At 70.7% G+C, this 86,666-nt stretch carries 77 protein-coding genes and 1 tRNA gene (1 of these 78 cut by a window edge); 52 read left to right on the plus strand and 26 right to left on the minus strand.

Annotation, left to right across the window (positions count from 1 at the left end; all coding sequences use genetic code 11):
* Positions 1-808, plus strand: partial view of a class I adenylate-forming enzyme family protein gene (locus tag Q1A98_RS21365; protein WP_299577276.1) — the end only. 890 nt of this gene lie to the left of the window's left edge; only the last 808 of its 1,698 coding nucleotides appear in the window; the start codon falls outside the window, past its left edge; its stop codon occupies positions 806-808.
* On the plus strand, positions 805-1,932 hold the full coding sequence (locus tag Q1A98_RS21370; protein WP_299577278.1) for an acyl-CoA dehydrogenase family protein: 1,128 nt from the start codon (positions 805-807) through the stop codon (positions 1,930-1,932). Before Q1A98_RS21365 ends, Q1A98_RS21370 begins: the two co-directional genes overlap by 4 nt.
* A 5-nt stretch (positions 1,933-1,937) precedes the next feature.
* On the opposite strand, the gene Q1A98_RS21375 is transcribed toward Q1A98_RS21370, so the two are convergent.
* Together Q1A98_RS21375 and Q1A98_RS21380 are read right to left on the minus strand one after the other, a co-directional pair.
* Complete coding sequence (locus tag Q1A98_RS21375; RefSeq protein WP_299577280.1) at positions 1,938-2,642, minus strand: TIGR03089 family protein; 705 nt, start codon at positions 2,640-2,642, stop codon at positions 1,938-1,940.
* Positions 2,630-4,357, minus strand: coding sequence for an LCP family protein (locus Q1A98_RS21380; RefSeq protein WP_366943491.1), 1,728 nt, complete (start codon positions 4,355-4,357; stop codon positions 2,630-2,632). Before Q1A98_RS21380 ends, Q1A98_RS21375 begins: the two co-directional genes overlap by 13 nt.
* Positions 4,358-4,526: 169 nt before the next feature.
* Here Q1A98_RS21380 and rfbD point away from each other — a divergent pair, with 169 nt between their 5' ends.
* The 4 genes from rfbD (at position 4,527) to Q1A98_RS21400 (ending at position 8,424) form a co-directional block, all read left to right on the plus strand.
* Positions 4,527-5,426 (plus strand): dTDP-4-dehydrorhamnose reductase, encoded by a 900-nt coding sequence (gene rfbD / locus Q1A98_RS21385; RefSeq protein WP_299577282.1) that lies wholly within the window; start codon positions 4,527-4,529, stop codon positions 5,424-5,426.
* Between the two features lie 36 nt (positions 5,427-5,462).
* Positions 5,463-6,407, plus strand: a complete 945-nt coding sequence (locus Q1A98_RS21390) for a glycosyltransferase family 2 protein (RefSeq protein ID WP_299577284.1) — start codon at positions 5,463-5,465, stop codon at positions 6,405-6,407.
* A 75-nt stretch (positions 6,408-6,482) separates the two neighbouring features.
* On the plus strand, positions 6,483-7,580 hold the full coding sequence (locus Q1A98_RS21395) for an NDP-sugar synthase (protein WP_299577286.1): 1,098 nt from the start codon (positions 6,483-6,485) through the stop codon (positions 7,578-7,580).
* A 22-nt stretch (positions 7,581-7,602) separates the two neighbouring features.
* Entirely contained in the window at positions 7,603-8,424 is an 822-nt protein-coding gene (locus tag Q1A98_RS21400) for an SGNH/GDSL hydrolase family protein (protein ID WP_299577288.1), read from the plus strand.
* 22 nt (positions 8,425-8,446) lie between these two features.
* Here the strand turns inward: Q1A98_RS21400 and Q1A98_RS21405 are convergent, their stop codons facing one another.
* Complete coding sequence (locus tag Q1A98_RS21405) at positions 8,447-9,079, minus strand: class I SAM-dependent methyltransferase (protein ID WP_299577408.1); 633 nt, start codon at positions 9,077-9,079, stop codon at positions 8,447-8,449.
* A 293-nt stretch (positions 9,080-9,372) separates the two neighbouring features.
* Between Q1A98_RS21405 and sigE the strand changes: the two genes are divergently transcribed.
* The 4 genes from sigE (at position 9,373) to tatB (ending at position 12,601) form a co-directional block, all read left to right on the plus strand.
* Positions 9,373-10,041, plus strand: a complete 669-nt coding sequence (gene sigE, locus Q1A98_RS21410; RefSeq protein WP_299577290.1) for an RNA polymerase sigma factor SigE — start codon at positions 9,373-9,375, stop codon at positions 10,039-10,041.
* 165 nt (positions 10,042-10,206) lie between these two features.
* Complete coding sequence (locus Q1A98_RS21415) at positions 10,207-10,629, plus strand: hypothetical protein (RefSeq protein ID WP_299577292.1); 423 nt, start codon at positions 10,207-10,209, stop codon at positions 10,627-10,629.
* Positions 10,626-12,101 carry a trypsin-like peptidase domain-containing protein gene (locus Q1A98_RS21420; RefSeq protein WP_299577294.1) on the plus strand — a complete coding sequence of 492 codons (1,476 nt, stop codon included), beginning with the start codon at positions 10,626-10,628 and terminating at the stop codon, positions 12,099-12,101. Before Q1A98_RS21415 ends, Q1A98_RS21420 begins: the two co-directional genes overlap by 4 nt.
* Positions 12,102-12,115: 14 nt before the next feature.
* A complete protein-coding gene (tatB, locus tag Q1A98_RS21425) occupies positions 12,116-12,601 on the plus strand; it encodes a Sec-independent protein translocase protein TatB (RefSeq protein ID WP_299577296.1) in 486 nt (161 codons plus the stop codon).
* A 13-nt stretch (positions 12,602-12,614) separates the two neighbouring features.
* On the opposite strand, the gene Q1A98_RS21430 is transcribed toward tatB, so the two are convergent.
* From Q1A98_RS21430 to Q1A98_RS21445, 4 genes are all read right to left on the minus strand, one after another.
* Positions 12,615-13,784, minus strand: coding sequence for an Mrp/NBP35 family ATP-binding protein (locus Q1A98_RS21430; protein ID WP_299577298.1), 1,170 nt, complete (start codon positions 13,782-13,784; stop codon positions 12,615-12,617).
* 72 nt (positions 13,785-13,856) lie between these two features.
* On the minus strand, positions 13,857-15,149 hold the full coding sequence (locus Q1A98_RS21435) for a lytic murein transglycosylase (RefSeq protein WP_299577410.1): 1,293 nt from the start codon (positions 15,147-15,149) through the stop codon (positions 13,857-13,859).
* A 295-nt stretch (positions 15,150-15,444) separates the two neighbouring features.
* Positions 15,445-15,960, minus strand: coding sequence for a DUF1003 domain-containing protein (locus Q1A98_RS21440; RefSeq protein WP_299577299.1), 516 nt, complete (start codon positions 15,958-15,960; stop codon positions 15,445-15,447).
* Positions 15,957-17,279, minus strand: coding sequence for a CBS domain-containing protein (locus Q1A98_RS21445; protein WP_299577301.1), 1,323 nt, complete (start codon positions 17,277-17,279; stop codon positions 15,957-15,959). The genes Q1A98_RS21440 and Q1A98_RS21445 overlap by 4 nt, the downstream gene beginning before the upstream one ends.
* Before the next feature lie 72 nt (positions 17,280-17,351).
* Between Q1A98_RS21445 and Q1A98_RS21450 the strand changes: the two genes are divergently transcribed.
* The 6 genes from Q1A98_RS21450 (at position 17,352) to ugpC (ending at position 23,543) form a co-directional block, all read left to right on the plus strand.
* On the plus strand, positions 17,352-18,311 hold the full coding sequence (locus Q1A98_RS21450; RefSeq protein ID WP_299577303.1) for a CoA ester lyase: 960 nt from the start codon (positions 17,352-17,354) through the stop codon (positions 18,309-18,311).
* 26 nt (positions 18,312-18,337) lie between these two features.
* On the plus strand, positions 18,338-18,826 hold the full coding sequence (locus Q1A98_RS21455) for a general stress protein (protein WP_299577305.1): 489 nt from the start codon (positions 18,338-18,340) through the stop codon (positions 18,824-18,826).
* A 209-nt stretch (positions 18,827-19,035) separates the two neighbouring features.
* Entirely contained in the window at positions 19,036-20,538 is a 1,503-nt protein-coding gene (locus Q1A98_RS21460) for an extracellular solute-binding protein (RefSeq protein ID WP_366943492.1), read from the plus strand.
* Positions 20,535-21,527: a carbohydrate ABC transporter permease gene (locus Q1A98_RS21465; RefSeq protein WP_299577306.1), complete on the plus strand. Its 993-nt coding sequence runs from the start codon at positions 20,535-20,537 to the stop codon at positions 21,525-21,527. Before Q1A98_RS21460 ends, Q1A98_RS21465 begins: the two co-directional genes overlap by 4 nt.
* 8 nt (positions 21,528-21,535) lie before the next feature.
* A complete protein-coding gene (locus Q1A98_RS21470) occupies positions 21,536-22,366 on the plus strand; it encodes a carbohydrate ABC transporter permease (protein WP_299577307.1) in 831 nt (276 codons plus the stop codon).
* Between the two features lie 4 nt (positions 22,367-22,370).
* Positions 22,371-23,543 carry a sn-glycerol-3-phosphate ABC transporter ATP-binding protein UgpC gene (gene ugpC, locus Q1A98_RS21475; protein ID WP_299577308.1) on the plus strand — a complete coding sequence of 391 codons (1,173 nt, stop codon included), beginning with the start codon at positions 22,371-22,373 and terminating at the stop codon, positions 23,541-23,543.
* Positions 23,544-23,579: 36 nt separating this feature from the next.
* Here the strand turns inward: ugpC and Q1A98_RS21480 are convergent, their stop codons facing one another.
* Together Q1A98_RS21480 and Q1A98_RS21485 are read right to left on the minus strand one after the other, a co-directional pair.
* Complete coding sequence (locus Q1A98_RS21480; RefSeq protein WP_299577309.1) at positions 23,580-24,434, minus strand: chromosome partitioning protein ParB; 855 nt, start codon at positions 24,432-24,434, stop codon at positions 23,580-23,582.
* Entirely contained in the window at positions 24,424-25,161 is a 738-nt protein-coding gene (locus Q1A98_RS21485; RefSeq protein ID WP_299577310.1) for a metallophosphoesterase, read from the minus strand. Before Q1A98_RS21485 ends, Q1A98_RS21480 begins: the two co-directional genes overlap by 11 nt.
* Before the next feature lie 39 nt (positions 25,162-25,200).
* Between Q1A98_RS21485 and Q1A98_RS21490 the strand changes: the two genes are divergently transcribed.
* Positions 25,201-25,785, plus strand: a complete 585-nt coding sequence (locus Q1A98_RS21490) for a suppressor of fused domain protein (protein ID WP_299577311.1) — start codon at positions 25,201-25,203, stop codon at positions 25,783-25,785.
* A gap of 6 nt (positions 25,786-25,791) precedes the next feature.
* Here the strand turns inward: Q1A98_RS21490 and Q1A98_RS21495 are convergent, their stop codons facing one another.
* A complete protein-coding gene (locus Q1A98_RS21495; protein WP_299577312.1) occupies positions 25,792-26,859 on the minus strand; it encodes a magnesium and cobalt transport protein CorA in 1,068 nt (355 codons plus the stop codon).
* A gap of 86 nt (positions 26,860-26,945) precedes the next feature.
* Here Q1A98_RS21495 and Q1A98_RS21500 point away from each other — a divergent pair, with 86 nt between their 5' ends.
* Positions 26,946-27,905 carry a glycine betaine ABC transporter substrate-binding protein gene (locus Q1A98_RS21500; protein WP_299577313.1) on the plus strand — a complete coding sequence of 320 codons (960 nt, stop codon included), beginning with the start codon at positions 26,946-26,948 and terminating at the stop codon, positions 27,903-27,905.
* 7 nt (positions 27,906-27,912) lie between these two features.
* Positions 27,913-28,680, plus strand: a complete 768-nt coding sequence (locus Q1A98_RS21505; protein ID WP_299577314.1) for an MBL fold metallo-hydrolase — start codon at positions 27,913-27,915, stop codon at positions 28,678-28,680.
* Here Q1A98_RS21505 and Q1A98_RS21510 read toward each other — a convergent pair.
* Positions 28,645-29,841 carry a hypothetical protein gene (locus tag Q1A98_RS21510; RefSeq protein ID WP_299577315.1) on the minus strand — a complete coding sequence of 399 codons (1,197 nt, stop codon included), beginning with the start codon at positions 29,839-29,841 and terminating at the stop codon, positions 28,645-28,647. The two genes, Q1A98_RS21505 and Q1A98_RS21510, sit on opposite strands and share 36 nt — an antisense overlap.
* A 64-nt stretch (positions 29,842-29,905) precedes the next feature.
* Positions 29,906-30,784: a LysR family transcriptional regulator gene (locus tag Q1A98_RS21515; RefSeq protein ID WP_299577316.1), complete on the minus strand. Its 879-nt coding sequence runs from the start codon at positions 30,782-30,784 to the stop codon at positions 29,906-29,908.
* Positions 30,785-30,855: 71 nt separating this feature from the next.
* On the opposite strand from Q1A98_RS21515, the gene Q1A98_RS21520 reads away from it, so the two are divergent.
* Both Q1A98_RS21520 and Q1A98_RS21525 read left to right on the plus strand, forming a co-directional pair.
* Complete coding sequence (locus tag Q1A98_RS21520; protein WP_299577317.1) at positions 30,856-31,206, plus strand: nuclear transport factor 2 family protein; 351 nt, start codon at positions 30,856-30,858, stop codon at positions 31,204-31,206.
* 164 nt (positions 31,207-31,370) lie between these two features.
* On the plus strand, positions 31,371-32,639 hold the full coding sequence (locus Q1A98_RS21525) for an HNH endonuclease signature motif containing protein (RefSeq protein ID WP_299577318.1): 1,269 nt from the start codon (positions 31,371-31,373) through the stop codon (positions 32,637-32,639).
* Between the two features lie 9 nt (positions 32,640-32,648).
* On the opposite strand, the gene Q1A98_RS21530 is transcribed toward Q1A98_RS21525, so the two are convergent.
* The 3 genes from Q1A98_RS21530 to Q1A98_RS21540 are packed head-to-tail and all read right to left on the minus strand — an operon-like array spanning position 32,649 to position 35,936.
* Positions 32,649-33,563: an alpha/beta hydrolase gene (locus Q1A98_RS21530; RefSeq protein ID WP_299577319.1), complete on the minus strand. Its 915-nt coding sequence runs from the start codon at positions 33,561-33,563 to the stop codon at positions 32,649-32,651.
* A complete protein-coding gene (locus tag Q1A98_RS21535; RefSeq protein WP_299577320.1) occupies positions 33,560-34,390 on the minus strand; it encodes an SDR family NAD(P)-dependent oxidoreductase in 831 nt (276 codons plus the stop codon). The genes Q1A98_RS21530 and Q1A98_RS21535 overlap by 4 nt, the downstream gene beginning before the upstream one ends.
* Positions 34,391-34,421: 31 nt before the next feature.
* Positions 34,422-35,936: an NAD(P)/FAD-dependent oxidoreductase gene (locus tag Q1A98_RS21540; protein WP_299577321.1), complete on the minus strand. Its 1,515-nt coding sequence runs from the start codon at positions 35,934-35,936 to the stop codon at positions 34,422-34,424.
* 69 nt (positions 35,937-36,005) lie between these two features.
* Between Q1A98_RS21540 and Q1A98_RS21545 the strand changes: the two genes are divergently transcribed.
* Entirely contained in the window at positions 36,006-36,635 is a 630-nt protein-coding gene (locus tag Q1A98_RS21545; RefSeq protein WP_299577322.1) for a TetR/AcrR family transcriptional regulator, read from the plus strand.
* Between the two features lie 59 nt (positions 36,636-36,694).
* On the opposite strand, the gene Q1A98_RS21550 is transcribed toward Q1A98_RS21545, so the two are convergent.
* The 4 genes from Q1A98_RS21550 to Q1A98_RS21565 all read right to left on the minus strand — a co-directional run bounded on the left by Q1A98_RS21550 (position 36,695) and on the right by Q1A98_RS21565 (position 46,404).
* Positions 36,695-40,585 carry a multifunctional oxoglutarate decarboxylase/oxoglutarate dehydrogenase thiamine pyrophosphate-binding subunit/dihydrolipoyllysine-residue succinyltransferase subunit gene (locus Q1A98_RS21550; RefSeq protein WP_299577323.1) on the minus strand — a complete coding sequence of 1,297 codons (3,891 nt, stop codon included), beginning with the start codon at positions 40,583-40,585 and terminating at the stop codon, positions 36,695-36,697.
* Positions 40,586-40,832: 247 nt separating this feature from the next.
* Positions 40,833-44,630, minus strand: coding sequence for an ABC transporter ATP-binding protein (locus tag Q1A98_RS21555; RefSeq protein ID WP_299577324.1), 3,798 nt, complete (start codon positions 44,628-44,630; stop codon positions 40,833-40,835).
* The gene (locus tag Q1A98_RS21560) at positions 44,627-45,313 is read right to left on the minus strand and encodes a hypothetical protein (RefSeq protein WP_299577326.1); all 687 of its coding nucleotides are present in this window, start codon (positions 45,311-45,313) and stop codon (positions 44,627-44,629) included. Before Q1A98_RS21560 ends, Q1A98_RS21555 begins: the two co-directional genes overlap by 4 nt.
* Positions 45,310-46,404 carry a glutathione S-transferase C-terminal domain-containing protein gene (locus Q1A98_RS21565; RefSeq protein ID WP_299577328.1) on the minus strand — a complete coding sequence of 365 codons (1,095 nt, stop codon included), beginning with the start codon at positions 46,402-46,404 and terminating at the stop codon, positions 45,310-45,312. Before Q1A98_RS21565 ends, Q1A98_RS21560 begins: the two co-directional genes overlap by 4 nt.
* 112 nt (positions 46,405-46,516) lie before the next feature.
* Between Q1A98_RS21565 and Q1A98_RS21570 the strand changes: the two genes are divergently transcribed.
* The 3 genes from Q1A98_RS21570 to Q1A98_RS21580 all read left to right on the plus strand — a co-directional run bounded on the left by Q1A98_RS21570 (position 46,517) and on the right by Q1A98_RS21580 (position 49,484).
* Positions 46,517-47,194: a PadR family transcriptional regulator gene (locus tag Q1A98_RS21570; protein ID WP_299577330.1), complete on the plus strand. Its 678-nt coding sequence runs from the start codon at positions 46,517-46,519 to the stop codon at positions 47,192-47,194.
* A complete protein-coding gene (locus Q1A98_RS21575) occupies positions 47,194-48,723 on the plus strand; it encodes an MFS transporter (protein ID WP_299577332.1) in 1,530 nt (509 codons plus the stop codon). The genes Q1A98_RS21570 and Q1A98_RS21575 overlap by 1 nt, the downstream gene beginning before the upstream one ends.
* Positions 48,724-48,794: 71 nt before the next feature.
* Positions 48,795-49,484 (plus strand): TetR/AcrR family transcriptional regulator, encoded by a 690-nt coding sequence (locus tag Q1A98_RS21580; RefSeq protein ID WP_299577334.1) that lies wholly within the window; start codon positions 48,795-48,797, stop codon positions 49,482-49,484.
* On the opposite strand, the gene Q1A98_RS21585 is transcribed toward Q1A98_RS21580, so the two are convergent.
* Entirely contained in the window at positions 49,477-51,000 is a 1,524-nt protein-coding gene (locus tag Q1A98_RS21585; protein ID WP_299577336.1) for a molybdopterin-dependent oxidoreductase, read from the minus strand. The two genes, Q1A98_RS21580 and Q1A98_RS21585, sit on opposite strands and share 8 nt — an antisense overlap.
* 67 nt (positions 51,001-51,067) lie before the next feature.
* Between Q1A98_RS21585 and Q1A98_RS21590 the strand changes: the two genes are divergently transcribed.
* From Q1A98_RS21590 to Q1A98_RS21605, 4 genes are all read left to right on the plus strand, one after another.
* A complete protein-coding gene (locus Q1A98_RS21590; RefSeq protein ID WP_299577338.1) occupies positions 51,068-52,354 on the plus strand; it encodes an exonuclease SbcCD subunit D in 1,287 nt (428 codons plus the stop codon).
* Entirely contained in the window at positions 52,351-55,335 is a 2,985-nt protein-coding gene (locus tag Q1A98_RS21595) for an SMC family ATPase (protein ID WP_299577340.1), read from the plus strand. The genes Q1A98_RS21590 and Q1A98_RS21595 overlap by 4 nt, the downstream gene beginning before the upstream one ends.
* 71 nt (positions 55,336-55,406) lie before the next feature.
* Positions 55,407-55,482: transfer RNA gene (locus Q1A98_RS21600), tRNA-Arg, on the plus strand.
* 20 nt (positions 55,483-55,502) lie between these two features.
* Entirely contained in the window at positions 55,503-56,792 is a 1,290-nt protein-coding gene (locus Q1A98_RS21605) for a glycosyltransferase (RefSeq protein ID WP_299577342.1), read from the plus strand.
* Between the two features lie 29 nt (positions 56,793-56,821).
* Here the strand turns inward: Q1A98_RS21605 and Q1A98_RS21610 are convergent, their stop codons facing one another.
* The 4 genes from Q1A98_RS21610 to Q1A98_RS21625 all read right to left on the minus strand — a co-directional run bounded on the left by Q1A98_RS21610 (position 56,822) and on the right by Q1A98_RS21625 (position 60,544).
* Positions 56,822-57,691, minus strand: a complete 870-nt coding sequence (locus Q1A98_RS21610; protein ID WP_299577343.1) for a cyclopropane mycolic acid synthase family methyltransferase — start codon at positions 57,689-57,691, stop codon at positions 56,822-56,824.
* 136 nt (positions 57,692-57,827) lie between these two features.
* Positions 57,828-58,856 carry a fused (3R)-hydroxyacyl-ACP dehydratase subunits HadA/HadB gene (locus Q1A98_RS21615; protein WP_299577345.1) on the minus strand — a complete coding sequence of 343 codons (1,029 nt, stop codon included), beginning with the start codon at positions 58,854-58,856 and terminating at the stop codon, positions 57,828-57,830.
* Positions 58,857-58,911: 55 nt separating this feature from the next.
* Positions 58,912-59,637: a DUF305 domain-containing protein gene (locus Q1A98_RS21620; protein WP_299577347.1), complete on the minus strand. Its 726-nt coding sequence runs from the start codon at positions 59,635-59,637 to the stop codon at positions 58,912-58,914.
* Between the two features lies 1 nt (position 59,638).
* Positions 59,639-60,544, minus strand: coding sequence for a DUF3105 domain-containing protein (locus Q1A98_RS21625; RefSeq protein ID WP_299577349.1), 906 nt, complete (start codon positions 60,542-60,544; stop codon positions 59,639-59,641).
* A 213-nt stretch (positions 60,545-60,757) separates the two neighbouring features.
* Between Q1A98_RS21625 and argS the strand changes: the two genes are divergently transcribed.
* From argS to rho, 6 genes are all read left to right on the plus strand, one after another.
* Positions 60,758-62,410, plus strand: a complete 1,653-nt coding sequence (gene argS / locus Q1A98_RS21630; RefSeq protein WP_299577351.1) for an arginine--tRNA ligase — start codon at positions 60,758-60,760, stop codon at positions 62,408-62,410.
* Positions 62,407-63,834 (plus strand): diaminopimelate decarboxylase, encoded by a 1,428-nt coding sequence (gene lysA / locus Q1A98_RS21635; protein WP_299577353.1) that lies wholly within the window; start codon positions 62,407-62,409, stop codon positions 63,832-63,834. The genes argS and lysA overlap by 4 nt, the downstream gene beginning before the upstream one ends.
* Positions 63,831-65,144, plus strand: coding sequence for a homoserine dehydrogenase (locus tag Q1A98_RS21640; protein WP_299577355.1), 1,314 nt, complete (start codon positions 63,831-63,833; stop codon positions 65,142-65,144). The genes lysA and Q1A98_RS21640 overlap by 4 nt, the downstream gene beginning before the upstream one ends.
* Positions 65,137-66,243, plus strand: a complete 1,107-nt coding sequence (gene thrC, locus Q1A98_RS21645; RefSeq protein ID WP_299577357.1) for a threonine synthase — start codon at positions 65,137-65,139, stop codon at positions 66,241-66,243. The genes Q1A98_RS21640 and thrC overlap by 8 nt, the downstream gene beginning before the upstream one ends.
* Before the next feature lie 30 nt (positions 66,244-66,273).
* Entirely contained in the window at positions 66,274-67,197 is a 924-nt protein-coding gene (gene thrB, locus Q1A98_RS21650) for a homoserine kinase (protein WP_299577359.1), read from the plus strand.
* 387 nt (positions 67,198-67,584) lie between these two features.
* Positions 67,585-69,693 carry a transcription termination factor Rho gene (gene rho, locus Q1A98_RS21655; protein WP_299577361.1) on the plus strand — a complete coding sequence of 703 codons (2,109 nt, stop codon included), beginning with the start codon at positions 67,585-67,587 and terminating at the stop codon, positions 69,691-69,693.
* Positions 69,694-69,696: 3 nt separating this feature from the next.
* Here the strand turns inward: rho and Q1A98_RS21660 are convergent, their stop codons facing one another.
* Positions 69,697-70,383, minus strand: coding sequence for a DUF3105 domain-containing protein (locus Q1A98_RS21660; RefSeq protein WP_299577363.1), 687 nt, complete (start codon positions 70,381-70,383; stop codon positions 69,697-69,699).
* Between the two features lie 286 nt (positions 70,384-70,669).
* On the opposite strand from Q1A98_RS21660, the gene rpmE reads away from it, so the two are divergent.
* The 15 genes from rpmE to Q1A98_RS21735 all read left to right on the plus strand — a co-directional run bounded on the left by rpmE (position 70,670) and on the right by Q1A98_RS21735 (position 83,805).
* Positions 70,670-70,903: a 50S ribosomal protein L31 gene (rpmE, locus tag Q1A98_RS21665; protein WP_299577365.1), complete on the plus strand. Its 234-nt coding sequence runs from the start codon at positions 70,670-70,672 to the stop codon at positions 70,901-70,903.
* A gap of 109 nt (positions 70,904-71,012) precedes the next feature.
* Positions 71,013-72,086: a peptide chain release factor 1 gene (prfA, locus tag Q1A98_RS21670; protein ID WP_299577367.1), complete on the plus strand. Its 1,074-nt coding sequence runs from the start codon at positions 71,013-71,015 to the stop codon at positions 72,084-72,086.
* Positions 72,086-72,973, plus strand: a complete 888-nt coding sequence (gene prmC / locus Q1A98_RS21675) for a peptide chain release factor N(5)-glutamine methyltransferase (RefSeq protein ID WP_299577369.1) — start codon at positions 72,086-72,088, stop codon at positions 72,971-72,973. The genes prfA and prmC overlap by 1 nt, the downstream gene beginning before the upstream one ends.
* Positions 72,974-72,977: 4 nt before the next feature.
* A complete protein-coding gene (locus tag Q1A98_RS21680) occupies positions 72,978-73,631 on the plus strand; it encodes an L-threonylcarbamoyladenylate synthase (protein WP_299577371.1) in 654 nt (217 codons plus the stop codon).
* Positions 73,632-73,696: 65 nt separating this feature from the next.
* Entirely contained in the window at positions 73,697-74,911 is a 1,215-nt protein-coding gene (locus tag Q1A98_RS21685) for a glycosyltransferase family 4 protein (protein ID WP_299577373.1), read from the plus strand.
* A gap of 220 nt (positions 74,912-75,131) precedes the next feature.
* Entirely contained in the window at positions 75,132-75,548 is a 417-nt protein-coding gene (locus Q1A98_RS21690; RefSeq protein WP_299577375.1) for a hypothetical protein, read from the plus strand.
* Positions 75,545-76,315: a F0F1 ATP synthase subunit A gene (gene atpB, locus Q1A98_RS21695; RefSeq protein WP_299577377.1), complete on the plus strand. Its 771-nt coding sequence runs from the start codon at positions 75,545-75,547 to the stop codon at positions 76,313-76,315. Before Q1A98_RS21690 ends, atpB begins: the two co-directional genes overlap by 4 nt.
* A 97-nt stretch (positions 76,316-76,412) precedes the next feature.
* Entirely contained in the window at positions 76,413-76,664 is a 252-nt protein-coding gene (locus Q1A98_RS21700) for a F0F1 ATP synthase subunit C (RefSeq protein ID WP_045822205.1), read from the plus strand.
* Between the two features lie 36 nt (positions 76,665-76,700).
* Complete coding sequence (locus Q1A98_RS21705) at positions 76,701-77,240, plus strand: F0F1 ATP synthase subunit B (RefSeq protein ID WP_299577378.1); 540 nt, start codon at positions 76,701-76,703, stop codon at positions 77,238-77,240.
* 3 nt (positions 77,241-77,243) lie between these two features.
* Positions 77,244-78,593 carry a F0F1 ATP synthase subunit B/delta gene (locus Q1A98_RS21710; protein ID WP_299577380.1) on the plus strand — a complete coding sequence of 450 codons (1,350 nt, stop codon included), beginning with the start codon at positions 77,244-77,246 and terminating at the stop codon, positions 78,591-78,593.
* 64 nt (positions 78,594-78,657) lie between these two features.
* The gene (gene atpA, locus Q1A98_RS21715; protein WP_299577382.1) at positions 78,658-80,289 is read left to right on the plus strand and encodes a F0F1 ATP synthase subunit alpha; all 1,632 of its coding nucleotides are present in this window, start codon (positions 78,658-78,660) and stop codon (positions 80,287-80,289) included.
* Between the two features lie 49 nt (positions 80,290-80,338).
* Positions 80,339-81,268, plus strand: a complete 930-nt coding sequence (locus Q1A98_RS21720; RefSeq protein WP_299577384.1) for a F0F1 ATP synthase subunit gamma — start codon at positions 80,339-80,341, stop codon at positions 81,266-81,268.
* An 82-nt stretch (positions 81,269-81,350) separates the two neighbouring features.
* Entirely contained in the window at positions 81,351-82,802 is a 1,452-nt protein-coding gene (gene atpD / locus Q1A98_RS21725) for a F0F1 ATP synthase subunit beta (RefSeq protein WP_299577386.1), read from the plus strand.
* A gap of 9 nt (positions 82,803-82,811) precedes the next feature.
* Entirely contained in the window at positions 82,812-83,198 is a 387-nt protein-coding gene (locus Q1A98_RS21730) for a F0F1 ATP synthase subunit epsilon (RefSeq protein ID WP_299577388.1), read from the plus strand.
* Positions 83,199-83,361: 163 nt separating this feature from the next.
* Positions 83,362-83,805, plus strand: a complete 444-nt coding sequence (locus Q1A98_RS21735) for a DUF2550 domain-containing protein (RefSeq protein ID WP_299577390.1) — start codon at positions 83,362-83,364, stop codon at positions 83,803-83,805.
* Here the strand turns inward: Q1A98_RS21735 and Q1A98_RS21740 are convergent.
* On the minus strand, positions 83,782-84,399 hold the full coding sequence (locus Q1A98_RS21740) for a cob(I)yrinic acid a,c-diamide adenosyltransferase (RefSeq protein ID WP_299577392.1): 618 nt from the start codon (positions 84,397-84,399) through the stop codon (positions 83,782-83,784). The genes Q1A98_RS21735 and Q1A98_RS21740 overlap by 24 nt on opposite strands.
* Before the next feature lie 87 nt (positions 84,400-84,486).
* Here Q1A98_RS21740 and Q1A98_RS21745 point away from each other — a divergent pair, with 87 nt between their 5' ends.
* On the plus strand, positions 84,487-84,963 hold the full coding sequence (locus Q1A98_RS21745; RefSeq protein WP_299577394.1) for an SRPBCC family protein: 477 nt from the start codon (positions 84,487-84,489) through the stop codon (positions 84,961-84,963).
* 58 nt (positions 84,964-85,021) lie between these two features.
* Positions 85,022-86,308: a UDP-N-acetylglucosamine 1-carboxyvinyltransferase gene (gene murA, locus Q1A98_RS21750; RefSeq protein ID WP_299577396.1), complete on the plus strand. Its 1,287-nt coding sequence runs from the start codon at positions 85,022-85,024 to the stop codon at positions 86,306-86,308.
* Positions 86,309-86,666 lie beyond the last annotated feature (358 nt).

Here is an 86,666-nt window from a genome sequence, read left to right on the forward strand (position 1 = left end):
GGCCACCTACGCAACAGGTTTCCCCCACGTCGGACCCGCGCTGGTGAACCACCCCGATTACGCGTCGACCGACCTGTCCGCGCTGCGCGAGGGGTATCAGCAGGTGTTGCTGTCGGCCGATCGCCGCACGGCCGACCCCTCGCTGCGTGTCGCGCAGCTCGGGATGACGGAGACGTGCAGCTCCCACACGTGGTGGCCCCCGCACGAACAGCTGCCGGAACACAAGCGCGGTTCGCTCGGTGTCTCGGCGCCGGGGTACGAACACAAGATCGTCGACGCGGACGGCGTCGAGGTCCCCGACGGCGTCACCGGGGAGATCTGTGTCCGGGGCAGGGCGCTGATGCGGGGGATCGTCGGGCGGACCCGGGACGAGACGTTCGACGCCGACGGGTGGTATCACACGAAGGACGGCGCCTACCGCGACGCCGACGGGCACCTCTACTTCGCCGGGCGCGTCGACGACATGGTGAAGACCTCGGGGGCCAACGTGGCGCCCGTCGAGGTCGAGGAGGTCCTCATGCGCATCGAGGGCGTCAGGATCGCCTACGTGGTGGGGGTGCCGGATCCGGAGAAGGGTGCCGTCGTCGCCGGTGTCGTCGTCCGCAACGACGGGGCGCGGATCGGCGAGGACGAGTTGCGGACGGCATGCCGGGCGCAACTGTCGGCGTACAAGGTCCCCAAGCTGTGGGTCGTCCTCGACGACGTCGACCGCCTGCCCTACACGACCACCTCGAAGATCGACAAGCGCCGACTCGTGGCCCTGCTCGGCAGCGGGGAGCTGCGTGGTGACCACGTGACGAGCGCATGACCGTCGCGACGCGCGGGTTCGCGCTCGACGACGAGCAGCGGCAGCTGCGGGACGCCGTCCGGGCGTTCCTCGACAGATGGTCGGACGAGGAGGCGACGCGGCGGGCGATCGAGTCCGACGTGGGATACGACGCCGCCCTCTGGCGGCGGATGTCCGACGACCTCGGTGTCCAGGCGATAGGCATCCCCGAGGAGTACGGCGGAGTCGGTTCCGGTGCGGTCGAACTGGGCATCGTCGCCGCCGAGATGGGTCGGGCGGTCCATCCCGCCCCCTTCCTGGGATCCGTGGTGTCGGCGGCGCAGACGTTGCTGGCGTCGGGCGACGAGCAGGCGTGCCGAGACCTCCTGCCCGCCATCGCCTCCGGGGACGCGGTCGCGACGCTCGCGTTCACCGAGGAGTCCGGACGCTGGGACATGACCGACATCGCCACCCGCGCCGAGGATCCCGGCGACGGCTGGCAACTGCGCGGGACCAAGATGTTCGTCCTGCACGGCGCCTCCGCCGACGTGGTGCTCGTCCTCGCGCGGACGCCCGCGGGACCGTCGTTGTTCGTGGTCGACGACGTCGGCGCCCTCGACCGTCGGGTCCAGTCGACATCGGACCCCACGCGTCGTGTGGCGCGCATCGACCTCGACGGCGCCGCGGCCAGGCTGGTCGGCGAGGAGGGCGCGGCCGAGCAGTTCATGCCCGCCGTGCTCGACCTCGCGGCCGCGGTGCTCGCGGCCGAGCAGGTCGGCGGGGCGACCCGATGCCTGGAGATGTGCGTCGAGTACGCCTCGATCCGCAAGCAGTTCGGCAAGGCCATCGGCTCGTTCCAGGCGATTCGGCACCGCCTCGCCGACCTGCACCTGCAGATCGAGTGCGCACGGGGCGTCGTCGACTACGCGCTCGGAGCCGTCGACGACCACAGCGACGCGGCACCCGGGGCCACCGCGTTGGCGAAGGCGACGGCGTCGGACGCGTTCCTCCAGGCCGCGTCGACCACCATCCAGGTGCACGGCGCCATCGGTTTCACCTGGGATCACCCGGCGCACCTCTACTACAAGCGGGCCGTGTCGTCGGGACAACTCCTGGGCGACGCCGCGCGCCACCGTGAGCTCCTCGCCCGGCACCTCGGGATCTGAGGGTCTCAGCTCAGTGACAGGGTGACCCGTTCGGCATGGGCACGGGCGGCCGTCGCCGAGACGTCCGGGTGGGCGACCTGGACCAGGCTGCCGCCGACCACCATCGTCGCCAGCAGGTTCGCGACGATGTCGTCCGCGGCGTCCCAGTGTCGGTCGGACAGCACCCGTGCCGCGGCGTCGACACCCGCTGTCGCCGCGAACTCGCGTGCCGCGGCGAGGATCTCGTCGGTGGTCCGCCCGTCGAGCGCGGTCGGTCCGGGGACGACGGGGGAGAACGCGTCGGCGTGGACGCGGATCGCCGACCCGAAATCGGTGACACCGGTCGGCAGGTCGGCGACGGGCAGCGCGAACGGGTCGAGGGGGAGTGCGACGACCTCGTCGGCGTCGGAGGACTCGACCTCGTCGCGGGAGCAGAACGCGACCGTCGCGCCGTGACCCGCGCCGATCACGGCCTCGGCACCGGCCCACCAGATCCCGGCGAGGACCACGAACGTCTGCCAGTGCGCGGGTGCGATCACGGCGACACGGTCCCCGGGCATCACACCGGCCTCGTCCCTCAGGAACGACGCGACCTTCGCCGCCCAGTTCGCCGACGTCGTCGCCGACAGTTCGGTGCGCTCACCGGAGGCGTCGTCGTAGAACGTGATGAGGGGCGCACCCGGATCGCTCCTCGACCCGAGGATGGCGTCGGTGACCGTCAGTTCACGCATTGGGGTCCCTGTCCGGAGGCGGTGATCGGCGCGGCGGCACTCGTCGTCGGCGCGGCGGGTGACGTCGCGGCCGCCGGGGTGGCGTCGGGCTGCGCGCCGGTGTCGGTGATGGATCCCGGGCCGGTGTAGGAGTCGGTGAGGACCAGCCGCAGGTGGTCCTGCGGGACCGACGGGTCCACCCGCACCGGCAGCCCACCCATCTGCTTGGCGAGATCGGTTGCGCCCGCGTCCTGTTCCGACGTCACGACGGCGCTCGAGGTCACGGTGCCGCTGTCGTCGGTGCTCGTCGCGCCCCGCGCGTACCCGCGGGTGGTCGCGATGGTGGAGACGTTGGTGGCCAGACCGTCGACCGTCCCGGCGTTGACGACGTCCACGGTGTACGACGACCGGTCGAGGCCGCCCTTCGGCTTGTCCAGCAGTCCGGACGTGAAACGGTGCACCGCAGCGGGATCGACGCGGACCACCGACTGCTGGCCGTCGTCGCTCCAGCCCTGCTCGTCCACGACGGGGATGGTCGCGAACCGCACCTTCCCGCCGGAGAGGTCCTTGAGCTGCTCGACGAACTTCAGGATGTCCCACGAGTCGTCGATGACGACCGAGCGTCCGACGGCCTCCTGCAGCGCGGACAGCTTCGACGGGTCGGCGAGCGTGCCCGCCGACAGCACCTTCTGCGCGAGCGAGGCCATGAAGACCTGCTGGCGCACGATGCGGTCGAGGTCGCCGCGCGGCAGGTCGTGGCGCTGTCGGACGAAGCTTAGCGCCTGCGCGCCGTCGAGGGTCTGGCGCCCGGCCCGGAACCGCGCGCCCGACAACGGTTCGTCGACGGCGTTCTTCAGACAGACGTCCACACCGCCGACGGCGTCGGTGAGCAGCGTGAAACCGACGAGCCCGACCTCGGCGTAGTGGTCGACCTGGACGCCGGTGAGGTTCGCGACCGTCGTGATGAGCGCCTGACGGCCGGCCTCGGTGGCCTCGGAATCGGCCTGGGCGTCGGGTGTCCCGGCCTCCACGAGCTGCTCGCGCCTGGCCTCCCGGGTGGAGCCGTAGGCGGAGTTGATCTTCGTCCTGCCGATGCCCGGGACGTCGACGTAGGAGTCGCGCGGGATGGAGATGGCCGTCGCCGACGACCCGTCGTTGGGGACCCGGATCAGCAGGATCGTGTCGGTGTTGGTGGCCACCTCGTCGCCGGCGTGCAGCTTCGCCTGCTCGGCCGGGGAGAGGGGGTTGCCCTGCGCGTCGGTGCGGGAGTCGGTGCCGACCAGCAGGATGTCGACGGCCCCGTCCTTGCCCGACCCGAGTCCGAGGCCGCCGAGCCGGGTGACGTTGTTCTCCAGCGAGGTGACGCTGTTCCAGGCGTAGCCGGTGAGCAGCAGCACGGCGACCGACGCCAGGGCGGCGACGATCCGGCCGGGATGCGCCCGCCGCCGACGCTTCTCCGTGGTCGGCGGCGCCGGGGGTGGCGTGGTTCGGTCACCGGTGGCAGCCGCGTGCGGGGCGGGGGCGGGCGGCGTGGCCGCCGAGGGCTCCCGGCCGGCCCGGGTGGTGCGCCTGGCCCCGGATCGCGGGCCGGCGGCGCGACCGGCGGGTGTGGACGCCGAGGGTTGGCCGCGTCGGGGGCCGGGAGGACGACGGGCGGGATCCGGGCGGGGACGGTCGGCGGTGCGGTCGCCCGACTCGACACGGCGTCGGCCGCGCTCCCCGGGTGGCTCCAGCACCTGCCGTTCTCCTCGTGGTCGTCGTGACGTCGCGGTGGGCAGCGATGCCCGTGTCGGCGCACTGCGGCGGCGGACACCGTCTGACAGGCTACGGGCGACGCCCACCCGCGTCGGGGACCCGCGCGGGCGCGTCGCGTGTGACGGATGAGAACGATGGGGAGGGCGTGCCGTGAGCGATGCAGCTCCGGATCTGGTGGTGGTCGGGGCCCGCGGGCAGGTGGGTCGGCTCATCGCGGCGTCGGCCCCCGACGCGCTGCTGCTCGACCGCGACGAGGTCGACATCACCGACGCCTCCGCCGTCGAGCGTGCGCTGTCGCACCTGCATCCCGGCAGCACGGTGATCAACTGCGCAGCACACACGGCGGTCGACGCCGCCGAGACCGACGTGGCCGCGGCCGAGGCGATCAACGTCACCGGTCCGGCCAACCTCGCGCGGGCGACCGCCACGACCGGGGCCCGGCTCGTCCACGTCTCCACCGACTACGTCTTCGACGGCACGCCGCCCTCCGGCGAGCGTCGACCACTCGAACCGTCCGACCTGGCGCCGGACGCCGAGCCGCCGTCGGTCTACGGCCGGACGAAGCTCGCCGGGGAACGGGCCGCACGCGCCGCCGATCCCCGGACCACCATCGTCCGCACGGCGTGGGTCTACACCGGCGCCGCGGGCGGGACCGACTTCGTCGCCACCATGCGTCGGCTCGAGGCGCAGCGCGACACGGTGTCCGTCGTCGACGACCAGGTGGGATCGCCCACCTTCGCCGCCGACCTCGCGCAGGCCCTGCTCGCCGTCGCGACCAGGCCGTCCACAGCGGGCGCGACCCTGCACGCCACGAACGCCGGCGCCTGCAGTTGGTTCGAACTCGCCCGAGCGGTGTTCGCCGGGATCGGCGCCGACCCCGAGCGCGTCCTGCCGACCACCACCGCCGACTTCCCGCGTCCCGCCCCGCGCCCCGCGTGGTCGGTGCTGTCGTCGCGGTCCTGGGAGGACGCGGGCCTGACCCCGCTGCGGGCGTGGCGCAGCGCCCTGACCGCGGCACTCGCCGCCGACGGTGTCCCGCAGGGAGGGTGACCCGGCGGAGGTGAGGGCCTTCGTTACCCTTGCCCGGTGATCGAGCAGGGCCGGACCGACGAGGCGGCGACCCCCACCGGGACCGTCGCCGTCGTCACCGTCACCTACTCCTCGGGCGACCACCTGCAGGCGTTCCTCGCGAGTCTGGACACCGCCACAGCGACCACCCCGCAGGTCGTCATCGCCGACAACGGGTCCACCGACGACTCGTTGGAGCGCGCGCAGCGCGACCACCCCGACGTCACCATCCTGCACACCGGGGCGAACATCGGCTACGGCGCGGCCGCCAATCGCGGTGTGGCGGAGGTCGATCCGGCCGTCGAGTTCGTCGTCGTCGCCAACCCCGACGTCGAGTGGACACCGGGCAGCATCGACGAGCTGATCGCCGTCGCCCGCCGACACCCACGCGCCGGGTCGGTCGGGCCGCTCATCCGCGAGCCCGACGGCTCGGTCTACCCCTCGGCGCGCAGCGTCCCGGACGTCGTGTCCGGGACGGGCCACGCGCTGGCCGGGCTGGTGTGGAAGAACAACCCGTGGACGGCGTCCTACCGCCACCTCGACGAGGAGATCGACGAGAGGCCCGTCGGGTGGTTGTCGGGATCGTGCCTGCTGCTGCGACGTACGGCCTTCGACTCCGTCAACGGGTTCGACTCCCGCTACTTCATGTACATGGAGGACGTCGACCTGGGTGATCGACTCGGCCGCGCGGGCTGGCTGAACGTCTACGCTCCGTCGGCCGAGATCATCCACCGCAAGGGGCATGTCGCCGGGGCCGACCCCGAGGCGATGCTGCCGGCACATCACCGCAGCGCCTACCGGTTCCAGGCCGACCGTCATCCCGGACCCCGCTGGGCGCCGTTGCGCGGTGCGCTCGCCGCGGGCCTGTGGGTGCGGTCGAAGGTCACCGTGACCGCCGCCCGCCGGGCCGCCGCGGGACGTCGCCGCGGCGTTGCGGACGACCGACGCGGTCCGGTCGCCTAGGGTTCTCCCCGGGATCATCGACGGCCGACTTCCGCATCACCGACGCCCCAGACCACCGACGCCGAGGGAGACGCAGTGACCGAGACCGACGACGCGCGGCGGGATCAGCCGGTGCAGGCCGTGATCCTGGTGGGGGGCAAGGGGACTCGCCTGCGTCCGCTGACGCTCTCGGCGCCCAAGCCGATGCTGCCGACCGCGGGCGTGCCGTTCCTGACGCACATGCTCTCGCGCATCGCCGCGGCGGGCATCACCGACGTGGTGCTCGGCACGTCGTTCAAGGCCGAGGTGTTCGAGCAGCACTTCGGCGACGGGTCGTCGCTCGGTCTCTCGATCAGCTACGTCACCGAGACCGAGCCGCTGGGGACGGGCGGCGGGATCCGCAACGTCCTCCCGGCGCTGACCGCCGACACGATCCTCGTCTTCAACGGGGACGTGTTGAGCGGCACCGACGTCCGCGCCGTGCTCGACACCCACCACTCGTCCGGCGCCGACGTCACCCTGCACCTCGTCCGCGTCGGTGACCCGCGGGCCTTCGGCTGCGTCCCGACCGACGACACCGGTCGCGTCACCGCCTTCCTGGAGAAGACACAGGACCCGCCGACCGACCAGATCAACGCCGGCTGCTACGTCTTCCGCCGGTCCGTCATCGAGGAGATCGACGCCGACCGCCCCGTCTCGGTGGAGCGCGAGGTGTTCCCCTCCCTGCTGACGAGCGGCCGCCACATCCAGGGTCACGTCGACTCGGGCTACTGGCGTGACATGGGCACCCCCGAGGACTTCGTCCGGGGCTCGGCCGACCTGGTGCGGGGCATCGCGCCGTCGCCGGCGCTGTCGGGGCACCGCGGCGAGTCCCTCGTGCACGACGGGGCGGGCATCGCTCCCGGCGCGGTGCTCGTCGGTGGCACCGTCGTCGGCCGCGGCGCCGAGGTCGGTGCCCGCGCGCGTCTGGACGGTGCGGTCGTCTTCGACGGCGCCGTCATCGAGGCCGGTGCGGTGGTGGAGCGCAGCATCATCGGGGCCGGCGCCCGCATCGGACCGCGCGCACTCGTGCGCGACGGCGTCATCGGCGACGGTGCCGACATCGGCGCCCGCTGCGAGCTCCTGCGCGGTGCCCGGGTGTGGCCCGGCGTCACCCTGCCCGACGGCGGCGTCCGGTTCTCCACCGACGTCTGACGCCCGACCCGACGTCGACCCGATGGCACAGCTGACCGACGGTCTCGGATCCACGGACCCGACGTGGTCGCGGTTCGCGGCCGTCGGGGACTCCTTCCCCGAGGGCGTCGGTGACACCGATCCCGCGCTGCCCAACGGCGTCCGCGGATGGGCCGACCGCGTCGCGGCCATCCTGGCGAGGGTCGCGGCCGATCGGGGCACGGGTCCGCTGCGTTACGCGAACCTCGCCATCCGGGGCAAGACCCTCGAGCAGGTGGTCGCCGAGCAGACGGAGCGGACACTCGCGCTCGATCCCGACCTCGTCGCCGTGTGCGCGGGCGTGAACGACCTCGTCCGGCCCGCGGTCGACATCGACGACCTCATGGACCGCTACGACGCCTTCCTCGCCGAACTCGGGTCCCGCGGCGCGGCGGTGCTCACCTTCACCGCCTTCGACACCGCGGACCGGCCGCTGTTCTCCGCGCTGCGCGGTCGGTTCGCCATCTACAACGAACTCCTCCGCGAGATCGCCGAGCGACGGGGACTGCTCCTCGTCGACTTCTGGCGGATGCGGGAGTTCTCCGACCGGCGCATGTGGGAGTTCGACCGCATGCACCTCTCGCCCGAGGGCCACCACCAGATGGCCGTGCGGGTCGCCGAGGCGCTCGGCGTCGAGCACGGGTTGGCGCACACGTCGTTCGGCCCCGTGGCGGCACTCTCGCCCGGGGAGCGTCGCAAGGACGACCGCCGGTGGATCACCCGCGAGGCCGCGCCGTGGATCGGCCGTCGGCTCCGCGGGACGTCCCGCGGCGACGACATGTCGGCGCGCTTCCCCGACTGGGTCGAGATCGTCCCGCCCGGCTGAGGCCCGGAGACGGTCCCCGGCGTCAGCCCTCGACGGCGGGCGCGGCGGTGCGGGCGGCGGCGAGCAGCCCCCGTCCGAGGGGGATCACCACCGGGAGCAGGCTGTCGTCCTCGGAGATCAGCAGCGCGGCCTGCCGGGCCGCCGCCGTCTCCGGGTCGGTCTTCGAGGGGTCGGCGATCCGGCCGTCGGCCGTCGCGTCGTGTACCAGCAACAACCCACCCGACCGCAGCAGGCGCAGACCCTCGGTGATGTACCGCGGCTGGTCGATGACGGGGCCGTCGACGAAGACGACGTCGTAGGAGTCGTCGGCGAGGCGGGGGAGGACGTCGGCGGCGCGCCCGGTGATCAGGCGCGTTCGCGACCCGGTGATCCCGGCGGCGGTGAACGCGGCGCGCGCGGCACGGTGGTGCTCGGAGTCCGGGTCGATCGTGGTGAGGACACCGTCGGCGCGCATCCCGCCGAGCAGCCACAGGCCGCTGACCCCGGCGCCGGTGCCGATCTCCACCACCGCGCGGGCGTCCACCAGGCGGGTGAGCAGGCACAGCGCCGCGCCGACGGCCGGTGTGACGGCGTGCGCGCCGATCTCGACGGCCCGTTCGCGCGCGGCCACCAGTGCGGCGTCCTCGGCGATCGCGGACTCGGCGTACGCGGCCAGCGAACCCGGGTCGGGCGCCGCCCCGGGACCGGAGGGAGACGGGGCATCGGGCGTGGTCGGCACCCGACGACCCTAACCGGACACCTCCGCACACGGTCGTGGTGACGCGCGCCGCACCGGTTCTCAGACAACCCTCAGGCCACTCATACGGCTGGCACACCCCGATGGACCAGAGTCATCGGCAACGGAGCGGGACGTCCCCGGTCACCACGGCCGGTTCGCCGACCACGATGTCGGGTACCCGGGGTAGGAACGGACACCTCCGCCCGACGAGAGGAACTGGAGCACCACCGATGACGCCTTCGCCCAGCGGGACCAGCCGGCAGGACACGGCCGAGAACGTCCTGTCCACCCCGGATGCGCAGGCCGTCGTCGACAGCTCGGTGACCCCGGCCGGCACCGCCCGCTTCGACGAGACCGGCGACACCGCTCTGATGCCCTCCTGGGACGAGCTCGTGCGCGAACACGCCGATCGCGTCTACCGGCTCGCGTTCCGCCTCTCCGGCAACCAACACGACGCGGAGGACCTCACGCAGGAGACCTTCATCCGCGTGTTCCGGTCGCTGTCGAACTACCGCCCCGGCACGTTCGAGGGCTGGCTGCACCGCATCACCACGAACCTCTTCCTCGACATGGTGCGACGTCGCGCCAAGATCCGGATGGAGGCGCTGCCCGAGGACGCCGAGCGCGTGCCCGGCAGTGCGCCCGACCCGGGACGTGTCTACGACGACGCCCACCTCGACCCGGATCTGCAGGCCGCGCTCGACGCCCTCGCGCCGGAGTTCCGCGCCGCGGTGGTCCTGTGTGACATCGAGGGTCTGTCCTACGAGGAGATCGCGGCCACCCTCGGCGTCAAGCTGGGAACCGTCCGCAGCCGCATCCACCGCGGCCGACAGGCCATCCGCGACCACCTCGCCCAGGCCGGCCACACCAGCGGTCGCTCGGTCGCGGCGTCGCTGTAGACACCCCGCGGGAACCCGCCCCGCACGCCGGTCGTTGACCCCACGGCCGGTGTCCGACGACCGTCGTCGCCCGTCGGCCCGCCCATCGGCTGTTCGCTAAGGTGGGCGCCAGCACACCGTCGTCGGAGGTCCCGGCGACGCGAGGGAGCGCCGAAGGAGTCCGACGTGGTGTTCGACCACCGATCCCGTCCGGATCGTCTCGGCGCCGGTCGACGCGATGCCGACGCCGCAGGCGCGATGCACGGCCCCGCCCGCCCCCCTGAGTTCGCGCCGACCGATCACCTCGCCCCGGAGGCCGTCGCGGCGTATGTGGACGGGGAACTGCGGTTCACCGCTCACATGCGTGCCGCCCACCATCTCGCGCTGTGCGCGGACTGCGCCGCCGAGGTCGAGGCGCAGGGCGCCGCACGGTCTGCGCTGCGCACCTGTGCGGAGGTGACCATGCCGCTCGACATGCTCGGTCGTCTGCGGCAGATCCCGACCCGAGAGATCGATCTGCGTGACGTCGAGGCACGCGGTGCCCGCCGCGGTCCGCTCTCGGCGCCGGGGTTCCCGGTCCATCGTCCCCACCGGTGGCGCGGTCGGTGACCGACACCGACCGTCGCGGCACCGGCGATCACGCCGACACGGGACCGGCCTCCGGACCCGCACGCCCCGCACCCGACCCGGCCACGGCTGCCGTCTTCGGCCGCCCCGACGGGGTCGACGGGTCCTTCGCCGCCCCCGAACAGCAGCGTGCGCGCCCCCGTCAGCCCGTCACCGCTCCGCCGGATCCCGTTCTGCGGGAGGCGTTCTCGCGACCGGACGACGCGACCGACACCATCGGTCGCGACCCCTACGCCCGCTACGGCGCACCCACGGACGACGTCGACCCGCCCGATCCGTGGCGCGATCCGGGCAGCATCGCGGCGCTGTCGACACCCGCTGTGTCTGCGCCGGAGGACTTCGCGCCGACCGTGCCGGGTCACCGCCTCGGCGTGCGGGAACTCCTCTTCGACCGGCTCGTGTCGCGGCAGGCGCTCGTCGTCCTCGCCGTCCTGGCTCTCGCCGTCGGCGCGCTCGGCGGCCTGATAGGCCGCTACACCGCCGAGGTGGTCCCGCCCCTGCACTCCGACACCGTCTCGCTGCGTCAGACCGACTCACCGCCGGAGAGCCGGCAGGGCCGTGTCGCCGACGTCGCCGCCGCGGTCGAGAACGCCGTCGTCGCGATCACGGTCCGCACGTCCGGGGCGGTCGGCACCGGCTCCGGTGTCGTCCTGGACAAGCAGGGCTACATCGTGACCAACAACCACGTCATCTCCCTCGCCGCGACCCAGCGCGGCACGGTCGAGGTGACGTTCTCCGACCGGCAGCGGGTGCCGGCGCGCATCGTCGGACGCGACACCAAGACCGACCTCGCCGTCATCAAGGTCGACGGCGTCGACAACCTCACCGTCGCGGCACTCGGTGAATCCTCGGACCTGCGGATCGGGCAGGAGGTGGTCGCCTTCGGGTCGCCGCTGGGCCTCGATCGCACCGTGACGAGCGGCATCGTCAGCGCCACCGGACGTGCGGTGCCGTTGCGCCCCGACGAGACGTCGGACACCGACGCCGTCATCGACGCGATCCAGACCGACGCCGCGATCAACCCGGGCAACTCCGGTGGACCCCTCGTCGACGACGACGCGAAGGTCATCGGCATCAACACCGCCCGTGCCGACTCCGGCGGCGGGTCGTTCGGGCTGGGGTTCGCCATCCCGATCGACGAGGCGCGCGAGGTCGCCCAGGAACTCATCCGCGACGGTCGCGCGACCCACGCACAGATCGGCGTCTCCGCGAGCTCGGTCCGCAACGACCGTGTGCTCGGCGCGCAGGTCCGCAACATCGTCGCGGGATCCCCGGCCGCGTCCGCGGGACTGCGCGAGGGCGACGTGGTCACCGAGTTCGACGGACGTCCCATCGACGGCGCCGACGAGCTGACCGTCGCCGCGCGCACCGCGACGGTGGGCAAGGCGGTGCCCTTCTCGTACTGGCGCGACGGCCGGACCTTCACCGGCACCATCACGCCGGCCGCGGACTGAGTACCCTCGCAACCGTGTTCTCGAGCATCGGATGGGGTGAGCTGCTCGTCCTGGCGATGGCCGGTCTGGTCATCCTCGGTCCCGAGCGTCTGCCGGGTGCCGTGCAGTGGACGATGCGGTCGCTGCGGCAGGTCCGCGACTACGCGTCGGGTGCGACCACGCAGCTGAAGGAGGATCTGGGTCCCGATTTCGAGGACTTCCGGAAACCTCTGGCCGACCTGAACGAGCTTCGCGGCATGACGCCCCGCTCCCTGATCACCAAGCATCTGCTCGACGGGGACGACTCGTTCTTCACCGGTGACTTCGACGGTCGCGCGTCGGACGGCGTCACCCGCATCAAGCCGGTCTCCGCACCGATGCCCGAGGCGAACCCGACGCCGGCACCCGCCCGCGCGATCACCCCGGCGGACGAGCCGCCGTCGCTGTCGAAGAAGCCGTCGGACCCGGCACGCGGACAGCGACAGGGACGACCGTCGGTCGCCGACTGGGACGCGACCTGACCGGTCGCGCCGCTCAGGCGTTACGGGTCGTGTCGATGCCCAGGCTCATCCCGGCCAGGCCGCGACGTCGGACGGCGAGGCGCTCGGCGACGGCGCGCAGCGCCGACCCCGCCGGTGATTCGGGCTGCGAGAGGACCAGGGGCATGCCGGTGTCGCCACCGATCCGCAGGTCCGTCTCGAGCGGGATCTGACCCAGGAGCTCGACGGGCGCGCCGACCGACCGGCTGAGTCTCTCGGCGACGAGGGCGCCACCGCCCGAGCCGAACGGCTCCATGCGACTGCCGTCGGGCAGTTCCATCCACGACATGTTCTCGACGACGCCGACGATCTTCTGCCGCGTCTGCAGCGCGATCGCGCCGGCCCGTTCGGCGACCTCGGCGGCGGCCTGCTGCGGGGTGGTGACGACGAGGATCTCGGCACCCGGGATGAGCTGTGCGATCGAGATGGCCACGTCACCGGTACCGGGCGGCAGGTCCAGCAGGAGGACGTCGAGGTCGCCCCAGTAGACGTCGGCGAGGAACTGCTGCAGCGCGCGGTGCAGCATGGGTCCGCGCCACACGACCGGGGTGTTGCCCTTGGTGAACTGGGCGATCGAGATGAACCGCACGCCGTGGGCCATCGGCGGCATGATCATCTTCTCGACCTGGGTGGGGGCGGCGTCGTTGCCCATCATCCGCGGGACCGAGTGCCCGTAGATGTCGGCGTCGAGCACGCCGACGCTCAGGCCGCGCTCGGCGAGGGCGGCGGCGAGGTTGACCGTCACGCTGGACTTGCCCACACCGCCCTTGCCCGACGCGACCGCGTAGACGCGTGTCAGGGAACCGGGCTGGGCGAACGGGATGACGGGTTCGGCGCGGTCGCCGCGCAGGCTCTTGCGCAGCTCGGTGCGCTGTGCGTCGTCCATGACGTCGAGTTCGACGCGCACGGCGCCGACCCCCGGGACGTCGGCCGCGGCCTTCGTGACGCGGTCGGTGATCTCGGTGCGCAACGGGCACCCCGATGTCGTCAGGTAGATCCCGATGTCGACGCTGCCGTCGCCGGCGACGTCGACGGACTTGACCATGCCGAGATCGGTGATGGGCTTGCCGATCTCGGGGTCCGTGACCGTGCCCAGGGCACGGCGGATGGCCGATTCGGTGTCCGGCGCGGGCCGCCCGGCGTCGCGCGAAGTGTGCTCACTCATCGCAGACCAGGGTATCGGCCGGTGTCCACGCCCCTGTGGGTGCCGTCGTCGAGCGCGACGCCCCCGTGCCCGCTACGCGAGGGCCAGTGCGGGTGTGGGTCGCAGCGTCAGCGTCGTGACGGCGCAGGGCGCGGTCGTCTTCGCCGCGGTCAGCGGACCGGCGGGGTCGCCGGAGAGGGACGCGGGTCCGCACCGGGTGCCGAGGGCGTCGACGGCGATCCCGCCGACCTCCACCGCCTTCGGCCCCGTCGGGGTGACGGTCCAGGGCAGTGCGACCGTCCGGGCGAGTCCGCACAGCGGGTTGACCCCGCGCAGTGTCGCGGCGGTGACGGTGGCACTGGTCCCGTCCGCCGAGACCGCGCCGGTCAGGTCGACGGAGCACTCGACGGGTCCTGCCGGTGACGTCACCGCGAGGGAGCCGCTCGCCGTGAACTTCGTGTTCACCGCGGAGAACCGCGTCGCGCCGTCCGGTGCGGCCGGCGCCGGTGCGCCCGGCGATCCCGGCACGGCAGGTGCGGGAGCGCCCGGACGGACGGGTGCCGCCGGTCGGACAGGGGTCGCGGGCGGCGCCGGCAGACCCGACACCGGGGTCGTCGGGACGGCACCCGTGGCGTAGCCGATCGCCCAGGCGAGGACCTCGGTCGCATACGGCACCGACTGGTTGTAGCGGAGCACCGACGACACCCGGTGGACCGGGTTCATGATGTCGGAGACGCCGGCGCACAGGTACCGGGCGGCGGAGTAGGAGGCGTCGAACAGGTTGTTCGGGTCGGCCCTGCCGTCGCCGTTGGCGTCGGCGCCCCAGGCGGCCCAGGTGCTGGGGATGAACTGCATCGGTCCGACCGCCCGGTCGTGGATCGGGTCGCCGTCGATCGCACCCTTGTCGGTGTCGGTGATGACGGCGTCACCGGCGTTGGAGCCGTCGAGCACGGGACCCAGGATCGGGGTGAGCGTGGTGCCGGAGGAGTCGACGTTGCCGTTGCCGGCGTGACCGCTCTCGATCCGTCCGATCCCGGCGAGCAGGTACCACGGCATCTTGCAGCCGGGGTTCTCGCTGCCGATGCGGTCGGCCGCGAGCTTGTAGGCCTTCATGGCGATCCCGGGGATGCCGAGGGGCCCGGAGGGGAGCGCAGGGGCGAGCACGCGGACGCCCGCGGCGGGTGCCGCGGTGGCGGCTCCGGGCGGTGCCGCGGGAGGCGGTGCGATGCGCGAGGCCCGGTCGCTCACCGGGGCCATCATGGCGGCTGGGGTGGCCTGCGCGGCGTCGGGAACAGGGAGGCGTTGTGCGCTCGAGGTGGAGGCGCCCAGCACGACGATGCCGAGGAGGAGGCTCGTGACGCCCGCCGTGAACACCCGACCCGACATGTGCGTCGACGCCTCACGCCAGCCGCCCGACACCGCCGTCGTCGCGGTGCGTGCGCCGCGGCGCATCGCGCCCATCGCCGCCCGTCCCCGTCCGTCCATCACCCGCGTGCTCCTGTGACCCGCTCGTCGCGAGGGCCGACGCGCATGCGCACACCGACTCCCACTGTGGAACTTCACGATTCGACATCTGCGCCTGTGCGCAGACGTCGCTCGACTGCCCTCCGCCGGCCCCGAGGCGGACTGTGAGCCACGATACATATGTGGCCAGGGCGGCCGGTGCGTTTCGCCGGGACGCTCAGGAACGCCGGGAGCGGTCCTCGTCGCCGTCGGCCTCGGTGAGGGCCGCGCGCATCTCGGTCAGCAGGTCGTCGAGTTCACGCCGCAGGTAGTCGCGGGTCACGGTGTCACCGACGGCGAGACGCACCGCCGCCAGCTCACGCGCCAGGAACTCGGTGTCGGCCTTGGTCTGCTCCCCGCGGGCGCGGTCCTCCTCGATGGTGATGCGGTCACGTGTCTCCTGCCGGTTCTGGGCCAGCAGGATCAGGGGCGCCGCGTAGGCGGCCTGCGTCGAGAACGCCAGGTTGAGCAGGATGAAGGGGTAGGGGTCCCATCGGATGCTGACCGCGACGAGGTTGAGCGCGATCCACACGACCACGACGACCGTCTGGATCGCCAGGTACCGCCCGGTGCCGAGGAAGCGCGCGAGTTTCTCCGCGTAGACGCCGACCAGGTCGGAGTCGACGTGCACCCCGAACCCGCGCCGCCGGGGGCGGGGGGTGTCGAGGCGGCTGCGGGACCGTTCCGGGCTCATCGGAGGCTCCCGCCGTCGACACCGGCCGGGGCCGACCTGTCGCGCCGGGACTCCCCGGGTTCGCGGTCGCGCCAGTCCTCGGGCAGCAGGTGGTCGAGGAGGTCGTCGACGGTCACCGCGCCGAGCAGATGGCCCTCGGCGTCGACGACGGGCCCGCACACGAGGTTGTAGGTGGCGAAGTACCGCGTCACCTGCTCGAGGGAGTCCTCCGGCCCCAGATGGGACAGGTCGGTGTCGACGATGCCGCCGACGAGGTCCGCCGGCGGCTCGCGCAGGAGCTTCTGCAGGTGGACACAGCCGAGGTATTTGCCGGTGGGCGTCGCCGTCGGGGGGCGGACGACGAACGTCAGGCTCGCCGACGCCGGAGTGAGGTCGGGGTTGCGGGCCCGGGCGAGCGCCTCGGCGACGGTGGTGCTCGGCGTGACGACCGTCGGCTCGGGCGTCATCAGACCGCCGGCGGTGTCGGGGGAGAAGGTGAGCAGGCGGCGCACAGGAGCCGAGTCCTCGGGGTCCATGAGCTGCAGCAGCGCCTCTGCCTCGAGGTCGGGCAGCTCGCCGAGGAGGTCCGCCGCGTCGTCGGGGTCCATCGCCTCGAGGACGTCCGCGGCCCGGTCGACCTCCATGTGCGACAGGAGATCGGTCTGGTCGTCGACGGGGAGCTCCTGCACGACGTCGGCGAGTCGTTCGTCGTCGAGTGCGGCGGCGATCTCCTGGCGTCGTTTGCTGGGGAGCTCGCGCAGCGCGTTGGCGACGTCGGCGGCGCGCATGCCGTCGAACTGCGAGAGCGCCTGCGAGACGGCCTGTCCCGGCAGCTGCAGCGCGCTGTGGTTGAGCCCACGGATCGCGGGCCACTCGACGACGTGGGTCCCCCCGCGCCGACGCAGGCGCGACCGGTTCGCCCGCACGGCGACACGGCACACCACCCAGTCGCGCGTACGCGTGCGCTCGATGGCCAGGTCGACCACGATCACGTCGATCCCCGCGAGGTCCGGCAGGTCGGGATCGTCCACCCGGACGCGCGTGTCGAGGATCTGGCCGATCGCCAGGGCCTCGCCGGGGCGCAGGTCGAGACGGCGCAGGCTCACCGTCCCGGTGTTCAGGGTCACCGACGTCGTCTCGATGGAGGTCACGCGCAGCATCGGCACGAAGATGCGGCGACGGGTGGTCAGTTCGACCGCGAGTCCGAGCGCCCGCGGGGGAGCGGAATCGTGCCGGATGGACAGGACGAGGTCGCGGACGCGCCCGATGGACTCGCCGTCGGGACCGAGCACCGCCAGTCCCACGAGCCGGGCCACGAACACCTTGCCCACATTTGCCATGGCTGTAAGGGTAATGGGGCCCTCGGGCGGCGATGGACCAGTCCTCGGCGGACGGACACAGGGAGGTGAGGCGTGCAGACGACGACAGCGGCACAGGGCCGGTCCGCGGCGCGGCGCACGGTCCTCGCGGTGCCGGGCAACTCGTCCCGGATGCTCGCCAAGGCCCGGGACTCCGCGGCCGACGAGGTCTTCTGTGACCTCGAGGACGCGGTGCCGCCGTCGGAGAAGGAGGGCGCACGCGCCGGGATCGTCGCCGCGCTGAACTCCGGCGGTTGGCGACCGGGCCGTCGCGCGGTGCGCGTCAACGGCTGGTCCGGACCGTGGACGCACGAGGACATCATCACCGTGGTGACGGGCGCGGGCGCCCATCTCGACTCGGTGATCCTGCCCAAGGTCCGGTCGGGTGCGGAGGTCGTCGCGGCGGCCCTCCTGCTCGACCAGCTGGAGATGCGGTGCGACCTCGCACCCCGGTCGATCGCGCTGCAGGCCCAGATCGAGGACGCGGTGGCGCTGACGAGGATCGACGAGATCGCCTCGGCCTCACCGCGTCTGGAGGCACTCGTGATCGGCCCGGCCGACATGGCCGCCGACCTCGGGATGCGGACCCTCACCACCGGCGAACAGCCGGTGGGCTACACACTCGGCGACGCCCACCACCATGTGATGATGACGGTGCTGGTCGCCGCCCGCGCGCACGGCCTGGCCGCGGTCGACGGGCCATACCTCGCGCTGGAGAACCCGGATGGCCTGCGCCGCATCGCTTCCGCCGCCGCGGCACTGGGGTTCGACGGGAAGTGGGTCATCCACCCCGGCCAGATCGACACCGTGAACGAGGTGTTCACGCCACCGGCCGATGCCGTCGCTGCCGCCCGGTCGTTGCTCGACGCCTACGGGACCGCCACCGCCGACGCCCGCGGTGCCGCACGGCACGGCGGGGAGATGATCGACGAGGCGAGCGCGGCCATGGCCCGGTCGGTGCTCGCCCGCGCCGCCGCGGCGGGAACGGACATCGCCCGCCAGACGTTCTCCTGACGAGACCACGAGAAGAGGAAGAGACCATGACGAACCCGCTCGGACCCCGCCAGGGACAAGGTCCCGGCCTGCCCACGCCGCCCTCGGGGTGGCCGATCGGCTCGTACGGCACCTACGCCGAGGCGCAGAAGGCGGTGGATTACCTGTCGGACCAGCACTTCCCGGTCCAGGGCGTCACCATCGTCGGCGTCGACCTCATGCAGGTGGAGCGCGTCACCGGCCGCCTCACCTGGGGGCGCGTCATCGGCGGCGGCATCGCGTCGGGCGCCTGGCTCGGTCTGTTCGTCGGCCTGCTGCTCAGCATCGTCACCGGCAATCTGTTGCCGTCCTTGGTCTTCGGCCTGATCTTCGGTGCGCTGTTCGGCGTCATCTCCGCGTCGCTGGCATACGGCGCCACCCGCGGTCAGCGCGACTTCGCCTCGACCATGCAACTGGTCGCAGGTCGTTACGACGTGATCTGCGATCCCAAGACCGCGGAGCAGGCGCGCGATCTGCTGGCGCGCACCGCGATCTGATCTCCGCGCCCCGGTGGCGTCCGCGATGTCCGATCCAACACGCCCGGGCATTCGCGGACGACGGTGTGACCTGCACTGATCTCGGAGTTGGCACGGTCATCCCGAATGTGTTGCGTGTCACGAAACCGCCCCTATAACGTATCGCCTCAGGCATTCGATGGCGCACGCCGGACCTCCGGTTGTCGTGCACTGGCCGCAAGGAGGCGCGCGTGGCGGACAACGATGGCTCCGACGGGGGGTCCCGGTCGTCCGGGGTGACCCGACCGACCCGACGGCGCTCCCGTCGTCGACTCGCGCTGGCGGCCATGGCGGCTGCGGTGACGATCCCGACCGTCGCCGCGTGCGGGTCGGGGTACACCCAGGGAACGATCAACGTCTACTCGCCACCGGACAACGCGTCGCTGATCGACTCGATCGGCAAGGACTGCACGGACAGCTCGAACGGCGCGTACAAGGTTGTGACACACAAGCTCCCGCGCAGCGCCGACGATCAGCGACTGCAGCTGGCGCGCCGTCTCGCGGGCAACGACGCGGGGATCGACGTCCTCGGCATGGACGTGGTGTGGACCGCGGAGTTCGCCGACGCCGGCTGGTTGGAGCCGGTTCCCGACGACCTCGCGGGCACCGTCCGGTCGCAGTCGTTGCCCGGTCCGTTGGAGACCGCGGAGTGGAAGACCGCCGACGACAGTGCAAAGCGTCTCTACGCGGTCCCGGCGTGGACCAACACGCAGCTGCTCTGGTACCGCCCGGACATCATGAAGCAGTACCTCGGCCGCACCACCCCGCCGGCGACGTGGGACCAACTCCTCGCCGACAACGAGACGATCCGCAAGGCGTGGAAGGGCCCCGGCCCGGCGCCGAGTTACATCGAGGTGCAGGGAGCCCAGTACGAGGGCCTCATGGTGTGGTTCAACACCCTGCTGCAGAGCGCCGGCGGTGAGGTCGTCGACCCGAACGACCCGACCAAGGTGACGCTGACCGACACCCCGGCCCATCGCGCCGCGACCGAGAAAGCGCTCGACGTCATGCGTGCCATCGCCCGCGCGCCCGGTGCCGACCCGTCGCTGAGCAACGCCAAGGAGGACGACGGTCGTCGCACGATGGAGAACGGCCTGGCCACCTTCCAGATCAACTACCCCTTCGTGTTCCCGTCGATGCGCAAGAACGCCGCCACCGGGGCGGTCCCGTTCTTCCCGGAGATGGAACAGTTCAAGTCGCTCTTCGCCGACGAGGACAACCCGCCGAAGGACTCGAGCCTCGGTCGGGTGAACCAGGTGGTGCGCACCAAGTTCGACTTCGGTCGCTACCCGGGGATCCTCTCCGGTCAGCCCGCGAAGGTCACCGTGGGCGGCGTGAACTTCGCCGTCGCGGACACCTCGAAGCAGAAGGACCTCGCCTTCCGGGCGGTGTCGTGCCTCACGAACACCAAGGCGCAGACCGTGTACTCGGTGCAGGGTGGCACACCGCCCACCATCGCCTCGGTCTACGACGACCCCGCCTTCCAGGCCGTGTACCCGATGGGTGACCTCATCCGGGCCCAGCTGCAGGCGAACTCGTCCTCGACCCGTCCGGCGTCCCCGGTGTACCAGGCGATCTCGACGCTGCTCACCGCGAAGCTGAGCCCGCCCGGGGCGCTGGATCCCCAGACCGGGCCGGACGTCCTCGCCGAGCAGGTCCGCAACGCAATCGACGGCAAGGGGCTGATCCCATGACCACCGCTGACCCGAACGCGATCGGCGAGGCGCCACGCGGACGCCACGCGGCGCCGGAATCGATTCCCGCGCAGTCGTCGACGGCCACGGCGCCCGCTCCCAAGGCCGCATCGGAGGGGAAGAAGGCGGATCGTCGCCTCGGTCTGATGCTGATCGCCCCGGCGGTCGTCGTCATGCTGATCGTCACCGCCTACCCGATCGTCTACTCGGTGTACCTCAGCCTGTTCAAGGCCAGTCTGTCCGCGCCGGGCAAGAACGAGTTCGTCTGGCTGTCCAACTACGGGACGGCGCTCAGCGACAGCTACTGGTGGACCGCGCTCGGGGTCACGCTCGGCATCACCGTCGTCTCGGTCGCCATCGAGTTCGTCCTCGGCCTCGCCGTCGCCCTCGTGATGCACCGAACCCTGTTCGGGCGCGGGCTGATCCGGACCGTCGTCCTCATCCCGTACGGCATCGTCACCGCCGTCGCGGCACTGTCCTGGTACTACGCCTGGACGCCGGAGACCGGCTATCTCGCCAACCTGTTGCCCACCGGGTCGGCGCCGCTGACCCAGCAGTGGCCGTCGCTGGCGATCATCGTGCTCGCCGAGGTGTGGAAGACGACGCCGTTCATGGCGCTGCTCCTGCTCGCCGGTCTCGCCCTCGTCCCCGACGACCTCCTCAAGGCCGCCCAGGTCGACGGCGCCGGCGCGTGGACACGCCTGATCAAGATCACCATCCCGCTGATGAAGCCGGCGATCCTGGTCGCGCTGCTCTTCCGCACGCTCGACGCGTTCCGCGTCTTCGACAACATCTACGTACTCACCAAGGGTGCGAACACCACGTATTCGGTGTCGATGTTGGGCTACGACAACCTGTTCAAGGCCTTCAACCTCGGCGTCGGATCCGCGATCAGCGTGCTGATCTTCATCGTCGTCGCGATCATCGCGTTCCTGTTCATCAAGGGCTTCGGCGCCTCGGCGCCCGGCGCCGACCAAGAGGGGCGGTAGTCACACCCATGAACGTCACCGCGGGGCGCCGCGTCGGCTGGTCCGTCATCAACCTGCTCGTCATCCTCTACGCGCTGATCCCGGTGCTGTGGATCGTCAGCCTGTCGTTCAAACCGCAGGCGAAGGTCACCGACGGCAACTTCATCCCCACCTCGTTCTCGTTCGAGAACTACAAGAACATCTTCAAGACGAACGAGTTCACCTCGGCGTTGATCAACTCGATCGGCATCGGCCTCATCACCACAGTGATCGCCGTCGTGATCGGCGCGTTCGCGGCCTACGCCGTGGCCCGCCTGGAGTTCCCGGGCAAGAAGGTGTTCATCGGCGTCGTCCTGCTCGTCGCGATGTTCCCCCAGATCTCGCTCGTGACACCGCTGTTCAACATCGAGCGGTCGGTGGGACTGTTCGACACCTGGCCCGGTCTGATCCTCCCGTACATCACGTTCGCGCTCCCGCTGGCGGTCTACACGCTCCAGGCGTTCTTCCGTGAGATCCCCTGGGAGCTCGAGAAGGCCGCGAAGATGGACGGCGCGACGCCGGCGCAGGCGTTCCGTCGGGTCATCGCGCCGCTCGCCGCGCCGGGCATCGTGACCGCCGGGATCCTGGTGTTCATCTTCGCCTGGAACGACCTGCTGCTCGCCCTGTCGCTGACGTCGACGGAACGATCCATCACCGCGCCGGTCGCCATCACGAACTTCACGGGCAGCTCGCAGTTCGAGGACCCGACCGGATCGGTGGCCGCCGCCGCGGTGGTCATCACCATCCCCATCATCATCTTCGTCCTGATTTTCCAACGTCGTATCGTCGCCGGTCTGACCTCCGGCGCTGTGAAGGGATAGACCCATGGCCGAGATCGTCCTGGACAAGGTGAGCAAGCGATACGCCGACGGTTCCCTCGCGGTGAGCGAGGTGGACATCCAGATCGCCGACGGGGAGTTCATCATCCTGGTCGGACCGTCGGGATGCGGGAAGTCGACGACGCTCAACATGATCGCGGGGCTCGAGGACATCTCCGAGGGCGAACTGCGGATCGGTGGCACGCGTGTCAACGAGAAGGCGCCGAAGGACCGCGACATCGCGATGGTGTTCCAGTCCTACGCGCTGTACCCGCACATGTCGGTGCGCGACAACATCGCGTTCCCGCTGAAGCTGGCGAAGATGTCGAAGGGCGAGGTCGACGCGAAGGTCGCCGAGGCGTCGCGGATCCTCGACCTCGACCAGTACCTCGATCGCAAGCCCGCCAACCTCTCCGGCGGTCAACGTCAGCGCGTCGCGATGGGCCGCGCCATCGTCCGTTCGCCGCAGGCGTTCCTCATGGACGAGCCGCTGTCGAACCTCGACGCCAAACTGCGCGTGCAGATGCGTTCGGAGATCTCCCGGCTGCAGCAGCGTCTGGGCACCACCACCGTGTACGTCACCCACGATCAGACCGAGGCGATGACGCTCGGCGACCGCGTCGTGGTGCTGCGCGGCGGTCACGTCCAGCAGATCGGCACGCCGCAGGATCTCTACGCCCATCCGGCGAACCTGTTCGTCGCCGGCTTCATCGGGTCACCTGCGATGAACTTCCTCCCCGGTCGCCTCACGGGGTCCGGTGTCGAGACGGCGATCGGGACCATCGCGGTACCCGAGCACGATCGCGCCGTGCAGAAGGCGCAGTCGTTGCGGTCCACCGGGGAGGTCCTCGTCGGCATCCGCCCCGAGCACTTCGAGGACGCGCGTCTTCTCGATGACTCCGCCCGTGCACGCGGCGGGACGTTCACCGCCCATGTCGAGGTGCTGGAGTCGATGGGATCGGACTCGTACGCCTACTTCTCGGTCGGCGGGGATCGTGCGTCGAGCGACGCCCTCGCCGAGCTGGCCGCGGACTCCGGAGCCGATCTGGGTGGCAACCAGTTCATCGCGCGTCTCTCGCCGGAGTCGGGGATCGCCCGGGGTCAGGACGCCGAGCTCTGGTACGACGCGTCGAAGGTGGCGCTGTTCGACCAGTCCTCGGGTCACAACCTGCTGGGCTGAGAGCTGTACCCGCCGGGGGTCAGTGCCCCCGGCGGTTCAGGGTTTCCGGCGGGTCGACGAGTCGCGGAGTTCGTCGATGATCGACTCGTCCCAGATGTGGCGGCGCACCAGGCGGTATCGCTCGCACGCGAGCCACATGTAGAGCTCCGCGTCGGTGGCGTCGGGTCGGATCTCGGCGCGGCGCGCCATGCGCACGACAGGGAGGAACTCCTCGCCGAACCACCGGCGGGCCACCTCGTCGCGTCCGAGGAACTCGCCGACCTCCTGGCTCAGTCGGAAGCCCCACGCCTCGACGTTCTCGGCGAGCTCGGCGTAGTCGAACGGGTCGCCGACGGTGATCGCCTCGGCCTGCTTGCCGCGCAACGGCACCCGAGACAGGAACAGCCTGCGGTGGTCCTTGAGGGCGAGATCGGAGACGCCGTGGATGCCCTCGGGTGAGATTCGCGTGTGGATCTCGGTGACGTACGCGTCGATGGTCTCGATGTGTCGGGCGATCGCGATGGACACCCGGTGGTGCCCGTCGACGACGAAGTGCATCTCACCGATGCGGTAGAGCACCACCGGCGGCACGGCCTCACCGCGCCGTTGGGCGGCGGCGATCCGTTGCCATCGGGCGCGGACCCGCGCCGACGTCGGTCGGAACATGCGGTCGAAATCCCGGGTGCGGTCGACGCTGCCGACGATCGTCGACACCTTCACCACGACCAGGCCGATCGAGGTCTCGCCCGTCCGCCCGAGTGCCGCGACCACCTCGTCGAACGGGAGCACCGTGTTGACGTCGGCGGGTTGCCGTGTGAACCACGCGGAGAGACGGGCGAGTTCGGCGCGCCGCCGCTGCCGACTGAAGTCGTTCTCGGCGTCGGCGTCGGGGAATCCGGTGTCACGCGCCATGTCGCCGCCGGGTGATCGCGATGCCCGTGCCGCCGGGCGTGATGTCGAAGACGCTGTAGCCCACGGTGTTCAGCGACAGCGCGGCAGCCGCGGCGTCGTCGGCGGCGTAGGGGATGCGCAGGTCCTCGGGACGGGTGCCGTACGGATGGACGTGTCCGTGGACGAGCGCTTGGGGGCGTAGCGCCCGCACGAGGTCGACGAGACAGGCGAAGCCGCGGTGCGGGGCGTCGGTCTCGTCGCCATAGCCCTGCGCCGGGCTGTGGGTCAGGAGGATGTCGACGCGACCGGGATCCCTGCCCCGCATCCGCCGGACCCGGGAGGCGATCGCCTCGCGGCGGGACAACGCCCGTGCCCGCCGCCGCTGTGTCTGCTCCCGGTACTGGTTCGGTCCGCCGTTGTAGTGGATGGACCCACCCAGCCCGGCGATCCGCAGGCCCGCGACGGAGACGACGCGACCGTCGGCGTTGACCGCGCCCCGGGGGCCGGGGTCGACGACGGGCAGCCCCGCCTGCGTCCACCCCGACCGGCCTCGTCGGAACCCGGAGAGGTCACGGTCGTGGTTGCCGGGGACGTAGACACAGGGTGCGCCGCTGCGGGTGGCCAGGGTCTCGAGGTAGTCGAAGGGGAGGTCACCGGCGCCGAGGACGAGGTCGGGGGCGATCTGTTCGGCGAGCCCGCAGAGCAGCCCGTCGACCACCTCGTCGGCCACCGCGAGCACCCGCACCATGGCCGTCAGGGTACAACCGGGTCTGGGAGACTGGTCCCGATGAGCGAGTCAGTCGTCGACACCGTCGTGTCCCACCTGCAGGCCGCGATCGGGGCCGAGCCGCAACGCGCGTCGGTGACGTTCCTCGGCGTCGAACCCATCGACGTGCTGCGCTTTGTCGGCGACGGCGACGAGGTGGTGTTCGCCAGCGCCGGATGTGCCCGCCACCCGATGACCGACCCGTCGGACCTCGCGGCCGACCCCGTCCGCGGGCCCCGCGCCGAGGTGATCGTGCGGATGCGGTCACGGGGCGACCTCGCCGGGCTGCACACGACGATCGCGGTGCTCGCCGCCGCGCCGGCGGTGGAGGGCGTCATCCTGCGGCCCGACGCCCTGGTCGATCTGTCCGAGCCGCTGTGGACCGGGTCATCGTGCACCGCCGTGGTCCTCGAGGCCGACGCCGTCACGGATTGCGCACTGCCCGAACCGATGTCGCCGGTGGAGTTCCTGCGGGCGGTCCCGATCACCGCGAACGAGGCCGCATGGGTGCGACTGCGCGGTGTCGACGAGCTGCGGCGGGCCTGGCGCGAGGCCGGGATCGACGTGGCCGATCCGCACCGCGTCGCCGTCGATCCCGGTGCCTGACGACGCCTAGAGCCAGTGGTTGCGACGGAAGGTGCGCCACAGTCCGACGCACACCGTCGCGAGGAACACCAGCAGGATGTAATAGCTGTAGCGCCAGTGCAGTTCGGGCATGTTGTCGAAGTTCATCCCGTAGATGCCCGCGAACATCGTCGGTACCGAGGCGATCGCGACCCACGAGGTGATCTTGCGCATGTCGGTGTTCTGCTGGATGCCGACCTTCGCCGACGCGGCGCCCAGCAGCGACGACAGCACCTCGTCGTAGGTCGAGATCCGTTCGGCCACCGTGATCTGGTGGTCGAGGACGTCCCGCAGGTAGCGGCGGACCTCCTTCGGGCACAGGTCGTTCTCGGGCGACGTGAGTCGCTGCAGTGGTGCGGTCAGCGGCGAGACCGCCCGCCGCAGCTCGGTGATCTCGCGCTTGAGCAGGTACACGGGGTCGATGTCGACGCCGCCGGACGGCGCGAAGATCGCTCCCTCGAGCGCGTCGACGTCGGTCTCCACCGCTGCCGTCACGTCCAGATAGGTGTCGACGACGTGGTCGGCGATGGCGTGCATCACCGCATAGGGGCCCAGCGCCAGACGGTCGGGGCGGGACTCGAGATAGCGGCGCACCCCGGCGAGGTGGGTGAAGTCGCCGTGGCGGACGGTGATGACGAAGTCGTCGCCGACGAAGATCATGATCTCGCCGGTCTCGACCACCTCCTTCGTGGTGGTCAGCGACTCGTGCTCGACGTACTTGACCGTCCGCAACACGATGAACTGGGTGTCGTCGTACCGCTCGAGTTTCGGGCGCTGGTGGGCGGCGACCGCGTCCTCGACCATCAGCTCGTGCAGCCCGAAGGTGGCGGCGACGTCGGCCATCTGCCGGTCGTCGGGGGCGTGCAGCCCGACCCACACGAACCCCTCACCGGCGGACCGGACCTGCTTCAGCGCACCGCTGTGGGTCCACTTCCCGGGTCGGCGGTGCCCGTCGACGTAGACGGCGCAGTCGACGACCGCCCGGGCCGGTGGGATCGGGATGCGCGGACGGTCGGACGGCCCGCCCGAGGGACGCAGCGACGGCATCGACGGCATCGGTGACCTCCTCCTGTCCGGCGTGCCCGGCCGGGCGCCATCGTACGACGGGGGGCGGCCGACCCCGTCCGCTAGCGTGGTGTCCCGTGATCCCGCCGAGCCCGCGCCGCCCGCGTCGTGCGGCGGTCGCCACGGTGATCGTCGCGCTGCTCCTGGCCGTGGCGGCCTGCTCGACGAGCACGTCGGCGGACCGATCGTCGCTGGTGATCGGGGCGACCCCCGGGGTGCCCGCCGCCGTCGTCGCCGACATCTACCGCCAGGTGCTGCGGTCCGCGGGGGCGAGCGTCGCCGACGACACCACGGTCGGTGACTACGGTCGCCTCCTCGACGACGTCGACGGTGGTCGGGTGTCGATGTTCGGCGCGTTCGACGGTGATCTCCTGACCCGCCTGGCCCCCTCGTCCACCGCGACGTCGCCCGACGACGTGTACACCGATCTCAACCGAGCTCTGCCGCAGGGGATCTCGGTGGGGGACCCGACGACCGTGACCGACCAGGTGCAGGTCGTGGTGGCAGCGTCGCTCGCGTCCTCGGCCGACGTCGACGCGCTGCCGGAGTGCGCGCGGCTGCCCGAGGGGCTGCCGCTCGTCGGCGACCGTGACCTGGACGCTGCGACAGCGTCGGCGCTGACGGCCGCGGGGTGCCGTTTCGCCCCGTACCGCCGGCTCGAGTCGGTCGACGCGGTGCTCGCCGAGGTGCGGACCGGCCGTGCCGCCGGGGTGGTCTCGCCGCTGTCGGCCGCAGGCACGGCCGCCGACCTCACCTCGCTGACGCCGGCCGCGACGGCGACCGAGGACTCGGGCAGCGGGGGGACCACACCCATGTCCGCCGCTGTCGCAGCACCCGACCCGACGGCCATCCGCGCGCAGATCCTGGTGCCCGTCTACTCGTCGGGCGCATTGACCCGCGACCAGGTCCGCACGATGAACAAGGTCGCCGGTGAGCTGACCACCGCGGACCTGGCCACCATGGCCCAGCGGGTCGCGCAGCGGCAGGCGACGCGATCGGCCGTCGTGGGCGGATGGCTCGCCGAGCACGGCTTCTGACCGCGCCATGACCACGTCGCTCACCTGGTGGGGGCACTCCACCGCGACCGTCGTCGACAGCGGAGTCCGCGTCCTCACCGACCCGGTCCTGACCGGCGGCGTCGCCCACCTGCATCGACGACGCGGGCCGCGCCCGGATGCGGCGGCCCGTCGCGCGGACGTGGTCGTCGTGTCACACCTGCACGCCGACCACCTGCACGTCCGGTCCCTGTCGATGGTGGACGAGGGCGCGCTGATCGTGCTGCCGCGCGGAGCGCGCGACGCGGTCCCGGGACTGGTGCGTCTGCGCGGGCGGGAGATCCGTGAGGTCGCGCCCGGCGACGTCGTGGAGGTCGGTGCGGTGCGCATCCGTGCTGTCCCCGCCGACCACGACGGGCGGCGTCACCCGCTCTCGCGGCGCCACGTCACCCCGCTCGGCTTCGTCGTCGAGGGATCGTCCCGGACGTACTTCGCCGGTGACACCGACCTCTGGGACGGGATGGCCGACGCGGTGGGACCGTGCGATCTCGCGCTGCTCCCGGTGGGCGGCTGGGGCCCCGGCCTGGGCGAAGGTCACATGACGGCCGAGCGTGCGGCGATCGCCGCCGGTCGACTGCACGCGCGGATCACCGTGCCCGTCCACTTCGGCACGTTGTGGCCGCGGGGACTCGGCGCGGTCGCGCCGGACGAGTTCCTCCCGCCGGGAGCGGAATTCGTCCGAGCGGCGGCCGTCCACGCACCGCGGACACGGGCGCGGGAGCTACGACCGGGTGAGGCGCTCGCCGTCGACGACTGATCTTCGGATGCGCTCGAGGTGTCGCCGACGGATCGCCCAGATCGGGAACGCCTTGGCCTGGCGGAGCGTCCGGAGCATGCGATAGCGGTCGTAGAGCGTCACCACGAGAGAGATGAGCAGCAGGAAGAACAGTGCCGGGATCGGCTGGACAGCCGGACCGCGCGGCGTCGGCACCAGCACAAGGACCACCACGACCCCCGCGTTGATGGCCGAGACCGCGATGAACTGCGACACCGTCGACGTCCATTCGACGCCACGGCCGGCGACGTGGTGACTGATCACGGAGTTGGCGACCACGAGGATCGCGACCGTCACGACGATCTGCGGGGTGGTCGCGTCGACGCCGGGCAGGATCCGGGAGAACACCAGCAGCAACATCGACACCAGGACGGTCTTCTCGACGAGCGGGCCGCGCAGGAACGCGCTCTGGGTGGCGCGCACACCGGCCGGCACGCGGGCGACGCGTCCGCCGCGGGTTCGCGCGGAGACGTCGAACCCGAAGGGCCAGTCGCCGGCGGGCAGATGCCGCGCCCCCACACGGATCCCGAGCGCGAGCAGCGCGACGACGACGGCGGCGATCGGCACCACCCACGGGCGGTTCCCGACGGCCACGGTCCAGCTGTCGTCGAGTCCGGCGCCGAGGACCGTCGTCTTGATCTCGTCGGTGACGTCGAGTTCGGCGACGTGCAGCCACCACTCCTGCGGCAGTTTGATCAGCACCCAGATCCCCGCGGCGAGGAGGAACAGCGTGCGGTGCCCGAGACGGGTCGGCGCCCACCGGCACCGGACGAGCTCGTAGGCGATGAAGAAGTACTCGAAGGTGTTCGGGAACGCCAGCAGCAGCCACCGCTGGGAGCTGTACTCGAACGCCACCACGCCGATCAGGCGATAGTAGAAGAGGAACCGGGCGATCCCGAATGCGACGGGGTCCGACCAGTTCTGCAGTGTCGAGAGGTACGCGATCGCCAGGTAGTAGACGTCCAGTGCCTTGTCGTAGGACTGGTAGCCGGAGATGTCGAGTCCCGGGACCTGTTGGAACACCGTCTGATCCACGGCGTCGAGGACGAGCGCGCCGATGATCGCGGGCACCGGGAAGCGGGGGATCAGCAGCGGGACGAGCAGTCGGCCGGCGACGACGAGCAGCACCACGGCGGTTCCCACGCCACGCCCCTCTCGCCGCCCCCGCCGGCCTCGCGCCGGCAGACGACGATAACAACGCCCGGGCTCAGGATCCGTGCGCGGCCGGGAGAAGGCGGTCGAGCAGTGCCCGTGTCGCGGGACCGGGATCGTTGCGCCACACGATCCCGAGACTCGAGCGTGCGCGCGGGTCGTCGACGCCGACGGCGACCAGGCCCGTGGTCCCGCGGCCCGTGGACTCCGACAGCACCGCCACGCCGAGGCCTCGCACGGCGAGTGCGAGCGCGGTCGCCGGCGTGGCGACCTCCCACCGTGGTCGACGGCGGGTGGCCACACCGGCGAGGACGGCATCGAGCGCCGCACGCGCTCCCGAGCCCTCGGGCAGCGAGATCACGTCGGCGTCGGCGAGCTCGGCGGGCGCGATGCCATCGCGCGCCGCCCAGGGATGGTCGGGGGCCACCCAGACGCTGAGAGCGTCGTCGACCACGGTCACCGACTGCAGATCGACGGGACCGTCGCCCGTCCAGGCGGCCACCGCGAGGTCGATCTGCCCGTCCCGCACACGGTCGATCAGCGGGACCGCGGCGTCTTCGACGACCGAGATGTCGAGGCCGGGGTGCGCGGTGTGCAGCGTTGCGAGGGCGTCGAACACCGGCGGCCACCCGAGACCGCCCACCGTGCCGACGCGCAGGCGGCCGGCGACCACGCCGCGGATCTCCGCCGCTGTCTCCCGGATCCCGTCCACCGCTGTGACCGCGGCGCGGATCGCGGGGATCAGGTGGTCGCCGGCCGCCGTCGGCGTCACCCGGCGCGTCGACCGCTGGAGCAGGGCCACGCCGAGTTCCCGTTCCAGCTTGGCGATCTGTGCGCTGACGCCGGACTGGCTGATCCGGACGGCGTCGGCCGCCGCGGTGAACGTCCCCTCGTCGACGACGGCGAGCACGTACCGCAGCTGATGCAGTTCCATGACTGACGATGCTAAATGCATTCACAATCAGCTGTTGGACAGATGGGTGCCGTGTGGCGAGGCTGGAACGCATGAGCACCGAGCAGACACGAACAGCTGTGACGACCTACTTCGACGCCTGGCGAGACCGCGACTTCGACCGGCTGCGGACGGTTCTCGCCGACGACGTCGACTTCGTCGGCGTGATGGGGACGGCTCGTGGCGCCGACGACTGCATCGCCGGACTGCGCGGGATGGCGGAGAACGTGATGACCGACCTGACGCTGCACGCGAGGGTCGTCGACGGTGACGACGCGATCACCTGGTTCGACCTCCACACCGCGTCGACGCCACCGATACCGACCGCGAACTGGAGCCACGTCGAGAACGGCCTCATCACGCGCATCCGGGTCACGTTCGACCCGCGGCCCCTCGGCCTCTGAGTCCGCACCCCGTCTGTTGGGCGGCCGGAACCATCTGTTGGGCGGCCGGAGCCGTTCGTTGGGCGGCCGGAGCCGTTCGTTGGGCGGTTGGAGCGCTGAAAAGACTGTGCACAAACAGTTTTGAGTCTCCGATCGTGTCAGACCCCTCATGTACACATGTACTCATGACGACGGCGGACATCATCGACGCGCGAGACGCGCTGCGCAATGTGATGGCTGTGCTCGCTGACCTTCCCGCCGCCGGTGATGAGGCCGAGGCGGTTGATCGGATCTTTCTGATGGAGTCGATCAAAGCGGCCTGTGCCGCGGGGCAGGCTGCGGACACACTGCGGTTGCAGGAGTTGCGGTCTGCGGCGGAGGCGGAGCGTGGCGTTCCCGTCGAACGCCGGTGTCGCGGATTGTCGGCGGAGGTCGCGTTGGCGCGGCGGGTGTCGGGTAATGCCGGTGGCCGCCATCTCGGGTTCGCGCGGGCGATGGGCGAGATGCCGAACACCTTCGCCCGCCTGCGCGACGGCTCGTTGTCGGAGTGGCGGGCCACCATCCTGGTCCGTGAGACCGCCTACCTCCAGGTCGAAGACCGGCGACTCATCGATCACGCCCTGTGTTCGGACCCGGCCACGCTGGATGGTGTCGGTGATCGAGCGCTGGAGGCGCTCGCGAAGAAGATCGCCTACGCCCGCGATCCGCACGCCGTGGTCGACCGCAACGCGTCGGCACCCAAGGATCGTCGGGTCACGATCCGCCCGAAGCCGGACGCGACGGTGCAGCTGTCGGCGCTGCTGCCGATGACCGCGGGCATCGCGGCCTATGCGGCATTGAAGAAGCAGGCCGATCTGATCTGTCAGTCCGACGACCGCACCCACGCGCAGGTCATGGCCGACACCCTCCTGCGCCGGCTCACCGGTGTCGCGGTGCCTGGGGCGGTACCGCTCGCGGTGGATGTCGTCGTGTCCGACGTCGTCCTCACCGGTGACGCCTCCGCCGCAGCGGAGGTTCCCGGCTACGGACCGATTCCGGCGAGCACCGCTCGGGACCTGATCGCCGACGCCCTCGACCACGACGCGGAAGTCACGCTGCGACGACTGTTCGCGGCACCGGACTCCGGTGCGCTCGTCGCGATGGAGTCGAAGGCCCGAATTTTCCCGTCCGGTCTGCGACGGTTCATCACCCGCCGCGATGTGTCATGTCGGTTCCCGTACTGCGATGCCCCGATCGTCGAGATCGACCACGCGCATCCACATCACGACGGCGGTGCGACGGACGCCCTGAACGGGCTGGGGGAGTGTCGGACGCACAACCGGCAGAAGGAGAACCCCGGCTGGGCGGTCACCACCGCGATCGACGACGACGGCACCCACGAAGCCCTCATCCGCACACCAACCGGCCACGAACACCGATCCCGCGCACCCGCGCGGCCCGACGCAGCAGCGTGACGGCGAGGGTCAGGCCAGGCGTGCGCGCAGGAAGCCACCGAGGTGGTCGACGGCGTCGGAGGCTTCGGCGAGCATGCTCGCCTGCAGGTGGCCGACGTGCCAGAGCCGCGGGAACTCTTCGAGGTCGACATCGACGCCTGCTGCCCGGGCCTTGTCGACGAACGTCAGGACCTGCGGGTGCAGCGCCTCACGCTCGCCGATGTGGACCACCGTCGGGGGCAACCCGGACAGGTCGCCGTTGAGAGGGGCGTATCCGGGATCCGACGCGTCCCCGTCGGCGAGGTAGGCGGCCGCGCACGCGCGGGACCACGGATGGTTGACGATGACGTCGGTGGCGTGGCCCGCGAGCCCGGTGTCGATGGAGGGGTCGACCCACGGCGCGATGAGTCCCATTGCGGCAGGGGTCATCTCGTGATGGTCGATCAACCGGCGCGTCACCGCAACGCTCAGACCGCCGCCCGCGGAGTCACCAGCGACGGCGATCTGGTCCGGACGGAATCCGTGGAAGTGGACGAGATCGAGGAAGGCTGCCACGCCGTCGTCCAGTGCCGCCGGGAACGGATCCTCCGGTGCCAGGCGGTAGTCGGGGGCGAACACCGTGGCGTCGGTGACCGCGGCGAGTCTGGCCGTGAGGCGTCGGTGCGATCGCGGCGAGCCCATCACGTAGCCGCCACCGTGCAGGTACAGGACCGCGGTCGAATTCTCCGTGGCACCCACGGTCACGCGCTCGGTCGGGCGGCCGCCGAGCGTGATGGTTCGGACGACCGTGTCGGCGGGCAACGGGTCGACGTCGAGGGCGTGGTCGGCCATGGCGCGCTGCCACCCGACCGGCATGCGCGGATGGAGCATCAGCGCATAGAGCGCCCGCGTGACGGGCTCGACGAGACCGATCGGCAGCGCCAGGGTCTTCGGGCCGGCAGTCATTTTCGCGGCGAGAGGGTCGCGCCGGCCGCCTTGGCGACCACTGGCATGTAGGCCGCACCGAGGACACGCACGAGCTTGTCGAGGAACTTCGCGTCCGCGCCGACGAGGATGCGCGGCTTGTTCTTCTCCACACCGGCGATGATCACCGACGCCGCCTTCGGCGAGCTCATCCGCGCGAGCTTCTTGTCGAACAACGCGGCGAACTGTGCCGCGTCCGACCCCTCGTTGACCGTCGCGTTGCGGGCGATGGCGGTCTTGATGCCGCCGGGGTGCACGCACGACACGGACACGGGGTGACCCGCGAGCCGCATCTCCTGGATCAGCGACTCGGTGAAACCGCGCACCGCGAACTTCGCTGCGTTGTAGGCACTCTGGCCGGGCGTCGACATCAACCCGAACAGCGACGAGGTGTTCACGACGTGTCCGTCGCCCGAGGCGATGATGTGCGGCAGGAACGCCTTGGTGCCGTTGACGACGCCCCAGTAGTCGACGTCCATGATGCGCTCGTAGGTCTTGAAGTCGGTCAACTCCACCTCGCCGTGATGCGCGATCCCGGCGTTGTTGAAGATCGCGTTGACCTTCCCGAAGTGTGCGACCACGGTGTCGGCGTACTCGAGCACGGCCTCCCGCTCGGCGACGTTGAGGAGCTGTGCGTGCACGTCGGCACCCTTCGCCTCGAGCATCGCCCGGGTCTCCTCGAGCCCGGTGGGGTTCATGTCGGAGATGGCCAGACGCGCGCCCTTGTCGGCGAGCTGCAGTGCGAGGTCCCGGCCCATGCCGCTGGCCGCTCCGGTGACGACGACGACCTTGCCGGCGAAGTTCTTCATACTCGGTTCCTTCGGATCAGACCGGTCGGGGTCAGGCGGTGACCGACGCCGGTTCCGGCGCGGGCGTCGACCCGGCGCGGCGGGTCTCGTAGGCGGCGAGGTCGAACTCCTTCGTCGCCTTTCGGTAATTGAAGGTGAAGCCCGGCCACAGGGTGGTGATGTTGCCGAACTTGTCCTTGTACCAGCTCGAGCAACCGCCGTTCTCCCACACGCTGGTCTCCAGCGTCGACTGCACCTCGCGGTTGTACTCGCGCTGGACGTCCGCGCGGACCTCGGTGCGGGTGATGTCGTTGCGCTGCACCGTCTTCAGCCAGTCCGCCAGGTAGTTCAGCTGCGACTCGATCATGAAGACCATCGAGGTGTGACCGAGACCGGTGGCCGGACCGATCATGAGGAACATGTTGGGGAAGCCGTGGATGGTGGATCCCTTGTAGGCAGCCATGCCGTCCCGGGCCCACACCTGGGCGAGACTCTCGCCGTCCTTGCCGACGATGTGCTCGAAGCCGGGGGAGTCGGTGACGTGGAACCCGGTGGCGACGACGATGGCGTCGATCTCCCGCTCGGTGCCGTTCTCGGTCACGATGCCGGTGGAGGTGACCTTCGCGATGCCGTCGGTGACGACGTCGACGTTGTCCTGTCCGAGCGCCGGGTAGTAGGTGTTCGACAGCAGGATCCGCTTGCAGCCCACCTTGAACTGCGGCGTGACCTTCTTGCGCTTCACCGGGTCGGAGATGCCGCGGCGGATGTTGGCCTTGCCGATGGCGTGCGCGGGGCGCAGTACGTCAGGGCGATGGGTGAGGCCGTAGGAGACGAGCTCGTGCGCCAGGTAGATGCCGGTGCGCGACAGGCGCTGTGCGCCCGGGACGTTCTTGAAGATCCAGTGCTCCAGCCCGGTGTACTCGCGGTCGGCGCGGGGGAGGACCCACGGCGCGGTGCGCTGGTAGACGTCCATGTGGCTGACCTTGCCCGCGAGCTCGGGGATGATCTGGATGGCCGAGGCGCCGGTGCCGATGACGGCGACCCGCTTGCCGGTCAGGTCGGTCTCGTGGTCCCAGCGGGCCGAGTGGAAGATCGCGCCCTCGAACCCCTCGATGCCCTCGATGTCGGGCAGGCGGGGCTCACACAGCGGACCGATCGCGCCGACGAGGATCTCCGCGCGGATCTGCTGCGGGCCGTCGGTCTCGCTGTCGGTGCTGACGATCCAGCGGTTCTGAGCCTCGTCCCATCGCGCGTCGCTCACCTCGGTGCGGAACCGGGTGCGGCTGTGCAGGTCGTACTTGTCGGCCACGCGGTTGATGTAGGCGTGGATCTCGGCCTGCTTGGAGAACGAGCGCGACCACTCCGGGTTCAGCTCGAACGAGTACGAGTACAGGTGCGACGGGACGTCGCACGCGGCACCGGGGTAGGTGTTGTCGCGCCAGGTGCCGCCGAAATCCGAGCCGCGGTCGAGGACCAGGAAGTCGTCGAAACCGTTCTGCCTGAGGGTGATGGCCGCGCCCATGCCGGACAACCCGGCGCCGACGACGGCGACCTTGACATCGTTCATGGGTAAGATCGTACACAGTATTGACGCCCGGTCAATAGACTATTGACCATCCGTCAGTACTATGTGCACATGGCTGGCTCCAAGCGCACCCGCATGACCCCCGAGGCACGGCGGCTGCAGCTGATCGAGGAGGGTCTGGCCATGGCCACGGACCGCCCGCTGGACCAGGTGTCCGTCGAGGCCGTCGCCGAGGCCGTCGGGGTGTCGCGGGCGCTGATCTTCCACTACTTCGACACCAAGCAGGACTTCCACGTCGCCATGGCGCGCGAGCAGTCGCACCGGATGCTCCAGGCCACCGAGCCCGACTTCACGCTGGGGGACCCGATCGAGGTCCTGCGCGGCACCATCCGCGGTTTCGTCGACTTCGTGACCGACAACCGGAGCCTGTACCTGGCGCTGATGCGCGGGTCGGCGTCGTCGGACCCTGCCATGCAGGCGGTGTTCGACGAGACGCGGACGGTCATGGTGCGCCGCACCTTCGCGAACGTGCAGCTCGTCGGACTCGAGCCGACACCACTGGTCGAGCTCGCCATCAACGGGTGGATCGCTTTCGCCGAGGACGTGACGATCCGCTGGCTCACCGACGCCACGGTCACCCGCGACGAACTCCTCGAACTGATCACCGTCGCGCTGCCCAGCCTGGGCGCGATCGCCGGAAAGATGTCCGGCGCCGACACCAGCGCGATGTCCCTGTCCTGACAGACGACGGTGGCCGCCCACCCGACGATGTCGGATGGACGGCCACCTGGTGAGAACCGTCAGTCGAAGGCCTTGTCCAGGATCTCCTGCTGCTCGACGGCATGGACCTTGCTCGAGCCCGACGACGGCGCGGACATCGCGCGCCGCGACACCCGGGTGAAGCCGCTGCCGAAGTGCTCGGGCAGCTTCTCGGGGAGGTTCAGTCCGAGGAACGGCCACGGGCCCTGGTTGGCAGGTTCGTCCTGCACCCATCGCTTGTCGTCGGCGTTCGGGTACCGCTCCATGGTCTGCGCCAGACGGCGGTGCGGGATCGGGTAGAGCTGCTCGATCCGGACGATCGCGATGTCCTCGCGATTCTCCTTCTTCTTGCGCGCCGCGAGATCCCAGTACAACTTGCCGCTCACCAGCAGCACCCGGGTGACCTTCTCCGCCGCGGCGTCGTCGGTGACCGTGGGGTCGTCGATGATCGACAGGAACTTGCCGTCTGTGAAGTCCTCGACGGGGCTCGTGGCCGCCTTGTTGCGCAGCATCGACTTCGGTGTGAAGACGACCAGCGGGCGGCTGATCCCGTCGAGCACGTGGCGACGCAGCAGGTGGAAGTGGCTCGCCGGCGTCGACGGCTGGGCGACGGTCATCGACCCCTCGGCGCACAGCAGCAGGAAGCGCTCGATGCGTCCCGAGGTGTGGTCGGGACCCTGGCCCTCGTGACCGTGCGGCAACAGCAGCACGACGTCGGAGAGCTGTCCCCACTTGGCCTCACCCGACGAGATGAACTCGTCGATGATCGACTGTGCGCCGTTGACGAAGTCGCCGAACTGCGCCTCCCACACGACCATCGCGTCGGGGTTGCCGACCGAGTAGCCGTACTCGAAGCCGACGACGGCGAACTCCGACAGCGGCGAGTCGTAGGCGAGGAACCGGCCGCCGGCGTTCTCGCCCTCGGTCTGCACCACCTGGTTGAGCGGTGTGTACTCCTGGCCGGTCTTGCGGTCGATGATGACCGAGTGCCGCTGGGAGAACGTGCCGCGACGCGAGTCCTGGCCGGACAGTCGGACCGTGCGGCCCTCGTGGACCAACGACCCGAACGCCAGCAGTTCGCCGAACGCCCAGTCGATGCCGCCCTCGCGCGACATCTCCTGCCGGCGGGTGAGAACCGGCTTCACCCGCTGGTGCGGGGAGAAGCCCTCGGGCACCTCGGCGAACGCGTCACCGATGGCCTCGACGACCGACGCGTCGACACCGGTCATCAGCTTCTGGGGGAGCTGTTGGTCGGACTCGACCGACGGACTCGGGGCGGGCGTGAACTTCTCGAGTTCCTTGACCTCGTTGAACACCCGCTCCAGCTGGCCCTGGTAGTCGCGCAGGGCGTCCTCGGCCTCCTTGGTCGAGATGTCGCCGCGGCCGATGAGCGCCTCGGTGTAGCTCTTGCGGACCCCGCGCTTGGTGTCGATCACGTCGTACATGGCGGGCTGGGTCATCGACGGGTCGTCGCCCTCGTTGTGGCCACGGCGCCGGTAGCAGACGAGGTCGATGACGACGTCCTTGTGGAACGCCTGGCGGTAGTCGACGGCGAGCTTGGCGGCCCACACGCACGCCTCCGGGTCGTCGCCGTTCACGTGGAAGATCGGCGCACCGATCATCTTCGCGATGTCGGTGCAGTACTCGGTGGACCGCGAGTGCTCCGGCGCGGTGGTGAACCCGACCTGGTTGTTGACCACGATGTGCACGGTGCCGCCGGTGCGGTACCCGGGCAGCATCGCGAGGTTCAGGGTCTCGGCCACGACGCCCTGACCGGCGAACGCGGCGTCGCCGTGGAGCATCAGCGGCAGGACGGTGAACGCCTCGTCGGGACGCTCGAGCATGTCCTGCTTCGCGCGGACCAGTCCCTCGAGGACGGGGTTGACGGCCTCGAGGTGCGACGGGTTGGCGGTCAGCGAGACGTTGATCTCGTTGTCCCCGAACATCTGGTAGTACTTGCCCTCGGCGCCGAGGTGGTACTTCACGTCACCCGACCCGTGCGCCTGCGAGGGGTTCAGGTTGCCCTCGAACTCGGTGAAGATCTTCGAGTACGGCTTGCCGACGATGTTGGCCAGCACGTTGAGACGGCCACGGTGCGGCATGCCGATGACGACCTCGTCGAGACCGTGCTCGGCGCTCTGGTCGATGACGCCGTCCATCATCGGGATGACGGTCTCGGCGCCCTCGAGCGAGAAACGCTTCTGCCCGACGTACTTGGTCTGCAGGAAGGTCTCGAACGCCTCGGCCGCGTTCAGCTTGCTGAGGATGTACTTCTGTTCGCCCACAGGTGGTTTGGTGTGCTTGATCTCCACCCGCTCCTGCAGCCACTCCTGCTGCCCGGGCTCGAGGATGTGGGTGTACTCGACGCCGACGTGGCGGCAGTAGGCGTCCCGCAGCACCGAGAGGATGTCACGCAGCTTCATCCGGTCCTGGCCGTGGAATCCGCCGACGGTGAACTCGCGGTCGAGATCCCACAACGTCAGGTCGTAGGTCAGCACGTTGAGATCGGGATGGGCCGCGCGGGCGTCGGAGTCGATCATGAGCGGATCGATGTCGGCCATGAGGTGACCCCGGCTGCGGTACGCCGCGATCAGTTCGAGGACCCGCGCGTTCTTGTCGACCGACGGCGAGGCGATGTCCTTGCGCCACCGGATCGGCTCGTAGGGGATGTGGAACGCGGTGAAGATCTCGTCGTAGAACGCGTCGTCGAGCAGCAGGGTGTGGATGGTGCGCAGGAAGTCGCCCGACTCGGCACCCTGGATGATGCGGTGGTCGTACGTCGAGGTGAGGGTGATCAGCTTGCCGACACCCATCTCGGCGATGCGCTCGTCGCTGGCGCCCTGGAACTCGGCCGGGTACTCCATCGCGCCGGCGCCGATGATCGTGCCCTGACCCTTCATCAGGCGTGGCACCGAGTGCACGGTGCCGATGGTGCCGGGGTTGGTCAGCGAGATCGTGACGCCCGCGAAGTCGTCGGCGGTCAGCTTGCCGTCACGCGCACGCTTGACGATGTCCTCGTAGGCGGCGTGGAACTCGCCGAAACCCATGGTCTCGCAGTTCTTGATGGCGGCGACGACCAGCGAGCGGTTGCCGTCCTTGCCCTGCAGGTCGATCGCGAGACCGAGGTTGGTGTGCGCAGGGGTGATCGCGTTCGGCTTCCCGTCGACCTCGTCGAAATGACGGTTCATGTTCGGGAACGACTTGACCGCCTGCACGATCGCGTAGCCGAGGATGTGGGTGAACGAGATCTTGCCACCGCGGGTGCGGGCGAGATGGTTGTTGACCACGATCCGGTTGTCGATCATCAGCTTCGCCGGGATCGCACGGACACTGGTGGCCGTCGGGATCTGCAGCGACATGTTCATGTTCTTCGCGACCGCGGCCGCGGCGCCGCGCAGGACCTTCGACGTGTCCTCGGCGGGCGGGTCCTTCGGCGCCGGGGCGGACGCCGTCGGCTTGTCCGAACTCTTGCGCTCCGGCTTCGGCTCGGCCTTCTTCGCGGGGGCCTTGCCCTCCGACTTCGCCGGGGCACCCTTGGCGGGTGCGGCGTTCTCCGCCGTCGTGTCCTTTTTCTCGGACGACTTCTCGCGGATCGGGGTGGTGTCGTGGGGTGCGGTGCCGGTGGTCGGGGCGTCGGCGGCCGACGCGGCCGAACCGTCGCGGCTCTGGACCGCCTGACCCGACGCCGCCTTCGTCGCGGGTGCCTCGGTGACACTCGCCGGCGACGCGCCGTTGCTCGAGCCGTTCGACGTCGCCTTGTGCGTGCCGTTGCTCGCGGCGCCGTTGCCCGTCGGGGAGTCGGCGGGCGGGGTGTAGGACTCCAGGAAGTCGTGCCAGCTGCGGTCGACCGAATCGGGATCCTCACGGAATCGCTGGTACATCTCCTCGACCAGCCACTCGTTCTGTCCGAAGTCTGATACCGAACTGCTCACGGCAGATTCTCGCCTCAATTCCCTGATCGTCGCGTCGTGTCGGAGTGTTGTCGTGTCCGAACCGTGTCGGTGTCCCGAGGGTTGCCCGGGGGTACCGGCGTCGTGGTGCCCGGCACCGCGCGCGACGCAGGCGACCGGTGATCCGGCGGCGCATCGTCCGAGGTACCACGGCAAGGTTAGTCCCCGCTCACCTGCGATGCATACGGGCTCGGTGTTGTCGCCCACACCCGTCGCGAAGCGGGATGTCTCACCCCGCGTCGGCGGTCTCCGCGGTGGTCGGCCCCGTTGCCGATCCGGTGTCCCAGAGGACCCGATACCTGCCGTTCAACGCCAGGAGGTCCGCATGGGTTCCCAGTTCGACGATGCGTCCGTCGGCGACCACGGCGATCCGATCGGCGCGGGCCGCGGTGGCGAGGCGGTGGGCGACGATCACCGCGGTGCGCGACCGCGCGAGGCGACGGCCCGCGTCGAGCACACGCCGTTCGGTGGCCTGGTCCAGGGTGGCGGTCGCCTCGTCGAGGAGCAGCAGGTCGGGGTCGACGAGTTCCGCGCGGGCGAGCGCGATGAGCTGTCGCTGCCCGGCCGAGAGGCCCTGCCCGCGCTCGCCGACGCGGTGGGCCATTCCGCCGCGCATCCCCGCGATGACGTCGAGCGCCCCGACCGCCGCGGCGGCGGCCTCGATGCGTTCACGGGACGCGGTCGGGTCGCCGTAGGCGATGTTCGACGCGATGGTCCCGGTGAACAGGTGCGCTTCCTGCGGCACGACGCCCAGGCGTCGACGATGTGCACGCAGCGGCACCTCTCGGATGTCGCGGCCGTCGAGTCGGACCGACCCCTCGGTGGGGTCGTAGAACCGAGCCAGCAGCTTGACGATGGTCGACTTGCCCGCGCCGGTCTGGCCGACCAGCGCCAGCGACGACCCCGCGGGGATGTCGAGGTCCACACCGCGCAGGGCGTCGTCGGCGGCGCCGGAGTACCGGAACCGGACGGCGTCGAGTTCGGCGTGTCCCGACGGACCGGTGGTCGCGTGGGCCGCCGGCGTCGCCACGCTCGTGTCGGGATCGGACTCGAGGCTGCTCGGGGTCCGCAACAGGTCGCCGATGCGCCGCAGCCCGACCACGGCCTGCTGGTAGCCGTCGAACACCTGGCTGAGCTGCTGCACCGGGCTGAACAGCATCCCGAGGTACAGCACGAACGCGACGATGGTCCCCGGCTGTGTCTGACCGGACGCGACCTGCGACGCACCGATCCCGACCGCGACGGCGGTCGCCACGTCGGAGACGAGGGTGATGAACGGGAAGTACAGCGAGATCGCGCGCTGCGACACCATGCGCGCCGCGACGTACTGCCCGGCCAGGTCGCCGAACCGGGCGCGGGCGCGGCCGTCGTTGCGGTAGCTGGTGGTGGTGCGCAGTCCGGCGATGTTCTCCTGGAAGTCGGCGTTCACGGCGCTGACCAGTTCCCGCGACCGGGTGTAGGCGCGGGACGCGACGCGTTGGAAGACGACGGTCGCGACGGCCAGCGGGACCAGGGCGACGACGACGATCGCGCCGAGCGACGGGTCGGTCACGATGAGCGCCGCGGCGACCCCGACGATCGTGAGCAGCGCGATGACCGTGGTCGAGAGGCCCGTCTGCAGGAACGACGAAAGCGCGTCGATGTCGGTCGTCATCCGCGTCATGATTCGGCCGGACAGCTCGCGCTCGTAGTAGTCGAGGCCCAGGCGCTGCAGGTGGGCGTAGCTGCGCACCCGGAGTCGGAACAGGACGCGTTCGCCCGCGCGGGTGCTCGTGATGGTGGTGAGCGACAACGCGACCCAGCCGACCGCCACGGCGGCGAGGCCCGCGGCGGTGGTGGCCCACAGCGTCGAGAGCTGATCGCGCGTCGCGGCGTTCACGCCGAGTCGCGCCAGGGTCGGGAACGCCAGGCCCGTGGCGGTGTCGAGAGCGACCGCGACGATCGCGAGCAACAGCAGTCCGCGGACCGGTCGGAGCAACCCGCGCAGCGAGAACCGCGGGTCGGGGGCGCGGGCCTCGGACTCGTCGACCTGCGGATCCTCCTGCGCCGGGGGCAGCTCGGCGACCGCCTCGAGCAGGGCCGGGGTGGCGGGCATCGACCCGAGCGCACTGGACACACCGCCACCACCGCGTCGCCCCGCGCGGGGTGGGGTGGCGGGGCGGATCCGGTCACCGGTGTCGGGTGCCTCGTCGTCGGGCCACAGAGACGACCGGTCGGGGACGGCGACGGCGGGGAGCTCGTCGGGTGTCGCGGTCGCGCCTGTCGCCGGGTCGGACATGAGCGATCGGAACAGCGCCGACCGGGCGGCGACGTCGGCGGGCGGTCCGGACTCGACGACGCGCCCGCCGTCGAGCACGACGACCCGGTCGGCGGGGGCGAGCGTCGACCGCCGGTGGGCGATCAGCACGAGGGTGCGGCCTGGGGTGTCCCGCAGCTCGGCGAGGATCGCCGCCTCCGTGGTCGCGTCCACGGCCGAGGTCGCGTCGTCGAGGACGAGGATCGGCGGGTCGACGAAGAACGCGCGGGCGAGGGCGATCCGCTGCCGCTGACCGCCGGAGAGCGTCAGTCCCCGTTCGCCGACCACGGTGTCGTAGCCGTCGGGCAGTGCCGAGATGAAGTCGTGGGCGGCGGCACGGCGGGCGGCCCGTTCCACGCGTGCCCGGACCGCCGCCGCGTCGAGCCCGTCGGCCGCGGGTCCGAGGGCGATGTTGGCCGCGATCGAGTCGGAGTAGAGGAACGGGTCGTCGAAGACGATGCCGATGCGGGACCGGATGCTCTCGAGGTCGGCGTCGGCCACGTCGAGTCCGACGCCCGTCGACGAATCGACGAGGTGCACCGTCCCGCGCCGGGCGGGCGCGAGACCGGCGAGCACGGCGGCCAGCGTCGACTTCCCGGAACCTGGCGGCCCGACGACCGCCACCGCCTCACCGGGTGAGACGGTGAGGTCGAGACCGCGGAAGAGCGACGTGCCATCGGGGAGGTCGACATCGACGTCGGAGACCCGGATGCCGACCGCCCCGGGCGGCGCGGCGGCGACACCGGTGCCCGGATCGGACAGGTACCGGGGGTCGGTCGGGTGGTCGATGACGTCGTAGACACGTTCCACCGCCGCACGCGCCAGCTGCGCCGACACGACGAGGTTGGTGAGCAACCGCGCCAGCCCGGTCATCGTCGTCACATAGGTGGCGAACGCCAGGAACGTCCCGACCGTGATGTCACCGCGGGCGGTGAGAATCCCTCCGAGGGCGACGATCGCGACCAGGGCGAGCTGGGGGATCGCGTTCATCGTCGGGGAGAAGCGGGCGTTGATCCGGGCTGCCCGCATGCGCTGCGAGAACAGTCGACGGCCGTGGTCGGCGAGTTCGTCGACCGACCGGTCCTCCTGCCCGAAGCCCTTCACCACCCGGACGCCGGTCACGGTCTCCTCGACGTGCTGCGCGACGTCGGCCGCGGTCTGCTGCGCAGACCACGTCGCGGCGAACAACGACCGCCGCGTCCGGAACGCCACCACCGCGACGAGGGGGATGACGAGCAGCGCGACCAGGGTGAGCAGGGGCGACAGGTAGGCCATCACCACGAACGCCAGCACCACCTGCACGACCGCGCCGAGGGACAGCGGCACCATCGCCAAGAGGCCCTGGACCAGCTGCAGGTCCGAGATCGACCGCGACACCACCTGTCCGGTGACGATGCGGTCGACCGACGGGCCGTCGAGCCGCAGCAGCGTGGACAGGATCGAGGTACGCAGGACGTTCTGGACCGTCAGCGACAGACGCCCGGCCGTCAGCCGACGGAAGAACTGCGCGATGAACCGCACGACGCCGAGCACGACGAGCGCGGCGCCGAGGGTCGCGATCGAGAAGCCGTGCGACGCACTGCCGGTCGCGGTGTCGATCGCCGCCTTGGTGACCAGGGGGACCGAGAGGTCGATCGCGACGCCGATCGCGGTGACGGCGAGCGTGATCGACAGCAGTGCACGGTGCCGCGCGCACTCGGCGGCCAGCCGTGCGATCCAGCCGCGGGTCACCGATCGTGCGCGGTGATCGCCGGCGTCGCGTCGGGCCAGGTGGTGGGCGGGGGACCGAACGACGTGCGGGCGTTGGCGACGATGCGTCGACCCAGCGCACGGTTGCCGACACCGCCGACCGCGGCACCGATCCCGGCCGGGAGCATCTTGCCCACCATCAGCGGGGCGCGGCGGGCCGCGTACTTCTTCACCACCCGCTTCAGCAGCGTCTTGTTGAGGCTGCGCAGAGCGGGTCCGTTGAGTGCGCCGCCGGCCACCCGCCCGAGGGGGTTGTGACGCGAGCCCAGCTCCTTGGCCAGAGCGGTGAGTCCCTCCTCGCCGAGCACGACGGCGAGGACCAGGGTGCGTCGCCGTTCGGCGTCCTCCACCGGGATGCCGTGCACCTCGGCGACGGCGAGCGCGAGCAGCGCCGACGCCTCGACGAAGAACGCGGACTCACCGCCGATCGCCGCGATGGAGGCGAGCGTCCCGACGCCCGGCACCGCGGCCGTCGCGCCGACGGCACCGCCCGACGACATCACGGTCGTCAGATACCGCTTCTCGAGGCGCTCGATGATCTGTGTGGGTGACTCGTCGGGGTGGGCCGACCGCAGACGGCGGACGTAGGCCGCGACGGCCGGCGCCTGCAGGCGCTGGGCACGGTCGATGACACCGACGATCGCTCCGCCGCGGTCGCCGCTCACCGCGGAGCCCAGTCCTGCAGGGCGACGGTCTCCTCCGGACGCGGCGGTGGCGGGGGAGTGCCCTCGCCGAAGGGGCGGCCGCCGAGCTGCTCTCGGTGGTGCGGGGTGTGCCAGCCGCGCAGGTCCGGCCCCAGCGGCACGATCCCGGTCGGGTTGATGTCGGAGTGGACCACGTAGTAGTGCCGCTTGATCTGCGTGAAGTCGACCGTGTCGCCGAAACCCGGTGTCTGGAACAGATCTCGGGCGTACGCCCACAGCACCGGCATCTCGCTGAGCTTCATCCGGTTGCACTTGAAGTGGCCGTGGTAGACGGGGTCGAAGCGGACGAGCGTGGTGAACAGCCGGACGTCGGCCTCGGTGATGGTGTCGCCCACCAGGTATCGCTGTCCGCGCAGCCGCTCGGCGATCACGTCGAGGTGGTCGAAGAGGCGTGCGTACGCGCGCTCGTACGACTGCTGGCTGCCGGCGAAACCACAGCGGTAGACGCCGTTGTTGATCTCGCTGAAGACGCCCGCGTTGACCTCGTCGATCTCCGCGCGCAGGTGCTCGGGGTAGAGCTGCGGTGCGCCGTCGCGGTGATGCTCGGTCCACTCGAGCGACATGTCGATCGTCATCTGCGGGAAGTTGTTGGTCACCACCTCTCCCGACGGGACGTCGACCATGGCCGGGACGGTGATGCCCTTGCTGTAGTCGGGGAACCGGGCGAGGTACGCGTCCTTGATCCGGGGGATCTTCAACACCGGGTCGACGCCGCCGGGGTCGAGGTCGAAGGTCCACGAGTCGGGGTCGTGCGTGGGACCGCACAACCCCATCGAGATGGCGTCCTCCAGACCCAGCAGCCGCCGCACGATGATCGCGCGGTTCGCCCAGGGGCAGGCGCGCGCCACGACGAGTCGATACCGACCGGGCTCGACGGGGTAGCCGTCCCTGCCGTCGCGGGTGATGCGGGTCTCGATGTAGTTGGTGTCGCGGACGAAGTCCGTCCCCGGGTTGACGTAGGTGCCCGGCGTCGACCAGGTCTCGTTCTCGCCGCCGCCGTCGTCGTCTGTGTTCTCCGCCGGTGACCCGGTCGCTGATACGTCTGCACTCATCGAAGCCAGATTAGCCCGCACCCGGCGGGGGCCGGTCGAGTTGCGAGTCGGTGACCCTGATGCGAATATTCCGCACGGAACATGTGCGGTCGGGTGGGTGCGGAGGTGGACGGTGACGGCAGGACGACGTCGGGACGACAGGTCCCCCCTCACCCCGCTCGCGGTGTTGGTGCTGTGCGCCCTGGACGAGCGGCCGATGCACCCCTACGAGATGCTGCAGGTGTTCGACGCCCGCAGGGATGACCGCTTCGCCACCATCGCGCCGGGCACGCTGTACCGCACCGTCACGCGGCTCGAGGAGCGCGGACTCGTGCGTGTGGACGACGTGTCCCGCGACGGCAACCGTCCGGAGCGCACCGTCTACGCCGTGACAGCGGAGGGCGACGCCCGCGCGCGCGAGCACATCGCGTCCCTGCTGGCGGTGCCGTCGGTGGAGTACAGCGACCTGCACCTGGCCCTCGCCGAGGCCCACGAGCTGCCACGTGAGCAGGTGGTCGACCTGCTCGACAACCGGATCGCGCACATGCGCGCCGACCTCGAGCGGTGGGAGACCGCCCGCGAGCAGGCGCTCGCCCGCGGTGTGCCCGAGATGTACCTGCTGGACCTCGGGTGCCGCTGCGCGACGCTGCGGGCGCAGATCGAGCACCTCGCCGCGCTCCGCGGCCGGGTGGCCGACGGATCGCTCGCCTGGAAGTCCGACCCGGACCACGCCGACTGCCCCCTCACCGCAGAGGACTTCCCCCCACCGACACCGAGCCCGACCGATCACCCCGTTCAGGAGTACGTGTGATGACCGCACCCAGGCCGTTCACCCCCGTCACGACCCGACCGTGGGCCGCTCTCATGGCACTGTGCGTCGGGTTCTTCATGATCCTCGTCGACATGACCATCGTCGCGGTGGCACAGCCCGACATCCAGGAGAAGCTGCGCACCGACTTCAACGGGGTCATCTGGGTCACCAGTGCCTACCTGCTGACGTACGCGGTCCCGCTGCTCATCACCGGTCGTCTGGGTGACCGTTTCGGCCCGAAGCTGATGTACCAGGCCGGGCTGGTGGTGTTCACCGGCGCGAGCGTGTGGTGCGGTCTGTCCGGGTCGATCGGCGAGCTGATCGCCGCACGCGCGCTGCAGGGTCTGGGCGCCGCGCTCATCACGCCGCAGACGATGTCGCTGATCACACGGATGTTCCCCGCCGAACGGCGCGGCGCGGCGATGGGCGTCTGGGGCACGGTCGCCGGCGTCGCCACCCTCGTCGGTCCGCTGGCCGGTGGCATCCTCGTCGACGGACTCGGCTGGCAATGGATCTTCTTCGTCAACGTCCCCGTCGGGGTGGTCGGCCTCGCCCTGGCGTGGTGGCTCGTCCCGACCGTCGACACCACGGGCCGCGACTTCGACATCATCGGCGTGCTCCTGAGCGCGATCGGCCTGGGCGCGCTGGTGTTCGCGATCCAGGACGGCGAGAAGTACGACTGGGCCGCCTGGATCTGGATCCTCGCCGCCGCCGGCGTCGCCATCCTGGGCGTGTTCGTGTGGTGGCAGTCGAAGGTGCGCGGGCAGCCGCTGGTCCCGCTGTCGCTGTTCCGTGACCGCAACTTCTCGCTGGCCAACGTCGGGATCGCGACCATGGGTTTCGCGACCGCGGGCCTGATGGTCCCGATGATGTTCTTCCTGCAGCTCGTGGGCGGGATGTCGCCCACCCGGTCGGCGCTGGTGCTGGTGCCGATGGCGGTGCTCACGGGCATTCTGGCGCCGGTGGTCGGCCGCCTCGTCGACACGATGCACCCGCGGTGGATCATCGGCGGCGCGCTGCTGCTCAACGCGATCGCCGTCGCGCTGCTCGGCTACCTCGCGCAGCCGCAGACACCGGTGTGGCAACTGCTGATCCCGGTGTGCCTCATGGGCATCGCGAGCGCTGGCATCTGGGCGCCGCTCGCCGCCACCGCGAACCGGAACCTGCCTATGGCCCAGGCCGGTGCGGGTGCCGGTGTGTACAACACGCTGCGCGTGGTCGGATCGGTGCTCGGCAGCGCCGCGGTCGGCGCGCTCCTGCAGACCCGCCTCGCCGCGGAGTTCCCGGGGGTGTCCGTGTCGACCGGGTCGACGGGAACGCTCCCCGCGGTCGCCAAGCCCGGTTTCGCCGACGCGATGGGTCAGTCGATCTACCTCCCCGCCGCCGTCCTGCTGCTCGGCGTGATCGCCGCGGCCTGCTTCGCCCGGCCCCGGCACATGACCCGCGCGGTCACACCGTCCGCGCCCGCGGACCCCACGGCCCGGACCGCCGTACCCGCGCAGGTGGCCGACCCGGCCCCGACCGTCTGACGGACGTCGGTACAGAGCCCGTCCGTCGTGGCGATTGACCGGTCCAGCCCGTCGGGTGTGGACTGACGTCCATGCTCTCCCGACTCACCATCGACCAGCGGCGTGAGCAGTTGATCGACTGCGCACTGGGGATCGCCGAGCGTGCGGGTGTCGCGGCCGTCACGGTGCGCGGGGTGGCCGACGCGGCGGGCGTCTCGCTCGGGATCGTGCACTACTGCTTCGACGGCAAAGAGGAGCTGATGGACGCCGTCGTTGTCACCGCGATGGCCAGGCATCTCGACGCCTTCCTCACCGACAACCCGGACCTGCAGAGTGGGGGAGCCGGCGCGGCGTCGGCGACCGGTCGCGACGCATTGCACGCCTCGGTGTCGTCGACGGTGTCCTCGGTGCTGGCGTTGACGCGCGAGTCGCCGGGCCGCTGGACGGTGCTCGTCGAGTCGATCGTGCACTCGCTGCGCACCCCCGCCGACTCACGGGCGCGTGCGGCGACCCGGCACCACCACCAGCTCGCCGAGGACTACGGCATCCGGTATCTCGAGACCGTCGGTGCCCGGACCGGGATGCACTGGGACGGCCGTGAACGGGACATCGTCCGCTACGCCGTGCAGTCCATCCACGGGATGTTCCAGTGGTGGCTCGTCGATCGGGACGACGCGGCCGCCGCGCGGTCGGCCGACCTGCTCGTCGACTGGGCGGTCGGCCTGGCGGTCGACCGGGACGCGGCGCACCATCCGTCGCGGTCCCTGCGCGCCGTCATGTGACGCTGACGTCGACCGAGTGGAGGCCGGAGGCGCCGTCGGGGATCGGCGGGGCCACGATCGCCGACTGCTGACGTCCGTCGCCGTCGAAGGCTCGGACGGTCAGCGTGTGGTCGCCGGGGGTGGCGTCCCAGGTCCATCGCCACAGACGCCACGCGTCGAGCATGTCGGGCGCGAGCACCATCGCGGCCTGCCAGGGACCGTCGTCCACCCGGACCTGCACCGCGTTGATCCCGCGGCCCTGCGCCCACGCGACACCGGCGACCGTGACCCGACCACGGCCGACGGTGTCGCCGGACCGGGGGACGTCGATCCGGGAGCCGGTCTTGATCGGCCCCTTCTCGGCCCACCCGCGCTCGGTCCAGTAGGCCGTGGCGCGGTCGAAGCGTGTGACCTCCAGGGACACGACCCATTTGGTCGCGGAGACGTACCCGTAGAGACCGGGGACCACCATCCGTGCGGGATACCCGTGTTCGACCGGCAGCGGCCGACCGTCCATGCCGACCGCGAGCAACGCGCCGCGGTCGTCGGTGAGGGCCTGCAGCGGTGTGCCCGCGGTGAAACCGTCCTCACTGGTCGACAGCACCATGTCGGCGTCGCCCGACGGTCCCGCCATGGCGAGCAGGTCACTCAGCGGGTAGCCAACCCACCGTGCGTTGCCGATCAGGTCTCCGCCCACCTCGTTGGACACACAGGTCAACGTGACGGTCTTCTCGACGGCGGGCATCGCCCGCAGCATCGCCATGTCGACGCGGACCTCGCGGTCGACCATGCCGTGGATGCGGAGTGACCACTTCTCGGCGATCACCTGAGGCGGGCGGAGCGCGGTGTCGATGCGGTAGAAGTCCGAGGGCGGGGTGATGAACCCCGCGGGGGCGTCGCCGCCCGCGGACGGTGGGTCGAGGGACCGCGTCGCCCGCGGGACCTGGAACCCCGACCGGTCGCGCCCGACGTCGTTGAGCAGGTGGTCGAGGACGGTGCCGACCACACCCGCGAGCACCGCGCCCGCGCCGGCACCGGTCAACCCGAGGAGCACCGCGCGCCGATCGCTGCGGGCGCCGGGCAGCCGGGGCGGGCGATGCGCCGCGAGACGGTCGGTCGCGGTGCGCAGCACGGCGACCCCGGCGGCGACGCCCAGCACGGTGGGCAGGAACCAGGCGACGCCTGCGCCGGCGCGGGTGGTCGCGGCGACGACGCCGACGATCCCGAACGCGACGAAAAGGACACTGCCCCAGGGCCGTCGGGGACGCTCGAGCATGCCGGCGATCGCGGCGAGGACCGCGATGACCAGGCACATCCCCACGATCAGCGCGGTCTTGTCGCCGGTGCCGAACGTGTCGATCGCGAACTCCCGCACCGGGGCGGGCGTGTGGTCGATCACCGCGGACCCGACCGCGAGCAGCGGGCCGGCGGCGCGGTCGAGGAACGCCGCGACGAACTGGCCGACGCCGAGCACCACCGCCGCGGCGACCACGCCGGACGCGGCGGCCAGGACACGGTCGGATGCGGGTGATCTCACCCGGTCCAGTATCCACACGCCGCCGCGCCTGCCCGGCGCTGTCGGAGCCGCGCCCTACGGTGAGGCCATGCGGTTCCTGCACACCTCCGACTGGCACCTCGGCCGGACCTTCCACGGCGTCGAACTCCTCGACGACCAGCGCCGTGCGCTCGCCGAGGTGGCCGCCGTGGTGTCCGCGGAATCCGTCGACGTCGTCGTCGTCGCGGGGGACGTGTACGACCGGTCGGTGCCGTCCGCCGACGCCGTCGCCGTCTACGACGACGTGCTGCGGGCGATCCGTGAGGCCGGCGCCGAGATCGTCGTCACCTCGGGCAATCACGACTCGCCGACGCGTCTCGGTGTCGGGTCGTCGTTCGCCGAGGCCGGCGGACTGCACCTGCGCACCTCGTGTTCGGCGATCGACCAGCCCGTCGTCCTGTCCGACGAGCACGGTGAGATCGCCGTCTACGGCATCCCCTATCTCGAACCCGAGGCCGCGCGTACGCATCTCGGTGTGCCCGAGGCGCGGACGCACCAGGACGTCCTCACCGCCGCGATGGATCGCGTCCGCACCCACCTCGCCGCCCATCCGCGACGGTCCGTCGTCGCCGCCCACGCGTTCGTCGTCGGTGGCGAGTCCACCGGGTCCGAGCGCTCCATCAGTGTCGGCGGGGTGGAAACCGTTGCCGCCGGCACCTTCTCCGGCGTCGACTACGTCGCCCTCGGGCACCTGCACGCGCCGCAGGTCGTCGCCGAGGGGATCCGCTACAGCGGGTCGGTCCTGCCGTACTCGTTCGGCGAGCGCTCGCACCGCAAGGCGGTCTGGATCGTCGACCTCGACGCACGGGGCCTGGCCGGGGTCCGCCGCCACGACCTGCCGATCGTGCGCGATCTCGTCGCCCTGCGCGGCGATCTCACCGATCTCCTCGCCGACGAGGCTCACGCCGTACACGAGAACGCCTACGTCAGTGCGGAACTCACCGACAGAGCGCGTCCGGTCGACGCGATGCGACGACTGCGCACCCGCTTCCCGAACACCGTGCACGTCGAGTGGATCCGCCCCGAGGCGAGCACTGCCGGGGACTACCGGTCCCGCGTGCGCGGTCGCACCGATCCGGAGATCGTGCGCGCCTTCCTCGACGACGTGCGCAGCGCCCCGTCCGACGCGGAGACTGCTCTGGTCGCCGAGGCGCTGCGCGCCGTGACCGGAGAGCCCGACGCCGAGATGTCGGAGACGCGCCGGCCCCCGATCGTCGAGCCGTCGCCGGAGCCCGTGGCGGAGCCGGTCGCCGAGGAGGACGGCAGCTTCGCGCTGTTCGCGCTCCCCGGCACGGGTCCCGCGGTCGGATCCGCAGCCCGGGAGGTCTCGGCGTGAGACTGCACTCGGTGGCGGTGCGCGCGTTCGGCCCCTTCGCCGACGAGGTCGTCGTCGATTTCGACGCGCTCGGCGAGGACGGGCTGTTCCTGCTGCACGGGCAGACGGGCGCAGGCAAGACCACGGTGCTCGACGCGGTGGCCTTCGCGTTGTTCGGGCGGGTGCCCGGCGTCCGCCACGAGGGGCGACGCCTGCACTCCGACCACGCCGGTCCCGACGTGGTGCCCCGCGTCGTCCTCGAGGCGACCATCGCAGGACGGCGCATGCGGATCGAGCGCTCGCCGGAACACCATCGGCCCAAGTCCCGGGGGAACGGGCTGCGCAAGATCCAGGCCAAGGGTGTGCTCGTCTGGACCGACGGATCCGGACCCGAGTTGACCCGTCTGCCCGAGATCGGGGAGACCGTCACGCGTCTGCTCGGCATGACGGCCGACCAGTTCTTCCAGGTGGTGTTGCTGCCCCAGAACGACTTCGCACGGTTCCTGCGTGCCGACAACGAGGACCGGGAGACGCTGTTGGAGAAGCTCTTCGACACCGAGCGGTTCGGTGGGGTCGAGGAGTGGCTGCGGGACCGGGCTCGGACGACGCGCGCCGAGGTCGAGACCATGACGCAGACGACGGACCGCCTGGCCGGTCAGATCGCCGCCATCGCAGGGGTCGACTCGCCCGCAGAGCCCGACATCGCCTGGGCCACCGAACTCCTCGAGGCCGCCCGGACCGACGCGACACGTGCCCGGACCGAGGCCGAGACCGCTGCGCTCGCCGCCGATCGGGCACAGGGCCATCTCGACGACTGCGCCCGGCGTGACGAGAAGGTCCGTCGTGCCGACACCGCCCGTTCCGAGATCGCCGTCCTCGACGCCGACGCCGCCCTGGTCGACGAGACGTGCACCGTCCTCGACGCCGCCCGTCGTGCCGCCGGCGTGCGGTCCGCCCTCGACGACGCCACCGATGCCGCCGCGCGCCGCGACGCCCTCGCCGGGGCCGTGGTCACCGCGCGGACGACGCTGGCCACCACCTCCGAGGGCGCGGATATGGTCGCGTCCGTCGTCGACGCGCCGGACGCCACTGCCGTGATCGACGCCGCGGTCGACCGATGGTCCGCCGAATCCGGGCGGCTGGCGCCGCTGGTGGAGCGGGCCGCCCGCCGCCCGGCGATGGTGACCGAGCTGTCGTCCCTCGCGGCCGACACCGCACACGCCGAGCGTCGCTCCGCTGCCATCGCCGCGGAGCTGGACGAGATACCCAGGCGCCGAGCCGAACTCGCGACACGCATCTCGAACGCCACCGCTGCGGGGGCCACGGTGTCGGGTCTGCGGGCCGAGGTCGCCGCGGTCACCGCGCTCATCGCCGACGCGACCCGGCGAGACGCCCTCCTCACGCCGCTCGCGACGGCACGGGCGGAATCCGAGGCGGCGCGAGCGGCCCACGTCGCGGCGCGCGAGGATCTCGTCGACATCCGCGAGCGCCGCGTCGCGAACATGGCCGCCGAGCTGGCGTCCCGCCTCGCCCCGGGTGAACCGTGCCCTGCGTGTGGGTCGCCGGAGCACCCGGCCCCCGCCCATCTCGACGGGGACACGCCACCGGTCACCGACGCCGACGAGCGCACCGCGCAGGCGGCGGAGGAGGCGGCAGGGGACCGGGCACGCCGTGGCGAGATCGCCCTCACCGAGATCCAGGCCGACCACGACGCGCTCTGCGCACGCCTCGGAGAACACACGACGTCGGGACTCACCGCGGCGGCGAGCACCGCACGGCGGGCCGTCGCCGACGCCGAACGCCTCGCCGCCGAGCTCGCCGCGCTGCGCGCACAGGCGGACGAGATGGAGTCCTCGGTCACCGCGCTCACCGCCGAGCAGGGTCGGCTGCAGGCGGATCAGTCCCGTCGCGCCGAACGGGCACAGGCGGTTCGGACGGCACTGCGCGACCTCGACGCCGAGCTCGACGCCGCCCGGGGGACGGCCGAGAGCGTGGACGCCCGCCGCCGAGCACTCACCGACCTGAGCCGGGCCGCCGTCGCGCTGCGCGACGCGACCTCGCGGTGGCGTGCCGCCGTCGAGAGGGCCACCGCCGCGACCGACCGCGCACAGGAGGTGGCCGTCGACGCAGGATTCGTCGACGTGGAGGCCGCGCGGTCCGCGCTCGCCGATGCCGCCCAGATCGCTCGGTGGGACTCGACCCTCACGCAGCTCGCGGCCCGGCGCTCCGCGGCGCAGGCCGTCCTCGACGACGCGGACGTCGCCGCCGCGGTGGCCGCGGGCCCGGTGGACCTCGACGCCGCCCGTGCCACCCGGGACGCCACACGACAGGTGCACGACGACGCGCAGCGGCGCGCAGCCCTCACCGCCGACCGCGTCGACAAGCTCGAGACCCACTGCGCGCAGTTCTGGGCTGCCGTCGACCACATGGCCCCGGCGTGTGCCCGGGCCGACGAGGTGACGGGGCTCGCAGACGTCGTCGCCGGTCGCGGGGCCAACAACCGATCGATGTCGTTGCGATCCTATGTCCTCGCGGCCCGGCTCGAGGAGGTCGTCGTCGCCGCGTCGACACGATTGCGCGAGATGTCCTGCGGCCGATACGAGTTCGAGCACTCTGATGCGGCGCGGAGCCACGGTCGCCGCGGCGGTCTGGGGATCGCGATCCGCGACGAGTACACCGGCGCCGTGCGTCCCGCGGCGACACTCTCCGGTGGCGAGACCTTCTTCGCCTCGTTGGCGCTCGCGCTCGGCCTGGCCGACGTCGTGTCGGCCGAGGCGGGTGGTCGCGTCCTCGACACCATGTTCATCGACGAGGGGTTCGGCAGCCTCGACCCGGAGACGCTCGAGCGCGTGATGGCGGTCCTCGACGAGCTGCGGTCCGGCGGTCGCGTCGTCGGCGTGGTCAGCCACGTGGACGAGATGCGCAGCCGGATCCCGGCGCAGCTGCACGTGGTGCGCACCGAGTCCGGGTCCCGCGTCGAGCTGCTCGGGATCGCCGGCTGAGCAGCGCACGGCACCCACCACCGGCTTTGGGTGGCGTCCGCGCGGTGCGCTAGTCTTGCTCCGCCCGATGAGCCCCCGTAGCTCAGGGGATAGAGCGTCTGCCTCCGGAGCAGAAGGCCGCAGGTTCGAATCCTGCCGGGGGCACCAGATCCACCTACGCTGACGCCATGCGGATCGCGGTGTCGGCCTACGGCAGCCGGGGGGACGTCCAGCCCGGAGCCTGCCTGGGCCACGAACTCGCCCGACGTGGCCACGACGTCACGATGCTCGTCCCACCCAACTACACCGACTTCGTGAGCGGTCTGGGACTGCCCGCGGTGTCGGTCGGCGCCGACAGCGAGTCCTACTGGGACAGCGATCGCGGACGCGCGACGCTCGCCACCCGCAACCCCGTCACGAAACTGCGGTTGGCCCGCGATCAGGTGCGAGAGGGGTTCGCCCGCTTCGACTCCGGGCTGTCGGCGGCCGTGGCGTCGCTCGCCGACGACGGCGGTCTCGACCTCCTCGTGAGCGGGCCGCTCGGTCAGGACCGCTGCCTGGCGCTCGCCGAACGTCACGGAGCGGCGATGTCGACGCTCCGGTTCTGCGCGATGTCCGAGAACGGCGTGATGGGGCCGGTCCCGACCGCCCGTCGCGTGCCCCCGGCGCTGAACCGCGCCGGATGGCGACTGGCCGACCGGGTCACCTGGGCGGCCACGCGTGGGTCGGAGAACCGGTTTCGGGCGTCGCTGGGCCTCCCGCCCGCCCGGGGCCCACTGCCGACGCGTCTCTCCCGACGCGGGGTGCGGCAGGTCCAGGCCTACGACGCCGAACTGTTCCCGGGCCTGGCGCAGGAGTGGGGTCCGTCCCGGCCCCTCGTCGGGTTCCTCGACCTCCCGCCCGGCGCTCGTGCTGCCGTCGGTGATCGCGTCGACTCCGCGCTGGATGCCTGGCTGGCGGCGAGGGATGCGCCGGTGTTCGTCTCGTTCGGCAACGCGCCCGTCCGCGACCCCCACAGGCTTCTCACCGCGATCGTCGACGCGACCGCAGGGCGGGGTGTACGGGCACTGGTGGTCGGCCTGACCGGGCGCACCGGCCCCGACGGCGACAGCCCCCACGTGTTCCACGCCGTCCGCGTCGACCACGGCGCCGTCCTGTCCCGCTGCGTCGCAGCCGTGCACCACGGCGGTGCCGGGACGACCGCCGCCACGCTGCGCGCCGGGCTGCCGATCCTGGTCTGCCCGGCCGGCGCAGACCAGGCCTACTGGGGTGCCCGCGTGCGGGCGCTGCGTCTCGGGTCCTCGACGCGGCTCGCCCGTCTGGACACCCCCGCTCTCGCCGGCGGTCTCGACGTCCTCCTCGACGACGCGACGCGCCGCCGGGCGGCTGCGATGAGCAGTCGTCTCGTGCCTGCGGACGAGGCGGTCGCCGCGGCGGCCGCGGCAATGGAAACGGCGCCCACCGCGGTGATGCGGTGAGCGCCGTCTGACGACGTCGGACGGGCGGGTCAGCCCTTGACGCAGGTGAACTGCATGACGTCGATCATGTCCTTGCGGAACGCCGCCGCGCAGCCGCTCAGGTACTTGACGTAGGTGTTGTAGTTCGCGCGGCCGCACAGGGCGATCGCCTCGTCGCGGTGCTCACCGAGGTTCTTGCTCCACGCGTCCAGGGTGCGGGCGTAGTGCAGCTGCAGCGGCTGGATGCGCTCGATCTCGAAGCCGACCTTCGTCGCGCCGTCGGTGACCTGCTTGGGCAGCGGCAGCTGACCACCCGGGAAGATCTCGGTCGCGATGAAGCGCAGGAACTGGAAGTCGTCCTTGCCGATCTTGTTGCCGGTCTCGTGGTGGTGCGACAGGCCGTAGGCGATGATCGTGTGCAGCAGCATCCGGCCGTCGTCGGGCAGGGCGTTGTACGCGAAGTCGAAGAACTGGTCGTAGCGCTCGAAGCGGAAGTGCTCGAACGCGCCGATCGACACGATGCGGTCGACCTTGCCGTCGAACTCCTCCCAGCCCTGCAGGCGCACCTCGCCCTTGAGACCGGTCTCGGCGGCCTTCTTCTCGACCAGGCCCTTCACGTGGGCGTGCTGGTTCTCGCTCAGCGTGAGGCCGATGACGTTGACGCCGTAGTTCTCCATCGCGCGCAGGGCGGTGGCGCCCCAGCCGCAGCCGACGTCGAGCAGGGTCATGCCGGGCTCGAGGTTCAGCTTGCCCAGCGACAGGTCGATCTTCGCGAGCTGCGCCTGGTTGAGGCTGTAGTCCTCCTCCTTGAAGTACGCACAGCTGTAGGTGCGCGACTCGTCCAGGAAGAGTGCGAAGAAGTCGTCGTTCAGGTCGTAGTGCGCCTGGACGTCCTCGAAGAACGGGGTCTCGGTGGTCAAGATGAACCTCTCTCGTGTGTGCACCCACCGGCGCGGCCGGCGGCATGGCGGTCGTGTCTGTCCTCGGCCGCGACCGTCCCCCGACGAGTCGCCCCCCGATGGGTGCCGGACCGGGACTCAGGCTGTGGCGCGTCGATCAGCGGAGCTGCACCGTGGCCGTGGCCCGGCCGAATATCCGCTTGCCGCGGAAACTGGCACCGAGCGCGATCGTAGCCGTTCGGGTGGCCTCGTCGAGCTCTTTGACGCGGCCAGTGTATTCGACCTGGGCGGGCTCGTCGTCGGCGACGTAGGCGATGCCGGTGAACCGCACGCGGTAGTCGCGGATGGCGGCCGGGTCGGTCAGCCAGCCCGACAGGAACGACCCGCCGATGCCCATGGTGAGCATCCCGTGCGCGGCGACGTTCTCCAGGCCGACCACGGACACGACGCGGTCGCTCCAGTGGATCGGGTTGTAGTCGGCGGAGATGCCCGCGTAGTTCACCAGGTCGCCCCGCCGGAGTGTGACGGTTCGGCTCGGCAGCTCGTCGCCGACCGACACGTCGTCGAACGACGGCACGGTGGGGGCGAGCGGGACGTCCCACGGGGCGATCGACGGTGTGGGGACGCCGTCCACCTCGCTCCACGACCGCGTCGCCGGCGGCTCGAAGTCACCCATCATCACGTCGGAAAGGGCGGACGCCAACGCGGGCTCGGCATGGGCACCGCGACGCCCGGCGGCCGTGGTGACCAGCGACTGCACCACCTCACCGTCGGAGTTGATCAGCAACCCCTCGACGATGATCGTGTCGCCGCCGGCCTTCTGACGGATCGGGCGCAGACCCATCGTCAGACCCAGACGGTCGCCGGCGTGCATCGGACGGTGCTGGGTGAAGATCTGATCGGTCTGCACGAACGCGCTCGTGTCGTACTCGAGCAACACCTCGTCCAGCAGCCAGTTCAGGCCGCTGCCGGCGAGTCGGGCGGTGAAGGTCACCGGCGCCATGAGGCCCGGATGGCCGAGCTCGGTGGCCGCGGACTCGTCCCAGTGCACCGCGTTCGCGTCCTTCATGGAGCGCGCGAACTCACGGATCTCCTCGCGGCCGATCTCATAGGGGTCGTCCGGCGCGTAGTACTGCGTCCAGTCGCGCTCGGCGGAACTCACGTCCTCGGGCTTCACGGCGCTCATGGTTGCACACGCTCACCACCCGAACGCAGCGCTGGGGCGACTTTCGTGCAGTGGCCTAGTTCATCGCCAGCGGAGCCGCGCGTCGCTCGGCGAGCATCTGCGTCATCGTGTCGGCCTCGGTGGTCTGCACGTTGATCATCTGCTGGGCGAGGTCGCGGACGTAGCCCTCGGACACGTGCTGTGGGTCGACCGCGTACTCCATCATGTGCTGACCGCCCTGGTGGTGGCGGAGCATCAGCTGAAGGAAGTACGTGTCGACGGCCGACCCCGACAGCGACCGCAGCTTCGACAACTCGGGCTCGGTGGCCATGCCCGGCATGATCGGCGTGTTCACGCCGTCGCCGGCGGTCATCGACACACCCATGCCCATGGCGTGCTCACCGGTCATCCACGACATCGCCGGGGTCGTCGACGCCAGCGGACGGCCCCAGCGCTGCAGCCACGACTGCATCTGGCCGATCTGGTTCGACTGCGACGTGAGGATGTCGAACGCCAGCGAACGCACCTGTTCGTCGGTGCCGCGATCGAGCTCGATCGCAGCCATCGACACCGCCTGCGCGTGGTGGGCCGACATGTCCTGCGCGAAGCCCACCGCCGCCGAGTCCGGTGCGGGCGCGGCGTCGTCGGACGGGACGGTCCGACCCACGAGCAACCCCACGCCGAACCCGATCAGCAGCACGGCGACGACGCCGAGGGAGTTCAACGCCGGCAGCTGACGACGCCACGCCGGACGGGTGTCGACCGACGGCGACTCGGTCTGGGGGTTCTCGACGATCGTCATCTCAGCCTGCCGGGGCCGGGGTCACCCCGGGCTCGTTGGTGGCGGCCTGCGTTCCCGCACCGTTCATCGGAACCGCGTTCGCCGGGATCGGCCCGACGTCGGCGGGCGGGGGGTTGTTCGGGTCGAACGAACCGGGGATGGCCGCACACGACGCACCTACCTCGGGGTACGACGTCTGCTGCGGCTGACCGGGGTACACGTTGGTCTGCGAGTTCAGCCGCAGTGCGGTGATGAACTGGTCGACACGCGGGTCGCTCGCCGAGTCGAGCTTGAGCTGGTGGCCCCACGACTGCAGCGAGATGGGCGTGCTGAGGCCCGGGTAGGGCGACATGAGCATGAACTGCTGCCCGGTGACCTTGCTCTCGAGCGTGGCCTTGTCGGCCGACGAGATGGTCTGCGGGTTGTAGGCGATCCAGACGGCGCCGTGCTCGAGGGAGTGCACCGCGTTCTCCGTGCGCAACGGGTTCGGGTACACGACGCCGATGCAGGTGGCCCACACGGCGTCGTGCGGTCCGCCGTACGGCGGCGACTTGTCGTAGGCGACCCGCTGCGCGGGCGAGACGTGCTGGCCGGCCGGGTAGAACTGCTTGACCACGCCCGGGATGGCGTTCGACGGGTCGGGGTTCGACGCCGACGGCACGAACTTCTGTGCCTCCTCGCGCACGGTGTACTTCGGCACCAGGTACGCGGCGATCCCGCCCACGATGGCGAGGACGACGACGACCGCGGCGACGGTGGCCCAGGGGATGGTCCGGCGCTTGCCCGCCGCGGTCACCGGGATGGTGCCGGGGCGGCCCTTCTTCGTGGGGGCCTTCTTCTTCGGGCCCTTCGGCGCGGTCGGCGGCTTCCCCTCACCCGTCGTCGACGCCGTCTCATCCGGCTTCGCGGCGTTGTTCGGGCTGCTCATGCTGGCCATCGTGTGGGTCCGTCCTCCGTCGGTCTCGACCTCATCGGGCGCAGCCATCCTACGGGTGTGGGCTGAGGCGATCCTGTGGCGCGATGTCGGACCGCCGCGTGGGGCCCGCCGGTGACGCGTCCCGTCCGACCCGCCCGGACCTGCGGATGTGCGCGTGACGTGCGGATGTGGTCGTCGCGGGCCGGGCCCATAGGATGATGACCCGTGACTCCCACGGAACTCCCCGACGTGCTGCGTGACGCGACGACCGCCGTGTTGTCGCGCCGTGGGCTCGACACGTCCGTGGTCCCGGAGACGGTGGTCGTCGAGCGGCCGCGCAACCCCGAGCACGGCGACTACGCGACCAACATCGCGCTGCAGATCGCCAAGAAGGTGGCCACGTCCCCGCGCGACCTGGCGCAGTGGCTGGCCGACGAGCTCGTCGCCGTCGAGGGCATCGCCACCGCCGAGATCGCGGGGCCCGGGTTCCTGAACCTGCGCCTCGCCGCGGCCAGCCAGAACGTCGTCGTGTCCGATGTGCTGGCGGCGGGTGATGCCTACGGCCGGGGTTCGACCCTCGCCGGGCGCAGCATCAACCTGGAGTTCGTGTCCGCGAACCCGACGGGCCCGATCCACCTGGGCGGCACCCGCTGGGCCGCGGTCGGCGACGCCCTCGGACGCGTACTGGCCGCGCAGGGCGCCGCGGTGACCCGGGAGTACTACTTCAACGACCACGGGACCCAGATCGACCGGTTCGCGAAGTCGTTGCTCGCCGCCGCCCTCGGCGAGCCTGCGCCCGAGGACGGGTACGCGGGCGCCTACATCGCCGAGATCGCCGAGCACGTCCGGCAGCAGCGTCCCGACGTCCTCGACCTGCCCGAGGACGAGCGCCTCGAGGTGTTCCGTTCGGTCGGTGTCGACGCGATGTTCGACCAGATCAAGCGCAGTCTCGACGATTTCGGCACGCACTTCGACGTCTACACGCACGAGAACTCCATGTTCTCGAGCGGTGCGGTCGAGGAGTGCATCGCCGTGCTCAAGGACAACGGCAACCTGTACGAGAACGACGGTGCGTGGTGGCTGCGGTCCACCGACTTCGGCGACGACAAGGACCGTGTGGTCATCAAACGCGACGGCGACGCCGCGTACATCGCCGGCGACATCGCCTACTTCCGCGACAAGCGCAACCGCGGCTTCGACCTGTGCATCTACATGCTCGGCGCCGATCACCACGGGTACATCAAGCGGCTCAAGGCCGCCGCCGCCGCGCTCGGTGACGACCCCGACAGGCTCGAGGTCCTCATCGGCCAGATGGTCAACCTGGTCCGGGACGGTAAACCCGTCCGCATGAGCAAGCGCGCGGGCACCGTCATCACGCTCGACGACCTCGTCGACGCGGTCGGTGTCGACGGTGCGCGGTACTCGCTGATCCGGTCGTCGGTGGACGTCAACCTCGACATCGACCTCGACCTGCTGACGACGCAGTCGAACGAGAACCCGGTCTACTACGTGCAGTACGCGCACGCGCGGCTGTCGGCGATCGGCCGCAACGCCGCCGATCTGGGCGTCACCGCGGACGCGGGTGCGCTCGACCTGCTCGTCGAACCGGCCGAGGGTGAGCTCATCCGGACGCTCGGCGACTTCCCGGGTGTCGTCGAGACGGCCGCGACACTGCGTGAGCCGCACCGGATCTGTCGCTACCTCGAGACGCTCGCGGGGACGTACCACCGGTTCTACGACCGGTGTCGGATCCTGCCGCAGGGCGACGAGGAGCCGACCAGGCTGCACGGCGCCCGACTGGCCCTCTGTGACGCGACGCGACAGGTCGTCGCCAACGGCCTCGACCTCGTGGGCGTCAGTGCGCCGGAGCGGATGTGATGGCGCACCCGGCCGGCCCCCGCCACGCCGAGGGCCCCGCGACGCGCGGCACCGACGGCGACGGTGTCCCCTCGACCGTGGCACAGATGGGCGAACTGCCCGACCACGTGTGGCCGCGGAACGCCCGTCGCGGTGACGACGGAGCCGTCACCCTCGCCGGTGCATCCGTGCACGAGCTCGCCGCCGACCACGGCACACCGCTGTTCGTCGTCGACGAGGACGACTTCCGCTCCCGCTGCGCCGACATGTTGGACGCGTTCGGGGCGACCGGACGCGTGCACTACGCGTCGAAGGCATTCCTGTGCAGTGAGATCGCCCGCTGGGTCGACCAGGAGGGCCTCAGCCTCGACGTGTGCTCGGGCGGTGAGTTGGCCCTGGCGCTGCGCGCCGGGTTCCCCGCCGCGCGGATCGCGTTGCACGGCAACAACAAGTCACCCGAGGAACTCGAGGCCGCCGTCGCCGCCGGGGTCGGCCATGTCGTCGTCGACTCGGCCGTGGAGATCGAGCGCCTCGACGCCGCCGCCGGTGCGGCCGGTGTGGTGCAGGACGTCCTGATCCGCGTGACCGTCGGCGTCGAGGCCCACACCCACGAGTTCATCTCCACCGCCCACGAGGACCAGAAGTTCGGGTTCTCGCTGAGCGGGGGGGTCGCGATGGACGCCGTGCGCAGGGTCTTCGCCGCCGACAACCTGCGCCTGGTCGGGTTGCACAGCCACATCGGCTCGCAGATCTTCGATCTCGACGGTTTCGAGCTCGCCGCCCATCGTGTGCTGGGCCTGCTGGCCGACGTCGTCGCCGAGTTCGGGGTCGACAAGACCGCGCAGCTGTCGGTGCTGGATCTGGGTGGGGGCCTGGGCATCTCCTACGTCCCCGATGACGACCCGCCGCCGGTCTCGACGGTCGCTACGACGCTCGTCGACATCGTGCAGCGGCAGTCTGCGCAGCTCGGTCTGCCCACCCCGGTCCTCGCGGTGGAGCCCGGACGCGCGATCGCCGGACCCGGCACCGTGACCCTCTATCGGGTGGGGACCGTGAAGGACGTGGCGATCGGCGGTGGTCGACACCGGCGGTACGTCTCGGTGGACGGTGGGATGAGCGACAACATCCGCACGGCCCTGTACGGCGCCGAGTACGACGTCCGACTGGCCTCGCGCACCAGCGAGGCGCCCGCGACCCGCAGCCGGGTCGTCGGGAAGCACTGCGAGAGCGGCGACATCGTCGTCAAGGACTGTTGGCTGCCCGACGACGTCGCCCCCGGTGACCTGCTGGCCGTCGCGGCCACCGGCGCCTACTGCTACGTGATGTCGAGCCGGTACAACATGGCGGCCCGACCGGCGGTCGTCGCGGTACGCGACGGTGCGTCACGCACACTGCTACGACGCGAGACGCTCGCGGATCTGATGAGCCTGGAGGTGGATCGATGACCGACGACGCACGCCGGACGATCGGTGTGGCGGTGCTCGGCATGGGCAACGTCGGCGCCGAGGTGGTGCGGATCCTGCAGCAGAGCGCCTCGGACCTGGAGGCGCGTGTCGGTGCGCCGCTGGAGATCCGCGGTGTCGCGGTGCGGGATCTGGGCAAGGCCCGGTCCTGGTGCTCGCCGTCGCTGCTCACCGACGACGCCGCCTCGCTCGTCGTCCGCGACGACGTCGACGTGGTCGTCGAGCTCATCGGTGGGATCGATCTGCCGCGCGCACTGATCGGCACCGCACTGGAACACGGCAAGTCGGTGGTCACGGCGAACAAGGCGCTGCTGGCCGACTACACCGGCGAGCTCGCGACGATCGCGGCCCGCGCCAACGTCGACCTCTACTTCGAGGCGTCGGTGGCCGGTGCCATCCCGGTGATCCGGCCGTTGATGCAGTCGCTGGCCGGCGACACCGTGCAACGCGTCGCCGGGATCGTCAACGGCACCACCAACTTCATCCTCTCCGCGATGGCGGAGAACGGCGACGACTACGCGTCGACGTTGGCCGAGGCCGGACGGCTCGGGTACGCCGAGGCCGACCCGACCGCCGACGTCGAGGGCTACGACGCCGCGGCGAAGGCGGCGATCCTCGCCTCGATCGCGTTCCACAGCCGCGTCACCGCGGGCGACGTGTACCGCGAGGGCATCTCGACCATCACCACCGACGACCACGAGTCCGCCGCGACCCTCGACTGCACCATCAAGTTGCTGTCGATCTGCGAGCGCATCGACGACTCGATGGGGCGCCAACGGATCTCGGCGCGGGTCTACCCGGCGCTGGTGCCGAACTCGCACCCGCTCGCATCGGTGAACGGCGCCTTCAACGCTGTCGTCGTGGAGGCCGAGAACGCCGGCCGGTTGATGTTCTACGGCCAGGGCGCGGGCGGGTCGCCGACGGCGTCGGCGGTGCTCGGTGACCTGGTGATGGCCGCCCGGAACAAGGTGCACGGGGGTCGCGGTCCGCTCGAGTCGACGTACGCCTCGCTGCCGATCGCACCGATCGGTGACGTCAACACCCGCTACTACGTGTCGATGAAGGTCGCCGACCGGCCGGGCGTGTTGTCCACCGTCGCAGGCGAGTTCGCCAAGCGCCGGGTGAGCATCTCGACGGTCCGCCAGGCGGGTGCGGGTGACGACGCGCGCCTCATCGTGGTGACCCACCGCGCCCCGGACTCCGCGCTGTCGGAGACCGTGGACGCCCTGAAGGATCTCGACGCCGTGCTGTCGGTGTCGAGCGTGCTCCGTCTGGAGGGAACCGATGTCTGACAGTCACGTCGACGCCCGGGAGGCGCGTCGCCCCGGCGTGCACACGCGGTGGCCCGGACTCATCGAGGCCTATCGGGACCGTCTGCCCGTCGACGCCGACACGCGCGTGGTCACCCTGCTCGAGGGCGGTACGCCGCTGCTCACGGCGCCGCACCTGTCGGAGATCACCGGCTGCGAGGTGTACCTGAAGGTCGAGGGGGCCAACCCGACCGGCTCGTTCAAGGACCGCGGGATGACGATGGCGGTGAGCATGGCCGTCACGCACGGCAAGAAGGCCGTGCTCTGCGCCTCGACGGGCAACACCTCGGCGTCGGCGGCGGCCTACGCCACACGCGCCGGCATCACGTGTGCGGTGCTCATCCCCACCGGCAAGATCGCCATGGGCAAGCTGGCTCAGGCGGTGATGAGCGGCGCCACGATCATCCAGGTGAAGGGCAACTTCGACGACTGTCTGGAGCTCGCCCGCAAGGCGACCGCGGAATTCTCCGAGATCGAGCTGGTCAACTCGGTGAACCCCGCACGGATCGAGGGGCAGAAGACCGCGGCGTTCGAGATCGTCGACGTCCTGGGCCGCGCGCCCGACGTCCACGCGCTGCCCGTCGGCAACGCGGGCAACATCACCGCGTACTGGAAGGGCTACACCGAGTACCACGCGGACGGTGTCGCGTCGTCGCTCCCGCGGATGCTCGGTGTGCAGGCCGCCGGCGCCGCGCCCCTGGTCACCGGGCAACCGGTGAAGAACCCCGAGACCGTCGCGACGGCGATCCGCATCGGGTCGCCCGCGAGCTGGTCGCAGGCCGTCGCCGCGAAGGACGAGTCCGGGGGCGTCTTCCGTGCCGCCACCGACGAGAAGCTGCTCGAGGCCTACCGCCTGGTCGCCGGCAGGGAGGGTGTCTTCGTCGAGCCGGCGTCGGCGGCCAGCGTCGCCGGCCTGCTCGCCGCCCGCGAGGACGGGTGGATCTCGGCGGGGGAGACAGTCGTGTGCACCGTGACCGGCAACGGCCTCAAGGACCCCGACACCGCGCTGGCGGGCATGCCCGAGGTGAAGGCCATCGACGTGGACCCGCATGCGGTCGCCCGCCTGCTCGAGGTGGGCTGACATGGCCGACGCTCCCCGCGGACGTCGCTGATGTTCCCGGTGCTGCCCGACGGCGTCGTCACCGACGTCCGCGTCGCGGCCTCGTCGGCGAACCTGGGGTCCGGGTTCGACTCCCTCGGAATCGCCCTCGACGTCTACGACGACCTGCGGGTGCGCGTGACACCCTCGGGTGTGCGGGTGGCCGTCGACGGTGAGGGTGCGGGGACGGTGCCTCTGGACGACACGCACCTCGTCGTGCGCGCACTTCTGCGCGGACTCGAGGCGGGCGGTGTGGCGGCCCCGGGCCTCGACATCGTGTGCCGCAACGCGATCCCTCACTCGCGAGGGCTGGGCTCCTCCGCCGCGGCCGTCGTGTCCGGGCTGGCGGCGGCGTCCGGTCTCATGGCCAAGAGTGGTGTGCGACAGGGTTTCTCGGCCGACCAGCTCATCCAGCTGGCCGGGGAGTTCGAGGGTCATCCCGACAACGCCGCCGCGAGCGTCCTGGGATCGGCGGTGGTCTCGTGGACCGAGGAGGTCGACGGCGCGCCGACCTACCACGCCCGTCCGCTGACGGTGCACCCGTCGATCGCGGTGACCGCATTCGTCCCCCAGCACGAGTCGTCGACGGCGTTGACCCGCGGACTGCTGCCCGACGCCGTGCCCCGGCTCGACGCCGTGCACAACCTCAGCCGCAGCGCGCTGGCCGTCCTCGCCCTCACGGCGGATCCGTCGTGTCTGCTCCCGGCGACCGCCGACCGGCTGCACCAGCACTACCGCGCCCCCGTGCTGCCCGACACCACCGGCATCGTCGCCGAGTTGCGGGCCCGCGGGATCGCGGCGTTCGTCTCCGGGGCCGGACCGTCGGTGCTCGCGCTGCACGATCGTCGCATCCCGGACGAGAGCATCGCCCTGGCGGCCGGGCTGGGCTTCGACGCCCGACCGCTGCGTGTCGCCGGTCCGGTGTCCATCACCTGACACGCCGGACAGGGCGGGTGTTGCCGCAGGGCGGCATGGTGGATACCATGAGGTCGTCTCGCAGCGGACATGCGATCGTCCTGCCGCGCCCATCTCCTCCGAGATCCGAGCCCTTCGGTGCTCGACGCGACATGGGCTCGCGCAAAGTTCGACTCGGCCGCAGATCGTTCGAGCAGTACGCGCGTGACACCACCGCCCCGGCGTGCCGGTCCACGACGACCGCACACGAACCACGTGTGCACCCGCCGCGTGACGTCCCGCCGACCCGGTGCGGACCACACAGACTTCCGGCCACGTCGATCTGACGGGTGGGGAAACCGCCGCATCCACGGCGGGGATTGCGAACCTCCGCGGTGCTTCTCACGGTGGAGGAATGAAAGGACATCCGTGACCGATACGGACCTGATCTCGACTCCGGCACCCGAGGCGGCACCGTCCGCCGAGGCGCCCGCACGCGGCGGACGCTCTCGCGGGACCGGACTCAACGCGATGGTGCTCACCGAGCTGCGTCAACTCGCCGGCGAACTGGGCATCCGCGGTACCTCGGGCATGCGCAAGGGCGACCTCGTCGCGGCGATCGCGGCCCGCCAGTCGACCGGCTCGTCGGGTTCCCCGTCGGCGCCGACGAACGGCACGAACGGTTCGCACGATGCCCCGGCGGCCGCCGCCGAGACAGCGCCCGCCGCCCCGGAGGCCGCCGAGTCGGCCCCGGTGGCCACGGACGAGAACCGCACGCAGGACGCCGGCACCCGCCGTGACGGCGGCCGTCCGGCACGGGAGAAGGACGGTGCGTCCGACGGCTCCCGCGGGGCGGACGCCGACGCGAACGACGGCGAGTCGGGTCGGGACACCGGCCGCGACGATCGCCCTCAGCGCACCCGCGAGCGCGGACGCCGCGGCGAGCAGGGTGGCGAGCAGGGCCGCACCGACCAGCGCGGTGAGCAGAACCGCAACGACCAGGGCGGCGAGGGCCGGGGGAACCGCGGCAACCGCAACGGCGAGAACCGCGGCGACGGCAACCAGAACCGGGGCGGCGACAACCGCAACGACGGGAACCAGAACAACCGGGGCGCGGACAACCGCGGCGACGGGAACCAGAACAACCGGGGCGGGGACAACCGCGGCGACGGCAAGCAGGGCAACCGCGACCGGGACAACCGCGAGAACCGCGGGGACGACCAGGGCCGCGGCGGTCAGAACGGCCCGCGGGGTGGCGGCAACGACCGTCAGGACGACGACGGCGAGGGCGGTCGCGGACGTCGAGGTCGTCGTTTCCGTGAGCGTCGTCGTGGGCGTGACCGCGACGGCGGCGGCGGCAACGACGTCGAGCCGCAGATCAACGAGGACGACGTCCTGCAGCCGGTCGCCGGCATCCTCGACGTCCTCGACAACTACGCGTTCGTCCGGACGTCGGGTTACCTCGCGGGACCGAACGACGTGTACGTGTCGATGAACCTCGTGCGCAAGAACGGCCTGCGCCGCGGCGACGCGATCACCGGCGCGGTGAAGCTCCCGCGCGACGGTGAGCAGAACAACCAGCGGCAGAAGTTCAACCCGCTCGTCCGCCTGGACACGGTGAACGGCGGCGACGTCGAGGCCGCCCGCAAGCGGCCCGAGTTCGGCAAGCTCACCCCGCTCTACCCGAACGAGCGACTGCGTCTGGAGACCACGCCCGAGCGGTTGTCGACCCGCGTGATCGACCTGGTCATGCCGATCGGCAAGGGTCAGCGCGCGCTGATCGTCTCGCCGCCCAAGGCGGGAAAGACGACGGTCCTGCAGGACATCGCCAACGCGATCTCCATCAACAACCCCGAGTGCCATCTCATGGTCGTCCTCGTCGACGAGCGTCCCGAGGAGGTCACCGACATGACCCGGTCGGTGAAGGGCGAGGTCATCGCCTCCACCTTCGACCGCCCGCCGTCGGACCACACGTCGGTCGCCGAGCTGGCCATCGAGCGTGCCAAGCGCGTCGTCGAGTCCGGCAAGGACGTCGTGGTCCTGCTCGACTCGATCACCCGTCTCGGCCGTGCGTACAACAACGCCTCGCCGGCGTCGGGCCGCATCCTCTCCGGTGGTGTCGACTCGACCGCGCTCTATCCGCCCAAGCGGTTCCTCGGCGCGGCGCGCAACATCGAGAACGGCGGGTCGCTCACCATCATCGCCTCGGCGCTGGTGGAGACCGGTTCCACCGGTGACACGGTGATCTTCGAGGAGTTCAAGGGCACCGGCAACGCCGAGCTCAAGCTCGACCGCAAGATCTCCGAACGTCGCGTGTTCCCGGCGGTCGACGTCAACGCGTCGAGCACCCGCAAGGACGAGCTGATGATGTCGGCGGACGAGTTCGCGATCGTCCACAAGCTCCGTCGTCTGCTGTCGGGCCTGGACTCCCAGGCCGCGATCGACCTGTTGATGTCGCAGCTGCGGAAGTCGAAGACGAACATCGAGTTCCTCATGCAGGTGCAGAAGAACGCTCCCGGTCAGCTCACCGAGGACTGACCCTCACGCGTCCGGCACGGCCGACGCGGGCAGGGGAGCGGTGTCCGCCGGCGGCGGGTCGTCGACGTCGAACACGCCGGTGCTCGCACAGGTTCCGGTCGGTTCGGGCGACGCGGTCGCTCGGGCGTCCTCCGGGTAGACGCCCTTCTGGGTGTTGAGCCGGGTGGCGGTGACGAACCTGTCGATGCGGGGGTCGTCGGCGCGATCGACCTTCAGCTGGTGGCCCCACGCCTGCACCGAGATCGGCGTGTCGAGCCCGGGGTAGGGCGACATGAGCGTGTGGTCGATCCCGGTGACGCGTCGTGCCAGCGCCGCGACCGACCTCGCGTCGAGCGTCGGCGCATAGGTGATCCACACCGCCCCGTGTTCCATCGAGTGCACGGCGTTCTCCACGCGGAGGGGCTGCGGGTAGACGACACCGGTGCACGTCGCCCACACCGCGTCGTGACGACCGCCGATCGGCGGCGAGAAGCGGTAGGCGACGCGCTTGCCGGGGCCGACGTGACCGCCTCGGTAGAAGGCCCGGACGACGCCCGGGATGCGCATCGCCGGGTCGGGATCCGACGTCGACGGGACGTCACCGCGCGGCGTGGCGTCGCCGCCGCGGCCGAGGGACACGGCCACCGCGACCCCCACCGTGACCAGCGCGACGACCGCCACGACCACCGCGATCATCGGTCCGCGACGCATCGCACCTCCTCGGATCCGGCCGCCACGCGGCTCGGTCGCCGGCGGGAACCGCCCATGGTAAGGGTGCCGCATGCGTGGGGAATGCCCCGACCTCGAGCATGGTTGAGGAGTCTGTCCGAGCAAACAGGAGCCGATCACGGACCGATTCGGTCGCTGACCTGGCCTCTGGCATACTCGGCACGGTTGTGCACCACCTCGATGCACATCATCACCGTCCGGTTCCGGTTCACACCGTGATGTCCCCCCGGGGGCAGCGGTGACCCGGCGACCACGAAAGGGACACCAGATGAAGCAGGGCATCCATCCGCAGTACGTCGACACCACAGTGGTGTGCGGCTGCGGCAACACCTTCCAGACGCGGAGCACGCGGGAGACCGGCCAGATCACGGTCGAGGTCTGCTCGCAGTGCCACCCGTTCTACACGGGCAAGCAGAAGATCCTCGACACCGGCGGTCGTGTCGCCCGGTTCGAGAAGCGCTACGGCAAGCGCACGCCGAAGGGCGCCGACGCCGCCAAGTAGCACGTCCATCGACGCCCGTCCCGCGCTTCGCGCAGGGCGGGCGTCGGTGCGTCTGCACCCGTCTCGCCGACCGTGACGTCGGTCCTGTCCCGCACCCGAGGAGGTCGCCATGAGCACGACGCAGCCGTCGGCCGTCGACGACGTCCTCGCCGAGTACGCGGGACTCGAGTCCCAGATGGCCGACCCGTCGCTGCACGACGACCCGGCCGCCGCACGCCGTGTGGGGAAACGGTTCGCCGAGCTCGCGCAGGTCAAGGCCACCCACGACCGTCTCGTCGCCGCGCGCGACGATCTCGTCGCCGCCCGTGAGCTGGCCGCCGACGACCCGACCTTCGCGTCCGAGGTGACCGAACTCGAGGCGACGGTCGCCGAGCTCGACGTGGCCCTGGCCGACCTCCTCGCCCCACGGGACCCGCACGACGGTGACGACGTGGTGCTGGAGATCAAGTCCGGTGAGGGGGGCGAGGAATCGGCGCTCTTCGCCGCCGACCTCGCCCGTATGTACCTGCGCTACTGCGAGCGCCGTGGCTGGGCCGCAACGATTCTCGGCGTCACGGAGTCCGACCTCGGTGGGTACAAGGACGCCACGCTGTCGATCAAGGCGAAGGCGTCGTCACCCGACGGGGTCTGGGGCCGTATGAAATTCGAGGGCGGGGTGCACCGGGTGCAACGCGTCCCCGTGACCGAATCGCAGGGCCGCATCCACACCTCGGCCGCCGGTGTGTTGGCCTACCCCGAACCCGACGAGGTCGAGGCCGTGTCCATCGACGAGTCCGATCTGCGCATCGACGTGTACCGCAGCTCGGGCAAGGGCGGTCAGGGCGTGAACACCACCGACTCCGCGGTACGGATCACCCACCTGCCCACCGGGATCGTCGTCACCTGTCAGAACGAGCGGTCGCAGTTGCAGAACAAGGCGCGGGCCCTGCAGGTCCTCGCCGCGCGGCTCCAGGCCCTCGCGGAGGACGAGGCGCAGGCGCAGGCCGCGCAGGGGAGGGCCGCGCAGATCCGCACCGTCGACCGCTCGGAGCGCATCCGCACCTACAACTTCCCCGAGAACCGGATCACCGACCACCGCATCGGGTTCAAGGCCCACAACCTCGACGCCGTGCTCGACGGCGACCTCGACGCCCTGCTCGACGCACTCGTCGCCGCCGACCGTCAGGCGCGGCTGCAGGCCTGATGACCGCCCGCGTCCGAGACGTGATCGCCTCCGCGACACGACAACTCGCCGAGGCGGGGGTGGAATCGCCGCGGGTCGACGCGGAACATCTCGTCGCCCACGCACTGCGGACCGACCGCGGACGTCTCGTCGTCGTCGACGAGATGACCGACACCCAGCACGCCGCGGTGACCGACCTCGTCAGCCGACGCGCCGATCGCGAACCGCTGCAACACATCCTGGGCGACGCCGCCTTCGGCCCGCTGACCCTCGCCGTCGGCCCCGGGGTGTTCGTCCCCCGGCCGGAGACCGAGTTGTTGCTGGAATGGGCGGTGCAGGCGTGCACGGCGGCCGCCCCCTCGCCGCGCGTCGTGGACCTGTGCAGCGGCAGCGGCGCCCTCGCGCTGGGCGTCGCCGCCCTCACCGACGCGACGGTCGTCGCGGTCGAGAAGGACGACGACGCGCTCACATGGCTGCGCCGCAACGTCGCCGCGACGCCCGAGTCCCGACTCCGACGCGTCGACGTGCGCCACGGTGACGCGACCACCCTCGACTGGCGACGGGACAGCGACGGCGCGGTCGACGTCGTCGTCAGCAACCCGCCCTACGTGCCGACCACCGTCGACGTGCCACCCGAGGTCGCCGACCACGATCCGGCGATCGCGGTCTTCGGTGGGCGCGACGGGATGAGTGTCATCACCCCGATGGCCGCCGTCGTCGCGGCGATCCTCGCACCCGGGGGACGCTGCGCGATCGAACACGACGACACCACCGCCGACCGCGTCACCGCGGCTCTCGACGGCACCGACGCCTTCGACGAGATCACCTCGCACACCGATCTGTCGGGGCGGCCCCGGTTCGTGACCGCGCGCCGACGGTCGGACGCCGCCGCCAGGATGCGACAATGACGCCGTGAGCACGGTGTTCGATTGCAGCCAGGTCGATTCGCGCGCCGCCGGGATCCGCGCAGCGGTGGGTGCGGTGAAGTCGGGGCGACTCGTGGTCCTCCCGACGGACACCCTGTACGGGTTGGGGTGCGACGCCTTCGACTCCGATGCGGTCGCGTCCCTCCTCGCGACGAAGAACCGCGGACGCGACATGCCCGTCCCGGTGCTCGTCGGGTCCTGGGACACCATCGAGGGCCTCGTGCTGTCGGTGACGCCGCGGATGCGGGAGCTGGTCCGTGCGTTCTGGCCGGGCGGGCTCAGCATCGTCGTCGAACAGGCGCCGTCCCTGGCGTGGGACCTCGGGGACGCCGCCGGCACCGTCATGGTCCGCATGCCCCTGCACCCCGTCGCCATCGAGGTGTTGCGCGAGGTGGGACCGATGGCGGTCTCGAGCGCCAACCGGTCCGGCAACCCGCCCGCCACGACCGCCGACGAGGCCCGCGCCCAGCTCGGCGACGACATCGCCGTCTACCTCGACGGGGGACCCGCCGACCACGGGACACCGTCGACGATCGTGGACCTCTCGGGCCCCACGCCCGCGATCCTGCGATCAGGTGCCGTGGCACCCGAGCAGGTCGCCGAGGTGCTCGGCGTCGAGACCGCCACCCTCCTGGGGTGACCCCCGCGACGCGACGCGCCGCCGCGGGGCGGTGACGCCGGTCGCGACACCAGTAGATTCGACGGGTGCTCCTCGCCGCGACGACCCTCTCCAACAACGGTGCGGGTGTGCCGTTGCGCGAGTTGGCCCTCGTCGGCATGAGCGCGGCCCTCATCACCTATCTGGCCACCGGCGTGGTGCGGGTCCTCGCGACCCGGACCGGCGCCGTCGCCGTCCCGCGCGCCCGGGACGTGCACGCCGTCCCGACGCCGCGGCTCGGTGGCGTCGGCATGCTCCTCGGTGTGCTCGCCGCGATCCTCATCGCCCAGCAGTTGCCGGCGCTGACCCGCGGGTTCGCCTACACCGACGACATGGACGCGGTGGTGGTCGCCGCGCTGGTCATCGTGGTCGTCGGGATCATCGACGACCGCTGGGGCCTCGACGCGCTGACCAAGTTCGTCGGCCAGCTCACCGCCGCCGGGGTGCTGGTGCTGATGGGCGTGAGCTGGACGGTCATCCCCGTACCGTTCGGCGGCATCGACACCGTCGTCCTGGACCCGTTGCAGTCGGGTCTCGTCACCATCGCACTGACCGTAGCGACGATCAACGCGATCAACTTCGTCGACGGGCTCGACGGGCTGGCCGCGGGCCTCGCCTTCATCGCGGCGCTGGCGATCCTGCTGTTCTCGCTGGGCCTGCTCCGCGACCAGGGCGGCGACGTCAGCTACTACCCACCGGCACTCATCTCCGTGGCGCTCGCCGGGGCGTGTCTGGGCTTCTTGCCGCACAACTTCCAACCGGCGCGGATCTTCATGGGCGACTCGGGATCGATGCTCATCGGCCTCATGCTGGCGACCGCGTCGACCAGTGCGTCCGGCCGCATCGCCGTCACCGCCTACGGGCCCGCGGACCTGTTCTCGCTGTTGTCCCCGCTGATCCTGGTGGCCGCGGTCATGTTCATCCCCATGCTCGACATGCTGTTGGCCGTGATCCGCCGGACCCGGGCCGGAGTCGGCTTCTACACGCCGGACAAGATGCACCTGCACCACAGGTTGCTCGAGCTCGGGCACTCCCAGCGTCGCGTCGTCCTGGTGATCTACCTGTGGGTCGCGGTGCTGGCGTTCAGCGTCGCGGCGAGCACCGTCTTCTCGATCTCGGTGGTGGTCCCGGCCCTCGCGGGGGGACTGGTGGTGGCGATGGTCGCGACCGTCGTGCCCCGTCTGCGTCGGCGCGGCGTCGGCGCACGCATTCGGCGCCCGACCACGCGAACGCCGGCGAACAAGACATACCACCAGATGTAGTACTATTCGGTGTAGTAGCACCCTGAGGTGCGGGGAATAGTCGCAGCGTGTGACCGAGACCCCACGCAGGGCCCGCCGCGACAGCGTTGGTAGGGTCATCCTGACCGGCGAGCTTACGACCGCTTTACCCGCGGTTCGCACGCTCGATGGACGCCGCCCCCACCGACAGCCCATGCCGTACTCGACGACGAGTGCGGTACTCCGACCCGAGGAGAGGCCGATGACGACGTCGACCCCCAGCTCGTCGGAGCAGTTCTATCCCGCGATCCCGCTGTCGCTGAAGCGCCCCGCCATCATCGCCGGGGTCGCCGCGGTCATCGCCCTGGTCGTCTCCGGCATCCTCGGCCACATCCTGTTCGGGATCTTCTTCACCGCGGGCATCGCGCTGACCCTGGCCAACTCGAAGATGGTGCAGGCCAGCGTCGCCGCCGCCACCGAGGGTGACACCGGCCGCAAGAAGCCCGTCGTGCTCAACACCGCCGTCCGCCTCGCCATCATCACGGCGGCGGCACTGGCCATCGCGTTCGTGTTCCGGCCCGAGGGCCTCGGGGTCATGTTCGGCCTCGCCCTCGGCCAGGTCATCGTGGTGCTGTCCACGGTGATCCCCGTCATGAGAGGACTCCGCAAGCAGTCATGAGCGCCGTCTACACGTTGGCCGCCGAGGAATCCGGGGGCGATTCCAAGATCGAGGTGGGACACCACATCTCGGTGTCCATCGGTGGTCTCGAGTTCTACCTCGACACGATCATCGGGACCGCGGTCGCCGCGATCATCCTGCTCGGCCTCGCGTTCTACCTACGGGCCAAGGTGACCTCGGGTGTCCCGAACGGCGTGCAGCTGTTCTTCGAGACCGTCACGACGCAGTTCCGCGGTCAGATCGAGAGCGCGATCGGCATGCGCGTCGCGCCCTTCGTCCTCCCGCTTGCCGTCGGCCTCTTCTGCTTCATCCTCATCTCGAACTGGCTGTCGATCATCCCGTCGCAGTACGGGACCTCGGAGGGCACGGCGTCGGAGTGGCTGAAGCCGCCGGCGTCGGACGTCAACTTCGTCTACGCCCTCGCCGTGGTCGTCTTCGTCTGGTATCACGCCGCCGGCGTGAAGCGGCGTGGCTTCCTCGGTTACCCGAAGAAGCTCATCAAGGGCCACGTCGTCTTCCTCGCGCCGATCAACATCATCGAGGAGATCGCGAAGCCGGTCTCGCTCTCGCTGCGACTCTTCGGCAACATCTTCGCGGGCGGGATCATGATCTCGCTGATCACGCTGTTCCCGGCCTACATCGCCTGGGCCCCACATGCGGTCTGGAAGCTGTTCGACCTCTTCGTCGGACTCATCCAGGCGTTCATCTTCGCCCTCCTGACCATCCTCTACTTCAGCCAGTCGATGGAGTCCGAGGACGCGCACTGACCCTGGGCCACCCGGCCCGCCACCGGCGTGACGACGACGTCGTCGCCCACCCAACACGACCCGGCAACCGTTGCCGGTTCATCGAAAGGAACGAATCATGGATCCAACGATCGGCATGGGCGCACTGATCGGCGGCGGCCTCATCCTGGGCGGCGGCGCGATCGGCGCCGGTATCGGTGACGGTCTCGCCGGTGCGCAGCTGATCGCCGGCATCGCCCGGCAGCCCGAGGCGCAGAGTCGGCTGTTCACCCCGTTCTTCATCACCGTCGGCCTGGTCGAGGCCGCGTACTTCATCAACCTGGCGTTCATGGCGCTCTTCGTGTTCGCCACGCCGATCTCGGCGTCCTGACACAGGGCCTCACCACGGAAATCGGGAACTCACACCATGGCTCTCGCCGCAGGAAACTTCCTCATCCCAAACGCGACGTTCTTCGTCGTGCTGGTGATCTTCCTCATCGTGCTGGCGGTGATCGGCAAGTTCGTCGTGCCGCCCATCAAGCAGGTGCTCGAGGAGCGTGAGGAACAGGTCGCCCAGACCGGACGCGACAACCGCACGGCGACCGAGGAGTTCGAGGCCGCCGAGCGCGAGTACCGCGAGGCGATGAAGTCCGCCCGCGGCGAGGCCACCGGTATCCGCGACGAGGCCCGGGCCAAGGGACGCGAGACGCTGGAGCAGATGCGTTCGCGTGCCACCGCCGAGGCGGACGGTGCGGTCGCCGAGGCGACCGACCGGCTGCGCGCCGACGGCGAGAACGCCGCCGCCGATGCGCGGCAGGACGTCGGCCGTCTCTCGGCCGATCTCGCCAGCCGTGTGCTCGGGTTCGACGTGAGTTCCGACTCCCGTCTCGCCGAGAAGTTCACGAAGGCATCCACACCAGGGTCCGTGTCGCAGGAGACACGGCAGCCGAGCGGGACGGGGAGCTGACTCGTGTCCATCGTCATCGTCAACCTCATCGGGTTGGTCGTCATCGTCGCGGTGCTGGTCCGGTACGTCCGGCCGCCGGTCGCCAAGGCCATGAAGTCACAGCAGGACGCGGTCGCCGACCAGATCGCCGAGAGCGAGAAGGCCAAGAAGCGGCTGCAGGAGGCGCGTGACGCGCACGCCAACGCGGTCGAGGAGGCCCGCGCGACCGCGAGCCAGATCCGCGAGGAGGCCCGTGCCGACGCGCAGGCCATCTCCGAGGAACTCGCAGCCCAGGCCGACGCCGAGGTCGAGCGCATCCGCGAGCACGGCACGGCCCAGGTCGAGCTGAACCGCGCCAACCTGGTGCGCGGTCTGCGCGCCGACCTCGGACTGGCCTCGATCGAACTCGCCGGCTCCGCCGTGCGGGAACACCTGCAGGACGAGTCCGCACGCCAGGACTCGATCGACCGTGTCATCGACGAACTCGAGACGATGGTCGGGTCCGACGACGACCGGTCACGCGTCTCCGCGCCGTCCGATCTGGTCGGTCTGCACTCGATGCGCGCCGCGAGCCGCGAGGTCGTCCGCGGTCTCACGGAGGAGTTCGACCGCCGCACGGCCGATCTCGACGAGAGCGGCCTGCGGGCGCTCGCCGACGAGCTCGCCGACGTCGTCGCGGTCCTCACCCGCGAGCACGTCCTGCGCAAGCACCTCGGAGAGCCCTCCGACGACGCCGACTCGAAGAGGCGGCTCGTCGACGCGGTCTTCGGTTCGGTCGGCGAGACCACGAAGGCGCTGCTGCACACCGCGGCCACCGGACGGTGGTCGGAGACGACCGACCTCACCCAGGCACTCGAGCGTCTGGCCCGGTTCGCGCTGCTCGTCGTGGCCGACCGCGCGTCGACGATCGACGACGTCGAGGACCAGCTGTTCCGGCTCGGGCGCCTGCTGGTCGCCGAGCCGCGCCTGTCGTCCCTGCTCTCGGACCAGAACGCCGACGTCGAGGGACGACTGTCCCTGCTCGACTCGGTCATCGACGGCAAGGTCGACCCGACCACCGAGGCCCTCGTCGCCCAGTCGGTGCGGTTGCTGCGTGGCCAGTCGGCCGCGTCCGCCGTGTCCGATCTCGCCGAGCTCGCCGCCGCACGTCGTGGCGAGACCGTCGCCCACGTCATCGCGGCGATCGAACCCAGCGACAGCCAGCGTGAGCGGATCGCCGGCGTGCTGGGTCGCATCTACGGCCGAGAGATCTCCACGCAGGTCGAGGTCGACCCGGACCTGCTCGGCGGCCTGCGGGTCGCGATCGGCGACGAGGTCATCGACGCCGACGTCGCCACCAAGCTGACGCGCGCCGCGAGCGACCTCCCGTCATGACCGGATCTCACGGCCGACCCACACACCACACGGACCTACCCCAACGCAAGGAAGACTGATACCCATGGCGGAGTTGACGATCTCATCGGACGAGATCAAGGGTGCAATCGAGCAGTACGTCTCGTCGTTCACGGCCGAGGCCTCGCGTGAGGAGGTCGGTGTCGTCACCGACACCTCCGACGGCATCGCCCACGTCAGTGGCCTGCCCGGCGCGATGGCCAACGAACTCCTCGAGTTCCCGGGCGGCGTCCTCGGCGTCGCGCTGAACCTCGACGAGGACGAGATCGGTGCGGTCATCCTCGGTGACTACGAGCACATCGAGGAGGGTCAGCAGGTCAGCCGCACCGGTGAGGTCCTGTCGGTGCCCGTCGGCGACGGATTCCTCGGCCGCGTCGTCAACCCGCTCGGCCAGCCGATCGACGGCCAGGGCGACATCGAGTCCGACGAGCAGCGCGTGCTGGAGCTGCAGGCCGCCTCGGTGCTCGAGCGTCAGCCCGTCGAGGAGTCCCTGGCGACGGGCATCACCGCCATCGACGCCATGACCGCGATCGGTCGCGGACAGCGTCAGCTCATCATCGGCGACCGCAAGACCGGCAAGACCGCGGTCTGCATCGACGCCATCCTGAACCAGAAGGCGAACTGGGAGACCGGCGACGCCGACAAGCAGGTCCGCTGCATCTACGTCGCGATCGGGCAGAAGGGGTCCACGATCGCCGGCGTGAAGCAGGCACTCGAGGACGCCGGCGCACTGGAGTACACGACCATCGTCGCGGCGCCCGCCTCGGACTCCGCCGGCTTCAAGTGGCTCGCCCCCTACACCGGCTCGGCCATCGGCCAGCACTGGATGTACCAGGGCAAGCACGTCCTGGTGGTCTTCGACGACCTGACCAAGCAGGCAGAGGCCTATCGCGCGATCTCGCTGCTGCTGCGTCGCCCGCCGGGTCGCGAGGCCTACCCCGGCGACGTCTTCTACCTGCACTCGCGTCTGCTGGAGCGCTGCGCGAAGCTGTCCGACGAGCTCGGCGGCGGCTCGATGACCGGTCTGCCGATCATCGAGACCAAGGCCAACGACATCTCGGCGTTCATCCCGACCAACGTCATCTCGATCACCGACGGTCAGGTGTTCCTCGAGTCGGACCTGTTCAACAAGGGCGTCCGCCCCGCCATCAACGTCGGCACCTCGGTGTCGCGCGTCGGTGGTGCCGCGCAGACCAAGGGCCTCAAGAAGGTCTCCGGCTCGCTGCGTCTGGAGCTCGCTCAGTTCCGTGAGCTCGAGGCCTTCTCGGCGTTCGCCTCCGACCTCGACGACGCCTCCAAGGCGCAGCTCGAGCGCGGAGCCCGCTGGGTCGAGCTCCTCAAGCAGGACCAGTTCAGCCCGGTCTCCGTCGAGGACCAGATCGTCTCGATCTACCTCTGCGGGGCCGGACACCTCGACTCGGTCCCCGTCGAGGACGTCAAGCGCTTCATGGGTGAGCTGCTCACGCACCTGCACCACAGCGCGTCGGGCGTGTACGACTCGCTCGCCGGCGGCAAGGTCCTGTCCGACGACCAGGCCGAGTCGCTCGTCGACGAGGTCAACAAGTTCAAGCAGGGCTTCCAGGCCAGCGACGGCTCGCGCGTCGTCGACGACGAGGACGCCGATGCGATGGACGCCGACGACGTGACCAACGAAGAGATCAAGCTGCGGAAGTCCTGAGACGATGACCGTGTGCCGAGATCGACGAGACCCCCGAGGAGCGTGAGACATGGCCAGCATCCGTGAGCTGCGATCGCGCATCCGCTCGGTGCAGTCGACACGCAAGATCACCAAGGCCCAGGAGCTGATAGCCACCTCGCGCATCACCAAGGCGCAGGCGCGCGTGAACGCGTCCAAGCCGTACGCCGAGGAGATGACCTCGGTCCTGACCGAGCTCGCCAGCAAGTCGGGCACGCTGGACCATCCGCTGCTGAACGAGCGTCCGGAGCCCAAGCGGGCCGCGGTGCTCGTGGTCACCAGCGACAGCGGCCAGTGCGGTGGCTACAACTCCAACGTGCTGCGCGAGACCCGCGAGCTGCTCGCCCTGCTGCGGGACGAGGGCAAGGACCCGATCATCTTCGTGATGGGCAAGAAGGGCCTGGGCTACTTCACCTTCCGTGACATCGAGGTGGCGGGTTCCTGGACCGGGTTCTCCCAGCAGCCGCGCTACTCCGACGCGAAGACCGCGACCGACCGGCTCGTCGACCTGTTCGTCGCCGGTGCGGGCACCGACGTGGAGGGCGAGGACGAGGCCCCGACGCTCGAGGGCGTCGACGAGATCCATCTCGTCTACACCCGTTTCGCGTCGATGCTCAGCCAGGTCCCCGAGGTGCGTCGCATCGCCCCGCTGGTGGTCTCGGAGTCCGACGACTCCGAGGACGACTCGGACAGCCCCGCGCGCAACTACACGTTCGAGCCGGGTGCGGAGACGCTGCTGTCGGCGCTGCTGCCGAAGTACGTCGCCACCCGCGTGTACGCGGCACTGCTCGAGTCCGCGGCGTCGGAGTCGGCGGCACGCCGTACGGCGATGAAGGCCGCGACCGACAACGCCGACGAACTGGTCACCGACCTGTCCCGCCAGGCCAACCAGCTGCGGCAGGCGCAGATCACCCAGGAGATCAGCGAGATCGTCGGCGGGGCGAGCGCACTGGCGAACTGAGCATCACCATCGGTGGGGCAGCCGACCCCGCCGCGACGAGAACCACGAGATCCAGCGGCCGTCAGGCCAGGAAGTGACCACCATGAGCACTGCAACAACCGAGGCCCCGAGCACGTCGGGGTCGCGCGACGCGGCCGGCCGCGTCGTCCGAGTCATCGGACCGGTCGTCGACGTCGAGTTCCCGCGCGGCGCCGTCCCGGACCTGTTCAACGCCCTGCACGCCGACATCACCCTCGAGGCCGTCGCGAAGACGCTGACACTCGAGGTCGCCCAGCACCTCGGCGACAACCTGGTGCGCTGCGTCTCGATGCAGCCCACCGACGGTCTGGTCCGCGGGGCCGAGGTCCAGGACTCGGGCAAGTCGATCACCGTCCCCGTCGGCGACGTCGTCAAGGGGCACGTGTTCAACGCGCTCGGTGATTGCCTCGACGCGCCGGGCACCGGTCGTGACGGCGAGCAGTGGAGCATCCACCGCAAGCCCCCGGCCTTCGACCAGCTCGAGGGCAAGACCGAGATCCTCGAGACCGGCATCAAGGTGATCGACCTGCTCACCCCGTACGTCAAGGGCGGCAAGATCGGCCTGTTCGGTGGTGCCGGTGTCGGCAAGACCGTCCTCATCCAGGAGATGATCACGCGTATCGCGCGTGAGTTCTCCGGCACCTCGGTGTTCGCCGGCGTCGGCGAGCGCACCCGTGAGGGCACCGACCTCCACCTCGAGATGGAGGAGATGGGCGTCCTCCAGGACACCGCCCTGGTGTTCGGTCAGATGGACGAGCCGCCGGGCACGCGCATGCGCGTCGCGCTGTCGGCCCTCACGATGGCCGAGTACTTCCGCGACGAGAAGCACCAGGACGTGTTGTTGTTCATCGACAACATCTTCCGGTTCACCCAGGCCGGCTCCGAGGTCTCCACCCTGCTCGGCCGGATGCCTTCCGCCGTCGGGTACCAGCCCACGCTGGCCGACGAGATGGGTGAGCTGCAGGAGCGGATCACCTCGACGCGAGGCAACTCGATCACCTCGCTCCAGGCGATCTATGTCCCCGCCGACGACTACACCGACCCGGCGCCGGCGACCACGTTCGCGCACCTCGACGCGACCACCGAGCTCTCGCGCCCGATCTCGCAGCTGGGCATCTACCCGGCCGTGGACCCGCTGACCTCGACCTCGCGCATCCTCGAGGCGTCGATCGTCGGCGACGAGCACTTCCGCGTCGCCAACGAGGTCAAGCGCATCCTGCAGAAGTACAAGGAGCTGCAGGACATCATCGCCATCCTCGGCATGGACGAGCTGTCCGAGGAGGACAAGGTGACGGTGCAGCGAGCCCGTCGTCTGCAGAAGTTCCTCGGCCAGAACTTCATCGTCGCCGAGAAGTTCACCGGCCAGAAGGGCTCGGTCGTCCCGCTGTCGGACACGATCGAGGCGTTCGACCGCGTCTGCAAGGGCGAGTTCGACCACCTTCCGGAGCAGGCGTTCAACAGCTGCGGTGGACTCGACGACGTCGAGGCCGCGGCCGAGAAGATCTCCGGGAAGTGACGCGGGTCCATGGCTGACACAGGCTTTCCGGTCGAGGTCGTCTCGGTCGAGGAGCGGCTCTACTCGGGGGAGGCGACGTTCGTCATCGCCCAGACCACCGAGGGCGAGCTGGGCATCCTCAACCACCACGAGCCGCTGCTCGGACAGCTCATCCCCGGAGGCTTCGTCCTCATCGAGCAGACCGACGGCAAGCGGCGCGTCGCCGCGGTGCAGGGTGGCTTCCTGTCGGTGACCGGCGACTCGGTGACCGTCCTGGCCGAGTCGGCGGAGTGGGCGCGCGACATCGACGGTGACGCCGCCCGGCAGACGCTGGAGTCGGCCGAGGAGGGCTCCGAGGAGTACGAGCAGGCCCTGTCACGGGTCCGCGCGGTGGAGCAGCTGAACAACGAGAAGTGATGTACACGACGACCCGGACCGTGGTCCGGGTCGTCGTGGCAAGCTGGAGTCGGCATTCCGCCGGTGACGGCACAGAAGACCTGGATCTCGATCCCCGCAAACTGCAGAGTTTGCGGGGATCGCTGTATCCGGCCTCCCACCGGAGAGAGCTCAGGAGGCGCAGATGACGTGGACGACGACCCTCGCGATCGTCGTCCTCGTCGTGCTCGTCGCCGGCCTCGTCGGGCTCGGGCTGGGTGTCGCCGTCCGCGTCGCGCGCCTGCGCCGTCGGGGGACGGCGGTGCTGTTCCGGGTGCTGCCGGCGGGGGAGGACCGCGGGTGGCGGCACGGCATCGTGCGCTACAACGACGACGCCCTCGTCTACTACCGGTTGTCGAGCCTGCGCGCCGGGCCGAGCCGGGTCATCGAGCGGCAGGCCATCGAGGTGGAGCGCCGTCGCGAGCCGCACGGGACCGAGGTCGACGTCATCGAGGACATGACGGTCGTCGAGATCACCGCCGGCCGCAGTCGTTACGAGCTGGCGATGTCCGCGGGCGCGGTCACGGCGTTCCAGTCGTGGGTGGAGTCGCGCCCGTCGGAGCGCTCACGCCGACGGCGTTCCGCCTGACCCCTCCTCGCGCGGGTTGCGCTGGCGGTCGCCGCCCGGTCGCCACAGCACGTCCTCGCCGCCGTTCGCCGCGCGGGCGAGGATGAAGAGCAGATCGGACAATCGGTTCAGATAGCGCGCCGGCAACACCGACGTCGTGTCGGGATGCGCGTGCACGGCCGTCCACGCGGCGCGCTCGGCCCGCCGGGTGACGGTGCGCGCGGTGTGCAACAGCGCGGCCAGCGGCGACCCACCGGGCAGGATGAACGAGTCGAGCGGGGGGAGCGGATCGCCGTACTCGTCGCACCAGTGCTCGATCGAGTCGATGTACTCCTGCTTCACCCGCAGCGGCGGGTACTCCGGGTCGGGTACGACGGGGGTCGCGAGATCCGCCCCGGCGTCGAAGAGGTCGTTCTGCACCGTCGTGAGGATCTCGGTCATCCGCTCGTCAGGTGACCCGAGGGCGATCGCGACCCCGATCGCGGCGTTCGCCTCGTCGCACTCGGCGTAGGCGACGACGCGGGGATCCGTCTTGGGCACCCGGGAGAAGTCGCTCAGACCGGTGGTGCCGTCGTCGCCGGTCCGGGTGTAGATCCGGGTGAGATGCACAGCCATGGCCCAACCGTAGGTGACGGTGCTGTCCCGGTCCGCCGCGAGGAGCCGCGGGGCCGCCCGGGCCTGCGATGGCGATAGTCTCCCGACATGACGCCGAAGTCGTTCCGTGTGCAGCGCAGCCGCACGATCGCCGCCCCCGCCGCGGACATCGTGCGCGAACTCGAGGACTTTCGCCGATGGGTCGCCTGGTCACCATGGGAGGGCTCCGATCCGACCATGTCGCGGGAGTACGACGGTCCGACCTCGGGTGTCGGTGCGCGCTACCGCTGGTCGGGCAATCGCAAGGCCGGTGAGGGCTCGATGGAGATCGTGGCGGTCGACCGCCCGCGGTCCGTCGACATCAGGGTGGTCTTCTCGCGCCCCATGCGGGCGGACAACCGTGTGCGGTTCGACCTGGCGGACACCGACGGGGGAACACGCGTGACCTGGTCGATGACAGGGGAGAGCTCGGGTCTGGCTGGACTGTTCTCCCGCATCGTGCCGATGGATCGACTCGTCGGTGGGGACTTCGAGCGAGGTCTGGACCGGTTGGAGGCGACCGTGACCGCCGGACGGCAGGCGTGACACCCCGGTGTCGCGGGCGGCGTCGAAGCCGCTCCTCGACCTCGTTAGGCTCGAAAGCGTGAGCGATCGCTTCCTGGTGACCGGCGGTGCCCGCCTTGTCGGTGACGTGGCCGTGGTCGGTGCGAAGAACAGCGTCCTCAAGCTCATGGCCGCCGCGCTGCTGGCCGAGGGGCGCACCACGATCACCAACTGCCCGGAGATCGCCGACGTCCCGCTGATGGCCGATGTGCTGCGCGGACTCGGGGCGACCGTGGAGATCGACGGCGACGCCGTCGTCGTCGACACTCCGGCCGAACCCAAGTTCCACGCCGACTTCGACGCCGTGAAACAGTTCCGCGCCTCGGTGTGCGTTCTGGGGCCGCTGTTGGCTCGCTGCCGGCAGGCGGTCGTGGCATTGCCCGGCGGCGACGCGATCGGGTCGCGACCGCTGGACATGCACCAGGCGGGGCTGCGGGCACTGGGTGCGCACAGCTCCATCGAGCACGGGTGCGTCGTCGCCCGCGCGGATCGCCTCGTGGGAGCGGCCGTCGCGCTCGAGTTCCCCTCCGTGGGGGCGACGGAGAACATCCTCATGGCCGCCGTGCTCGCCGAGGGGACGACGACGATCGACAACGCCGCGCGGGAGCCGGAGATCGTCGACCTGTGCGTGATGCTCGGCCAGATGGGCGCGCACATCGACGGAGCGGGGACCTCGACGCTCACCGTGACCGGGGTCGACCGGCTCCACCCGACCACCCACCGCGTGGTCGGGGACCGCATCGTCGCAGCGACCTGGGGGGTCGCGGCCGCGATGACCCGGGGCGACATCCGCGTGAGTGGGATCGATCCGGCGCACCTGCACCTCGTGCTGCAGAAAATCACCGACGCCGGTGCGTCGGTGGAGCGGTTCGACGACGGGTTCCGGGTACGCCAGGAGGACAGGCCGCGTGCGGTGAACGTCTCGACCCTTCCGTTCCCGGGGTTCCCGACCGACCTGCAGCCGATGGCGATCGGTCTCGCGACCGTCGCGGACGGGATGTCGGTGATCACCGAGAACGTGTTCGAGGCGCGGTTCCGCTTCGTCGAGGAGATGGTGCGGCTCGGGGCCGACGCCCGCACCGACGGCCACCACGCGGTGGTGCGGGGGATCGAACGCCTCTCGAGTGCACCGGTCTGGTGCAGCGACATCCGCGCCGGCGCCGGACTCGTGCTGGCCGGGCTCGTGGCCGACGGGGTGACCGAGGTGCACGACGTGCACCACATCGATCGTGGGTACCCCGAGTTCATCGAGAAGCTGCGCGAGCTGGGCGCCGACGTCCGTCGCGTCGGCGACCGGTCGGATGGGCCCGCTGACCAGGCGATTTGACCGCGCGGCCAACGCTGCGTAGTTTCTTCCCAGTCAGCGCGCCACGGCGCCGCCCCGGTCCAGACCGGGAAGCCGGAAACCGGGCCTGCGCAGACATCCAGTCACCAGGACAGGCCGATTCGCTCGGCCGGTCATGGTGCGCCGAGGATCCCGGATCTGCCCCGCGAGAGCGGATTTGAACCGGACACGATCACTCTGCTAGGCTGGAAGAGTTGCTCCGGAGTCGGGGTGACAACCGAACTACAGCTTCCGATTACGAGCCCTACCAGGGAAAACGGGTCGTGGGTGTGTGTTCTTTGAGAACTCGATAGTGTGTTGACAATTGTTGGTGAGTTTTTGTTGCCTGCGATCATCTGTC

The sequence above is a fragment of the uncultured Williamsia sp. genome (genome assembly GCF_947494875.1).
Taxonomy (GTDB): domain Bacteria; phylum Actinomycetota; class Actinomycetes; order Mycobacteriales; family Mycobacteriaceae; genus Williamsia_A.

Excerpts from the sequence above, each read along its gene's own strand:
- rpmE (WP_299577365.1), top strand. The coding sequence starts at position 70,670 with ATGAAGCAGGGCATCCATCCGCAGTACGTCGACACCACAGTGGTGTGC.
- Q1A98_RS21735 (WP_299577390.1), top strand. The coding sequence starts at position 83,362 with ATGACGTGGACGACGACCCTCGCGATCGTCGTCCTCGTCGTGCTCGTC.
- Q1A98_RS21615 (WP_299577345.1), bottom strand. The coding sequence starts at position 58,856 with ATGAGCGCCGTGAAGCCCGAGGACGTGAGTTCCGCCGAGCGCGACTGG.
- Q1A98_RS21705 (WP_299577378.1), top strand. The coding sequence starts at position 76,701 with ATGGCTCTCGCCGCAGGAAACTTCCTCATCCCAAACGCGACGTTCTTC.
- Q1A98_RS21590 (WP_299577338.1), top strand. The coding sequence starts at position 51,068 with ATGCGGTTCCTGCACACCTCCGACTGGCACCTCGGCCGGACCTTCCAC.
- Q1A98_RS21540 (WP_299577321.1), bottom strand. The coding sequence starts at position 35,936 with ATGAACGATGTCAAGGTCGCCGTCGTCGGCGCCGGGTTGTCCGGCATG.
- Q1A98_RS21465 (WP_299577306.1), top strand. The coding sequence starts at position 20,535 with ATGACCACCGCTGACCCGAACGCGATCGGCGAGGCGCCACGCGGACGC.
- Q1A98_RS21720 (WP_299577384.1), top strand. The coding sequence starts at position 80,339 with ATGGCCAGCATCCGTGAGCTGCGATCGCGCATCCGCTCGGTGCAGTCG.
- Q1A98_RS21535 (WP_299577320.1), bottom strand. The coding sequence starts at position 34,390 with ATGAAGAACTTCGCCGGCAAGGTCGTCGTCGTCACCGGAGCGGCCAGC.
- sigE (WP_299577290.1), top strand. The coding sequence starts at position 9,373 with ATGACGCCTTCGCCCAGCGGGACCAGCCGGCAGGACACGGCCGAGAAC.
- Q1A98_RS21660 (WP_299577363.1), bottom strand. The coding sequence starts at position 70,383 with ATGCGTCGCGGACCGATGATCGCGGTGGTCGTGGCGGTCGTCGCGCTG.
- thrC (WP_299577357.1), top strand. The coding sequence starts at position 65,137 with ATGTCTGACAGTCACGTCGACGCCCGGGAGGCGCGTCGCCCCGGCGTG.
- Q1A98_RS21520 (WP_299577317.1), top strand. The coding sequence starts at position 30,856 with ATGAGCACCGAGCAGACACGAACAGCTGTGACGACCTACTTCGACGCC.
- Q1A98_RS21495 (WP_299577312.1), bottom strand. The coding sequence starts at position 26,859 with ATGCCGTCGATGCCGTCGCTGCGTCCCTCGGGCGGGCCGTCCGACCGT.
- atpD (WP_299577386.1), top strand. The coding sequence starts at position 81,351 with ATGAGCACTGCAACAACCGAGGCCCCGAGCACGTCGGGGTCGCGCGAC.
- Q1A98_RS21620 (WP_299577347.1), bottom strand. The coding sequence starts at position 59,637 with ATGACGATCGTCGAGAACCCCCAGACCGAGTCGCCGTCGGTCGACACC.
- Q1A98_RS21745 (WP_299577394.1), top strand. The coding sequence starts at position 84,487 with ATGACGCCGAAGTCGTTCCGTGTGCAGCGCAGCCGCACGATCGCCGCC.
- Q1A98_RS21480 (WP_299577309.1), bottom strand. The coding sequence starts at position 24,434 with ATGGCGCGTGACACCGGATTCCCCGACGCCGACGCCGAGAACGACTTC.
- Q1A98_RS21605 (WP_299577342.1), top strand. The coding sequence starts at position 55,503 with ATGCGGATCGCGGTGTCGGCCTACGGCAGCCGGGGGGACGTCCAGCCC.
- Q1A98_RS21435 (WP_299577410.1), bottom strand. The coding sequence starts at position 15,149 with ATGTCGGGTCGGGTGTTCACGGCGGGCGTCACGAGCCTCCTCCTCGGC.
- Q1A98_RS21530 (WP_299577319.1), bottom strand. The coding sequence starts at position 33,563 with ATGACTGCCGGCCCGAAGACCCTGGCGCTGCCGATCGGTCTCGTCGAG.
- Q1A98_RS21525 (WP_299577318.1), top strand. The coding sequence starts at position 31,371 with ATGACGACGGCGGACATCATCGACGCGCGAGACGCGCTGCGCAATGTG.
- Q1A98_RS21430 (WP_299577298.1), bottom strand. The coding sequence starts at position 13,784 with ATGAGTGAGCACACTTCGCGCGACGCCGGGCGGCCCGCGCCGGACACC.
- thrB (WP_299577359.1), top strand. The coding sequence starts at position 66,274 with ATGTTCCCGGTGCTGCCCGACGGCGTCGTCACCGACGTCCGCGTCGCG.
- Q1A98_RS21485 (WP_299577310.1), bottom strand. The coding sequence starts at position 25,161 with ATGGTGCGGGTGCTCGCGGTGGCCGACGAGGTGGTCGACGGGCTGCTC.
- Q1A98_RS21455 (WP_299577305.1), top strand. The coding sequence starts at position 18,338 with ATGACGAACCCGCTCGGACCCCGCCAGGGACAAGGTCCCGGCCTGCCC.
- Q1A98_RS21445 (WP_299577301.1), bottom strand. The coding sequence starts at position 17,279 with ATGGCAAATGTGGGCAAGGTGTTCGTGGCCCGGCTCGTGGGACTGGCG.
- Q1A98_RS21640 (WP_299577355.1), top strand. The coding sequence starts at position 63,831 with ATGACCGACGACGCACGCCGGACGATCGGTGTGGCGGTGCTCGGCATG.
- prmC (WP_299577369.1), top strand. The coding sequence starts at position 72,086 with ATGACCGCCCGCGTCCGAGACGTGATCGCCTCCGCGACACGACAACTC.
- Q1A98_RS21625 (WP_299577349.1), bottom strand. The coding sequence starts at position 60,544 with ATGAGCAGCCCGAACAACGCCGCGAAGCCGGATGAGACGGCGTCGACG.
- Q1A98_RS21690 (WP_299577375.1), top strand. The coding sequence starts at position 75,132 with ATGACGACGTCGACCCCCAGCTCGTCGGAGCAGTTCTATCCCGCGATC.
- Q1A98_RS21370 (WP_299577278.1), top strand. The coding sequence starts at position 805 with ATGACCGTCGCGACGCGCGGGTTCGCGCTCGACGACGAGCAGCGGCAG.
- Q1A98_RS21375 (WP_299577280.1), bottom strand. The coding sequence starts at position 2,642 with ATGCGTGAACTGACGGTCACCGACGCCATCCTCGGGTCGAGGAGCGAT.
- Q1A98_RS21400 (WP_299577288.1), top strand. The coding sequence starts at position 7,603 with ATGGCACAGCTGACCGACGGTCTCGGATCCACGGACCCGACGTGGTCG.
- Q1A98_RS21575 (WP_299577332.1), top strand. The coding sequence starts at position 47,194 with ATGACCGCACCCAGGCCGTTCACCCCCGTCACGACCCGACCGTGGGCC.
- Q1A98_RS21545 (WP_299577322.1), top strand. The coding sequence starts at position 36,006 with ATGGCTGGCTCCAAGCGCACCCGCATGACCCCCGAGGCACGGCGGCTG.
- Q1A98_RS21700 (WP_045822205.1), top strand. The coding sequence starts at position 76,413 with ATGGATCCAACGATCGGCATGGGCGCACTGATCGGCGGCGGCCTCATC.
- ugpC (WP_299577308.1), top strand. The coding sequence starts at position 22,371 with ATGGCCGAGATCGTCCTGGACAAGGTGAGCAAGCGATACGCCGACGGT.
- Q1A98_RS21565 (WP_299577328.1), bottom strand. The coding sequence starts at position 46,404 with ATGAGTGCAGACGTATCAGCGACCGGGTCACCGGCGGAGAACACAGAC.
- prfA (WP_299577367.1), top strand. The coding sequence starts at position 71,013 with ATGAGCACGACGCAGCCGTCGGCCGTCGACGACGTCCTCGCCGAGTAC.
- Q1A98_RS21515 (WP_299577316.1), bottom strand. The coding sequence starts at position 30,784 with ATGGAACTGCATCAGCTGCGGTACGTGCTCGCCGTCGTCGACGAGGGG.
- Q1A98_RS21740 (WP_299577392.1), bottom strand. The coding sequence starts at position 84,399 with ATGGCTGTGCATCTCACCCGGATCTACACCCGGACCGGCGACGACGGC.
- atpB (WP_299577377.1), top strand. The coding sequence starts at position 75,545 with ATGAGCGCCGTCTACACGTTGGCCGCCGAGGAATCCGGGGGCGATTCC.
- Q1A98_RS21730 (WP_299577388.1), top strand. The coding sequence starts at position 82,812 with ATGGCTGACACAGGCTTTCCGGTCGAGGTCGTCTCGGTCGAGGAGCGG.
- Q1A98_RS21470 (WP_299577307.1), top strand. The coding sequence starts at position 21,536 with ATGAACGTCACCGCGGGGCGCCGCGTCGGCTGGTCCGTCATCAACCTG.
- Q1A98_RS21580 (WP_299577334.1), top strand. The coding sequence starts at position 48,795 with ATGCTCTCCCGACTCACCATCGACCAGCGGCGTGAGCAGTTGATCGAC.
- Q1A98_RS21440 (WP_299577299.1), bottom strand. The coding sequence starts at position 15,960 with ATGAGCCCGGAACGGTCCCGCAGCCGCCTCGACACCCCCCGCCCCCGG.
- Q1A98_RS21505 (WP_299577314.1), top strand. The coding sequence starts at position 27,913 with ATGACCACGTCGCTCACCTGGTGGGGGCACTCCACCGCGACCGTCGTC.
- Q1A98_RS21490 (WP_299577311.1), top strand. The coding sequence starts at position 25,201 with ATGAGCGAGTCAGTCGTCGACACCGTCGTGTCCCACCTGCAGGCCGCG.
- atpA (WP_299577382.1), top strand. The coding sequence starts at position 78,658 with ATGGCGGAGTTGACGATCTCATCGGACGAGATCAAGGGTGCAATCGAG.